General features: G+C 72.5%; 73 protein-coding genes, 1 pseudogene and 1 riboswitch (1 of these 75 only partly in view). Of the genes and pseudogenes, 54 read left to right on the top strand and 20 right to left on the bottom strand.

Going from position 1 to position 89650, the window contains the following annotated elements:
- The 15 genes and pseudogenes from ACZ37P_RS11155 to ACZ37P_RS11225 form a co-directional block, all read left to right on the top strand.
- Positions 1-1009, top strand: the 3' portion of a protein-coding gene (locus tag ACZ37P_RS11155) for an ABC transporter substrate-binding protein (RefSeq protein WP_467346125.1). It extends 296 nt beyond the left edge of the window; only the last 1009 of its 1305 coding nucleotides appear in the window; the start codon falls outside the window, past its left edge; the stop codon is at positions 1007-1009.
- Between the two features lie 377 nt (positions 1010-1386).
- A complete protein-coding gene (locus ACZ37P_RS11160) occupies positions 1387-2388 on the top strand; it encodes a carbohydrate ABC transporter permease (RefSeq protein WP_391045789.1) in 1002 nt (333 codons plus the stop codon).
- Positions 2385-3257, top strand: a complete 873-nt coding sequence (locus tag ACZ37P_RS11165) for a carbohydrate ABC transporter permease (protein WP_467346127.1) — start codon at positions 2385-2387, stop codon at positions 3255-3257. Before ACZ37P_RS11160 ends, ACZ37P_RS11165 begins: the two co-directional genes overlap by 4 nt.
- Positions 3258-3259: 2 nt before the next feature.
- Positions 3260-5941, top strand: coding sequence for a glycoside hydrolase family 3 C-terminal domain-containing protein (locus tag ACZ37P_RS11170; RefSeq protein ID WP_467346129.1), 2682 nt, complete (start codon positions 3260-3262; stop codon positions 5939-5941).
- 201 nt (positions 5942-6142) lie between these two features.
- Positions 6143-7423 carry an alpha-L-fucosidase gene (locus ACZ37P_RS11175; RefSeq protein WP_467346131.1) on the top strand — a complete coding sequence of 427 codons (1281 nt, stop codon included), beginning with the start codon at positions 6143-6145 and terminating at the stop codon, positions 7421-7423.
- Positions 7424-7602: 179 nt separating this feature from the next.
- Entirely contained in the window at positions 7603-8784 is a 1182-nt protein-coding gene (locus ACZ37P_RS11180; protein ID WP_391045781.1) for an ROK family transcriptional regulator, read from the top strand.
- 541 nt (positions 8785-9325) lie between these two features.
- Positions 9326-10762 carry an aldehyde dehydrogenase family protein gene (locus ACZ37P_RS11185; protein WP_467346133.1) on the top strand — a complete coding sequence of 479 codons (1437 nt, stop codon included), beginning with the start codon at positions 9326-9328 and terminating at the stop codon, positions 10760-10762.
- 17 nt (positions 10763-10779) lie between these two features.
- A complete protein-coding gene (locus ACZ37P_RS11190; RefSeq protein WP_355346802.1) occupies positions 10780-12087 on the top strand; it encodes an ABC transporter substrate-binding protein in 1308 nt (435 codons plus the stop codon).
- On the top strand, positions 12087-12983 hold the full coding sequence (locus tag ACZ37P_RS11195) for a carbohydrate ABC transporter permease (protein ID WP_355346799.1): 897 nt from the start codon (positions 12087-12089) through the stop codon (positions 12981-12983). Before ACZ37P_RS11190 ends, ACZ37P_RS11195 begins: the two co-directional genes overlap by 1 nt.
- Complete coding sequence (locus ACZ37P_RS11200; RefSeq protein WP_467346136.1) at positions 12980-13885, top strand: carbohydrate ABC transporter permease; 906 nt, start codon at positions 12980-12982, stop codon at positions 13883-13885. The genes ACZ37P_RS11195 and ACZ37P_RS11200 overlap by 4 nt, the downstream gene beginning before the upstream one ends.
- Before the next feature lie 189 nt (positions 13886-14074).
- Entirely contained in the window at positions 14075-15283 is a 1209-nt protein-coding gene (locus ACZ37P_RS11205; RefSeq protein WP_355346796.1) for a glycoside hydrolase family 6 protein, read from the top strand.
- Positions 15284-15781: 498 nt separating this feature from the next.
- A pseudogene (locus tag ACZ37P_RS11210) lies at positions 15782-16384 on the top strand (RNA polymerase sigma factor); the annotation flags it as partial.
- A 265-nt stretch (positions 16385-16649) separates the two neighbouring features.
- Entirely contained in the window at positions 16650-17657 is a 1008-nt protein-coding gene (locus ACZ37P_RS11215) for a hypothetical protein (RefSeq protein WP_467346138.1), read from the top strand.
- Positions 17658-17726: 69 nt separating this feature from the next.
- Positions 17727-18233, top strand: coding sequence for a hypothetical protein (locus ACZ37P_RS11220; protein ID WP_355346790.1), 507 nt, complete (start codon positions 17727-17729; stop codon positions 18231-18233).
- Complete coding sequence (locus tag ACZ37P_RS11225; RefSeq protein ID WP_467346140.1) at positions 18230-19300, top strand: carbohydrate kinase family protein; 1071 nt, start codon at positions 18230-18232, stop codon at positions 19298-19300. The genes ACZ37P_RS11220 and ACZ37P_RS11225 overlap by 4 nt, the downstream gene beginning before the upstream one ends.
- Positions 19301-19325: 25 nt before the next feature.
- Here the strand turns inward: ACZ37P_RS11225 and ACZ37P_RS11230 are convergent, their stop codons facing one another.
- From ACZ37P_RS11230 to ACZ37P_RS11250, 5 genes are all read right to left on the bottom strand, one after another.
- Positions 19326-20135: a DUF6227 family protein gene (locus tag ACZ37P_RS11230; RefSeq protein ID WP_355346784.1), complete on the bottom strand. Its 810-nt coding sequence runs from the start codon at positions 20133-20135 to the stop codon at positions 19326-19328.
- A gap of 135 nt (positions 20136-20270) precedes the next feature.
- The gene (locus tag ACZ37P_RS11235) at positions 20271-20981 is read right to left on the bottom strand and encodes a ThuA domain-containing protein (RefSeq protein WP_401308264.1); all 711 of its coding nucleotides are present in this window, start codon (positions 20979-20981) and stop codon (positions 20271-20273) included.
- Between the two features lie 37 nt (positions 20982-21018).
- Positions 21019-21225 (bottom strand): hypothetical protein, encoded by a 207-nt coding sequence (locus ACZ37P_RS11240; protein ID WP_401308261.1) that lies wholly within the window; start codon positions 21223-21225, stop codon positions 21019-21021.
- The gene (locus ACZ37P_RS11245) at positions 21218-22363 is read right to left on the bottom strand and encodes an AraC family transcriptional regulator ligand-binding domain-containing protein (protein WP_467346142.1); all 1146 of its coding nucleotides are present in this window, start codon (positions 22361-22363) and stop codon (positions 21218-21220) included. Before ACZ37P_RS11245 ends, ACZ37P_RS11240 begins: the two co-directional genes overlap by 8 nt.
- A gap of 359 nt (positions 22364-22722) precedes the next feature.
- Positions 22723-23358, bottom strand: a complete 636-nt coding sequence (locus ACZ37P_RS11250; protein WP_467346143.1) for a TetR family transcriptional regulator — start codon at positions 23356-23358, stop codon at positions 22723-22725.
- Positions 23359-23472: 114 nt separating this feature from the next.
- Here ACZ37P_RS11250 and ACZ37P_RS11255 point away from each other — a divergent pair, with 114 nt between their 5' ends.
- Both ACZ37P_RS11255 and ACZ37P_RS11260 read left to right on the top strand, forming a co-directional pair.
- Complete coding sequence (locus ACZ37P_RS11255) at positions 23473-23625, top strand: hypothetical protein (RefSeq protein WP_355346770.1); 153 nt, start codon at positions 23473-23475, stop codon at positions 23623-23625.
- Between the two features lie 161 nt (positions 23626-23786).
- Positions 23787-24002: a DUF4190 domain-containing protein gene (locus ACZ37P_RS11260; RefSeq protein WP_467346218.1), complete on the top strand. Its 216-nt coding sequence runs from the start codon at positions 23787-23789 to the stop codon at positions 24000-24002.
- Positions 24003-24118: 116 nt separating this feature from the next.
- Here ACZ37P_RS11260 and ACZ37P_RS11265 read toward each other — a convergent pair whose 3' ends face one another.
- Positions 24119-25588, bottom strand: coding sequence for a glycine hydroxymethyltransferase (locus ACZ37P_RS11265; protein ID WP_467346145.1), 1470 nt, complete (start codon positions 25586-25588; stop codon positions 24119-24121).
- Positions 25589-25608: 20 nt separating this feature from the next.
- A riboswitch (ZMP/ZTP riboswitch) is annotated at positions 25609-25703 on the bottom strand.
- A gap of 184 nt (positions 25704-25887) precedes the next feature.
- On the opposite strand from ACZ37P_RS11265, the gene ACZ37P_RS11270 reads away from it, so the two are divergent.
- From ACZ37P_RS11270 to ACZ37P_RS11330, 13 genes are all read left to right on the top strand, one after another.
- Entirely contained in the window at positions 25888-26877 is a 990-nt protein-coding gene (locus tag ACZ37P_RS11270; RefSeq protein WP_467346147.1) for an enoyl-CoA hydratase/isomerase family protein, read from the top strand.
- A 117-nt stretch (positions 26878-26994) separates the two neighbouring features.
- Positions 26995-27735 carry a class I SAM-dependent methyltransferase gene (locus ACZ37P_RS11275; RefSeq protein WP_391045759.1) on the top strand — a complete coding sequence of 247 codons (741 nt, stop codon included), beginning with the start codon at positions 26995-26997 and terminating at the stop codon, positions 27733-27735.
- 333 nt (positions 27736-28068) lie between these two features.
- Positions 28069-29085, top strand: coding sequence for a LacI family DNA-binding transcriptional regulator (locus tag ACZ37P_RS11280; protein WP_355346758.1), 1017 nt, complete (start codon positions 28069-28071; stop codon positions 29083-29085).
- A gap of 383 nt (positions 29086-29468) precedes the next feature.
- Positions 29469-31376, top strand: a complete 1908-nt coding sequence (locus ACZ37P_RS11285) for a ricin-type beta-trefoil lectin domain protein (protein WP_467346149.1) — start codon at positions 29469-29471, stop codon at positions 31374-31376.
- A 125-nt stretch (positions 31377-31501) separates the two neighbouring features.
- Positions 31502-34807, top strand: coding sequence for an SNF2-related protein (locus ACZ37P_RS11290; RefSeq protein ID WP_467346151.1), 3306 nt, complete (start codon positions 31502-31504; stop codon positions 34805-34807).
- 97 nt (positions 34808-34904) lie between these two features.
- Positions 34905-35594 (top strand): SWIM zinc finger family protein, encoded by a 690-nt coding sequence (locus ACZ37P_RS11295; protein WP_467346153.1) that lies wholly within the window; start codon positions 34905-34907, stop codon positions 35592-35594.
- 467 nt (positions 35595-36061) lie between these two features.
- A complete protein-coding gene (locus ACZ37P_RS11300) occupies positions 36062-37039 on the top strand; it encodes a lysylphosphatidylglycerol synthase domain-containing protein (RefSeq protein ID WP_401308238.1) in 978 nt (325 codons plus the stop codon).
- Positions 37040-37202: 163 nt separating this feature from the next.
- Positions 37203-38486 carry an RICIN domain-containing protein gene (locus ACZ37P_RS11305; protein ID WP_355346746.1) on the top strand — a complete coding sequence of 428 codons (1284 nt, stop codon included), beginning with the start codon at positions 37203-37205 and terminating at the stop codon, positions 38484-38486.
- A gap of 17 nt (positions 38487-38503) precedes the next feature.
- Positions 38504-39892 carry a ricin-type beta-trefoil lectin domain protein gene (locus tag ACZ37P_RS11310; protein ID WP_355346743.1) on the top strand — a complete coding sequence of 463 codons (1389 nt, stop codon included), beginning with the start codon at positions 38504-38506 and terminating at the stop codon, positions 39890-39892.
- A 233-nt stretch (positions 39893-40125) separates the two neighbouring features.
- Positions 40126-40830, top strand: a complete 705-nt coding sequence (locus ACZ37P_RS11315; RefSeq protein ID WP_467346219.1) for a response regulator transcription factor — start codon at positions 40126-40128, stop codon at positions 40828-40830.
- Positions 40827-42338, top strand: a complete 1512-nt coding sequence (locus ACZ37P_RS11320; protein ID WP_467346155.1) for a sensor histidine kinase — start codon at positions 40827-40829, stop codon at positions 42336-42338. Before ACZ37P_RS11315 ends, ACZ37P_RS11320 begins: the two co-directional genes overlap by 4 nt.
- A 127-nt stretch (positions 42339-42465) precedes the next feature.
- A complete protein-coding gene (locus ACZ37P_RS11325; RefSeq protein ID WP_467346157.1) occupies positions 42466-42966 on the top strand; it encodes a hypothetical protein in 501 nt (166 codons plus the stop codon).
- Positions 42963-43244, top strand: coding sequence for a hypothetical protein (locus tag ACZ37P_RS11330; RefSeq protein ID WP_467346159.1), 282 nt, complete (start codon positions 42963-42965; stop codon positions 43242-43244). The genes ACZ37P_RS11325 and ACZ37P_RS11330 overlap by 4 nt, the downstream gene beginning before the upstream one ends.
- 13 nt (positions 43245-43257) lie before the next feature.
- Here ACZ37P_RS11330 and ACZ37P_RS11335 read toward each other — a convergent pair whose 3' ends face one another.
- The gene (locus tag ACZ37P_RS11335; RefSeq protein ID WP_467346161.1) at positions 43258-44955 is read right to left on the bottom strand and encodes a bifunctional 3'-5' exonuclease/DNA polymerase; all 1698 of its coding nucleotides are present in this window, start codon (positions 44953-44955) and stop codon (positions 43258-43260) included.
- A 206-nt stretch (positions 44956-45161) separates the two neighbouring features.
- Positions 45162-45530 carry a thioredoxin gene (gene trxA / locus ACZ37P_RS11340; RefSeq protein WP_355346728.1) on the bottom strand — a complete coding sequence of 123 codons (369 nt, stop codon included), beginning with the start codon at positions 45528-45530 and terminating at the stop codon, positions 45162-45164.
- Between the two features lie 137 nt (positions 45531-45667).
- Here trxA and ACZ37P_RS11345 point away from each other — a divergent pair, with 137 nt between their 5' ends.
- Positions 45668-45895: a hypothetical protein gene (locus ACZ37P_RS11345; protein WP_355346725.1), complete on the top strand. Its 228-nt coding sequence runs from the start codon at positions 45668-45670 to the stop codon at positions 45893-45895.
- A 117-nt stretch (positions 45896-46012) separates the two neighbouring features.
- On the opposite strand, the gene ACZ37P_RS11350 is transcribed toward ACZ37P_RS11345, so the two are convergent.
- On the bottom strand, positions 46013-47296 hold the full coding sequence (locus ACZ37P_RS11350; RefSeq protein WP_467346164.1) for a citrate/2-methylcitrate synthase: 1284 nt from the start codon (positions 47294-47296) through the stop codon (positions 46013-46015).
- Between the two features lie 106 nt (positions 47297-47402).
- On the opposite strand from ACZ37P_RS11350, the gene ACZ37P_RS11355 reads away from it, so the two are divergent.
- The 5 genes from ACZ37P_RS11355 to ACZ37P_RS11375 all read left to right on the top strand — a co-directional run bounded on the left by ACZ37P_RS11355 (position 47403) and on the right by ACZ37P_RS11375 (position 51805).
- Positions 47403-48563, top strand: a complete 1161-nt coding sequence (locus ACZ37P_RS11355) for a citrate synthase/methylcitrate synthase (protein ID WP_391045736.1) — start codon at positions 47403-47405, stop codon at positions 48561-48563.
- Positions 48564-48768: 205 nt separating this feature from the next.
- A complete protein-coding gene (locus ACZ37P_RS11360) occupies positions 48769-49722 on the top strand; it encodes a quinone oxidoreductase family protein (RefSeq protein ID WP_391045734.1) in 954 nt (317 codons plus the stop codon).
- 106 nt (positions 49723-49828) lie between these two features.
- On the top strand, positions 49829-50737 hold the full coding sequence (gene htpX / locus ACZ37P_RS11365; protein WP_355346713.1) for a zinc metalloprotease HtpX: 909 nt from the start codon (positions 49829-49831) through the stop codon (positions 50735-50737).
- Positions 50737-51288 (top strand): PspA-associated protein PspAB, encoded by a 552-nt coding sequence (gene pspAB, locus ACZ37P_RS11370; protein WP_467346166.1) that lies wholly within the window; start codon positions 50737-50739, stop codon positions 51286-51288. The genes htpX and pspAB overlap by 1 nt, the downstream gene beginning before the upstream one ends.
- A 76-nt stretch (positions 51289-51364) precedes the next feature.
- Positions 51365-51805 carry a nitroreductase family deazaflavin-dependent oxidoreductase gene (locus ACZ37P_RS11375; protein WP_355346707.1) on the top strand — a complete coding sequence of 147 codons (441 nt, stop codon included), beginning with the start codon at positions 51365-51367 and terminating at the stop codon, positions 51803-51805.
- An 86-nt stretch (positions 51806-51891) separates the two neighbouring features.
- Here ACZ37P_RS11375 and ACZ37P_RS11380 read toward each other — a convergent pair whose 3' ends face one another.
- From ACZ37P_RS11380 to ACZ37P_RS11390, 3 genes are all read right to left on the bottom strand, one after another.
- On the bottom strand, positions 51892-53343 hold the full coding sequence (locus ACZ37P_RS11380; RefSeq protein ID WP_355346704.1) for an MFS transporter: 1452 nt from the start codon (positions 53341-53343) through the stop codon (positions 51892-51894).
- A gap of 130 nt (positions 53344-53473) precedes the next feature.
- Positions 53474-53839: a nuclear transport factor 2 family protein gene (locus tag ACZ37P_RS11385; protein WP_355346701.1), complete on the bottom strand. Its 366-nt coding sequence runs from the start codon at positions 53837-53839 to the stop codon at positions 53474-53476.
- Positions 53840-54180: 341 nt separating this feature from the next.
- Positions 54181-55752: a hypothetical protein gene (locus ACZ37P_RS11390; protein ID WP_366823783.1), complete on the bottom strand. Its 1572-nt coding sequence runs from the start codon at positions 55750-55752 to the stop codon at positions 54181-54183.
- 250 nt (positions 55753-56002) lie between these two features.
- Here ACZ37P_RS11390 and ACZ37P_RS11395 point away from each other — a divergent pair, with 250 nt between their 5' ends.
- The 6 genes from ACZ37P_RS11395 (at position 56003) to ACZ37P_RS11420 (ending at position 65491) form a co-directional block, all read left to right on the top strand.
- Positions 56003-56959 (top strand): hypothetical protein, encoded by a 957-nt coding sequence (locus ACZ37P_RS11395; protein WP_355346695.1) that lies wholly within the window; start codon positions 56003-56005, stop codon positions 56957-56959.
- A 117-nt stretch (positions 56960-57076) separates the two neighbouring features.
- The gene (locus ACZ37P_RS11400) at positions 57077-58615 is read left to right on the top strand and encodes an APC family permease (RefSeq protein ID WP_355346692.1); all 1539 of its coding nucleotides are present in this window, start codon (positions 57077-57079) and stop codon (positions 58613-58615) included.
- Between the two features lie 130 nt (positions 58616-58745).
- Positions 58746-60686, top strand: coding sequence for a primary-amine oxidase (locus tag ACZ37P_RS11405; protein ID WP_467346169.1), 1941 nt, complete (start codon positions 58746-58748; stop codon positions 60684-60686).
- A 147-nt stretch (positions 60687-60833) separates the two neighbouring features.
- Complete coding sequence (locus ACZ37P_RS11410; protein WP_401718629.1) at positions 60834-61976, top strand: CaiB/BaiF CoA transferase family protein; 1143 nt, start codon at positions 60834-60836, stop codon at positions 61974-61976.
- 75 nt (positions 61977-62051) lie between these two features.
- Positions 62052-63266 (top strand): acetyl-CoA C-acetyltransferase, encoded by a 1215-nt coding sequence (locus tag ACZ37P_RS11415; protein ID WP_467346172.1) that lies wholly within the window; start codon positions 62052-62054, stop codon positions 63264-63266.
- A gap of 50 nt (positions 63267-63316) precedes the next feature.
- Positions 63317-65491 (top strand): 3-hydroxyacyl-CoA dehydrogenase NAD-binding domain-containing protein, encoded by a 2175-nt coding sequence (locus ACZ37P_RS11420; RefSeq protein WP_467346173.1) that lies wholly within the window; start codon positions 63317-63319, stop codon positions 65489-65491.
- An 18-nt stretch (positions 65492-65509) separates the two neighbouring features.
- On the opposite strand, the gene ACZ37P_RS11425 is transcribed toward ACZ37P_RS11420, so the two are convergent.
- Positions 65510-66241, bottom strand: a complete 732-nt coding sequence (locus tag ACZ37P_RS11425; protein ID WP_401308191.1) for a MerR family transcriptional regulator — start codon at positions 66239-66241, stop codon at positions 65510-65512.
- Positions 66242-66337: 96 nt separating this feature from the next.
- On the opposite strand from ACZ37P_RS11425, the gene ACZ37P_RS11430 reads away from it, so the two are divergent.
- The gene (locus ACZ37P_RS11430; protein ID WP_467346175.1) at positions 66338-67819 is read left to right on the top strand and encodes a M1 family metallopeptidase; all 1482 of its coding nucleotides are present in this window, start codon (positions 66338-66340) and stop codon (positions 67817-67819) included.
- A 40-nt stretch (positions 67820-67859) separates the two neighbouring features.
- Positions 67860-68339 (top strand): macro domain-containing protein, encoded by a 480-nt coding sequence (locus ACZ37P_RS11435; RefSeq protein ID WP_391045717.1) that lies wholly within the window; start codon positions 67860-67862, stop codon positions 68337-68339.
- Positions 68340-68377: 38 nt separating this feature from the next.
- Here ACZ37P_RS11435 and ACZ37P_RS11440 read toward each other — a convergent pair whose 3' ends face one another.
- Positions 68378-69532, bottom strand: a complete 1155-nt coding sequence (locus tag ACZ37P_RS11440; RefSeq protein ID WP_467346177.1) for a fatty acid desaturase family protein — start codon at positions 69530-69532, stop codon at positions 68378-68380.
- A gap of 183 nt (positions 69533-69715) precedes the next feature.
- On the opposite strand from ACZ37P_RS11440, the gene ACZ37P_RS11445 reads away from it, so the two are divergent.
- From ACZ37P_RS11445 to ACZ37P_RS11465, 5 genes are all read left to right on the top strand, one after another.
- Positions 69716-70237, top strand: coding sequence for a GNAT family N-acetyltransferase (locus tag ACZ37P_RS11445; protein WP_355346665.1), 522 nt, complete (start codon positions 69716-69718; stop codon positions 70235-70237).
- A gap of 164 nt (positions 70238-70401) precedes the next feature.
- Positions 70402-72837 (top strand): Tex family protein, encoded by a 2436-nt coding sequence (locus tag ACZ37P_RS11450; protein WP_467346220.1) that lies wholly within the window; start codon positions 70402-70404, stop codon positions 72835-72837.
- A gap of 126 nt (positions 72838-72963) precedes the next feature.
- A complete protein-coding gene (locus ACZ37P_RS11455; protein ID WP_467346178.1) occupies positions 72964-74946 on the top strand; it encodes a Xaa-Pro dipeptidyl-peptidase in 1983 nt (660 codons plus the stop codon).
- A gap of 150 nt (positions 74947-75096) precedes the next feature.
- On the top strand, positions 75097-75279 hold the full coding sequence (locus ACZ37P_RS11460) for a hypothetical protein (RefSeq protein WP_188284361.1): 183 nt from the start codon (positions 75097-75099) through the stop codon (positions 75277-75279).
- A gap of 104 nt (positions 75280-75383) precedes the next feature.
- A complete protein-coding gene (locus ACZ37P_RS11465) occupies positions 75384-75941 on the top strand; it encodes an NADAR family protein (protein WP_355346657.1) in 558 nt (185 codons plus the stop codon).
- A gap of 52 nt (positions 75942-75993) precedes the next feature.
- Here the strand turns inward: ACZ37P_RS11465 and ACZ37P_RS11470 are convergent, their stop codons facing one another.
- A complete protein-coding gene (locus ACZ37P_RS11470; protein WP_467346221.1) occupies positions 75994-78984 on the bottom strand; it encodes a carbohydrate binding domain-containing protein in 2991 nt (996 codons plus the stop codon).
- Positions 78985-79343: 359 nt separating this feature from the next.
- Between ACZ37P_RS11470 and ACZ37P_RS11475 the strand changes: the two genes are divergently transcribed.
- On the top strand, positions 79344-80723 hold the full coding sequence (locus ACZ37P_RS11475; RefSeq protein WP_467346179.1) for an FAD-dependent oxidoreductase: 1380 nt from the start codon (positions 79344-79346) through the stop codon (positions 80721-80723).
- 141 nt (positions 80724-80864) lie between these two features.
- Here the strand turns inward: ACZ37P_RS11475 and ACZ37P_RS11480 are convergent, their stop codons facing one another.
- The 3 genes from ACZ37P_RS11480 to ACZ37P_RS11490 form a co-directional block, all read right to left on the bottom strand.
- Positions 80865-81764: a hypothetical protein gene (locus tag ACZ37P_RS11480; RefSeq protein ID WP_391163244.1), complete on the bottom strand. Its 900-nt coding sequence runs from the start codon at positions 81762-81764 to the stop codon at positions 80865-80867.
- Positions 81765-81946: 182 nt separating this feature from the next.
- Positions 81947-82114, bottom strand: a complete 168-nt coding sequence (locus ACZ37P_RS11485) for a hypothetical protein (protein WP_467346181.1) — start codon at positions 82112-82114, stop codon at positions 81947-81949.
- Positions 82115-82339: 225 nt separating this feature from the next.
- Entirely contained in the window at positions 82340-82948 is a 609-nt protein-coding gene (locus ACZ37P_RS11490) for a class I SAM-dependent methyltransferase (protein ID WP_467346183.1), read from the bottom strand.
- A 13-nt stretch (positions 82949-82961) separates the two neighbouring features.
- On the opposite strand from ACZ37P_RS11490, the gene ACZ37P_RS11495 reads away from it, so the two are divergent.
- The 3 genes from ACZ37P_RS11495 (at position 82962) to ACZ37P_RS11505 (ending at position 85323) form a co-directional block, all read left to right on the top strand.
- Positions 82962-83297: a YnfA family protein gene (locus ACZ37P_RS11495; protein ID WP_355346642.1), complete on the top strand. Its 336-nt coding sequence runs from the start codon at positions 82962-82964 to the stop codon at positions 83295-83297.
- A 117-nt stretch (positions 83298-83414) separates the two neighbouring features.
- On the top strand, positions 83415-83819 hold the full coding sequence (locus ACZ37P_RS11500; protein WP_188284368.1) for a roadblock/LC7 domain-containing protein: 405 nt from the start codon (positions 83415-83417) through the stop codon (positions 83817-83819).
- Positions 83820-83922: 103 nt separating this feature from the next.
- On the top strand, positions 83923-85323 hold the full coding sequence (locus ACZ37P_RS11505) for a DUF6397 family protein (protein ID WP_467346186.1): 1401 nt from the start codon (positions 83923-83925) through the stop codon (positions 85321-85323).
- Here the strand turns inward: ACZ37P_RS11505 and ACZ37P_RS11510 are convergent.
- Both ACZ37P_RS11510 and ACZ37P_RS11515 read right to left on the bottom strand, forming a co-directional pair.
- Positions 85210-86076 (bottom strand): acyl-CoA thioesterase, encoded by an 867-nt coding sequence (locus tag ACZ37P_RS11510; RefSeq protein ID WP_467346187.1) that lies wholly within the window; start codon positions 86074-86076, stop codon positions 85210-85212. The genes ACZ37P_RS11505 and ACZ37P_RS11510 overlap by 114 nt on opposite strands.
- Before the next feature lie 25 nt (positions 86077-86101).
- Entirely contained in the window at positions 86102-88615 is a 2514-nt protein-coding gene (locus ACZ37P_RS11515) for a DEAD/DEAH box helicase (protein WP_391045692.1), read from the bottom strand.
- A gap of 133 nt (positions 88616-88748) precedes the next feature.
- Here ACZ37P_RS11515 and ACZ37P_RS11520 point away from each other — a divergent pair, with 133 nt between their 5' ends.
- The gene (locus ACZ37P_RS11520) at positions 88749-89543 is read left to right on the top strand and encodes a metal-dependent hydrolase (RefSeq protein ID WP_355346630.1); all 795 of its coding nucleotides are present in this window, start codon (positions 88749-88751) and stop codon (positions 89541-89543) included.
- Positions 89544-89650: the final 107 nt, after the last annotated feature.

Here is an 89650-nt window from a genome sequence, read left to right on the forward strand (position 1 = left end):
CGACATCGAGGCGATCGAGATCGGCCAGGTCGCGGGCTTCCAGTCCGAGGCGAGCAAATTCGTCAACTTCCTGGACGAGGGCGTCGACAAGAACCAGTGGGTGCCGTCCAAGACCGCCCCCGCCTCCAGCCGGGACGGCTCCTCGCTCTTCGGCCTCGGCACCGACATGGGCGGCATGGCGCTCTGCTACCGCGCCGACCTCTTCCAGAAGGCCGGGCTGCCCACCGACCGGCAGGCCGTCTCCTCGCTGGTGTCGAGCTGGGACTCCTACTTCTCCACCGGCAAGCAGTTCCTCGCCAAGAGCCCGGACAAGAAGGTCAAGTGGTTCGACGCGGGCAGCAATGTCTTCTCCGCGATGACCGCCCAAGCGCCGCAGGCGTTCTACGACGCGGACGGCAAGGTCGTCGCCGCGTCCAACCCGGCGGTCAAGCAGGCGTTCGACACGGTCGCGGGCGCCATCAATGACGGTGAGTCGGCCGGTATCGCCGCCTTCACCCCCGCCTGGGACACCGGCTTCCGCAAGAGCCAGTTCGCCACCGTGACCTGCCCGGCCTGGATGAGCTACGAGTTCAAGGCCAACCCGCCCGCCGACGGCGGCAAGTGGGACATCGCCACCATCCCCGGCGGCGGCGGCAACTGGGGCGGCTCCTATCTGACGGTGCCCAAGCAGGGCAAGCACACCAAGGCCGCCGTCGAGCTGGCCAAGTGGCTCACCGCGCCCACCCAGGAAGCCTGGCTCTTCAAGAACAAGGGCTTCTTCCCCTCCGACCAGGCACTGTGGACCTCGCCCGACATCGCGAACCTCACCGACCCGATGTTCAACGGCGCGCCCACCGGCAAGATCTTCTCCGACTCCGCGAAGAACCTGAAGCCGCAGCCGCTCGGCCCGCACGGCGCCGACATCGGCAACATCTACGGCAACGCCCTGGTCTCGGTCGAACAGGGCAAGGCGAGCGTGGACAAGGCGTGGAGCAACGCCAACGCCGAGATCAAGAACATCGGCGAGTAGTGCCCGGCCGGCGGGCACGGGTGCCGGGCGCCGCTCGCGCCGCCCATGACCCGCCGGTCCCGGCACCACCCTTCCGGCGTCCCGGAGCCGGGCCCCGAGCCCGGACTCCCGGACCGAAGTGGCCGCCGGATCGCGGCGGGCGGCCACCGGATCCCGCCGTCCGCGCGGGCCGCTGTCCCGAGCGGGCCGCGCGGACGGTGGGGCACGACGGGAGCCGGCCCCGAACGTGAGGTCCTCAGATCCTCCGGTTCCCTGACCGCCCCGAGGTTCCCGTTCCGGGCCGCTCGCGCCACTCGACGGGCCGGCGGGGGTTGCGCACCCTTCCCACTCCCCGCCCACCGCGTACCCCCCGCCGGCCACCAACCAGGAGCAGATGCATGGCCGTCTCGACCGGCACCCCGCCCGCCGCCTCGCAGGACAATCCCTCGCCCGGAAAGGCGGCGCCCGACTTCGCCCCCGCCAAGGGGGCCCGCTGGCACCGGGCCGAGCGGCGCCTGTCGCCGTACTTCTACATCTCGCCGTTCTTCCTCGTCTTCGGCGTCTTCGGCCTGTTCCCCCTGCTCTACACGGCGTATGTGTCGCTCACCGCCTGGCGGGCCGACACCGACGGCAGCAGGCACACCTTCGTCGGCCTCGACAACTACCGCACCCTGCTGCACGACCAGTTCTTCTGGAACGCGCTGCGCAACACCCTCGGCATCGGCGTGCTCTCCACCGTCCCGCAACTGCTGCTCGCGCTGGGCCTGGCCCACCTGCTCAACTACCGCCTGCGGGGCCGCACTTTCATCCGGATGGGCGTGCTGCTGCCCAACGTCACCTCGGTCGCGGCCGTCACGATCATCTTCGTCCAGCTCTTCGGCCGCGACTTCGGCCTGGTCAACTGGTTCCTCGGCCTCTTCGGCGTCCCGCACACCGACTGGCAGGCGGGCACCTGGTCCTCCTGGATCGGCATCTCCACCATCGTCACCTGGCGCTGGACCGGCTACAACGCGCTGATCTACCTCGCCGCGATGCAGGCCGTCCCCTTCGAGCTGTACGAGGCCGCCGCGATCGACGGGGCCAGCCGGTGGCGGCAGTTCAGGTCCATCACCATCCCGGTGCTGCGCCCCACCATCTTGTTCACCGTCATCACCTCGACCATCGGCGCGCTCCAGATGTTCGGCGAGCCACTGCTGTTCAGCGCCAGCCAGACCCCGATGGCGGGCGGCTCGCAGCACCAGTTCCAGACGATGGCGCTGTACTCGTACGACCAGTTCTGGGGGAAGTTCAAATACGGCTACGGCGCCGCGATCTCCTGGGCGATGTTCCTGGTCATCGTCGTGATCGTCGCCGTCAACTTCCTTCTGGCCCGCCGCATGAAGGGAGTCGAGGCCGCATGACCACCCTGCCGCTCACCAAGCGCCCCCGCCGCCGATCCGGCCGGGACCGTCAGCTCTCGGCCGGCAAGGGCGTCTACGTCGCGCTCGCCGTCGTCGTCGGACTCTCGGTCTTCCCGCTGTACTGGACGCTGGTCGCCGCCTCGCGGGACAACGCCGCGCTCAGCCAGGTGCCGTCCGCGCTGCTGCCCGGCAGCCACCTCCTGTCCAACCTGCGCCGGGCGTTCGACCAGGCCGACATGCAACTGGCCCTGGTCAACTCGCTGATCGTGGCCGGCACGGTCACCGTCTCGGTGGTGCTGACCTCCACGCTCGCCGGATTCGCCTTCGCCAAGCTGCGGTTCCCCGGCCGGAGTCCGCTGCTGGGCTCCGTGGTGGCGACGATGATGGTCCCCACCCAGCTCGGCATCATCCCGCTCTACATCATGATGGCGAACTGGCTGCACTGGGCGAACCACCTCCAGGCGCTCATCGTGCCCGCCGCCGCCAACGCCTTCGGCGTGTTCTTCATGCGGCAGTACCTGGTCACGGCCATCCCCGACGAACTGCTCGACGCGGGCCGGATGGACGGCTGCACGACCCGGGGCCTGTACTGGCACATCGCACTGCCCGCCGCCCGCCCGGCGATGGCGGTGCTCGGCATGCTCACCTTCATGGCCAGTTGGAACGACTTCTACTGGCCCAAGGTGGTCATGACCCAGCAGAACCCCACGGTGCAGCTCTCGCTGTCCGAACTGGCCAGCGGCTACATCCAGGACTACTCCCTGGTGCTCACCGGGGCGCTCGTCTCCAGCCTGCCGATCATCGCGGTCTTCCTGCTGATGGGCCGTCAAATCCTGGACGGCATCATGCAGGGGGCCATGAAGGGATGACCATGATCACTCCCGAGTCCGAGTCCCTGCCCCTTCCCGGGCCCGCGACGCTGTCCGATCCCGCGTCGGGGAACGGGTCGGGGCCCGCGCCGGGGTCCGCGTCGGAGGCGGAACCCGCCCCGTCCGACGCGGAGTTGGACGCGCTCGTCGCCAAGCTCGACCTCCCCGCCAAGGTCCGGCTGCTCTCCGGCGCCAGTTCCTTCAGGACGCAGGGCGAACCGGCCGTCGGCCTGCGGGAGATGGGCGTGTCCGACGGGCCCGCGGGCGTACGCGGCGAGCGCTGGGACGAACGCGACACCGCGCTCGTCCTGCCGTCGCCGACCGCGCTCGCGGCGAGCTGGGACGAGGAACTCGTCGCCGAACTGGGCGGTCTGCTCGCCGCGGAGGCCCGCCGCAAGCAGATCGACATCATGCTCGCCCCCACCCTCAACCTGCACAGGACCCCGGCGGCCGGACGGCACTTCGAGTGCTACTCCGAGGACCCGCTGCTCACCGGACGCACGGCCGCCGCGTACATCCGCGGCGTCCAGGCCGGCGGCGTCGCGGCCACCGCCAAGCACTACGTGGCCAACGACTCGGAGACCGAACGCCTGACGCTGGACGCCCGCGTCGACGAACGCACCCTGCGCGAGGTGTACATGGCGCCCTTCGAGGCCGCGGTGCGCGCGGGCGTGTGGGTGGTGATGTCCGCGTACAACGCGGTCAACGGCGTCACCATGTCCGAGAGCCCGCTGCTGGCCGAACCGCTCAAGGGCACCTGGGGCTTCGACGGGGTCGTGGTCTCCGACTGGGGCGCGGTCCGGTCCACCGAGGAGTCGGCGCTCGCCCCGCAGGACCTCGCGATGCCGGGGCCGCACCCGCTGTGGGGCGAGCCGCTGGTGGCGGCGGTCCGCGAGGGCCGGGTGCCCGAGACGGTGATCGACGACAAGGTCCGCCGATTCCTGCGGCTCGCCGCACGGGTCGGTGCGCTGGAGGGCTTCCAGGGGACCTTGTCACCCCTGGAAGCCCACGGCGAAACACGAGCGACCCCCACGGCACCGACCGCCGCGCCGGTCGTGTCCGACGACGCCCGCGCCCTGCTGCGCCGCGCGGTCGCCGCCGCGAGCGTCCTGCTGCGCAACGAGGGCGGGCTGCTGCCGCTCGACCCGGCCCCCCGACGAAGGAGCGGCCAGGACGGTCCGGACGGCGGGCCGCCGCGGATCGCCGTACTCGGCCCGAACGCCGCCGCCGCGCGCGTCCAGGGCGGCGGCAGCGCGGGCGTCTTCCCGATCGAGGTCGTCTCGCCGCTCGACGGCATCAGGGACGCGGTCGGCGACGGCGCCGAGGTCGTGCACGCCGAGGGCGTCGTCCTCACCACCCGCCCGACCCCGCTGCACAGCGGCAACTCCCGCGACCCGCGCAGCGGCGCACCCGGCGTCCTGGTCCGCTACCTCGCCGCCGACGGCGCCGAGATCCACGCCGAGCACCGGCTCAGCGGCCGGATCCTGGAGTCGGGCGACGCGCCGGAACTCGCCGCCACCGCGGCGGCCGTCGAGGTCAGCGCCCTGGTCACACCGGATGTCACGGGGGAGTGGCGGTTCGCCGTCGTCGGCCTCGGCGCGGTCACACTGCGGGCGGACGGCGAGACGCTGATCGACACCTATGTGCGGCCCGAATCGCGGGACCCCACATATGTCCATGTCACACCGTCCTTCCGGGTGGCGTCCCGGCAGGTGACGGCGGGCGGTGAACTGCTGCTGGTCGCCACCCGGCACTGGGAGGCGGACGACGGCTTCGCGGTCGCGCTGGCCGCCGACCCGCCGCGCCGCGACGAGGACGAGTCGATCGCCGAGGCCGTGGCGCTGGCCCGCGACGCGGACGTGGCCGTCGTGGTCGTCGGCACCACCGACGAGATCGAGAGCGAGGGCTTCGACCGTACGTCGCTCGCGCTCCCCGGCCGCCAGGACGAACTCGTCGCCGCGGTCGCCGCCGCCAACCCCCGTACCGTGGTGATCGTCAACTCCGGCGGACCGGTCGAACTGCCCTGGCGGGAGAGCGTCCCCGCGGTGCTGCTGAGCTGGTTCCCCGGCCAGGAGGCCGGACACGGCCTGGCCGACGTACTGTTCGGCCACGCCGAGCCCGGCGGGCGGCTGCCCACCACCTGGGCCGGACTCGCCGAGGGCGCGCCCCTGCCGTCCACCACTCCCGCAGACGGTGTGCTGCCGTACGAGGAAGGGCCGTATATCGGCCATCGTGCGTGGCGCAGGGCGGGCGCGGAACCCGCGTACTGGTTCGGTCACGGGCTCGGCTACACCACCTGGGACTACCGGCTGCTCGACGTGCCCGAGGCGGTGGACGAGACCTCGGGCCACGGCGAAGCCGCAGGTGAGGACGGGGAACGGGACATCGTGGTACGGGTCGCGCTGCGCAACACCGGGGCGCGTGCCGGCCGCGAGGTCGTCCAGGTCTACCTCGGTACCGGGCCCGACGGCGACTATGACAACGGTGGACCGCGACTGGCCGGATTTACCGCGGTCCGGGCCGAGCCCGGTGAGGATGTCGTGGCGGAAGTTCACGTGGCAGCAAGGTCGTTCCAGCGGTGGTCACCCGCGGAAGGACGCTGGCGGAGCCGCCCGGCCCCGTACACGCTGTACGCCGGGCCCACGGCCGCCCGGCTGCCGCTCTCCGCGCCACTGGCGTTCTGAGAGAACGCACCGAGACCGGGGCGCCCCCCTCACCTGACAGTCGGGGGCGTCCCCCGGGCACACTCCGGCCCGGTCCTGATCCGGTGGAGCCTGGGGGTTCCTGAGGGATCCTGAGGGGGATTGATTGCCCGGACCGGCGAACCGTAAGGTCAACGCGTCCCGGCAACACATCCGATGTATCGTCTCGCGAGGACGCGCCCCATGCCCATGCAGCCCTGGTTCGCCGACGCCAAGCTCGGCATCTTCATCCACTACGGGATCTACGCCGTCGACGGCGTCCCCGAGTCGTGGTCCTTCTACACCGGGCAGGTCACCCGGGAGCGGTACATGAAACAGCTCGCGGGGTTCACCGCCGCCGCGTACGAACCGGACGACTGGGCGCGGCTGTTCGCCCGCGCCGGCGCCCGCTACGCCGTGCTGACGGCCCGTCACCACGACGGCGTGGCCCTGTGGGACACCGCCCGCGAGGACGGCCTGTCCGTCACCCGCGACACCCCCGCGGGCCGCGACCTGCTCGGCGGCTACGCCGACGCGCTGCGCGCCGAAGGGCTCAAGGTCGGCTTCTACTACTCCCACTCCGACTGGTCGCACCCCGACTACCCGTCCGTACGGCACCCCGACCCCGACCCGGTCCAGGCCGCCGTCAACGACAACCCGCTCAGCGCCCCCGCACCGGGCGCGGAGGACCCCGCCGCCTGGCGGCGCTACCTCGGCTACCGCGACGCCCAGGTCGTGGAACTGGCCGAGCGGTACCGCCCCGACCTGCTGTGGTTCGACGGCGAGTGGGAGCGCGCCGAGGAGCAGTGGGGCATCGACACGCTGGCCGACGCCGTCCTCGCGGTCAACCCCGAGACGGTCTTCAACGCCCGGATGTTCAGCCGCGGCGACTACGCGACCCCCGAGCAGGGCGTCCCGCTCCAGGCCCCCGACGGCCCCTGGGAGCTGTGCCTGACCGTCAACGACTCCTGGGGCTACCAGGGCCACGACGACCACCAGAAGTCGGTCGGCCAGCTCGTGCGCTACTTCACCGAGACGATCGGCGCGGGCGGCAATCTGCTGCTGGACGTCGGCCCGCGCGAGGACGGCACGATCACCGCGGAGCAGGCGGCCCGCCTCGAAGGGCTCGGCGACTGGATCGCCCGGCACTCCGCCGCCGTCTACGGCACCGTCGCCGGACTCCCGGCCGGCCACCACTACGGTCCGAGCACCCTCTCCGCCGACCGCCGCACCCTCTACCTGACCTGCTTCGACGCCCCGCGTGAGACGGTCTCACTGCGCGGCCTGCGCAACGCCGTACGCCGCGTGACCGTGGTGGGCACCGGTGCCGAACTCGGCCACGAGGTCACCGGCGGCCTGCACGACGTACCGGGAGTGCTGTGGATCGACGCGCCCTCGGCGGGCGACGTGGACGAGCACGCCACCGTGCTGGCCGTGGAACTGGACGGCGAACTCGACCTCTACCAGGGGACGGGACGGGTGTGAGGAGTGGTCCAAGGACGGTCGCGGGTCGGTGGGAAGGGGTGAGTTAACCCGTAAGCATCCGATGTCTTGGTTCCTGGGGAGTGCTCCCCAAAGCGGAGAGTGGGTGATCTGGCACTATGTGCCCTGTACTGCGCTCTCCCGGGGGTGCCGTGTCCGACCGACATCGTGGAGGGAGCCCGGTGACGCGCGACGTGGGCCGGACGACGAGGGACCTGCGTCGGCACAACCGCACATCGGTGCTGACCCGGCTCTATCTGCACGGCCCCGCCAGCCGCTACGACCTGATGCGCGCCACCGGGCTCAGCTCCGCCACCGTCAGCAACGTCGTCACCGACCTGGTCGCGGACGGCCTCGTCGCCGAGGCGGGACTGCTCGACTCCGACGGCGGCCGTCCCCGCACGCTCCTCGAAGTGCGGCCCGGATACGGGCAGGTGGCCGGGGTCGACATCGGCGAGACCCACGTCCAGGTCGGGCTCTTCGACTGGACGCTCGACACCCTCGCCACCGCCACCTACCCGATGGACACCGGACGGCCCGACCCCGCGGTGCTGGCCGGGCTCGTGACGGCGGGCATCGAGGAAGTCACCGCCAAGGCGGGCGTCGACACCGGCACCCTGCTCGGCGTGGGCGTCGGCGTGCCCGGCGCCGTCCTGCCCGACGGCTCGGTCCACGCGCCGACCCTCGGCTGGTCGGACGTCCCCTTCGACGCGCTGCTCAGGCCGCACATCGCCGCGCCCCTGCACCTCGACAACTGCGCCCGCACGCTCGGCCAGGCCGAGATGTGGCGCGGCGCGGGCCGGGGCGCCGAACGCGCCATCGTCGCGCTGCTCGCGGTCGGCGTCGGCGCCGCCGTCGCCACCGGCTCGCCCGGCGGCGTCACCAGCACCACCAGCGAGTGGGGCCACACCGTCGTCGAGGCGGGCGGCGCCGCGTGCCGCTGCGGCTCCCACGGCTGCCTCGAGGCGTACGTCGGCGCCGACGCCATCCTCGGCCACTACGGGCGCATCCCCGGCGCCCCCGAACTCCCCGGCGTCGGCACCGAGGCGCGCGTCGCCGCGCTGGTCGCCGCCGCCTCCCGGCCGGGCCCGGCCGCCGACACGGTCCGCTGGACCGCGGAGTACCTGGGCATCGGCATCGCCAACCTGATCAATCTGCTCAGCCCCGACCGCGTCATCCTCTCCGGCTGGGTCAGCGGCGCCATGGGCCCGACGATGCTCCCCGCCGTACGCGACGCGATGCGCCGCCACACGCTCGACTACCTGGCGGCGGGCACGGCGGTGGAACTGGGCCGCCTGGGCCCGGAGGCGGTGGCGCTGGGCGCGGCGACGCTGCCGGTGCACGGGGTGTTGACGGGGGGGTAGGGGGCGGTTCGCGTCTGGTCGGTGGTGCGGGGGCGCGGCGGCGGGGAGCGGTCTTGGGTGAGCTCAGCGTGGCGGTGAACCGTGGGTGGGAGCCGTCTTGCGTTGGCGCACCGTCCTTCCCCTTTTTTGCCGCCCTCTCGCCTCCGGCGGCTTAGATCCGGTGTCGACGGTCGATCGTGCTCGCTCCCTCGTTCCTCGGTCGCTGTGCGCGTTCTCCCTTTCGACACCGGCGCCGCCTTTGGCTCGCTGGCTACCGGCGAACCCCACCGCGCAGCGGTGCCGCAGGGGCGCAGCCCCTCACGCAAACGCACCCCACCGGCGAACCCCGGCGCGCAGCGGTGCCGTAAGGGCGCAGCCCCTCGTGCAGGGGCACCCGTGCGGCGAACCGCGGGGCGGGGCGGTGGGCTGGTGGGGAATCGGCTGGGGGATGTGGGGCCCGGGAAAAAGTTGTGTGCGACGGATTGACCGGTGATCGGTCGCTACTTAGTTTAAGTCCAAGAAAAAGGCGGCTCATTTCGTTATCCCCTTCCTTGGAGAACGTATGCCCTCGCATCCCGGAGACGGTCGGCTGTACATCGACGGCGAGTTCGTGGCGGCGGCGTCGCGGAGGAGCGGGGTGGTGGAGGAGAAGGCGACGGGGCGGGAGATCGGGCGGTACGCGCTGGGGGCGGCGGAGGACGTGGACCGGGCGGTGGCGGCGGCGCGGGCGGCGCAGCCGGGGTGGGCGGGGCTGGCGGCGCCGGAACGGGGCCGGTATGTGCGGGAGTTGGGGCGGTATCTGGAGGACCGGTTCGGGGAGCTGGTCGAGCAGAGCATGCGGGAGACGGGCGGGGTGAGGGCGAAGGCCGAGGACGAGGTGGGGACGAGCGTGCGGCAGCTCGCCTTGTCGGCGGTGCAGGTGAGCGAGAACGCGGGGGAGATCCTGCCGCCCTACAAGGCGGGGAAGCTGTCGCTGTCGCGGGTGGTGCCGCTCGGGGTGCTGGGGCTGATCACGCCGTGGAACTACCCGATGAATCTGGCGATGCGGGCGGTGGCGCCGGGGTTGGCGTTCGGGAACACGGTGGTGCTGAAACCGGCGGAGCTGACGCCGGTGATCGGGGGGCAGGTGCTGGCGGAGGCGGCCGAGCATGTGGGGCTGCCGCGCGGGGTGTTGAACGTGGTGACGGGGGAGGGCCCGGAGGCCGGGTGGGCGTTGGCGCGGCATCAGGGGGTGGACATGCTGGACTTCACCGGGTCGCGGGAGGTGGGGCTGGCGATCAGCCGGGCGGCGGCGGGGGAGTTGCGGGACATCCGGCTGGAGTTGGGCGGCAGCAACGCGTTCGTGGTGCTGGACGACGCGGATGTGGAACTGGCCGCGGACTGCGCGATGGTGGCGTCGCTGGAGTTCCAGGGGCAGACGTGCATCAGCGCCAGTCGGCACATCGTGCAGCGGGCCGTCGCGGACGCGTATGTGGAGGCCGTGGTGCGGCGGGCGGCGGCGCTGAAGGTGGGGGACCCGTTCGACGCGGGGAACGCGTTGGGACCGCTGATCAGCCGGGCGCAGCTCGACCGGCTGCACCGCACGATCGTGGAGCCGTCGCTGGCGATGGGCGCGCGGCTGGTGACCGGCGGCACGTACGAGGGGCTGTTCTACCGGCCGACGGTGCTGACCGGGGTGACGCCGCGGATGCCCGCGTTCCGGGAGGAGGTCTTCGGGCCGGTGATCCCGGTGACGGTGGTCGACACCGAGGAGGAGGCCGTGGCGCTGACCAACGGCCTTCCCATGCTGATGAATTCGGTCTTCACGCGGGATCTGATCCGCGGTCTGTCCGTCGCGGAGCGGCTCGCGGCGGGCGAGGTGCACGTCAACGACGCGCACGCCAGGCACGGCGCGGAGAACCAGATGCCCGGCTTCACGCGGCGGCAGTGGATCGGCCTCCAGCGCACGCCGTTGAACCTTCCCGACTGGGCCACCGCGCCCGCCACTGACGAGAGCTGAGGAACCACCCCATGGGCGTGACACGGACAAGAGCCGCCGTTGTGCTGGTGGCGGCAGGGCTGCTGGTGACGACGGCTGCCTGTGGCGGCGGATCGGACAAGAAGTCCGGCCAGGAGCCGAGCGGGAAGGGCAAGGTCGAACTGTCCTTCTGGGACTGGGACCCGAACATGGACAAGGTCGTCGCCAAGTGGAACACGGCGCACCCCGAGATCCACGTGAAGCTCTCCAACCCGGCGGGCGGTGACCAGTTGGTCGCCAAGATGATCACCGCGCACGAGGCGAAGAACGGTCCGGACATCGCCAAGGTCGAGTACCAGTCGTTGCCCGCGCTGGTCTCCAAGGGCGTCGTGCGGGACATCACCGAGTACACCAAGGACACCGTCGGGAAATTCGACCAACCGACCCTGAAGAGCACGGTGTTCGAGGGCAAGGTGTACGGCGTCCCGCAGGACGTCGCCCCGCTGATGCTCTTCTACCGCGCCGACCTGTTCACGAAGTACGGCCTGGCCGTACCGACGACGTGGGACGCGTACGCGGCGGCGGCCAGGACGCTGCGGGCCAAGGCGCCCAAGGCGTATCTGACCAACTTCGACGCGGCGGACCCCGGTTGGTTCACCGGCCTCGCGCAGCAGGCGGGCGCCGACTGGTGGACCACCAGCGGAACCACCTGGAAGGTCGACATCGCGGGCGCGCCCACGGTGAAGGTCGCGGACTACTGGCAGGGCCTGGTCGACGACGGCGTGATCGCCAAGAATCCGTCGTTCAGCCCGCAGTGGAACAAGCAGATGAACGACGGGACGCTGCTCACCTGGATCTCCGGCGCCTGGGCGCCCGCGCAGATCGGCGGCATCGCGCCCGCCACCAAGGGCAAGTGGGCGGTCGCGCCGCTGCCCGCGTGGACGGCCGGAGACCCCGCCACCGGCATCTGGGGCGGCTCCGCCACCACCGTCACCAGCGACTCCCGGCACCCGGCCGAGGCCGCCGCGTTCGCGTCCTGGCTGAACACCGACGACGCGGCGGTCACCGAGCAGGTCAAGCAGATCAACGTCTATCCCGCCGCCACCGCGGGCCGCTCGCTGCCCGTGCTCCAGGCCGCGCCCGCGTTCTTCCCGAACCAGCCGGACTTCTACGCGCAGGTCAAGAAGGTCGCGCCGGCCGCGCGCAGCTTCCCGATGTGGGGACCCGACGTCACCGTGACCTTCACCGGCTACACCGACAACTTCAGCAAGGCGCTCCAGGGCGGCGGTTCGTTCAAGGGCGCGCTCGACGCCATGCAGAGCGCCACCGTCGCGGACATGAAGAAGCTCGGATTCACGGTCGGCTGATGGAGCGTCAGACGACCACCGCGCGCAGGACCGGCCGGTTCCCGTATCTGCTGGTCCTGCCCGCCGTCCTGCTCTTCGCCGCCTTCGTCGTGGCCCCCGGGGTCTACGCGCTGCTGCTCAGCTTCCAGCGCCGCAAGGTCAACGGCGGGCTGCTCGGCGGCGGCACCCACACCGTATGGGCGGGTCTGGCCAACTACCGTGACGTGCTGGGGGATTCCGACCTCTGGTCGGGTGTCACGCGGATGCTGGCGCTCGGCGCGATCACCGTGCCGGGGACGGTGTTCCTCGCGCTGCTGTTCGCGGTGCTGCTCGACATGGAACGCACCCGGCTCAAGCGGATCACCCGGCTGACGATCTTCCTGCCGTACGCGGTCCCCGGCGTGATCGCCTCGCTGATGTGGGGCTTCCTCTACCTGCCCGCCACCAGCCCGATCGGCGGCGACCACGTCGACTTCTTCGGGCGGACCGCGGTCTTCTTCTCGGTCGCCAACGTGGCGGTGTGGGGCGCGGTCGGCTTCAACATGATCGTGATCTACACGGCGCTGCGCGCGCTGCCCGCCGAACTCCACGAGTCGGCGCGGCTGGACGGCGCGACCGAGTGGCAGATCGTGCTGCGGATCAAGGTGCCGCTGGTCATGCCCGCGGTGGTGATGTGCTGCCTGTTCACGGTGCTCGCCGCGCTCCAGGTCTTCAACGAGCCCAACACCCTCAAGCCGCTGTCCAACGCCGTCTCCTCCACCTGGGTGCCGCTGATGAAGATCTACGACGACGCCTTCGGCAACTCCGACATCCACGCGGCGGCGGCCACCTCCGTCGTCCTGACCGTCGCCGCGCTCGCCGTCTCCTTCGTGACCGCGCGCGTCATCCAGTCCCGGGTCCAGCGGGAGGCCAAGTGACCACCGTGACCACCGCGCCCGCGGGCGCCCCGCCGTGCGAGAGCCAGGAGCGCGGCACCCCGGCCCCCCGCCCCCGCATCGCGTTCCTCCCCACCGCCGCGCTCGTCCTCGGCGCGCTCTACTGCGTCGTGCCCACGCTCTGGATCCTGATCGCGGCCACCAAATCCCGCACCAAACTCTTCTCCACCGCCACCTACGTCCCCTCGCCCGACCTCGGACTGCTGCGCAACATCAGAGACTTGACGGACTATCAGCACGGCATCTTCTGGCGCTGGATGCTCAACAGCTTCTTCTACGCGGCGGTCGGCGGCCTGCTCGCCTCCTTCGTCTCCGCCGCCACCGGATACGCGCTGGCCAAATACGCCTTCCGCGGCCGTACCGCGCTGTTCAACACGATCCTCGCCGGAGTTCTGCTGCCGCAGATCCTGCTCGCTGTGCCGCAGTATCTGCTGCTGTCCAAGGCCGGCATGACGGACAGTCTGATCGGCGTGCTGCTGCCGCAGTTGTTCAACCCGTACGGCATCTACCTGTGCCGGATCTACGCCGCCGCCGCGGTGCCCGACTCGCTGCTGGAGGCCGGGCGGATCGACGGCGCGGGCGAGGCCCGGCTGTTCTTCTCCGTGGGGCTGCGGCTGATGGGCCCCGGCCTGGTCACGGTGTTCCTGCTCCAGTTCATCGCGATCTGGAACAACTTCCTGCTGCCGTACGTGATGCTCACCAGCGACGACAAATTCCCGCTCACCGTGGGTCTGTACAGCCTGCTGCGGCACGGCGCCGACGAGGCGTCGCTGTACTCGCTGGTGGTGACCGGCACGCTGCTGTCGGTCGTTCCCGTGATCGCGCTCTTCCTGTCGCTCCAGCGGTTCTGGCGAATCGATCTGGTGACGGGGGCGCTCAAGTAGGGTTCCTGGCTCGCGCCTGTGCCGGGTCCCCGCTCCTGTGCGGGCTTCATTTCTTGAAGCCCGCACAGGGGATTGACGGCGCCGCGCTATGAGGAGTTAATTCCCCTAGCCGTTCATGGGAGCGCTCCCACTCAGCGTCGCCCGGACAGCGCCCGCACTCCGTCCCGCCGTACCGAGGAGTCCACCCGCATGCCCGCACGCGTCCGCGCACGTACCGCCCGTACGCTCGTCACCGCCGCCACGGCCACCGCCGCGCTGGCCGCCGTCGCCGTCGCCCCGGCGCACGCGACGACCGGTCACGGCACGAACCCCGCCCCGCGCCCGCCCGCCGCGCTCTACACCCCGCCCGCCAACGCGGACGGGAACCGGCAGATCCTGGACCTGCTGCGGCACGGGCAATTCCGGGACGCGGCAGGGGTGTTGGCGATGACCCTGACCCCGCAGGCCGTCTGGTACGGCGACGGGACACCCGCCCAGGTGGAGAGCTCGGTCCACAAGACCGTCACCGACGCCGCCCGCCGCCACGCGCTGCCGGTGCTCGCGCTCTACAACATCCCCGGCCGCGACTGCGCCCAGTACTCGGCGGGCGGCGCCGCCAACACCGCCGAGTACGAGGCGTGGATCGACGCCGTCAAACGCGGCATCGGGGCGCAGCCCGCCACGGTGATCCTCGAACCCGACTCGCTGGCGCTGCTCCCGTCCGACTGCGGCGCCGACGACGCGCAGGGCACCCTTACGGCCGCGCGCTACGACGAAATCCACTACGCCGTCGAGGCGTTGGAGCCGCAGGCGGGCACCAAGGTCTACCTGGACGCGGGCCACAGCGGCTGGCACAACGTCAACGACATCGTCCCCCGGCTGGTGGAGGCGGGCGTCGGCGACGCCACCGGCTTCTACCTGAACATCTCCAACTACCGCTCGGACAGCGAACTCGCCTGGTACGGCAAGCTCATCTCGTCCTGCCTCGCCTACGCGGCGGGCGGCGGCGACACCGCCGCCTGCCCCAACCAGTACTGGCCGGTCAACGACGCGCAGACCTGGCTGACCGCGAACGTGCACACCGCGCCGTCCGCCATGAAGCACTTCGTCACCGACACCAGCCGCAACGGCCAGGGCCCCTGGACCCCGCCGTCCGGCGTCTACACCGACGCGCAGGACTGGTGCAATCCCCCCGGCCGCGGCCTCGGGGCCAGGCCGACCCTGAACACCGGCGACCCGCTGGCCGACGCGAAGCTCTGGGTGAAGATTCCGGGCGAGTCCGACGGCCAGTGCACCCGCGGCACCGCGGGCCCGAACGACCCGGAACGCGGCTACGCGGACCCGGCGGCGGGCGCGTGGTTCACCCAGCAGGCGCTGGAACTGGTCCGCCGGGCCAACCCGCCGCTGCTGCCGCACTGATGCCGCCGGCCGCCTTCCCCGCCACCGCGCTCTCCCCGCTCGCGGCAGGGCGGGGAAGGCGGCCGTGCGCTTTCCCGTCCCCGTCCGTCCGACCGCCGCCCACCCGCGCCCACCCGAGCCCGCGCACCGCCGCCGCCCGCTCCCGTGGACCGGAAGGCGACCGTCCGCCGGTCGTGGCGTATGGGGCGCGAGTGACGCTTTCGCCGCTGTGGGCGCTGTGGGGAGTAGAGCCACGCACCGCCCACCGGGAGCGGTCGGCTCGCTGAGCGGAGGCGGTATGCACGGTCCGGCGCGCACACAGTACGGTCCGCCTCCCGGCCGCGCCCGCCGGTTCGCGGGTCCCACGGGCGCGGGCCCGGTACGCCCGCACCCGGAACGACGCACCGCCGAGCCGTCCCGCGCCGGACGGGGTCCGCGGTGACACCTGCCGGGGCCGCGACGCTGTACGAGACGGGACGGCAACCCCGGGGGTCCGGCCGCTCCGGGGGCATGGGCACGATGCGCGGTGCCGCGACGTACGAAGAGGACGCGGTGGTCAGGGCCGGTACGCGACGGCGCGCGGGGACGGACGGCGGGGAACTCGGCCGCGCGGTGACCCGCGCGAGAGCCGGGGACGAGGCCGCGTTCACCGTCGTCTACCGCGAGGTGCAGCCGATGCTGCTCGGCTACCTGCGCGGCCTGGTCGGCGACGACGCCGACGACATCGCCTCCGACACGTGGCACGACATCGTCCGCGACCTGCACGCCTTCCGCGGTGACGGCGCCGCCTTCCGCGGCTGGGCGGCCACCATCGCCAGGCACCGCGCCCTCGACCACGTACGCCGGCTCAAGTCCCGCCCCCGCACCACCGTCCTCGACCCCGCCGCGGCCGAACCGGTCCCGGTGCCCGACTCCGCGGGCACCGCCCTCGACAATCTGTCCACCGCCCGCGCGCTCGCCCTGATCGCCGCGCTCCCGCGCGACCAGGCCGAGGCCGTCCTGCTCCGCGTCGTGATCGGCCTGAGCGCACCCGCGGCGGCCGACGTCCTCGGCAAACGCCCCGGCGCCGTACGCACCGCCGCCTACCGCGGCCTGCGCCGCCTCGCCCAACAGCTGGGCGCCGGAGCCCGCGAGCCGCGCGGCCGCGCGGTGGCGCCCGCGGAATCCGGCGGGGAGGTCGGCACTACGGACGCGGACGTCACGGACCCGGCCGGTACGGGCGCCGGAGGTAAGGACATCGCGCGTGGTGAAACCGCGCGCACGGACATCGCGTGTACGGACTCGGGCGGGCCGGCGGTCGTCGGACGCCGACGGGTCGCGGGCGCGGACGGGCCGGGGCGCGGCGGCGCCGACGAGGTGGTGGGTGACGATGCCGGGGAGGCGTGAGATGGACGACGGACGTGACGTGGGCACCTGGCCGGACCCGGTGACCGCCGAACGGCTGCTGAGCGTCGTCACCAAGGGCGAGTGCCCCGCCGAACCCGGCACCCTCCACGAGGTCGCCGACGCCCGGTTCTTCACACTGCTGCGGCTGCTGACGGCCGCGTCCGGGGACACCGAGGTCGACCCCGAGCGCGAACAGGCCGCGCTGGCCGCCTTCCGGGCCGCGCGCCGTACCGGCGGCGCCGACGAGGGACGGCGGCTGGTGGTGTCGGGGCGGTCCGCGAAGGCGCTGGCCGGGGGACTGGTCGCGGTCTTCGCGGTGAGCGGGGTCGCCGTGGCCGCCGGGACCGGCGTGCTGCCCGGACCCTTCCGCGGCGGCGCCTTCCACGCGGGTCCCCTCGCCGCCGGTGGCGCCGGCGGGACCGCCGACGGACCTGGGGCGGCCGTACCGCGCACGACCCCCCCGCCCGCGCCCGGCACCGACGCGCCCCGCGGCGCCTCGCCGTCCCCCACCGGGGACGACGGGGGACACCGGCACGGCGACCCGCGTGCCCCGCACCACCCCGGCCCGTACAAGCCGTCGGACCGGAACCACCAGGCCGTGCTCAAGGCGCTGTGCCGCGGCTATACGCAGGCCACCCGGCACGGCGGGCACGCCGATCCGTGGCTGGTCGCCCGGCTCCAGGGGGAGGCGGGCCGCAAGGAGCGGATCGCCGACTACTGCCGCCGGGTGCTCGCGCACGGGCAGTCCGCCCCGGCCGCCACGACCGACCCCGTCGACACCGACGGCTACACCTGGCCCACCGGGGGCGCGCCGACCGGGCCGGGCACGTCCGCGCCGCCGTCGCCGGGCGCCACGGCCCCCGGCCAGGACTCCGGCTCGGGCGCGGGGTCGAATTCCGGCTCGGAGCAGGGCTCCGGCGCGGGGTCGAATTCCGGCTCGGACGACTCCTCCGGGCAGGGAAAGAGTGACGAGAACGCGACACACGACCACGGGACGACCGTGAGGTGACCTCCGGAGCGACGATCCGGCACAGTGGACGCCATGCTTACCGGGGTTCCCTCGCCGCACGATCCTCACGTGCGTCACATGCGCCAGATGTTCCTCGCGGTCGTCACCGGAAGCTTCATCTTCCTCATCCCCTGGATCGGCTACCTGCTGGCGAGCCTCCCGAGCCACCGGGTGGTCAGCCAGTGGCGCTTCGCGTGGGTCGGCTTCGACTGCGCGCTGATCCTCGCGATCGGCGTCACCGCGCTGTGCGCCTGGCGGCGGCTCCAGATCTTCATCCCGTGGGCGATCGTCACCGGCACCCTGCTGATCTGCGACGCCTGGTTCGACGTCGTCCTCGACTGGAACAGCGACGACAGGGTCGGCTCGCTGCTCACCGCCGGCCTCGCCGAACTGCCCATGGCCGCGTTGCTGTTGTACGTCGCCCGGAAGATGATCAGACTGACGATCATCATCGCCTGGCAGCGGGCGGGCCGCACCGACCCGGTGCCGCCGCTGTCCCGGCTTTCGCTGCTGATACTGACCGCGCACCAGGACCACGCCGCGCGCCGCGGTGACCACGAGGGAGACCGCCGATGACCACCGCACCGCGGGGCCGCGACGCGACGGACGCCGAGGTACGGGGCGCGGACGCGCCCGGTTTCGAAAGCGCCGGTTTCGAAAGCCCAGGTTCCGAAAGCGCCGGTTCTGCGAGCCCCGGTTCCGCGAGCCCCGACTACGACGTCCTCGTGGTCGGCGGCACCGGCGTGGACACCATCGTGCGGGTCGACGACTTCGCCATCCCCGACAGCGACTCGGTCGGCGTCCCGCCGATCCGCGACTATGTCGCGCACACCGGCAACGGCGTCGCCCTCGGCTTCCACGCGCTCGGCCTGACCACCAAATTCATCGACTTCCTCGGCGACGACGCGCAGGGCCGGATGATCCTGGAGCGGTACGCGTCCGCCGGGCTCGACTTCAGCCATCTGCCCGCGCCCGCGGGCACCCCGCGCAGCGTCAACCTGGTCGACCGCGAAGGGCGGCGCTTCTCCTTCTACGACGGCCGCCACCCGGACGGCCTGCGGCTGCCGAGCGCCTTCTACCTGCCCCACCTGGCCCGCGCCCGCCATGTGCACATCTCCCGATCGCCCCTGGCCCAGGACGTGTTCGCCGACGCCGCCCGGCTGGGCCGCACCGTCTCCACCGACCTGCACGCCTGGGACGGCGAGGACGCCTCCGCCCACCCGTGGGCGTACGGCGCGGATCTCGTCTTCCTCAGCGCCGCCTCGGTGGGCGACGGGATCGGCGCGGTGATGCTGCGGATCGTCGAGCGGGGCAGGGCCTCGCTGGTCGTCGCCACCGACGGCGCCGCGGGCTGCCACGTCCTGGCCCGCGGCGACGACCGGCCGCGGCACTTCCCCGCCGTCACCCCCGAACGCCCGGTCGTGGACAGCAACGGAGCCGGTGACGCCTTCCTCACCGCCTTCCTGCACGCCCGGTTCGCCGGGCGCGACCTGGCGGAGTGCGTGCTCGCCGGTTCCGTCTCCGGCGCCTACGCCTGCGGGAGCCACGGCGCCCACGAGGAGATCATCGGCGCCGCCGACCTCGCCGCGGCCGTCGCCCGCGCGCGTGCCGCGGCCAACGGCGCGGTGGGGGCCGCCCTTTAGCCCGTGCCCGTGCGGATCGACATCCTCAGGCCGCCTCGATCCGCCGTACCGCCGTGTCCAGGGCCGCGTCCTGCGACGCGTAGACCTCGCACACCGGGTCGCCGCTCGGTGTGCGGGTGTGGTCGATCTCCCACAGGCTCACCTCGGTGCCGTCCAGCAGCAGGAACGCGTGCTCGTACAGCGACCACGACACATGGCGGCCCCGGATCAGGGCGCTGCGGCGGGTGACGATGCTGATGTCGTGCGCGATCGCGGCGCGCAGCCTGCCGCGGACGTCCTGGCCGGGCGCGTTGGCGTTGGTCGCGCGGCGCAGCAGCCGCCAGGCGTGCTCGGCGGAGTCGCCCTCGGTGTACGCGCGACGGAAGGCGTCGGGGGTGTCGGCGAGCAGCCCGGTCGCGGTCGCGGGCAACGTGTCCTCGTACGGCGACGCGGGCGCGTCGGGGGCGAGGTCGCGCGGTCCCGGGGAGCCGCCGAAGACCGCGTCGACCTCCCACTCGGCGAGCGTCAGGTCCTCGCGTTCGGTGAAGACGGCGCGGTGCACGGCGCCGTCGTCCGGCCCCGCGTTGTGTTCGAGCTCCCACACCACGCGGACGGCGCCGTCCGGCAGCAGGAAGCTGTGCCGGAAGGTGCGCCGGTTCAGCTTGCGCGGCGGGCCCTTGGTGTGACGGCACGACTGGAGGCCGCAGTAGTGCATCAGCGCGGTGCGCACCTCCGCGGCCAGGACGGGTTCCACCCGTTCCCCGTTCTCCGCACGGCGGAGTAACTGGTCGAACTGCTCCGCCGGCCGGCCGCCCGACCGTACGGGCTCCGTTCCGTTCTTAGGCTCTGCGTCCATCCGGCCCTCCCGGCTCCGCCTCGCCAACCCCGCGGCGACTCAGGGTAGTAGCGCGGTAGCCGATTGCGCCCGCGAACGCGCAGATTTGCGGCGCATGGTTGGCCCCCGCGCGCCCTCCGGCTGCGTGATCCGCCGTCAGTTCCCGTCGGCGGACGGGCCTTTCGCGGCGCACCACAGGAGCGCGCCGCGCAGGTGGGCGCGGAAGTCCGGGTCGGCGTAGGCCGTCGCGTCGTGGCCCAGCGCCGTGTAGAACGACCGGCCCGCACCCAGGCGACGGCACCACACCAGCGGATGGTCTGCGCCCATCGTGCCGCCGGTGTAGCCCCGCTCGTCCACCGAGGCCAGCACACGTACGCCCGCGTCCGCGCCGGTGGCCCGGCCGGCATCGCGGGGACCGGCGCGGAAGTTGTACCACTCGTCGGTCCACGTCCAGCGCTCCGGCAGGTGCGCGGTCGCCGGGTGCGTACGGTCCTCGACGGTCACCTCGGCCCGCTGGATCTCCGGGTGCCCGTCGAAGCGGGCGCCGACCAGCTCTTCGTAGTACGGCCAGTGCTCCTCCGCGCAGGCGGCGGCGTGGACGCCGAGGAAACCGCCGCCGTCCGTGACGTAGGCCCGCAGGTGACGACGGGTCAGGTCGTCGAGGACGTCACCGGTGGGGGAGAGGAAGACGACGGCCGCGCAGCCGTCGAGCACGGCTGCCCCCAACTCCGCGCTGTCCTCGGTGTGGTGGACGCGCAGTCCGTGGTCCGCCGCGATCTCGGTGAGGGCGGCGGCCCCGGCCGGTATGGAGTCGTGCCGGTACCCGGCGGTGGCGCTGAAGACGAGGACGCGGTCGGGTCCGGGCATGCGGGCGGCTCTCTGCGGGCTGGGGCGGGCTGCGGGGTCAGTCGGAGGGGGAGTCGTGGTCGGTGCGGTCGGGGTGCTCGCGGGCCTGGCCCGGCCCGACGCCGTCACCCGTCGGGAACGGCGTACCGCAGCGGGCGCAGGCGCTGGCCGTCATGTCCTCGCGGAAGGCGCCGCATTCGTCGCAGACGCGGTTCAGCCAGCAGACGGGGTCGCCGCCCTCGGTGTGCTCACCGGACTCACGCACGTCGTCCCCACTCCCTGTCGCGTTCCGTTTCCCTGTCCTGGCCCACCCGTTCCGCCTGTTCCGCCCGATCCGTATGCTGCCCGGTCTCGCGCTCGCGCGCGTCCCAGCGGTTCATCGCGCGGCGCAGCGACCGGGATTCGGCGAAGCCGAGGCGGGCCGCGCGCTGGGCGGAGCCGCCGCCCGCGTGCCGGGGATCGGCGGACCGTTCCCGGCGTACGGCGTCGAGTTCGGCGCGCCAGGTGGTGCCCGACTCGCCGAGACGGCGCTGGAGGGTGCGCGGGCTGACCGCGAGCCGCCGCGCCGCTTCGGCCAACGAGGGCCGTCCGTCGGGCAGTTGGGTGATGATCGCCTCACGCAGACCGGGCACGGCGACGCCCTCGGTGTCCGCCCGGGGAACCCGTACAGTCCGCGCGGTACGCATCATGATCGCGGCGAGCGCCGGGTCCGCGGTGACCAACGGGCGTTCCAGATCGGCGCGGTGCAGCGTGATCGCGTCCGCCTCGGCGTCGAAGTCCACCGGCGCGTCGCCGAACGCCTCCCCGTAGCCGCCGTGTCCGCGTGGCCGCCGGTGGGTGAAGGAGACCCGCAGCGGGGTGAGGGCCGTCCCGGTGGCGTGGCGCAGTTGCGAGGTGACCACCGACAGGGCGAACTCCGCGACGACGCCCCGCAGTTCGTCGTCACCGCGCCGCACCGCGTACTCCACGCTCACCTCGTCGCCCGACTCCGTGCTGGTCAGCACCGAATTGCTGCTCACCAGATGGATGTACGAGGCGGCTCTGGCCAGGCCCTGGCCGACGGTGGGTGCGGTGCTCAACAGGTAGTCGAAGAGGTCGAGCAGTCCCGGCCGGTAGCCCGCGGCGGCCAGCAGCCCGGCGTCCGGCCGCTCCGTGCGGGCCAGCACCGCGCCCCAGAGGCGGTAGGTGTTCGCGGACGGCGTCCGCGCGGTCTCCGGCCCGTGCAGGACGTTCGGCAGTCCCGCCGCCCGTACGAGCTGCCGCGCCTGCGCGAGGCTCGGGGTGGCCGCAGTGGCGATGAAGCGCGGCACGACGACGCACTCCGTCAGCCGGTCGGGCTCCGTCAGCCGGTCGGGGGCGGCGGGCCCTGCCGGGCCGACGGACGGTGTCGCGGTGGGGGGCATGACCGGCTCCTCGGGCAGTCGGCTCGTCGGGTCGGGTCGGGTCGGGTCGGTCGGGTCGGGAGGTGTGCGTGGTGCGTGGTGCGTGGTGCGTGGCGCATGGTTCATGCGAAGGGGTTCCGGCAGCTTACGCGGCATGTGGCGCGTTGGGTCCGGTGCGTGGCGCGTTATGCCCTCCCTTGGCACCTCCTGTCCGGGACATGATCGGGGGCACCGGTGCCCCTGGGCATCGTGGGTGTCCCGTGTCGGGGGAGGCGCGGGGGACAACGGGGGACGGCCGGTGCGGATGGGTCTCCATTCGCACCGGCGGCACCCCTTTCCGTGGCCCGGACCGGCTCGTCCCGCGCTCCCGGACCGGCTCGTTACGCCTCCGGGTCGAGCCAGTGGGCGCGGCCGATGCTGATGACGCGCATGCGCATCCGGGCGGCGTGGATGATGCGGTCGCGCGCCGCCGGGTCGTCCGCGGGGGCCTCCAGGAAGGCCGCGGCCGTCATCACCATGTGGTCGACGTACAACTCGGCGAGTACGCGGAGGTCGTCGGCCGGCCAGCCCGCGGAGACGGGCTGCGCGGCGAGTCCCGCGGCCACCTCGTCGGCGAAACCGTTCAGCTCCGCGGCGATGGCCTCGCGGACCCGCGTCACGCCGCCGTGCCGCTCGCGGGCGATGAAGCGGACATGCGCGCGGTGCTCAGCCACGTACGCCGCGGTGAGCGCCACCGTCCGGTCGATGAGTTCCGCGGAATCGGCGCCCTCGGCCAGCACCGCCCGGATCACGGTGTGCAGGCTGCCCAGCGACTCGGCGACCAGGGCGACGCCGAGGTCGGCCATGTCGGGGAAGTGCCGGTAGAAGGCGGCGGGGGAGACGCCGATCTCCCGGGTCAGCTCGCGCAGGCCCAGGCTGCTGAGGTTCTGGTGCTCCAGCAGCCGCAGGCCCGCGTCCAGCAGCGACTGCCGGGTCTGCTGCTTCTGTGCCTGGCGGACCCCCGGAGTGTGACTCATGTCATTCAGTAAACAACCGTTCTCCGACTTTGGCCAGCGCGGCCCGGCGCTACACTGATGAAGTCAGTGAACAAGTGTTATCTGAAACGTCAACTCCCCGGAGGTGGAGCAGACATGAGCCTCGTCGTCCTCCTGCTCGGCATGGGCGTCCTGATGGGCGCCGCCGCCCACACCACGCTGCCGGTCTTCCTCGTCGCCGCGGGCGCCATCGCCGTCTGGCTGTTCGGCTTCGCGGTCCGCGAGGGCATCGCCCGGCACCGCGGCTGAACCCACGCCGACGCGCACCCCGCACTCCGCGTGCGGCACGGGCCCCTACCGGCCCGACACCCCGGCCCACCACGACAGTTCCCGGAAGGAACACCGTGAACACCGCAGCCCACCCGGTCGCGACCGGCACACCGGCCGCGAACACCCGTGACGCCGACGGCATGGCCGTCGCGTCCTTCCTGCTCGGCCTCCCCGGCCTGCTCGTCCTCAACCTCGTGCTCGGCCCGGTCGCCATCGTGCTGGCCCTGGTCGCGATCAGCCGCGGCACCCAGCGCCGCGGGCGCGCGCTGCTCGGCTTCGCCCTCGGCGTCGCCGACCTGCTGGTCGTCCTGGCGCTGACGATCGCCCACCACGGCGTGATCTGGCAGCTCAGCTAGGGACTGTCGATCCGTCGATCCGGCGAACCGCCGAACAGAGCGGGCCCTCCCGCAAGGGAAGGGCCCGCTCGGCGTTCGGGGGAGTCCGGTCCAAGACCCGGTTCGGGTCGCGGGCGCTAGCTCAGGTCGATGCCCGGGTAGAGGGGGAAGCCCGCGAGCAGGTCGGTGGCGCGCTTGGCGACCTGCTCCGCCACCGCCGCGTCCAGCACGTGCTTCGCCTTCGACAGGCCGCCGCTCTTCGCGGGCGCGGCCGTCGTACCGGACAGCACCGTGTCGATCAGGCCCGCGATCTCGTCCATCTCGACCGCGCCGAGCCCGCGCGTGGTGAGCGCCGGGGTGCCGATCCGGATGCCGGAGGTGTACCAGGCGCCGTTCGGGTCCTGCGGCACCGAATTGCGGTTGGTGACGATGCCCGCGTCCAGCAGCGCGGCCTCGGCCTGGCGGCCGGTCAGCCCGTAGCCGGAGACGTCGATCAGCACGAGGTGGTTGTCGGTGCCGCCCGTCACCAGCTTCGCGCCGCGGGTCAGCAGCCCCTCGGCGAGGGAGCGCGCGTTGTCGACGACGGCCTGCGCGTAGTCGGCGAACTCCGGCCGCGCCGCCTCCGCGAGCGCCACGGCCTTCGCCGCCATGACGTGCGGCAGCGGGCCGCCCAGCACCATCGGGCAGCCGCGGTCGACGTGCTCGGCCAGCGAGTCGTCGCACAGCACCATGCCGCCGCGCGGGCCGCGCAGCGACTTGTGCGTGGTCGTTGTGACGATGTTCGCGTGCGGCACCGGGTCGAAGTCGCCGGTCAGCACCTTGCCCGCGACCAGACCGGCGAAGTGCGCCATGTCCACCATGAGCGTCGCGCCGACCTCGTCCGCGATCTCCCGCATGAGACGGAAGTTCACCAGCCGGGGGTACGCCGAGTAGCCCGCCACGATGATCATCGGACGGAATTCGCGGGCGGTGGCCCGTACCGCGTCGTAGTCCAGCAGACCGGTCGCCGGGTCGGTGCCGTAACTGCGCTGGTCGAACATCTTGCCCGAGATGTTCGGGCGGAAGCCGTGGGTCAGGTGGCCGCCCGCGTCCAGGGACATGCCGAGCATCCGCTGGTTGCCGAATTCGCGGCGCAGTTCCGCCCAGTCCCCCTCCGACAGGTCGTTGACCTGCCTGACGCCCGCCTTGGCCAGCGCCGGGCTCTCGACCCGCTGCGACAGCACCGCCCAGAAGGCCACCAGATTCGCGTCGATGCCCGAGTGCGGCTGTACGTAGGCGTGGTCGGCGCCGAACACGGTCCGCGCGTGCTCGGCGGCCAGCGACTCGACGGTGTCCACATTGCGGCAGCCCGCGTAGAAGCGGCGGCCGACGGTCCCCTCGGCGTACTTGTCGCTGAACCAGTTGCCCATCGCCAGCAGCACGGCGGGCGACGCGTAGTTCTCGCTGGCGATCAGCTTCAGCATCTCGCGCTGGTCCGTCAGCTCGTTCGCGATGGCGTCCGCGACGCGCGGTTCGACCCCGCGGATCACGTCCAGCGCGCTGCGGAAGGCGGTTGAAGCGGTTGAGGCGGTCGAGGCGGTGCTGGCAGACGGCTCGGAAGCGGCCATGGGAGTCCTCCTGATCGGAACGGGACGGCCCAGGCGCACGGCACTTCATCGCTTCCAGCGCGGGCCGCTTCCCGATGGTTGAACCCATCCCAGCGCGCCAGTCACGGCCCGTCGCCGAGCGTACCAAGTCCCTCGGGGGCGCGTACCGCGCGTCGGCCTGGTGAGACGGTTCCGCACACCCCTGCCCGCCCGCGTGCCCGCCCACCGGCGCCGGGGCCGCTCGCGCGGGGCGTCGAGAGGCGTCTGTTTGGATGGGGGCGAGGCTCCGGTGGCGGGGTCCGGAAGCCGTGGGGAGCAGCATGGATGCCGTCGGATCGCCCGTGAGGACCCGTGTGAGCGAAGGGGGCACGGGGGTGATCGAGCTGGACCGTCCGGGGGCGCTGAACGCGCTGGACCTGACGATGGTCCGGCTGATGACGCAGGCGTTGGAGGGGTGGCGCGACGACGCGGCCGTACGGTCGGTCGTGGTGCGCAGCACGTCGCCCAAGGCGTTCTGCTCGGGCGGTGACATCAGGGCCGTACGGGCGGCGGCGCTCGCCGGGGACGAGACGGCGGTGAAGACGTACTTCACGGCCGAGTACGGGCTCAACGCGATGATCGCGCGGTACCCGAAGCCGTACACGGCGCTGATCGACGGTTACGCGATGGGCGGCGGCCTCGGCATCTCGGTGCACGGGTCGGCGCGGGTCGTGACCGAGCGGGCGGCGCTCGCTATGCCGGAGACGGGGATCGGCTTCTTCCCCGACATCGGCGCCAGCTACTTCCTGCCCCGGCTGCCGGGCGCGGTCGGCTGGTATCTCGGGCTGACCGGAGTGCGCGTGTCGGGCGCGGCGGCCGTGGCGTGCGGTCTCGCCACGCATTACGTGCCCGCCGCCGAACTGCCCGCGCTGGAGGCGGCGCTGACCGGCGACGACGGCACGGACCCGGCAGGGGCGCCGTTGGCGCGGTACGTCGGCGCGCCGCCGTCGGAGCTGACGGACCACCTCGCCGCGATCGAACGCTGCTTCGCGGCCCCCGACCTCGGCGAGGTGTGGGCGCGGCTGGTGGCGGAGGACGAGGACCGCGCGTGGGCGGACGACACGCTGGAGGCGCTGCGCCGCGCGTCGCCCGCGAGCCTGGCGATCACCTTCGACCTGCTGGCGCGCGGCGCCCGCGCGGAGCTTGAGGAGTGCCTGGCGGACGAGCTGGCATGGGCGTGCGCGACGGCGTTCACCCCCGACTTCGCGGAGGGCGTGCGCGCGGCGCTGGTCGACAAGGACCGCAAGCCGACCTGGTCAGCGACCCTGTAGCTCATTATGTGAGATGCGGGTGTCATGATGTGGACGACGGGCGTAGCGTGACCGCTGAACTCGCCGTGCCGCGGCGGGAGCTGACGGCCCGAGGGCCGGGGAACGGAGTGCCGCGCCATGCCGAGGGAATGGGACGCCAAGACGTACGACTCGCTGCCCCTGCCGCACCTCGGCTGGGGACGGCGCACGCTCGGGCGGCTGCCGCTGGCCGGTGACGAGCGGGTGCTCGACGCGGGCTGCGGCACCGGCCGCGACACGGCGGGCCTGCTCGACCTCCTGCCGCGCGGCCGGGTGGTGGCCGTGGACGGCTCCGTCCGCATGCTGGAACAGCTCCGCGAACGCCTCGCCGGACGGCTGGACCGCGTCGAGGTCGTCCACGCCGACCTGACGCGACCGCTGCCGTTCGACGGCGAGGTGGACGCCGTCTTCAGCGTCGCCGCCTTCCACTGGATCGCCGACCACGCGGCGCTCTTCACCTCGCTCGCCGGACGGCTGCGCCCCGGCGGCCGACTGGTCAGCGAATGCGGCGGCAGGGGCAACATCGCGGCCGTCAACGCGGCCGTGGCCGACGTCCTGGGCGGCGCGCCCGACGTCTGGGACTTCGCCGGGGTCGAGGACACCCGGCGGCAGCTCGCCGACGCCGGGTTCACCGGCATCGAGGTCGGCCTCCGGCCGGACCCGGCCCGCTTCGAACCCGGCGACCAACTGGAGTCCTACCTCGCCACCGTCGTCCTCGGCGCCCACCTCGACGGCATGGCCGACGACGACCGTGAGCCCTTCGTCAAGGCCGTCGCCGCCCGGCTCGCCGAACCGGTCGTGGACTACGTACGCCTGGAGATCGCGGCGACACGGGCGTGAGGGGCGGGGCCCGGCCGGGAGGGGCCGCACACGGGCCCTGTACGCCTGTTCCGCGCGTGTCTCCCGGCGGCCCCCCTGCCCCGGAGCCGGCGCCCCGCCACAGCCGGGCGGTACGGGACGCGGTCCGGTCGGGGGGGCCGTGACGGGGCCGGAGCGGCACTCGCGCGCAGGGCGCTCGAAGCCGCTGAACCGGTTGAGCGGAGAAGCGTCATGGGGCACCATGGGAGTCCGTCACACAGGGTGCGGCGACGTTTCAGCGTTGTTAAGGTGTGTGCCGATCGCATCCGAGTACGGCCCGCGCGGGCCCTGGCACCTAGAGGCCGAGTGAGCCCTGTGAAGCGTCCCACCATCGCCGACATCGCCGACGCCGCGGGCGTGTCCAAGGGCGCGGTCTCGTACGCGCTGAACGGCAAGGCTGGGGTGTCGGCGCAGACCAGGGCCCGGATTCTGGAGATCGCCGCGCGGATGGGCTGGCATCCGAGCAGCGCCGCCCGCGCGCTGTCCAACAGCCGCAGCGGCGCGATCGGACTCGTCGTGGACCGGCCCGCGTGGGTGCTGGGCATCGAGCCGTTCTTCATGCAGCTCATCTCCGGCGTCGAGGCCGGTCTCGCCGCCACCGGCACGGCGCTGCTGCTCCAGGTCACCGAGGACGCGGACGCCGAGGAGGCCGCGTACCGCCGCTGGTGGGGGGAGCGGCGGGTGGACGGCGTGCTCCTGGTCGACCTGCGCGACGACGACCACCGGCTCGGCCTGCTCAGGGAGTTGGAGCTGCCGGGCGTGGTGGTCGGCCACGCGGCGGGCGTCCCCGGCGTCCCGTCGGTGTGGCTCAACGACGCGGAGGCCGTACGGGAGACGCTGGCGTATCTGGCCGCGATGGGGCACCGGAGGATCGCCCGCGTCGCGGGGCCCGCGCATTTCGTGCACACCCGCGAGCGCGGCGAGGCGTTCGACGCGGCGGCGGCCGAACTGGGCCTGACCGGCGTGAGCTGTGTGTACACCGACTACTCCGGCGAGGACGGCGCCCGCGCCACCCGCCGCCTGCTGTCCGGCGCCGATCGGCCGACCGCGATCGTGTACGACAACGACGTGATGGCGGTCGCCGCGCTGAGCGTGACGCAGGAGATGGGCATCCCGGTCCCGGCCGAACTGTCCCTGGTGGCCTGGGACGACAGCGAGCTGTGCCGTCTGGTGCACCCGGCGCTCACCGCCGTCAGCCGGCGCGTGCCCGCGTACGGCGAGCGGGCCGCCGCCGCGCTGCTCGCGCTGGTCGACGGCCAGGAAGTGGCCGACATCCTGCTGGAGGCGCCGGTCCTGGTGCCGCGCGGAAGCACGGCGCCCGCTCGGCGCTGAGCCCGCCCGCTGGGCGCCGAGGCCGCTCGCTGAGGCGGCCCGCTGAGGTTGAGCCCGCTCCCTGGGGCCGCCCGCTGAGGCTGAGCCCGCCGGGGGAAAGAGGTGCGTCCCCGGAGCCCGCTCCCGCGCGCCGCCGCGCTTCCTCCCGCGGTCTGGACCAATGCCGCAGGTCACACCGGCCGCCCGCACGCAATCACCGCTGTTTCATTCCGTTACAGCGATTCAGCCCATGTTCAATCCCTTGACGCCTATAGGGTGCGCGAGTTAAATCACGTCGCGATATAAGCCGTGAAACAAGTGATGAAACAAGTGGGCGCCCCACGACTGCCCATTTCGTCATGTCAGGGCCATGCCATCTCAGCCGTAGAAAGGCAACCGGACCCATGAGCGCAGCAACCCGCCCCCACGCGGGCAGACGCCGCTTGCGGCGCACACTCGTCGGGATGCTCGCCGCCGCCGCGGCGGCCGTCACCCCCATGCTGGCCGTTCCGGCCACCGCGCACGCCGCGGGCGAGAGCGTGCAGGTCTATCTGACCACCACCTCCGACTCCGGCGGACGCAACGTCGTCAAGGGCCTCGAACAGCAGACGCCGCTCACCTTCGCGACCGGCACCGGCGGCTCGGGACAGAACGTCACCGTCGACGAGAAGACCACCTACCAGCAGTTCAGCGGCGGCGGCGCCTCGTTCACCGACACCGCGGCCTGGCTGATGAACTCCAGCGGCGCGCTGTCCGCCTCGACCCGCAACACCGTGATGCAGAAGCTGTTCGACCCGGTCAACGGGATCGGCCTCGGCTTCCTGCGCAATCCGATGGGCGCCTCCGACCTGGCCCGCGGCAACTACACGTACGACGACATGCCCGCAGGGCAGACCGACCCGACGCTCGCGCACTTCAGCATCGCCCACGACCTGGCCGACGTCGTGCCGCTCACCAAGCAGGCGCGTCAGCTCAACCCCAACGTCAAGGTGATGGGCACCCCCTGGACCCCGCCGCCGTGGATGAAGGACAACGGCGCTTACAGCCAGGGCTGGTTGCAGTCGCAGTACTACGCCGCGTACGCGCAGTACTTCGTCAAGTACCTCCAGGCGTACCAGGCGCAGGGTGTGCCGATCGACTACGTCACCGTGCAGAACGAGCCCACCTGTTGCGGCGGTTACCCGTCGGCGCAGTGGAACGGCGCGGGGCTGGCGTACTTCACCAAGACCAATCTGCTGCCCGCGCTGCACGCGGCCGGACTGTCCACCAAGGTCCTCGCGCTGGACTGGAACTGGGACACGTACGACAGCTACGCCGCCCCCACCGTCACCGACGCGGCCATCCGCAACGACCCCAACTTCGGCGGTCTGGCCTGGCACGGATACGGCGGTGACGTCAGCGAGCAGACCACCGTCCACAACCAGTACCCGAATCTGCCCGCCTTCGACACCGAGCACTCCGGTGGCACCTGGATCGCCAACCAGCAGAAGGAGGACATGCACAATCTGATCGACTACACCCGCAACTGGGGCCAGAGCTGGGTCAAATGGAGCCTGGCGGTCGACCAGAACATGGGTCCGCACAACGGCGGCTGCGGCACCTGCACCGGCCTGATCACCGTGCACAACGGCGACAGCCGCAGCGGGCAGGTCGACTACACGATCGAGTACTACACGATGGGCCACCTCACGAAATTCGTGAAGCCCGGCGCGTACCGGATCGCCTCCACCGCCAACACCAGCGTGCCGAACGTCGCCTGGCGCAACCCCGACGGGTCCAAGGCGCTCATCGCCTACAACGACACGTCGTCCGCGCAGACGATCCGGGCCAATTGGGGCAACGAGAACTTCTCCTACTCGCTGCCCGCCGGCGCCTCGGCCACCTTCACCTGGAACGGCACCCAGGGCACGGGCAACGGCGGCACCGGCCACACCGGCGCGATCACCGGCTATGGCGGCAAGTGCGCCGACGCCGCCAACGCCAGCAGCGCCAACGGCACCGCCGTGCAGCTCTACGACTGCAACGGCACCACCGCCCAGCAGTGGACCGCCTCCGGCACCACCTTCCAGGTGCTCGGCAAGTGCCTCGACCTGGCCAGCGGCGGCACCGCCAACGGCACCCAGGCGCAGCTCTACGACTGCAACGGCACCACCGCCCAGCAGTGGACGCACGGCGCCAACAACACCCTGGTCAATCCGCAGTCGGGCAGATGCCTCGACGCCACGGGACCCAGCTCGGCCAACGGCACTCGGCTCCAGATCTGGGACTGCACCGGGGCCGCCAACCAGCAGTGGACCACGCCCGCCGCGTGACCCCTGCCACCACGGGCGGCCCCGGTGGCGCCCCGGTGATGTCCTGACCTCGACGTAGGCTGTCGGCAGCCACCATTCCCGCTGATCAACCGCCGATCAGCCGTCGCCGACGGAAGGCAGCCGCCGTGTTCGCTCTGCACGCCCAGTGGCGAGCGGACCGGCGGCTCGCCTTGTGGACGGAACACACACCGCCGCGTCCGGCGGGCGGCACGAGCCCGCCCGCCGCCGGTGACGCACGGGCGGCGGAGCCTGCCGCTGGGACGGCGACGGGCCGGGACGCGGACGGGGAGACTCCGGCGGGCGCGCCCGCCACGCACCCCTTCGCCGTGCCCGCCGCCGAGGTCGTACGGCTGCTCTCGACGGGCGGCCCAGGACTGGGCTGGCTCGCGGGCCGCGCCGCGCGCGGGACCGCGGGCCTCGTGCTGCCCACTGCCGCCGGGCGGCCCCGGCCGTCGCCCGAACTGCGGACCCCGGCCGCTCCCGGCGACGGTCGCGGCGCGCTCGCGCCCTGGACCGTACCGGCCGTCCTGTTCACCCCCGGCCAGGCCGCCCAGCTCCTCGGCGAGCTGTCGCACGCCGACCTGGCCGAGCTGCCCTACGGCGCCTCCGTGCGGTGGCTGGTCGCCGCCCACGACCTGGCGTGGCGGCTGGTCGGCCGGGGGAGGCTGCTGCCCGAACTCGTCCGCGAGGACGGCGTCCCGCACGCCCGGTGGCGCCCGGCGCCCGACGCCGCGGGCCACCAGGAGCTGGCCCGGCTGACCGCGGCCGTCCCGCCGACGCTGACCCTGGGCGCGGCGGACGGCGTACGGTCGGCGGCCGGGCTCGTCACGGACGTCATGGCCGTCCTGGTGGACAGCGAGGCGCGGGCGGCGCTGGAGGACGCGGGGCCGCTGGTGAAGGGCGGGAAGGCGGCCGGAGCGGCCGAGGCGTGGGCGGCGGCGCTCGGCGCGGCGGACGGCCGGATGCGCGCGGCCGACCCGGTCGAGACGGCCCGGCTGGGGGAGCGGCTGTCAGCCTGGCACGCGTCGGCCGCCGCGGACGACCAGCCGCTGCGGCTCTGCTTCCGGCTGACGGAACCGCGCGGCGGCGACCTCGGCGCGGGCCCGGGCGACGGGGCGGAGGACGACGGCTGGAGCCTCGACTTCCTCGTCCAGGCCGTCGACGAGCCGTCGCTCACCGTCGAGACCGCCGAGGTGTGGACGCGCGGCCCCGCGCAGGCCGCGCTGACGCGGTACGCCGACGACCCGCCGCAAACGGTGCTCGCCGCGCTGACCCGCGCCGCCCGCACGTATCAGGCGCTGCGCACCGCGCTGGCCGGTGAGCGCCCCTCCGGGCTGCGGCTCGACCGGGCCGGGGCGCTGGAATTTCTGCGGGAGGCGGCCCCGGCGCTGACGGAGGCGGGCTTCGGGGTGCTGGTCCCGTCGTGGTGGCAGCGCAAGCCCGCGCTGGGCATGGCGCTGACCGTACGGGAGGCGCAGCCCGGCACCGTCGAGACGTCGAGCATCGCCGACCGGGACGCGATCGTGGCCTTCCGCTGGCGGGTGGCCCTCGGCGACCAGGCGCTGACCGACAAGGAACTCACCGCGCTCGCCGCCGCCCGGCAGCCGCTGGTACGCCTGCGCGGCCAGTGGACCGAGGTCGACCCGGAGCGGATCGCCGCCGTGCTGGCCTTCCTGGAACGCGCGGGCAGCGGCACCATGACCACGGGACAGGCCCTGCGGATCGCCCTCGACCCGACGGCGGCCGAGGCGGGGCTGCCCGTCACCGTGGTCACCGCCGACGACCCCGCGGACCGGCTCAGCGGCCTCGGCGCACTGCTGCGCGGCAGCGCGGAGCACCGCCCGGAACCGGTCGCCGTACCCGCCGACTTCACCGCGACCCTGCGTCCGTACCAGCAACGCGGCCTGGACTGGCTCGCGTTCCTGTCCCGGCTCGGCCTCGGCGCCGTGCTCGCCGACGACATGGGCCTGGGCAAGACCGCCCAGACCCTCGCGCTGCTCGCCGTGGAACGCGAGCGGGACGGCGAGCGGGAGGGTGACCGGGACCGCGAGCGGGAGGGTGACCGGAACCGCGACCGGGACGGCGACCCGGACCGGCGCGACCCGGACTGGCGCGACCAGGGCGCGTACGGCCCGACGCTCGTCGTCTGCCCGATGTCGCTGGTCGGCAACTGGCGGCGCGAGACCGCCGCCTTCGCACCCGAGCTGCGGGTGTACGTGCACCACGGCGCGGGGCGGCTGAGCGGTACGGAACTGGCCGCGGCGGTAAGAGGCGCCGACCTGGTGATCACCACTTACGGGCTGGTGCAGCGCGACCACGAGGCGCTGGCCGCCGTCACCTGGCGGCGGCTGGTCGTGGACGAGGCGCAGAGCGTCAAGAACAGCGCCACGCACCAGTACCGGGCGCTGCGCGCCCTGCCCGCCCGGCACCGGATCGCCCTCACCGGCACCCCCGTCGAGAACCGCCTCGCCGAACTGCACGCGCTGCTCGACCTGGTGAACCCCGGCCTGTTCGGCACGGCGGGCGCCTTCAAGGAGCGGTACGCGATCCCCGTCGAGCGCGACGGCGACGCGGCCGTGGCGGCCGAACTGCGCCGCCGCACCGGGCCGTTCGTGCTGCGGCGGCTCAAGTCCGATCCGGCCATCGCCCGCGAACTGCCCGCGAAGCAGCACATCAAGGTGGTGTGCAATCTGACCGCGGAGCAGGCCGCGCTCTACCGCGCGGTCGTCGCCGACATGCTCGCGCGCATGGACGAGACCCGCGGACTGCGCCGCCGCGCCCACGTACTGGCCGCCCTCGGCAAGCTGAAGCAGGTCTGCAACCACCCCGCCCACTTCCTCGGCGACGGCTCGTCTCTGGACGGCCGTTCCGGCAAACTCGCCCGTCTGGAGGAAACGTTGGAGACCGCGCTCGCCGCGGGCGACAAGACGCTGTGCTTCACCCAATACGCGGCCTTCGGCGCCCTGTTGCGCCCGCACCTGGCCAGGCGGCTCGGCACCGAGGTGCTGTTCCTGCACGGCGGCAACCCGGCGCGGGCCCGCGAGGACATGGTGGCCCGCTTCCAGGAGACGGACGGCCCCGCCGTCTTCCTGCTCTCCCTCAAGGCGGGCGGCACCGGCCTCAACCTCACCGCGGCCAGCCAGGTCGTGCACATCGACCGCTGGTGGAATCCGGCCGTCGAGGACCAGGCCACCGACCGCGCCTTCCGGATCGGCCAGCCCCGCGACGTCCAGGTGCGCACCTTCGTCTGCGCGGGCACCGTCGAGGAGCGCGTCGACGCGATGATCGAGGCCAAGCGCACCCTCGCGGACGCCGCCGTCGGCGCCGTCGGCGCGGGCGACACCGCGGCAGCGAACTGGCTCGCGGAGCTGACCACGGCCGAACTGCGCGACGCCCTGCGGCTGTCGGAGGAGGAGGCGGTGAGCGAGTGACGCGCCTCTCCGGTCGGTGCGGGTGCGGCGTCCCGGCGGACGCCGTGGGCCCCGGTGGGGGTACGGGCGCGGCGGGGACCGTCGCGGGGGTGAGTAGATGACCGGGGCCGGAAGCGGCGGCCGTACGTGGGCCGCACGGCTGGACGCCCGGCTCGCGGGGCTCGGGTACGCGCGCGGCCCGGCGTCGGGGCGCGTCACCGGACTCGCGGTGGAGCCGGGGCTGGTCACCGCCCGGGTACGGGACGGCGCGCCGACGCCGTGGACGGTGCGGATCGAACTGCCGGTGCTGACCGACGCCGAGTGGCGACGGGCCGAGCGGGCCCTCGTCGCCGACTCCGACGCGCGTGAGCAACTCCTGGACGGCGAGCTGCCGCCGGACGCCGACGCCCTCTTCGCCAGGGCCGGGCTGCCGCTGCTCCCGGCCGGGGACGGCGAGCCGGTCCTGGAATGCGACTGCCCGGACTGGGCGCTGCCCTGCGCCCACCTCACCGCCGTACTCGCCGCGCTCGGCGCCGCCTTCGACGACGAACCGTTCCTGCTCACCACCTGGCGCGGCCGGGACCGCCGCGCCGTCCTGGACGCCGTACGCAACGGCCCCCCGCCCGTACCCCTGGACGACGGCCCGGCCCCGGACGACGGCTTCTGGGACTGCGGCGACCTCCCCGACCGCCGCGCCGCCGCCCCGGCACCGGCCGTCGCCGAACTGGGCCGTCCCGCGGTCAGCGTCCGCGGCCGGACCCTCACCGACACCCTCGCGCCCGCCTACGAGGCGTTCCTGACCTGGTGACCGCGCCCCTGTGGGCGCTTCGGTGGGCGGTCCGACCCGACCGGCTGAGCGCGCGCCCCGGCGACCGTTCCGACGACCGCCGCGGCGCCATGGCGGGGACCCGCCGGTGACCTCGGCTTCCGCGCCGTCCGCCGCGCCCATGCGCGGCACTCTCCGGAGCTAATCCCGCGGCGGTGGAGAGTCACCCGACCGGGGACATGGCGACAGTCACGGTCTGCGCGCCGTTCACCGTACGCGGGCAGACTCCAGGCGTGGCCGGACCCCCAAGGCAGCCGGGAAAAGGGGCCCTTGACGGACCCTCGCCGTCGCGGCGCACGGGTCCGACGATTGACCCGGGTGGCCCTGTGCCGGTACGACGCCGCCCCGGAAGGCACCTAGTCTGGACAAACCGTCCCACTTCCCGCACTGCTACGCGCACCGTCCCCCGGCGGCCCCGGCCGTCGTACCGCATGCGACGAGGAGTCACCGTGTCCATCGCCCGTGACGAGGGTGCGCTCTGGCAGCGCAATTCGGTGCGGTCCGCCGCCATGCTGCTGCCGGTGGCCGCGGTCGCGGCGCTCGCCGTCAGCAAGTGGCCGATGATCGGCGACAGCGCCGGGCGGCTGGGCCAGGCGGACGCCGAGTGGATGGCCGTCGCGGTCTTCGCCGCGTGCATGACGTGGGTCTGCTCGGCCGTCGCCCAGCAGGGCGCGGTCGTCATGTCGCTGCCGCCCGGCCGGCTGCTGGCCGCGCAGTTCGCGGCCTCGGCGGCCAATCACGTCCTGCCCGCGGGCGTCGGCGGCAACGCCGTCAATCTGCGCTTCCTGGTGCGGCACGGCATGACGCCGACACGGTCGCTCGCGGCGCTCGCTGTCCGCGCCTCGGCCGCCGCCATCGGCCGGGTGACGCTGCTGCTCGTCCTGCTCGCGCTCTTCCCCGACGCTCTGCAAGTGCACCGGCTGGCCCCCGACGGATTCGTGCTGCCCGCCGACCCCATGGTGATCGGCGCGGTCGCGCTGGTGCTGGTCGTGCTGGCGTTCGTGGCCTCGCGGTACGCGGGCCGCGCGCGCGACCGGGCCCGCTGCTTCCTGGCGTCGGTGGCCGACGACGTACGGACCCTGCACCGCGACCGGGCGCGCGTGGCGTGCCTGTGGGGCGGCTCGCTGGCCTTCCCCGCCATGCACGCGTCGGTGGTCGTCGCCGTGGTCAAGGCGGTCCACGCTCCGGTGCCGGTCAGCGGCATCCTGGTGGCGTACTTCTTCGCGAGCACCGCGGCGGGCTGGCTGCCGACCCCGGCGGGGCTCGGCTCGCTGGACGCGGCGCTCGCCCTCGCGCTGGTCACGGCCGGGGCCTCCGCCGTCGCCGCGACCTCCGCCGTGCTCGGCTATCGCCTGGTCACCACCTGGCTGCCGCTCATCCCCGGCGTCGTCGTGCTCGCCGTGCTCGTCAAGCGCCGCGAACTTTAAGGTACGTACCTTTGCCGGAAGCCTTGACTCCCCTCAGTCCCGCCATTTAAATCACGTCCTGAACTAAGACGTAAGGGAAGTCTCCCAGGGTGCCCCGCACCTCACTGTCTGTCAGGAGCATGCCCAAAACCGTTTTCTGACGACCCGACCGAGGAGTCCGGCAATGTCGGCATCACCCCCCACCCGACGCATACGCCCCCTCGCGCTGCTGGCCGCCGCAGGACTGCTGCTGTGCGGCTGGCTGCAACAGACCGCGTCCCCGCAAGCCACCGCGAGCAGGCTCGACACCGCCTCGGTGGCGGCCACCGCCACCTTCACCGACGACTTCAACGGCCCCGCGGGAAGCGCGGTCGACAGCTCCAAGTGGGGCTACGAGACCGGTGACAACGTCAACAACCACGAGCGCCAGTACTACACCAGCGGTACCCACAACGCGGCGCTCGACGGCCAGGGCAACCTCGTCATCACCGCCCGCAAGGAGAATCCGGCCAACTACCAGTGCTGGTACGGGTCCTGCCAGTACACCTCCGCGCGGCTGTCCACCCCGCAGAAGTTCACCCAGACGTACGGCCACTTCGAGACCCGGATGAAGCTGCCGCGCGGCCAGGGCATGTGGCCCGCCTTCTGGATGCTCGGCAACGACATCGGCTCGGTCGGCTGGCCCAACAGCGGCGAGATCGACATCATGGAGAACGTCGGGTTCGAGCCCGGCAGCGTGCACGGCACCATCCACGGCCCCGGCTACTCCGGTTCGGCCGGCATCGGCGCCGGATACACCCTCCCCGGCGGACAGAGCTTCTCCGACGCCTTCCACACCTTCGCCATCGACTGGGCGCCGAACTCCATCAAGTGGTCCGTGGACGGCAACGTCTACCAGACCCGTACGTCCGCCGACCTCGGCGGCAACCGCTGGGTGTTCGACCACCCCTTCTACCTGCTGCTCAACCTCGCGGTCGGCGGCTACTGGCCGGGCGACCCCAACTCCAGCACCACTTTCCCGCAGCAGCTCGTCGTGGACTACGTGCACGTCACCACCAGCGACAGCTCGGGACCGGGCACCGGCACGGGACACGCCATCACCGGCCTCGGCGGCAAGTGCGTCGACGTGGCCTCGGGCAGCAGCGCCAACGGCGCCGCCGTGCAGCTCTACGACTGCAACGGCTCGGCCGCGCAGTCCTGGACGGTCGGCTCCGACGGCACCATCCGCGCCCTCGGCAAGTGCATGGACATCACCGCGGCCGGGACCGCCAACGGCACACCGATCCAGCTCTACGACTGCAACGGCACCAACGCGCAGAAGTGGACCGTGAGCGCCGCCCACGACATCGTCAACCCGGCCTCCAACAGATGCCTGGACGCCTCCGGCAACAGCTCCGCCAACGGCACCCGGCTCCAGATCTGGGACTGCGCGGGCACCGCCAACCAGAAGTGGACCGTGACCGGCTGATGAGAGGGATCCGGCAGATGCGAAAGACCACCACACTCCTGGCCACCGCCGCGCTCGCCGCGGGAGCCCTGACCGCCCTCGGGATCAGCCAGGCGTCCGGCGCCGACGCCACCGGCGCCGTCACCGGCTACGGCGGCAAGTGCGTCGACGTGGCCTCGGGCAGCAACGCCAACGGCGCCGCCGTGCAGCTCTACGACTGCAACGGCAGCGCCGCCCAGGCGTGGACCGTCTCCTCCGACGGCACCCTGCGCGCCCTCGGCAAGTGCATGGACGTGACCGCCGCGGGCACCGCCAACGGCACCCAGATCCAGCTCTACGACTGCAACGGCACCAACGCGCAGAAGTGGACGTCGAGCAACGGCACGCTGGTCAACGCCGGTTCAGGCCGCTGTCTGGACGCGACGGGCCCCAGCTCTGCCAACGGCACCCGGCTCCAGATCTGGGACTGCGCGGGCTCCGCCAACCAGAAGTGGACGCTGCCCACCGGCGGCGGCACCCCGCCGACCACCCCGCCGCCGTCCGGCGGCACCGGCGTCCAGGCCGTCGCGCCGTACCTCTACAACGGCTGGGGCAACCCGCCGGACCCGACGACGATCATGAACGCGACCGGCGTCAAGTGGTTCACGCTCGCCTTCGTGCTCAGCAACGGCACCTGCAACCCGCAGTGGGACGGCGGCCGGGCGTTGACCGGCGGCGTCGACCAGAACACCATCAACAAGATCAGGGCGGCGGGCGGCGACGTCGTCCCGTCCTTCGGCGGCTACAGCGGCAACAAGCTGGAAGAGTCCTGCACCAGCGCGAGTGCGCTCGCGGGCGCCTACCAGAAGGTCATCAACGCCTACGGCCTCAAGGCCATCGACATCGACATCGAGGCCAGCGCCTACAGCAACGGCACCGTCCAGCAGCGCACGGTCGACGCGCTCAAGACCATCAAGGCCAACAATCCCGGCATCGTCGAGTACGTCACCATCGGCACCGGGCAGAGCGGCCCCGACACCGGCCTGATCAACAAGGCCGCCGCCTCCGGGCTGACCGTCGACAGTTGGACGATCATGCCGTTCGACTTCGGCGGCGCGGGCCAGAACATGGGCAACCTCACGACGAAGGCCACCGACGGCCTGAAGAACGCTCTCAAGAACGCGTACGGCTACACCGACGACCAGGCGTACCGGCACAGCGGCATCTCGTCGATGAACGGCATCACCGACAACAGCGAGACCGTCACCGTCGCCGACTTCCGCACGATCCTCGCCTACGCCCAGCAGCATCACCTGGCCCGGCTGACCTTCTGGTCCGCCAACCGGGACCGGCCCTGCCCCGGCGGCTACCCGAACGACGACACCTGCTCCGGCGTCTCCCAGCAGGCGTGGGACTTCACCCGCACCTTCGCGCAGTACGGCGGGTGACACCGCCCGAGTGACCCGGGTGGCACCCCCGCCGCGACGGCGGGGGCGCCACCCCCGATGGCTCTCCGCTCCCCGGCCGTGTAGGCATGGTTCCCGCGATGCACCATGCGACGGCCGGGGAGCGGAGGCATGTTCCGATGACAGATCCGATGCCGCACACGGACGGCCCGGAGGCGGGCGGCGGCCCCGGTTCCGAGCCCGACCCCGGTTCAGGGCCCGGTCCCGGCCGCGTCATGGTCGTGGACGACGACGCGGCGATCCGCCGCTCACTCGGCCGCGCCCTGCGGCTGCGCGGCTTCGCCGTCACCGAGGCCGACGGCGGCGCCGCCGCGCTGGACCTGCTGAGCCGTACCCCGCCCGACATCCTCGTCCTGGACATATCGATGCCCGACGTGGACGGCATCGAGGTGTGCCGGACCCTGCGGGCCGGCGGCGACGACCTGCCGGTGCTGGTGCTCTCCGCGCTCGACGAGGTCGCCGACCGGGTCGCGGGACTCCAGGCGGGCGCCGACGACTACCTCGTCAAACCCTTCGCACTCGAAGAACTCGTCCTGCGGCTGCACGCCCTGCTGCGCCGCCGGCCGCCGCGCCCCGACGGCCAGGTCCGCGCCTGCGGCCTCGTCCTCGACCCGGCCGCCCGCACCGCCGCCCGCGAGGGCCGGGCGCTGGAGCTGACCCGCAGGGAGTTCGAACTCCTGGAGTTCCTCGCCCGCAACGCCGGTCTCGTGCTCACCCGCGACCAACTCCTCGACCGGGTCTGGGGATACGACTTCGAGGTCCGCACCGACGCCGTCGACACCTTCGTCAGCTATCTGCGCAAGAAGCTGGAGGCGGGCGGCAGGCCCCGCATCCTGCACACCGTGCGGGGCGTGGGATTCGTCCTGCGGGCCGACGGACGCGAACAGGGGCGAGCCGGGGTACGGGACGGCGTGTCGTGAGGCTGTCCACCCGGATCGCGCTGGCGATCACCGTCCTCGTACCGCTGCTCGTCCTCGCCTCCGGCTGGATCATGGTCCGGCTGGTCGGCCACGACGTCCACGCGCAGGCCGACGCGCACCTGCGGGACCGGGCCGCCGCCGTCCGCACCGACGCCCGCAATCTGCTGCGGGCCATGGCGAACGACCGGTCGGCCGAGGTCGAACAGGCCCGTCAGCGCAAGCTGTTCGCCGCCGCGCTCGACGTCGGCATCCGCGTGACCGGCACCGAGGGCACCGTCACCGAAGGCCCGCAGCCCGCCGACGGCCGGCCGCTGCCCGCCGCGGCGAACGCCGTACGGCCCGTCACCTTCCGTGCGGACGGCAGCAGTTGGCGGGTGCTCGCCGTACCGCTGTCCGCCGTGCGACCCGCCGCGACCGGCACCCTGTGGCTGTTTTCGCCGGACACCGCGGGCCAGGAGCAGATCAGCCGGGTGCGCCGCAGGATCGTCACCGTCGCGCTGCTCACCGCGCCGGTCGCGGGCGCCGCCGCCTGGCTCGCCGTCACCCGCGCGGCGCTCCCGCTGCGGCGGCTCCAGCGCCGCGCCGGGGGCATCGACCCGCGCACCAGCGCCGCCCGCCTCGACCACACGCCGACTCGCGTCACCGAGGTCGACGAACTCGCCCGCGCGCTCCAGACCGTCCTCGCGCGCTACGACGAACAGGCCGCCCGTACGGCCGAGGCGCTGGCCACCGCGCGTTCCTTCTCCGCCGCCGCCTCCCACGAACTGCGCAACCCCCTGATGAGCATGCGCATCAACCTCGACGTCCTGGACGGCCGCCCCGAGCCCGATCCCGCGGAACGCGCCGAGATCATCGCCGACCTGTGCGGCGAACACACCAGGCTGCTCGGCCTGTTGGTGATGCTGCGCGCCCTCGCCCAGGGCGACCTGGTCGAGGCCGACGCCTTCGTGCCGGTCGACCTCGCCGACGTGCTGGACGCCGCCGTGGCCGACCTGCGGCGCGAACGCCCCGACGTACGCGTGGAGTTGACCGCGCGGCCGGGCCTGCGCGTGTACGGCTGGCCGCAGGGGCTGCGCTCGGCGGTCGACAATCTTCTGGTCAACGCGGCGGTGCACGGCGCGAGTCGGGACGGGGACGGGCACGGGCCCGGCGGCGGTACGGGGAGCGGAGGCGGGGCGCTGATCGAGGTGACGCTCGCACCGGGGGCCGACCCGGCGGGCCCCTCTGTCGTACTGACCGTGGACGACCACGGGCCCGGAGTGCCGCCCGCCGCCCGGCGGGAGATCTTCCAGCGCTTCCGCCGCCGCCCCGACAGCCCTGGCTCCGGGCTCGGCCTCGCCCTGGTCGGGCAGCAGATCGCCCTGCACGGCGGGCGGATCACCGTCGGCGACCGGCCGGGCGGTCCCGGCGCGCGCTTCACCGTGGTGCTGCCGCTCGGCACGTCGGAGCGCCCGCTGCCCGGCGGCCGGGACTGGCTGGCGGGCGCGTCGACGGGGGAGCGGCCGTAGGTCTAGTCGCGGTCCGGCCGGTCGTCGCGGGCCTGTCGCGCGGTCACAAGGTTTCCACAAAGACGGTTCCTAACCTCCGGCTCTGACGGGCACCGCGACCGGTGCCGAAACCTTCAGGGAGGAACCCATGCGCCCCACTCGCACCGCCGTGGCGACAGTCGCCGCGCTCGCCGCCCTGCTCGCCGCGGCCGGCACCGCCGTCGCGGACGCCACGAGCCCGTCGGCCGCACCGTCTGCCGACCCGTCCTCGGCACCCGCGGCCGACCCGTCCGCCGCACCGTCGACGGACCCGTCCGCCGGGTCCAGGACACCGAAGGTCCACAAGGCCCCGACCGGGGACGGCGCCCGCGCCCTGTGCAAGCGGGTGCCGAAGATCGACGCCCGTATCGACCGCGCGCTCGCCCGGCTCAACGGCCCGGCCACGGAACGCGGTTCCGTCGCCCGGCTCCAGAAGCGGGTCGACAACGCGAACACGGCCGGTGACACGGCGGTGGCCACGTATCTCAAGGACAAACTGACCTTCCGCAAGTCGCTGGTGCCGACCCTCAACCGGCGCAGCACGGACCTGGACGCCGTCCGCACCTGGTGCGGGACACAGGACTTCACGGCGAAGGGCGGCACGAAGTGAGCGGCGCCGCTTCGCGAAAGGGCGGCCGTACGCGGACCGGTGCCGTGCTGGCCGCCTGCGCGATCGCCGGGGCACTGGTGACCGGCTGCGGACACTCCGGCCGTACGTCCGCACCGGCGTCGTCGGCGGACACCTCGGCCGCCGTGTCGGCGGGCGCATCCGCGGGCAGCGACTCCTCCGCGCCCTCGGACTCCGAACTCGCCCGTATGCGCAAGCTGGTGGACGACGCGGATTCCGCCGCCGCGACGGCGGAATCCGACGTGGCGGGCGACAAGTGACCCTGCCGCCGGGCTACTTGGCGTCCGCGTAGCACGCCACCGCGTGCGTCTCCAGCGGGAACGGCACCGGGGCGGAGCCGAAGACCAGGCGGCGGGCCTCGTCACCGGCCGCCGTCACCGCCGCCTCGACGGCGGGCGCGAGCTCGGTCGGGGCGTGCACGATCACCTCGTCGTGCTGGAAGAAGACCAGTTGGGGCTCGGGCCCGATCGCGGTCAGCCGGCGGCGCAGCGAGGCCAGCATGGCCAAGGCCCAGTCGGAGGCGCTGGCCTGGATGAGGAAATTGCGCGTGAAGCGGCCCCAGGACCGGGCCGCGCGGCGGTCGGGGGACGCGCCGTCGCCGGGGTCGGCGCTCTCGTCGAGGAACCGGTCGGCGGACGGCGCGGGCGACGTACGGCCCAGCCGCGACCGTACGATCCCGCCCGCCTCGCCCGTCCTGGCCGCGGCCTCCACCAGGGCGAGGGCGGCGGGGAAGCGACGGCGCATCACCGCGAGAAGCTGGCCCGCCTCGCCGCTGGTCTGCCCGTACATCGCGGCGAGCAGCGCGATCTTGGCGCGCGGCCGGTCGCCGCCGAAGGCGTTCCGCGCCAGCGCCGCGTACAGATCGCCCTCCGCGGCAGCCGCCGCGAGCCCGGCGTCACCGGACATCGCGGCCAGCACCCGCGGCTCCAGCTGCCCGGCGTCGGCGACCACCAGTCGGTGCCCGGGGTCGGCGACGACCGCGGAGCGCAGCAGCCGCGGGATCTGAAGGGCGCCGCCGCCACGCGTCGCCCACCGGCCCGACACCACGCCGCCCACCACGTATTCGGCGCGGAAGCGGCCGTCGCGCACCCAGCTCTCGCGCCAGGCCCAGCCGTGCGCGGCGTGGATCCGGGACAGTTCCTTGTAGCGCAGCAGCAGCCCGGCCGCCGGATGCCCGACCTCGCGCAGTTCGTGCGAGCGGGTCGACGTCAGATGCACGCCGACGCGGGCGAAGGCGGGCAGCATCTGGGCGGGGGAGTCGGGGTTGACCGGACGTCCGAGCGCGTCCTGGATACGGGCGGCCAACTCGCCCAGCAGCGCGGGCCGTGCGCCACCCGCGGGGCGCGGGCCGAGCAGCCCGGTCAGCAGCTCGTCGTGCACCTCGGCGCTCCACGGCAGCCCGTCCCGGCCCATCTCGACCGCGGCGAGCGCGCCCGCGGACTCCGCCGCGCACAGCAGCCGGATCCGGTCGGGGTGCTCGCTCGCGGCGATCCGCCGCTGCTGCGCCGCGTGCACCTCGACCAGTGCGGCCAACGGGTCGAGATCCCGCGGGAGATGACGCCGGTCGGCGGCGAACAGCACCGGCTGGTCGTCCGCGCCGGGCTCCGGGGCGTCCTCGGGCTCGGGCAGCCCGTGCAGCCGCGCCCACGCCGCCCCCAGCGACCGGGGCCTGCGGTGCCTGCCCTCCTGCCCGAGCAGCAGCGACTCGACGAGCTTCACGTCATGGCAGCGCGCGGTGCGCACCGACCCCCGGTCGAGCAGCCACGGATACACCTCGTCGGTCGCCGCCCAGACCCAGCGCGGCGCCTGCTCGGCCTCCCGCCGCGCGACCTCAGCGTCCAGGTCCCGTACGACATCGACCTCCCCGACCGCCGTCCCGTCCTCCCCGAGCGCGCACAGCCGCCCGCCCGACCCCACCGGGTCGGGCACGGCGGCGATCCGCGCGACGGCGGCGATGGCTGTACCCACCATCGGAGCCTAGACGCGACCACTGACAATGCCCTGGAGGGCGGGCCCGCGGACGGTGTCGCGCACGGGCCCGGCCGCATTACCCCGGCGGGCCGACGACACGGCGGCGCAAAGGCCGCGCTCCGGCCCGGCGGCGAATCCTTCTCGCCGCGGGCCGGGGGCGCGGCCCCGGATGTCCCTCGCTGTCGCGTCGGTGGCGGGCGGGCCCGTCAGGAGCTCTGCTGGGCCTCCTCGACCGACTTGCGCACCTCGTCCATGTCGAGGGCGCGGGCCTGCGCGATGACGTCCTCCAGGGCGGGCTCGGGCAGCGCTCCCGGCTGCGCGAAGACCGCGACCTTGTCACGGACGATCATCAGGGTCGGGATCGACTGGATCTGGAAGGCCGCGGCCAGCTCGGGCTGCGCCTCCGTGTCGACCTTCGCGAAGACCAGGTCCTGGTGCTTCTCGGACGACTTGTCGTAGACCGGTGCGAACATCCGGCACGGCCCGCACCAGGCGGCCCAGAAGTCGATGAGGACGAAATCGTGCGACGACACGACCTCGTCGAAATTCTCCTTGGTCAGCTCCACAGTGCTCATGCCCCCACAACGGGCGGCGCCCGCCGGAAATTCCTGCCGTCGCCGCGGGTGCCACGGACCCCGGAGAGTTCACTCATACGAGTGGTGCGGACGGGGTGTGCAGTGGCGTCCGACCCGTCGGAGTCGTTGGTCGGGCTATGGCAGCAACGCAGTGGATTCCGCAGGACGACGGCGCCGACGGCGCGGGCGACGGTCACCAGCCATGGCGCTATTCCCGTGCCGGAACGGTTCTGCAGAGCACGGAGGCACCGGTCTTCGCGGAACTCGCCGACCAGTGGCGGTCCGCGGGCCGCATGGTGCCGGGCCAGAAGGACACGGAGTGGGCCGAACTGGTCGGCCGCATCCCCCGTCTGACCGGCGTCTGACGACGGGTCCCGGTCCCGGCCCGGACTCCGGCCCCGGCCCAGGCTCCGGCCGAGGCCCGGGTCTCCGCTGAGGGCGGCGTCGGCGGTCATCCGCCCGTGAGAGGCGACCGCGCGCCGTCACGGCAGCGGCTGGGGCGGCGGCGGTCCCTGGTAGGTGCCGCTGGGGCGCATCCGCAGCGGGCGCTCCTGGTACTCCTCCAGGGCGTGCGCGATCCAGCCCGCCGTGCGCGCCACGGAGAAGACCGTCTCGCCCGCCTCCGCGGGCATCGCGGCGGAGACCGAGAGCACCGCGAGGGCCAGGTCGACGTTGGGGTGCAGCGGGGTGTGGCGGGCGGCCGTCGCCGCCAGGTCGCGGGCCGCGGCCAGGGCGTCGGAGGCGGCGGGCACCTGCCCGAGCAGGTGGAAGAGCAGCCGGGCGCGCGGGTCCTCGCCCTGGTAGAGGCGGTGCCCGAGGCCGGGGATCCGCTGACCGGCGCGCAGTTGCTCGGCGACGACGGGACCCGCGCCGCCGCGCTCCAGCACCTCGGCGAGCGTCCGGTGGGCCAGGGCGCTGGCCTGTCCGTGCAGCGGCCCGTCCAGCGCGCCGAGTCCGGCGGACACCACCGCGTAGGGGTGCGCGCGGGCCGAGGCGGCGACCCGCGCGGCCAGCGTCGAGGCGGCCAGGTCGTGGTCGACGAGCAGCGCGAGCGCCGCGTCCAGCACCCGCAGCGCCGCCTCGTCGGCGGGCCGCTCGGTCAGCCGCGACCACAGCCGCCAGGCCAGCCCGCCCTCTCCCGAATGCGGCCGGCCGAGCGGCGGCAGCGCGCCGACCAGGGTCGGGATCAGGCTGCGCGCCGTGCCCAGCACGGCCTCCTCCGACAGGTCGAAGCGCAGCGGATCCGCGGTGGCCGCCGCGATGACCGCGACCCGCAGCCGGTCCATCGGCCCGCAGCCCGCGGGCAGCGCGTCGCCCGCGCTGCGGGCCGCCTTCAGCAGCGGCTCGGGCGCGGTGAAGCGGACCCCGCGCCGCAGCACCCCGGTCCACAGCCACTCGGCGACCTCCTCGAAGCCGTACGCCGTGGCCAGCCCGGTCGCGTCGACCCCGCGGAAGTAGAGGCCGTCGTCCTCGATCAAAGTGACGCCGGTACGGATACGGACCCAGGCGCCGTTTCCGCCCCCGCCGCCCCCGCCGCCCCCGCCGCCCCCGCTGTCCGAGGGCCCGTCGGCACCGGCCGCCGCGGGCCGTGCGCGCCGGGCCAGGGCCTCGACCTCGTCCGGGTCGAAGGTGCTGCCCCTGCCGCCCTCGGCCCGTCGGCTGGCGAGCAGGCCGCGGCTGACATACGCGTACAGCGTCTCCGGCTTCACGCCGAGCCGCCGGGCGGCCTCCCGGGTGCTGATCCGGTCCGCCGGTTGATCCGTCATGGCCTCACCGTATCCATAGTGCTCAGCTCATTCACATTGATTGAATCAACATTGACAGAGTTTAAATCAATCATGGAGAGTCGAGTCAATACCCAAGGAGGACACGATGCCGACCACCGAGCAGAACGCCCCGATCGACGTACCCCGCGGTCTCAAGGGCGTGATCGTCACCGACACATCCATCGGCGACGTCCGCGGGCTCGAAGGCTTCTACCACTACCGCGAGTACTCCGCCGTGGAGCTGGCCGAGAGCCGCGGCTTCGAGGACGTCTGGCACCTGATGTTCCACGGCGCGCTGCCCGACGCGGCCGAGCGCGCCGCGTTCACCGCGCGGACCGCCGCCCTGCGGCACCTGCCCGCCGACGTGGCGGACGCGCTCCCGGCCATCGCCCGCGCCAGCGCGCTGTCGGGACCGCTCGCGGGGCTGCGCACCGCGCTGTCGCTGACCGGTGCCTCGGCCGGATTCCGCCCGCTGTACGACCTCACGCCCGACCGCCGCCGCGCCGACGCGCTGGCCGCCTGCGCGGTGGTGCCCACGCTGCTCACCGCGCTGCACCGGCTCGCCCAGGGCCTGGAGCCGGTCGAGCCGCGCGACGACCTGCCGTACGCGGCGAATTACCTCTACATGCTGACCGGCGAGGAGCCGGAGCCCGTACGCGCCCGAGCCGTCGAGCGCTATCTGATCTCGACCGTCGACCACGGCTTCAACGCCTCGACGTTCACCGCCCGCGTGATCGCCTCGACGGGGGCGGACCTGGCCGCGTGTCTGGTGGGCGCGATCGGCGCGCTGTCCGGGCCGCTGCACGGCGGCGCGCCCAGCCGCGCGCTCGACACGCTCGACGCGATCGGCACGCCCGACCGGATCGACGGCTGGCTGCGGGAGCACATCGGGGCGGGCGAGCGGATCATGGGCTTCGGCCACCCCGTGTACCGCACCGAGGACCCGCGCTCGCGGATGCTCAAGGGCATCGCGCAGAGCTTCGGCGGCGACCTGGTGGACTTCGCGGTGCAGGTGGAGGCCCGCGCGGAGGCGCTGCTCGCCGAGCTGAAGCCCGGCCGCGAGCTGCACATCAACGTCGAGTTCTTCGCGGGCGTCGTGATGGAGCTCTGCGGGCTGCCGCGCGAGATGTTCACGCCCACCTTCGCCGCCGCCCGCGTCGTCGGCTGGAGCGCCAACATCCTGGAGCAGGCCGAGGACAGCAAGATCATCCGGCCGTCCGCGCGGTACGTCGGCCCGCCGCCGCCCGTGCCGGTGCCCGCCGCCTAAGCGGACCGGCGGGGATGGCGGTGCCGTGGTGGAGCGCGCGACGGAACGCGTTGCGGCGTGCCCAAGCAGTATGCCCAAGCGGTGTGCCCAAGCGGTGTGCGACATACCAACCAGTCGGTAATATCGGCGGAGCGGACACCGGGACACACCGGCGGACGCCAGGAAAGCACCCGCAGGGTGCGCCCCACCACGCTGAGGAGCCGACGTGCGCGCGATCCAGATCACCGAATTCGGCGGTCCCGAGGTGCTGCGGGAGACCGAGCTGCCCGACCCCGTGGCAGGCCCGGGCCAGCTCCTCGTGGACGTCGACTCCGCCGGGATCAACTACGCCGACACGCACACCGTCGAGGACTCCTACCTCTCGCGCTCCACGCTCCCGATGGTCCCCGGCGCCGAGGTGGTCGGCCGCACCGCGGAGGGCCGCCGGGTCGTCGCCCTCACCGACAACGGCGGCTACGCCCAGAAGGCCGTCGTCCAGGAGTACCTGGCCCACGACGTGCCCGACGAGGTCACCGACGGGCAGGCGCTCGCCCTGGTCGTCCAGGGCCTCACCGCCTGGCACCTGCTGCGCACCTCCGGACGCCTGGCCGAGGGCGAGAGCGTCGTGGTGCACGCGGCGGCCGGCGGTACGGGCTCGCTCGCCGTCCAGCTCGCAAAGACCTTCGGCGCGGGCCGGGTGATCGCCACCGCCTCGTCCGAGGACAAGCGGGACCTCGCGCTTGAACTCGGCGCCGACGTCGCCGTCGACTCCGGCCCCGAGAACCTGAAGGACCGTCTCGTCGAGGCGAACGGCGGCAAGAAGGTCGACATCGTGCTGGAGATGACCGGCGGCCCGGTCTTCGACGCCTCCCTCGCCGCGCTCGCGCCGTTCGGCCGCCTCGTCACGTACGGTCTGGCCTCCAGGACGCCCCCGACACCGGTCCAGGCCGCACAGCTCATGGCCCGCTCCCGCGCGGTCGTCGGCTTCTGGCTGACGCACTGCCTCGGCCGTCCGGGGATGTACCGCGAGCCGATGGCCGAGTTGCTGGAGATGACCGCGGCGGGCCGCCTCGTGCCCCGGCTCGGCGGGGTCTATCCGCTGTCCGAGGCGGTCAGGGCCCATGAGGAGCTGCGGGCCCGGCAAACCTTCGGCAAATTGGTGCTCGATGTGAGGGCCTGAGCGGAACCGACGGGCTCGTCGTAGTCGTTGAACAGGTGCACACTCGACAACGAGGTACGACGGACCGCCGCCAGTGGTCCGCGCCCCGCATGTCTCGGGAGGGGCCATGGACCGCAACCGCTTCGCGCCCGACCGGGGGCTGACCACGCGCATGGTGGTCACGATGTTCCTGATCGGTCTGCTCTATGTCGTCTTCGTCGGCGCGCTGCTGGCGCTGCTGCGCGGATCCTGGCCGCTGATCCTCGTGATCGCCGGAGTTCTCTTCATCGCGCAGTTCTGGTTCAGCGACCGCATCGCCGCCTTCAGCATGGGCGCCAAGGAGGTCACGCCCGAACAGGCGCCGGAGCTGCACGGCGTCGTGGACCGCATCTGCGCGCTCGCCGACATGCCCAAGCCCAAGGTCGCCATCGCCGATTCCGACGTGCCGAACGCGTTCGCCACCGGTCGCAACAAGAAGAACACCACGGTGTGCGCCACGACCGGGCTGCTGCGCCGTCTGGAGCCGGACGAGCTGGAGGGCGTCATCGCCCACGAGTTGTCCCACGTCGCCCACAAGGACGTCGCGGTCATGACGATCGCCTCCTTCCTCGGCATCCTCGCCGGTGTCATCACCCGGATCGGCCTCTACGGCGGCTTTCGCCGGGCGCGCGACCCCGGCACCGCCGTGCTCGCCGTGGCGATCCCGCTGGTCAGCGCCGTCGTCTACGCCATCAGCTTCCTGCTCACCCGGATGCTGTCGCGCTACCGCGAGCTGTCCGCCGACCGCAGCGCCGCGCTGCTCACCGGCCGCCCCTCCTCGCTGGCCTCCGCGCTCACCAAGGTCACCGGGCAGATCGGCGCGATCCCCACCAAGGACCTCCGCAAGGCGGAGCCCTTCAACGCCTTCTACTTCGCCCCCGCGCTGAGCGCGAAGGGCGGAGGCTCCGCCTTCTCGAAGCTGCTGTCCACCCACCCCTCCCTTGAGCAGCGGCTGGAGCAGCTCAGCCGCATCACTCTCGAACTGGACCGCCACTGATGGGTCTGCTGGACGTCATCCTCGGCCGCAGCAAGCCGGTCAAGCCCGACCTCGATCAGCTCTTCGGCCTCACCTCGGCCGCCATCACCCTCGAAGCGGCGAGCGAGCTGCGGCCCACCGGCCTCGGCTCGGTCTGCTTCGCGGCCGTCGAGGGCGGCGCCTTCGCCGAGATCCAGCAGGACCTGCGGGCCCTGGTCGGCGCGGAGGCCAGCCAGGACTCATACGGCTACACCTGGCTGCTGGCCCGCAAGGACCCCGCCGAGATGACCGACCTCGTCACCGATCTGCACGCGATCAACTCCGCCCTGGAAGAACGCGGCTTCGGCCCGCAACTGCTCTGCTCGCTGCTCGGTTTCAAGGACCCCGCGGGCCGCTCGGTGGCGCTGGTCTACCTCTACAAGCGCGGCTCCTTCTACCCCTTCGCCCCGCTGCCCGGCGACAAGCGGGACAACGCGCTGGAACTCCAGGTCAGAGCCCTGGTCACCAATGACCTCCGGCTGGAGGACGACCTGTCGCGCTGGTTCCCCGTCTGGGGCGCGCCGGGCCTGTGACCGCTCCGTACGCCCTGTTTGCGGCGCGCCCGCCCTACGCTGGGTGCTACTCGAACCCTCTGGAAGGCACACACGCATGACGTCTTACGACCCCGCCGCGGTGAAGGTCAGCCCCGAGAAGTGGGTGGCCGACCAGGCCCGCCGCTACGAGGAGTCCAACGGCACCGAGGGCACCGACCTCAACGGCTCGCCCTGCCTGCTCCTCGACTACCAGGGCCGTCGCAGCGGCGCGTGGCTGCGTACCGTACTGATCTACGGCCGGGACGGCGACGACTACCTGATCGTCGCCTCCAAGGGCGGCGCCCCCGAGCACCCCCTGTGGTACCTGAGCGTCCGCGACAACCCCGAGGTCCACCTGCGGGTGCTCGGCGAGCGCTTCGCCGCCCGCGCCGAGACGCTGTCGCCGCAGGACAAGGCCCGGGTGTGGCCGCACCTGCTCGATGTGTACGCGCCGTACGCCGACTACCAGGAGAAGACCGACCGGGACATTCCCGTGGTGCGGCTCCGCCGGATCTGACGACATGTCGATCTGACGATCTGACGACGGGTAAGGGGCGACCACCCAGGTGGTCGCCCCTTACCCGTGCCGCCCGAGGGCTCGGCTCACCGAGCCGCCTCGCGCCGCCGGACGGCGAAGCTCAGGACCGCCAGCGCCAGTTCGAGGCCGAGCAGGAACACCAGCCCCATCCGGAAGGCGTGCGGGTAACCGCCGGGCGCGCCGTCGCCGACCGCGCCGTAGAAGATGATGCCGATCAGGGCGATGCCGAGCGCGCCGCCGATCTGCTGCGTGGTGGCCACCACGCCGGAGGCCGAGCCGACGAGCCGGGGCGGGACGGTGGCCAGCGCGTCGTGGGTGAGCGGGGCGATCACCATGCCCATCCCGACGCCGTCCATGACGAGCCCCGGCACCAGCTCCCACAGGCTGCCGGTGGTCCCGGAGCGGTGCGCCGCCTCCCACAGCAGACCGAGCCCCGCGGCCATCGCCAGCGCTCCGGCCGGGACCGTACGGCCGCCGAGCCTGGCCGCGATGCGGTGCGCGTTCGTCGAGGTCAGCAGGTAGCCGCCGCCGATCGCCAGGAAGACCGTGCCCGAGTGCAGGGCGTTCAGGCCGCGGCCCGCCTGGAGGTACAGGGCGAGGATCAGGAAGAACGAGCCCTGCCCGCTCCAGAAGACGAACTGCGCGAGGGAGCCGGGACCGAAACCGCGCTGCCGGAACAGGTCCGTGTTCAGCACCGGGTCGCCGCCTCGGCGGCCGAGCCGGTCCTGGTGGCGGACGAAGACGGTGACGAGCACGGCGGACGCGGCCAGGCACAGCCAGGTCCACAGCGGCCAGCCCGCCGCACGCCCCTGGATCAGCGGCAGCACGAGCGCGACGACAGCGGCGGTGGACAGCGCCACGCCGGTGAGGTCCAGCCGGGGCCGTTGCGGCGCCCTCGACTCGGCCAGGGCGCGCGGCACCAGCGCCAGGGCGAGCAGCCCGACCGGGAGGTTGATCAGGAAGCAGGCCCGCCAGCCGAGGCCGAGCACGTCGGCCTTGATCAGCAGACCGCCGATGAGCTGCCCGAAGACCGCGCCGACGCCCATCGTCAGCCCGTACATGCTGAAGGCGCGGGCCTGCGCCTTGCCGGTGTAGGCGGTCTGGAGAATCGACAGCACCTGCGGGCTCATCAGCGCGGCCGACAGGCCCTGGAGGACCCGCGCCGCCACCAGCGTCCCTGCGGTGGGGGCGAATCCGCACGCCGCCGAGGTGGCGGTGAACAGCGCGAGCCCGACGGTGAACATCCGTCTGCGGCCGAAGACGTCGCCGAGCCGGCCCGCCGTGATCAGCCCGGTGGCCACGGCCAGGCCGAAGCCCGCCACCACCCACTGGATCGACGCGGTGCCCGCGTGCAGGTCGTTCTGGACGGAGGGGATCGCCACATTCACGATGAAGATGTCGAGCGCGATCATGAAGGTCGCGGCCAGCAGGAGCAGCAGGCCGAGGTCTGGCCGCTTGCTGACCGGCGAGCCGTCGCGGCTCGCGGGCGGGGACGCGGCGGTGGTGGCCGAGGCCATGACGGAACTCCTGTCGCAGGGGGACGGATGTCCGGGGCGATGACGGGGTACGGGTGCGGCTCAGTGGTGACGGGGTACGGGGTACGGGCGGGGCCCTGCGCGGGCCGCACCCGTACCCGTGGAGCGGTGCTCAGGCGCCGGCCGGGACCTTGTCGAGGAAGCCCTGGACGCTGTGCACCAGGCCGTCCTCGCCGATCGCGGCCACGTCGAAGCCGACCACCAGCGACTCGCCGCCCGCCGGGCCCAGCTCCCACGTGAAGCGGGCGATGTGGTGGTGCGCGTCGACCGGGCCCAGGGTGAACACGAAGCCGGGGAACTGCGCCTGCACGGCGCCGACCACCGCGTCGAAGGCGTCCCGCCCGGTGACGTCGGCCAGCGGGTCGGTGTAGCGGCCGTCGGCGGCGAATACCTCGTCGATCAGGCGGCGCCGGGCGGCCGGGTCGGTCTCGTTCCAGGCGGCGATGTAGCGCTGGACCAGGTACAGGGTGTCGCTCATGGCTGGTGTCTCCCTACGTTGTCCGGCGCCGAGTGGCGCCGTGTTCTCGCAGGTCAAGACGGTACGGACGGGACCGCGTCCGCGAATCAGTCATCGTTGGGTACTTGTGCGGCCGGTTGTACGTCACGACCGGTCGCCATGACGTACACGCCCCGCGGGCCGGGGTCCGAACCGGCGTCTCGCACCGCCTCCCGTAGGCGTCTCGGCCAATCCGTGGTGACGTTGCGCACCGGCCGTGAGTGCCGGGAGCACCGGCCCGCGGCACCGTCCCCCGGAGCAGCCCGCACGTTCGGCCCCGGTGCGCGGTCCGCGAAGGCGGGACCGCGCACCGGGGGAAGAGGTCACCTCGTGGCGTCGAGCCGGACCTTCAGCGCGTCCAGCGTGTCCGCGATGCGCGGGGAGCCGCAGTGCCGGGACAGCCGGGCCGCCTCGCGGCCCAGCGTGCGCGCGCCCTCCAGGTCGCCGGTCAGGGCGCGGGCGGTGGCGGCGCGCGCCGAGTACAGGCAGCGGTCGCGTACGTACGAGGCGTCCTGCATCGCCAGCGCCTGCTCCAACAGGGGCCTGGCCTCGTGCGCGTGGCCCAGGTCGAGCAGCGACTGACCGGTCTGCGCGGCCAGTTCGGCCGCGTCGAACCAGTAGAGCCATGACGGACCCGACTCCCGCTCCGCCAGGTCCAGTTGGCGCTCCGCCTCGGAGACCGCGCGCCGTGAGGCGCCGTCGGCGCCGACCGCGGCGTGCGCCCGGCTCAGCCTGCTGGCGGCCAGCGCCCGGACGGCCGGGGGAGTGCCGCCCGCCGCCCGTACCCCCGCCTCCGCCGCGGCCACCGCGTCCCGCGGCTGACCCGCGATCACCGCGTGCAGCGCGAGGCCGCCCCACAGCGCGACGGCCAGCGGGCGGTCACCCGCGCTGTGGGCGAGCCGCAGACCGGTCAGATAGTGCCGCTGCGCCGCCCCGAGCCGGCCGGTGTCGGTGGCCGCCCAGCCGCCGAGCTGCGCCAGGTCGGCGGCGACCCGCAACAGCCTTGCCCCGTGGGCCCGTTCGTGCTGCCCCCGGTGCAACAGGCCGCGCACCATGCGCAGATCGGCCTCGACCCGGTGCCGTACGGCCGCGCCGCCGAGCCGGTCGTCGAGCTTGCGCAGCCCCAGCACCCCGGCTTCGAGCCAGTCGATCACCGGACCGTCCACGACGGCCGCGGCCACCGCTTTGTCGACGGCGTCGTCGCGGAACGCGGCCGCGGCGTTCGCCTGTCGCGGCACGCGTCCCGAGCGGGTGCCGGGCACCGGTTCGTCCCACCGCTCGGCCATGGCGGCCGACGCCGACCCGCGTCCCGCCGCGGGCGAGGGCGACCCGCGTCCCGCCGCGGCCGAGGGCGAACCCGCCTTCTTGTCCACGGCACGTGAACCCATGGAACCCATCGCGCCCGCCGCGCCGCCCGAGCCCGCGGAACCGGTGGCGCCCGTCGTGCCCTCCGCGCCCGCCGCGTCCCAGTCCGCGATGGCGTCGAGCAGCGCCTGCTCGTCCGCGATGGGGAAGCCGCGCGGGTCGCTCGCGCCGTTGTCGAGCAGCGCGGTGAGCGCGGTGAAACTGCCCTCGACCGTCCACGGCAGCCCGTCCGGCATGCCGCCGTGCGCCGGGAGCCAGCGCGGCCAGGGCCTCAACTCCAGTTCCCTGGAGGGGATTCCGAGCGCGCGGGCCAGCGCGCGCTGGCTGTCGGCCTCCGGCACGACCCCCCAGTGCTCCCAGCGCCAGACCTTCTCGCGGCGGGCCGCCATCGGCACCCCGAGGATCCGCGCGTTGTCGGCTATGACCCGTGCCAGGTCCTGGTAGCTCCACCCGTGTCTTCGCCGTACATAGGCGAGCGGGTGGGTGGAGGCTGCCGCACTCTGTCGTTCCCCCGCGTCCGCACCGCTCACGCTCCCGCCGTCCATGTCACCTGGTCCCCACCGCGCGATGCCGACACACCTTGATCGGCCTCTCGAATATCAGGTGTCCGGCCGATCGCGCAGCCGAACCAGCGCATCCATCCCGATCCGTGTCCCAAACCCCCGTCACCATACGGGACTACAGCGAGACAACAGGTCCGGGCTTGATGCCACCCCGTGCCGACCGGTTGGCTGTGCGTGATCACATGACGTTACGCACGCCGTGGAGGGCTGCCCGCGGATGACCCCACCGCCGCCACCCTTCCGCTTCTCGCGTGGCAAGGACGACGTGGCTTTCGACCCGGCTCTCGGTGACGAGGAGCTGGTCGCGGCTCGTGCTGCCCTGGCCCACGGCCGCTGGGCGGAGACCCGTGACCTGCTGAGCCGTACCGGGGACAACTGGGACCGCCGAGGACATCGGCTGGTCGTCCTCGGCGAGGGCAAGAGCGCCGCCGCCTGGGCGGGCGAGTGGCAACTCGCCGAGCCCGAGAGCACGGACGCCGCCGCGCTGGCCGCGTTCGCGGCCGTCTTCCGCGCGGTCGCGGGCAAGCAGAGCGCCGAGTCGGCGCGCGAACTCTGCCTGCGCGCGGCCCGGATGACCCCGCGCGACCCGTCGCCGTGGCTCGCCCTGCTGGTGCTCGCGCGCCGCACCGGCACCGACGACGAGCAGGTGCGCGCCTTCGACCAGGCGCGCGGCCGGCACCGCGGCCACCACCACGCCCACCACCTGATGACGCAGTGCCTGGCGGAGCGTCAGAAGACCGACGGCGAGGACCCGTTCCACGAGGTGTACGAATTCGCCGAGTGGGCCGCTGACGAGGCGGGACGCGGATCGCCGCTGGCCGTACTGCCGTTGGTCGCGCTGGTGGAGCGCTACCGGGTGCTCGCGTCGGCCGACGTGCTGCCCGACGTCCCCAACGGCCTCCCGTACTGGGTCAGTCCGCGCGCCCGGCAGAGCGTGCGCATGGCCTTCGACTGGTGGCTCGAATGGCAGGGCTACGACCACTCGCGGTTGCTGCTCGACCTGAACTACCTTGCGTACGGCAAATTCCACGCGGGCGACACGGTGGAAGCCGCCGCCCTGTTCAACCGGATCGGGTCGGAGGCGACACGCACCCCGTGGTCGTATCCCGACCGCGACCCGAAGAAGGCGTTCCGCGCGGCGCGCAACTACGCGCTCGGCTTCGGTTCCGCCTAGGCCCCCACGGTCGTACTCACCCAGCAGGACACGCAGTTGGAACCACGCACGAAGAACCACGCTCGAAGACCGATCCAGTAAGACCCGAACCACGGACCACCGGAAGGACACCGCAGCATGCTGACGGGCAGTACAAGCGAGATCAGCACGTTCAAGGGCGAGCAACGCGCACTGCGCGCGGACCGGATCGGCGCACCGGCCCTCCTGCTCTCGGTCCTCGCCGCGACCGCGCCCCTGATGGTGGTGGCCGGTGTGGTGCCGACCACCTTCGCCACCATGGGTGTCGTCGGGGTGCCGCTGCTGTTCGTCATCGTCGGCCTCGTGCTGATCCTCTTCAGCTTCGGCTACGCCGAGATGAGCCGCCATGTGCACAACGCGGGCGCGCTGTACGCGTACATATCCAGGGGCCTGGGCGGCACCATGGGCGCCTGCGCCTCGTACGTCGCCCTGTTCGCGTACAGCATCATGCAGGTCGGTCTCTACGGGATCTTCGGCTACGAGATCTCCAGCCAGATCGCCCAGCACTGGAACCACAACGTGGCCTGGTGGATCCCGGCGCTCGGCGGAGTCGCGATCACCGCGATCTTCGGCGCGCTGAAGATCGACCTGAACGCGAAGACGCTCGGTGTGCTGCTGCTGGTCGAGACGCTGCTGACCGTCGTCTTCGACATCAGCTTCCTGTCCGACCCCGGCCCGCAGGGCGTCTCGGTGCACGCCTTCGACCCCAGCACGCTCAGCGGCGCGGGTCTGGGCACCGCCCTGTGCTTCACCATCGCCGGCTTCGTCGGCTTCGAACAGGCCCCGGTCTACGCCGAGGAGACCAGCGACGCCCAACGCGTCGTGTCCAAGGTGATGTTCACCGCGATCGGCTTCGCCACTCTCTTCTTCGCCTTCAGCGCCTGGGCGATCACCGTCGGCACCGGCCCCGACCACGTCGTGGGCGCCGCACAGGAGCAGGGTCCGAACCTGATCTTCTCGCTGAACCAGGCCCGCCTGGGCACCGCGTTCACCGACACCCTGAACATCTTCTTCATCACCGGCATCTTCGCCTCGATGCTGAGCTTCCACAACGTCGTCGCCCGCTACGCGTTCGCGATGGGCCGCGACGGTCTGCTGCCCTCGGCGGTCGGCCGTACCTCGAAGTCCAGCGGCGCCCCCGCCGTCGGCTCCTTCCTCCAGTCGATCGTCGCGCTGGCCGTCGTCGTGGCCTTCGCCGCCACCGACAACGGGAAGTTCGACCCGAAGTTCGGCCCGGACCCGACGGCCCCCGTGCTGCGCATGTTCACCTGGGCGGGCAACGTCGGCGCGCTCGGCATCGTGCTGCTGATGGCCACCGCGGCCATCGCCGTCATCGCCTTCTTCGTCAAGCGCGGCGCCGCCGGTGTGCAGGCATGGCGGCTGGTCACCTCGGCCGTCGCCGCTCTCGGGCTGCTGACCATCGCCGTCTACTCGGTGAAGGACTTCTCGGTGCTGCTGGGCGCCAACCCCGGCCACGGGCTGCGCTGGCTGCTGCCCGGCATCATCGCTCTGGCCGCCGCCATCGGACTGGTCTACGGTCTGATACTGCGCGCCAAGCGGCCCGAGGTGCACGCCAGGATCGGCCAGGGCAACGAGGCGTTCCAACTGGAGAAAGCCGCCGCGCAAGCGTCCTCCTGACCATCTCGCCAGGTCTCACCGCGACGGCCCGCCACACCCCACAGGGTGCGGCGGGCCGCCCGTTTTTTCCGGACCCATGTCCCGAACTCCCCGTCCCCGCAGCGTTCTTGTTCCGCCGTCAGGAGGCCCCATGACCGCGTCGGCCGCCACCACCACTCCGCATCCGCTCGACCCGCTGACCGCCGACGAGATCGACACGGCCCGCGCCGTACTGGAGGCGGAGGGCCTGGTGTCCGACGCCACCCGCTTCCCGCTCGTCCTGCCCGACGAGCCCGACCGGCACGCCGCGCTCGCCCACCGCGACGGCGACGCCTTCACCCGCCGGGTGCGTGTCACGCTGCTCGACTCCGCCACCGGCCGCGCCGCCGAGGCCCTGGTCGATGTCACCTCGCGCCTGCTGCTCGCCCACCGCGACCTGGACCCGGCCGCCGACGGCCAACCGCCGCTGCTGTTCGAGGAGTACGAGACCTGCGACGAGATCGTCAAGGCCGACCCCGCCTGGCGCGCGGCGATGGCCGAGCGCGGCGTCACCGACACCTCGCTGGTGATCGCGGCGCCGCTGGCCGCGGGCAACTTCGGCATCGCCTCCGAGACCGGCCGCCGCATGCTGCGCTCGCTGACCTTCCTGCGCTGCGACGAGAGCGACAACCCGTTCGCCCACCCGGTCGGCGGCCTGGTCGCGGAGGTCGACCTGATCGAGCGGCGCGTCGTACGCCTCATCGACACCGGCGCCGTCCCCACGCCCACCCAATGCGGGCGCTACGAGGCCGAGTTCAACGGACCGGCCCGCACCGACCTGCGCCCGCTGGAGATCGGCCAGCCGGAGGGGCCGTCCTTCACGCTCGAAGGCCCGGTGCTGAGCTGGCAGAACTGGCGGCTGCGGCTGGACTTCAACGCCCGCGAGGGCCTGGTGCTGCACCGGATCACGCACCGCGACGGCGACCGCGACCGGCTCGTCCTGCACCGCGCCTCGATCGCTGAGATGGCCGTGCCGTACGCGGAGCCCGACGCGGCCCGCAACTGGGTCTGCTACCTGGACGCGGGCGAGTACCTGCTCGGCCGCAACGCCAACGCGCTGCGCCTGGGCTGCGACTGCCTCGGCGAGATCGCGTACGTGGACGCCGTGCTGGCCGACGACCTCGGCCGCCCGGAGACGTTGAGCAACGCGATCTGCGTCCACGAGGAGGACGCGGGGCTGCTGTGGAAGCACACCAACATCTTCGACAACTTCGCGGTGGACAGCCGCCGTTCGCGCCGCCTGGTGATCTCGTACATCGCCACCCTCGGCAACTACGACTACGGCTTCTACTGGTATCTCCACCAGGACGGCACGATCGCCTTCGAGGCCAAGGCCACCGGGCTCGTGCAGACGTCGGCCGCCGTGCCGGGGGAGGGCTCGCCGCACGCCACCGAGATCGCGCCGGGGCTGCTCGCGCCGTACCACCAGCATCTGTTCTGCGCCCGGCTCGACGTGGCGGTGGACGGGCCGGCCAACACGGTCGAGGAAGTGGACGTCGTACGGCTGCCGATGGGCCCGGACAATCCGAACGGCAACGCCTTCACCACGCGCGCCACCGTGGTGGCCGACAGCGGTGACGCGGGCCGGGTCGCCGACCCGGCGGCCGGGCGGCGCTGGCGGATCAGCAACCCCGGCTCGCTCAACCGGATGGGCCGCCCGGTCGCGTACACCCTGCTGCCCGACGCGGGACCGACGCTGCTCGCGCAGCCCGGCTCACCGGTCGCGGAGCGCGTCACGTACGCCACCAAGCACCTGTGGGTGACCCGCTACCGCCCCGAGCGGCACTATCCGGACGGCGACTACCCCAACCAGCACCGGGGCGGGGCCGGTGTCGGTCAGTGGTCGCGGCCGGGCGAGGCGCTGGAGGACACCGACCTCACGCTGTGGCACTCCTTCGGGCCGACGCATCTGCCGCGCCTGGAGGACTGGCCGGTGATGCCGGTGGACACCTGCGGTTTCACGCTGAGACCGACCGGCTTCTTCGACCGCAACCCCACGCTCGACCTGCCCCGGGAGAGCGGACGCGGCTCCGGCGGCCACTGCCACCTGTGACGCCGCACGCGACGGCGACCGCCGACGGCGGGACCAGCGGCGGGACCAGCGGCGGGACCGGAGACGGAACCGAAGGCGAGTGAACCGGCTGAGCGAGCGCTCAGTCAGCTCTTGCCAAGACTGGAACACGTTCCTAGCATCATTGATGTGACATCAGAATTGTCAAACCGGGGCGCGGCGCCCGACGGCCCGCTGGCGGGCGTGCGTGTCGTCGAACTGGCCGGGATCGGTCCGGGACCGTTCGCCGCGATGCTCCTCGCCGACCTCGGCGCCGATGTCGTACGGGTGGACCGGCCGGGCGGCGCGGGCCTCGGCGTCGCGCCCGAGCACGACCTCACCAACCGCAACAAGCGCTCGGTGCTGGTCGACCTCAAGGCGGACCGGGGACCCGCGACCGTGCTCGACCTGGCCGCGCGCGCCGACATCCTCATCGAGGGCTACCGGCCGGGCGTCGCCGAGCGGCTGGGCGTCGGCCCCGACGCGTGCCTGGCCCGCAATCCGCGGCTCGTCTACGGCCGGATGACCGGCTGGGGCCAGAGCGGCCCGCTCGCCGACACCGCGGGCCACGACATCGCCTACCTCGCCGTGACCGGCGCGCTCGGCATGACGGGACCGGCCGACGGACCGCCGGTCGCGCCCGCCAACCTCCTCGGCGACTACGCGGGCGGCTCCCTCTACCTGGTCACCGGCGTCCTCGCCGCCCTCCACCACGCCCGCGCGCACGGCGAGGGACAGGTCGTGGACGCCGCGATCGTCGACGGCGTCGCGCACCTCACCACGATGATCCACGCCATCCTCGCCACCGGCCGCTGGCAGGACAGGCGCGGCGCCAACCTCCTGGACGGCGGCACCCCCTTCTACGGCGTCTACGAGACCTCCGACGGCCGGTACATGGCGGTCGGCGCCCTGGAACAGCGCTTCTACGACGAATTCGTCCGGCTGCTGGAACTGGCGCCGCGAGACGCGGCCCTGCGCACGGAACCCGGCCGCTGGCACGACCTGCGCGCCGCCCTCGCGGCCCGCTTCCGCACCCGCACCCGCGACGAGTGGACACGCGTCTTCGACGGGACGGACGCGTGCGTGGCGCCCGTACTCTCGTTGGGTGAGGCCCCGCACCACCCGCACCTGGCCGCCCGCGGCACCTTCACCGAGGCGGCCGGGACCGTGCAGCCCGCGCCCGCGCCGCGGCTGTCCGCGACACCGGGCACCCTGCGCCGGCCGCCCGCGCCGCCCGGCGCGCACACCGCGGAGGTCGCCCGCGACTGGGACGCCCCCGCACTGCTGGACTGAGACCCGTACGGCAGCACCTCCCGGACACCGCGCCGGACCAGGACACCCCGCCCCACCCTCCAGAAAGGCACGACGTTGAGCACCGAGGCCTACGTCTACGACGCCGTACGCACCCCGCGCGGGCGCGGAAAGGCGAACGGATCCCTGCACGGCACCAAGCCGATCGACCTCGTCGTCGGCCTCATCCACGAACTGCGGCGCCGCTTCCCGACCCTGGACCCGGCCGCCGTCGACGACATCGTGCTCGGCGTCGTCAGCCCGATCGGTGACCAGGGCTCGGACATCGCGCGGATCGCGGCCATCGCCGCGGGCCTGCCCGACACCGTCGCGGGCGTCCAGGAGAACCGCTTCTGCGCCTCCGGGCTCGAAGCGGTCAACCTGGCGGCGGCCAAGGTGCGTTCCGGCTGGGAGGACCTGATCCTCGCGGGCGGCGTCGAGTCCATGTCGCGCGTCGCGATGGGCTCGGACGGCGGCGCCTGGGCCATGGACCCCATGACCTCGTACGAGACCGGCTTCGTGCCGCAGGGCGTCGGCGCCGACCTGATCGCCACCCTCGGCGGCTGGACCAGGCACGACGTGGACTCCTTCGCCGCGCTCTCCCAGGAACGCGCCGCGGAGGCGTGGAAGCAGGGCTACTTCGCCCGCTCCGTCGTGCCCGTGCTCGACTGCAACGGCCTCACCGTCCTGGACCACGACGAGTTCATCCGCCCCGGCACCACCCCCGAGACCCTCGCCAAGCTCAAGCCGTCCTTCGCCGACATCGGCGACCTGGGCGGCTTCGACGCCGTCGCGCTCCAGAAGTACCACTGGGTCGAGGCCATCGACCACGTCCACCACGCGGGCAACTCCTCCGGCATCGTGGACGGCGCCGCGCTCGTCGCCATCGGCAACCGCGAGATCGGCGAGCGCTACGGCCTCACCCCCCGCGCCCGGATCGTCTCGGCCGCCGTCTCCGGCTCCGAGCCGACCATCATGCTGACCGGCCCCGCCCCCGCCTCCCGCAAGGCCCTCGCCAAGGCCGGGCTGACCATCGACGACATCGACCTGATCGAGATGAACGAGGCGTTCGCCGCCGTCGTGCTGCGCTTCGCCTCCGACATGGGCGTCAGCATCGACAAGGTCAACGTCAACGGCGGCGCCATCGCGCTCGGCCACCCGCTCGGCGCGACCGGCGCGATGATCCTCGGCACCCTCATCGACGAACTGGAGCGCCGCGACCAGCGGTACGGGCTCGCCACCCTCTGCGTCGGCGGCGGCATGGGCGTCGCCACCGTCGTCGAACGTCTCTGACCCCTGCCCCCTCACGTGCCCCCTCACGGATCCAACGGAGCCCGAAGACCATGAGCGAGTCCACCACCATCCGCTGGGAGCAGGACACCGACGGCATCGTCACCCTGGTCCTGGACGACCCCGCGCAGTCCGCGAACACCATGAACGCGGCCTTCGCCGATTCCCTCGACGCCACCCTCGACCGCCTCGAAGCCGAACTCGACGGCGTGCGCGGCATCATCGTCACCTCCGCGAAGAAGACCTTCTTCGCGGGCGGCGACCTGCGCGACCTGATCCGCGCCACCCCGGAGAACGCGGCCGACGTCCTCGCCGGATCGCTGCGCATCAAGCGCCGCCTGCGCCGCCTGGAAACCCTCGGCAAGCCGGTCGTCGCGGCCATCAACGGAGCGGCGCTCGGCGGCGGTTACGAGATCGCGCTGGCCTGCCACCACCGCATCGCGCTCGACACGCCCGGCACCAAGATCGGCCTGCCCGAGGTGACGCTCGGCCTGCTGCCCGGCGGCGGCGGAGTCGTCCGCACCGTCCGGCTGCTCGGCATCGCCGACGCGCTGCTGAAGGTCCTGCTCCAGGGCCGGCAGTACGCGCCGCAGCGCGCTCTGGAGGCCGGTCTCATCCACGAGGTCGCCACCGACCGGGACGCCATGCTGGCGAGCGCGCGGGCGTACGTCCTGGCCCACCCCGACGCCCGGCAGCCCTGGGACACCCCCGGCTACAAGATCCCCGGCGGCACCCCGAAGAGTCCCGCCTTCGCGGCGAATCTGCCGGCCTTCCCCGCCAATCTGCGCAAGCAGCTCGCGGGCGCGCCCTACCCGGCGCCGCTGGCGATCCTGTCCGCCGCCGTCGAGGGCTCGCAGGTCGACATCGACACCGCCACCCTCATCGAGGCCCGCTACTTCACCGAGCTGGCTTGCGGCCGGACCTCGAAGAACATGATCCAGGCGTTCTTCTTCGACATGCAGGCCGTCAACTCCGGCGCCAGCCGCCCCGAGGGCTTCCCGGCCCGGCCGGTCACCAAGGTCGCGGTCCTCGGCGCGGGCATGATGGGCGCGGGCATCGCGTACTCCTGCGCGCGCGCCGGAATCGACGTCGTCCTCAAGGACGTCACCGCGGAGGCCGCCGAGCGCGGCAAGGCGTACTCCGTGACGCTGCTCGACAAGGCGCTGGCCAAGGGCCGCACCACCCCGCACAAGCGGGACGCGCTGCTCGCCCGGATCACCCCGACCGCCGACCCGGCGGACCTGGCGGGCTGTGACGCCGTCATCGAGGCGGTCTTCGAGGACGCCACGCTCAAGCACAAGGTCTTCCAGGAGATCGAGCACATCGTGGCGCCCGACGCGCTGCTCTGCTCCAACACCTCCACGCTGCCCATCTCGGCGCTCGCCGAAGGCGTGCGGCGGCAGGACGACTTCATCGGCCTGCACTTCTTCTCGCCGGTCGACAAGATGCCGCTGGTGGAGATCATCAAGGGCGAGCGGACCGGTGACGAGGCGCTGGCCCGCGCCTTCGACCTGGTGCGGCAGATCCGCAAGACGCCGATCGTCGTCAACGACTCGCGCGGCTTCTTCACCTCCCGCGTCATCGGCCACTTCATCAACGAGGGCGTCGCCATGGTCGGCGAGGGCGTCGCGGCGGCCTCCGTCGAACAGGCCGCGGCCCAGGCGGGTTACCCCGCCAAGGTGCTGTCGCTCCTCGACGAGCTGACGCCCACCCTGCCGCGCAAGATCCGCCGCGAGACGCGTACCGCGATCGAGGCGGAGGGCGGCCAGTGGCAGGAGCACCCGGCCGAGCGGGTCATCGACCGCATGGTGGACGAGTTCGAGCGGACCGGGCGCAGCGGCGGCGCGGGCTTCTACGACTACGCGGACGGCCGCCGTACCCGGCTGTGGCCCGGTCTTGCGGAGCATTTCGGTAAACCCGGCATCGAGATCCCGATGCGGGACATGCAGGAGCGGATGCTCTTCGCGGAGTCGCTGGACACGGTCCGGCTGCTCGAAGAAGGCGTCCTCACCTCGGTCGCCGACGCCAACATCGGCTCCATCCTCGGCATCGGCTTCCCCGCCTGGACCGGCGGCGTCCTTCAGTACATCAACGGCTACGAGGGCGGCGTCGCGGGCTTCACCGCCCGCGCCCGCGAACTGGCCGACACCTATGGCGAGCGTTTCGCACCGCCCGCGCTGCTGGTGGCGAAGGCCGAGAGCGGGGAGACGTTCACGGACGGGCGCTGAGGTGTAGGCGCTCAGGCGCTACGGGGAACGCTGCGGGTTCTGCTCGGGGTCCGGCTTCGGCGAGGGCACCGGCCAGGCCCGCAGCTCCTCCTTCAGCGACCGCTGAAAGGCGGTGACCAGCGCCTGTACGACCAGCGGCTGCATCTGGGCCGACAGCGACCGCATCCGCTCCGGGCGGTCCGGCTCCCCCACCTCGTCCAGGAAGATCCGGCCCAGCTCGTGGGCGGCGGCCCGCGCGTGCTCCAGCATCACCTCGCGCGCGGCCAGGACCGTCTCCACGGGAAAGGGCACGTCCAGCAGCCGCACCCCCAGGTGCAGGATGCCCGGATCCACCCGGAAGGCGTCGGGGTCGTCGGTGCGCTCCAGCACGTTCATGGCCGCGAGCCGGTCCAGGTCCGCGTCGTCCAGCGGGCGCCCCGCGCGGCGTTCGAGCCGCTCCCGGTCGATCTCCTGGCTGCCCTCCGGCAGCCAGGACGCCACCAGGGCGCGGTGGATCGCCAGGTCGTGGGCGCTGATGTCGGCGGGGAGCTGCTGGAGATAGCGCTCGATCGCCGCCAGGGTGAGGCCCTGGTGCCGCAACTCCTCGATCAGCGCCAGCCGGGACAGGTGCGCGGCGCCGTATCGGCCCACCCGGCGCGGACCGATGTCGGGCGGCGGGAGCAGGCCGCGGGCGCTGTAGAAGCGGACGGTGCGCACCGTCACCCCGGCGCGGGCGGCCAGCTCGTCGATGGTGAGAGCGGTCTGGGGCACCTGGACAGTATCGCTGTCGCACCAGCGCTGTGAAAGTCCCCGCACGCCGTACGGCGGACGCCTCCGCCCGGCCCCGAGCCTCGTACGCTGGCCCGCGTGCGCCTGTTCCCGCCGCCGCGCGCGGCCCTGCCGATCCTGCTCGCGTGCTCCTTGGCGTGCTGCCTGTCGTGCTCCGGCGGCGGCACGGCGGCCCCCGACCGCACGGCCGCCGACCGCACGGCCCCCGACCGTACGGGCCACGCCTCGGGCTCCGCCGACGTCGGGGCGCCCGGCGTCGGCGACCGGCTCTTCCCGCGGGCGGGCAACGGCGGATACGACGTCACGCACTACGGCCTCGACCTCGCGTACGACCCCGGCTCAGGAAAGCTGCGCGGCACGGCGGTCGTCACCGCCACCGCCACCCAGCCGCTCGCGCGCTTCGACCTCGACCTGTCGGGGCTCACCGTCACCCGCGTGACCGTCGACGGGCGGAGCGCCGCCGTGGACCGCGCGGACAGCGAGCTGAGGGTCACGCCCGCGACGCCGCTGCGCGACGGCGCGCGCTTCGAGACGACCGTGACGTACGAAGGCGTCCCGCCGACCCTCACCGACCCGGACGGCTCGCACGAGGGCTGGTTCCGTACCGACGACGGCGCGCTCGCCCTGGGCGAACCGGTCGGTGCCATGGCCTGGTTCCCTTCGAACAACCACCCCTCGGACAAGGCCGCCTACGACATCACCGTCACCGTCCCCCACGGTCTCACCGCCGTGTCCAACGGCGAATTGGTCGACAGCGCCGACCACGGCGGCGAGACCGCGTTCCACTGGCGCGCCAAGGAGCCGATGGCGACGTATCTGGCCACCGTCGCCATCGGGCACTTCGACATCACGCGGTCCCGTACCGGTGGCGGGGTGCCGGTCTACGTGGCGGTCGACCCGCGCTCCGACGACCCGACGACGGCGGCGGCGCTGCGCCGTATCCCGGAGATCGTGGACTGGGAGAGCGGGCTGTTCGGGCCCTATCCCTTCTCGTCCGTCGGCGCGATCGTCGACCACCTGCCGAGCGGGCGGGTCGGGTACGCGCTGGAGGCCCAGACGAAGCCGGTCTTCCCCGGCGACGGCGAGCCGGGCGACCCCGCCGTGCCGCTGGACACCCTCGTCCACGAACTGTCCCACCAATGGTTCGGCGACTCCGTCACGCCCGCCGCCTGGCAGGACATGTGGCTCAACGAGGGCTTCGCGACCTACGCCGAGTGGCTGTGGCAGGAGCACGAGGGCGGGCGCACCGTCGAGCGGAGCGCCGCAGCGGCCCTGGCCGACCCCGCCAACAGCGCCTTCCCGCCCGCCGCGCCGCCCGGCCCCGACCGCATCTCCGACGCCCCCGTGTACGGCGGCGGCGCCCTCGTCCTCTACCAACTCCGCGAAGCCCTCGGCCCGACCGCCTTCGCCACCCTCCTCCGCACCTGGCCCGCCGCCCGCCGCCACGGCAACGCCACCACCGCCGACTTCACCGCCTTCTGCCAACGCCTCACCCCCCACGACCTCACCCCGCTGTTCACCGCCTGGCTCCACACCACCCACCACCCGTCGTCGCTTTAAGCGCGGGCGCGTTGTCAGTGGTCGCGCTTACCGTGGCGGCATGGGGGAGATCACGTATGTGCGGGGAGACGCCACCGCACCACAGGGCAAGGGCGTCAAAGTCATCGCGCATGTCTGCAACGACCTGGGCGGCTGGGGCAAGGGCTTCGTCGTCGCCGTGTCGCGCCGCTGGCCGGAGCCCGAGGCCGCCTACCGGCGCTGGCACCGCGAGCGGGCGCGCAACGACTTCGGCCTCGGCGCACTCCAGTTGGTGCGGGTCGGCAGCTATGTGTGGGTGGCCAACCTGATCGGCCAGCGCGGCATGCGCACCGGCAGCAAGGGTGTGCCGGTGCGGTACGAGGCGATCGACGCCGCCCTCGCGGCGCTCGGCGACCGGGCGTTGGAGCTGGGCGCCTCCGTGCACATGCCGAGGATCGGCTGCGGTCTGGCAGGCGGGCGGTGGGCGCGGGTCGAGCCGCTGGTGACCGCGCGGCTCGTGGAACGCGGGGTGGCCGTCACGGTCTACGACCGTGACGGCTGAGCCGCCGGGGGTGCGGAAGGGGGGCGGCGGTGGGGAGTTCAGACGGCGGGGGAGCGCAGGGGGGCGCCCACGGAGTGCATGTGGGACAGGGCCTGGACGTAGGAGTCGATCAGGCCGGTCTCGGTGTAGGGGATGGACAGACGGCGGCAGTGGGCGCGCACCAGCGGCTGGGCGAGGCGCAGGTGCGGGCGGGGGAGGCTGGGGAAGAGGTGGTGTTCGACCTGGTAGTTGAGCCCGCCGAGGAACCAGTCGGTGACCGGATTGCCGCGCACATTGCGGGAGGTGAGCACCTGACGGCGCAGATGACCCCAGCGCGAGCCCTCCTCGGGCATCTCCATGCCCTTGTGGTTGGGCGCGAAGGCACAGCCCAGGTGCAGCCCGAACAGCGCGTGGTGCACGAGGGCGAACACGACCGCCTGCCACACCGGCATCGCGAACAGCAGCAGCGCCGCGTAACCCGCCAGGTGGGCCACCAGCAGCGAGCCCTCGACCAGCCGTTGCCGCGGCTCCTGCCGCTTCAGCTCCTGGAGACTCGCCACCTTCAGGGCCAGCCCCTCCAGCAGCAGCATCGGGAAGAACAGCCGCGCCTGATGACGGGTCAGGAAGCGCGCGAAACCCTCCCGCTCGACCGCCTGCGCCTGCGTCCACACCAGCGCGCCGACCTCGACGTCCGGATCCTTGCCCACGTGGTTCGGATTGGCGTGGTGCCGATTGTGCTTGTCGGTCCACCAGCCCGCGCCCATGCCCAGCAGCAGGTTGCCGTGGACGAGCCCGATCAGCCGGTTCGTACGACGGCTCTCGGCGATCTGGTGGTGCCCGGCGTCGTGCCCGATGAACGCGGTACGCGCCCCCAGCACCGCCGCGGGCAGAGCGAGCGCCACCACCCACCACGAACCCGTCCCGCCGACCAGCACCACCGCCGACCACACCGCGGCGACGGCCACGAGATTCAGCGCGATCGACTTCGCGTAGTGGTCCACGCGCCGCCGCAGCAGCCCGGCCGCCTTGACCTCGCGCAGCAGCGGCGCGAAATCACTGCCCGATCCCGATCCCGATCCTGGTCCCGCCCCCGTACCGGCGTCCGCCCCCGTACCGGCGTCCGCCCCCGTACCGGCGGAGTCCGCGTCCGGGCCCGCCGTCCCGTCGGACCGCCGTCCCGGCGCGTCGATGATCGTGCTGGTCGCTGTAGCCATGGGCGCTCCTCGGGGTCCGGCGATGGCCGGTTCGACGTCCGGTGTCTGGCCTGACCGGCCACACCTCGACGCTATGGACTGCCACTGATCCCCGACCATGGCGCCATCACCCGGTTCCCCGGGGTGGCAGACCCCGGAAAAACCTGGGGATAACCCCACCTACGCGCTGCCAGGATGTCCGGCGTGACGACGAACAACACGCACGCGACCGACTGGGCGGTCGCGCCTGTACCCATCACCGGCCCCGAGGCGGCGACGCTGTTGCGCCGCTACTACACCGAGCTGGTCAGCCGCTTTTACGGCCGTCCGACGGACGACGCCGAGGTCTCCGCCGTGCTCGCGGAGGAGCCCAGCGACGATCTCGTGCCACCCACCGGAGAATTCCTCGCCGTCCGGCTCGCCGGCGCTCCTGCCCGCGGCGTACCGGTCGGCTGTGTGGGCCTGCGCGTCCTCGACGCGCACACCATGGAGCTGACCCGGATGTATGTCGGCCCCGAAGCCCGCGGCCAGGGCGTCGCGGGCCTGCTCATCGGCGCCGCGGAAACCCTCGCCCGCGGCACCTTCCACGCGGACACGATCCGCCTGGACACGCGCAAGGACCTGGTGGAGGCCCGTGCGCTGTACGCCAAGCACGGCTACAGGGAGATCGCCCGCTACAACACGAGCCCATACGCGGACCACTGGTTCGAAAAGCGGCTGCGGTGAGCTGATTCGGCGGGGACAGGGCCTGGTGCGGGGGCCACTGTCAACAGCCTCACCGCACCCGCACAACGAGCCGGAACCGCGCATCGTTCCCGCCGCCCGCGGCCGGTCGCGGGCGGGTGACGTCTAACATGCAGTGAACAGCCGAGCACACGAGGAGCGAGATCATCAGCGGTAACGGATCGGTCGAGCGCAGGATCGCCGAGGAACTGGGCGTACGCGAAGGGCAGGTGCGCTCCGCCGTCGAACTGCTCGACGGCGGAGCGACCGTGCCGTTCATCGCGCGGTACCGCAAGGAAGCCACCGGCACCCTGGACGACGCGCAACTGCGCGCTCTCGAGGAGCGGTTGCGCTACCTGCGCGAGCTGGACGAACGGCGCGCGGCCGTCCTGGAGTCCATCGAGTCCCAGGGCAAGCTGGACGACGCGCTGAAGGCGCAGATCATGGCCGCCGACTCCAAGGCGCGCCTGGAGGACATCTACCTGCCCTTCAAGCCCAAGCGCCGCACCAAGGCCCAGATCGCCCGTGAGGCGGGTCTGGAACCGCTGGCCGACCTGCTGCTGGCCGATCCGGAGACCGACCCGCAGGCCGAGGCCGCGAAGTACGTCTCCTCCGACAAGGGCGTGGAGGACCCGGCGGCGGCGCTCGAGGGCGCGCGCTCCATCCTCACCGAGCGCTTCTCCGAGGACGCCGACCTGGTCGGCGAGCTGCGCACCCGGATGTGGACGCGCGGCAGGCTCGTCGCGAAGGTGCGCGAGGGCAAGGAGGAGCCGGGCGCCAAATTCTCCGACTACTTCGACTTCGCCGAGCCCTTCACCAAGCTCCCCTCGCACCGCGTGCTGGCCATGCTCCGCGGCGAGAAGGAGGAGATCCTCGACCTCACCCTGGAGCCGGAGGAGCCCACCGAGGGACCGTCCAGCTTCGAGCGGCGGATCGCGCAGAACTTCGACATCGCCGACCGCGGACGCCCCGCCGACAAATGGCTCGGCGACACCGTGCGCTGGGCCTGGCGCACCCGCTTCCTGGTCCGCCTCGGGATCGACCTGCGCGTCCAGCTCCGCCAGGAGGCCGAGGACGAGGCGGTACGGGTCTTCGCCGCGAATCTCCGCGACCTGCTGCTCGCCGCGCCCGCGGGCACCCGCGCCACCATGGGCCTGGACCCCGGCCTGCGCACGGGCGTCAAGGTCGCCGTGGTCGACGACACCGGCAAGGTGGTCGCCACCGACACGATCTACCCGCACGTGCCGCGCAACAAGTGGGACGAGTCGCTGGCCACCCTCGCCCGGCTCGCGAAGGCCCACCGCGTCGACCTGATCGCCATCGGCAACGGCACGGCCTCCCGCGAAACCGACAAGCTCGCCGCCGACCTGATCAAGCTGCACCCCGATCTGAAGCTCACCAAGGCCGTCGTCTCCGAGGCGGGCGCCTCGGTCTACTCCGCCTCGGCCTACGCCTCCGCCGAACTCCCCGAGCTCGACGTGTCCCTGCGCGGCGCCGTCTCCATCGCCCGCCGCCTCCAGGACCCGCTCGCCGAACTGGTGAAGATCGACCCGCGCTCGATCGGCGTCGGCCAGTACCAGCACGACCTGTCGGAGCTGAAGCTCTCCCGCTCCCTGGACGCGGTCGTCGAGGACTGCGTCAACGGCGTCGGCGTGGACGTCAACACCGCGTCCGTACCGCTGCTGCGCCGCGTCTCGGGCATCACCGAGGGCCTGGCGGGCAACATCGTCGCCCACCGCGACGCCAACGGACCCTTCCGTACCCGCAAGGACCTCAAGGAGGTCGCGCGGCTCGGCCCTAAGGCGTACGAGCAGTGCGCGGGCTTCCTGCGGATCGTGGACGGCGACGACCCGCTGGACGCCTCCAGCGTGCACCCCGAGTCGTATCCGGTGGTGCGGCGGATCAGCGGCACCGCGAAGACCGACATCAAGTCGCTGATCGGCAACGGCCCGGTGCTGCGGACGCTGCGCCCGCAGTACTTCGTGGACGACTCCTTCGGTCTGCCGACCGTCACCGACATCCTCGCCGAGCTGGAGAAGCCGGGCCGCGACCCGCGTCCGGCCTTCAAGACCGCCACCTTCAAGGACGGCGTCGAGGAGATGAAGGACCTCAGGCCGGGGATGATCCTCGAAGGCGTCGTCACCAATGTCGCCGCCTTCGGCGCCTTCGTGGACGTCGGCGTCCACCAGGACGGCCTGGTCCATGTCTCCGCGCTCTCCGACACCTTCGTGTCCGACCCGCGCGAGGTCGTCAAGCCCGGTGACATCGTCCGCGTGAAGGTGCTGGACGTCGACCTGCCGCGCAAGCGGATCTCGCTGACGCTGCGCCTGGACGACGAGCCGGGCGCCGGGCGCCAACAGCGCGGCGGCGGGGCCGGTGGCGGCGGCGAGCGCCGCAGCGGACCGCCCCGGCAGGGCGGCGGCCAGGGCCAGAACCGACAGGGCGGCCAGGGTCAGAACCGGCAAGGCGGCGGCCAGGGCAGGCAGGGCCAGGGCGGCGGCCAGGGCCAGGGCGGCGCACGCCGCGGCGGCGGTCAACAGCCCGCGCCCGGCGGCGCGATGGCCGACGCCCTGCGCAGGGCGGGCCTGACCGGCAACAAGTAGCCGACGACGTACGACCGTTGAGGCGGCGGGGCCAGCACCTCCGCACACCCCCCTGCCGCCTCAGCCGTCCCAGGACCTTGCGTACGCCCCCTGTTGACGTGGCCTGGTCAGGCGCTAGCCTCTGGCGTGCTCTCCCTCACGCGGGCTGCCCGCTTCCAGTGGATATCCGTGGTGGTGGCGGTACTCGCCGCCCTGGCCGCCGTACTCACCGCTCCGTCCTCCGCGTACGCCGGTACCCCCGGCGGCGCAGGAGGCGGAACCGTACGGCACGGTCTCAGCCAACCCGACTACTCCTACGCCAACGCGATCCGCGAGGCCGTCTGGGTGGACACCGGTCTCGACGGTGACGGCGACGGCCGCACCGACCGGGTCGCGGTGGACATCGTCCGCCCCTCGGAGCCCGCCGCCGCCGGGCGCAAGGTCCCCGTGATCATGGATGCGAGCCCGTACTACTCCTGCTGCGGACGCGGCAACGAGAGCCAGCTCAAGACCTATGACGCCAACGGGAACATCGTCCAGGCGCCGCTGTTCTACGACAACTACTTCGTGCCCCGCGGCTACGCGACCGTCCTGGTCGACCTCGCGGGCACCGACCGCTCCGACGGCTGCGTGGACGTCGGCGGCCCCTCCGACGTGCGGTCCGCGAAGGCCGTCGTCGACTGGCTCAACGGCCGCGCCCGCGGCTACAGCGCCCGCTCCGGCGGCCACGCGGTCTCGGCGGGCTGGACCAACGGCAACGTCGGCATGATCGGCAAGAGCTGGGACGGCACCATCGCCAACGGCGTCGCCGCCACCGGGGTGCGCGGCCTGAAGACCATCGTGCCGATCAGCTCCATCTCCTCCTGGTACGACTACTACTTCCACCAGGGCGCGGCGCTCCAGGACGGCCCCGAGTGGCTGTCGGACTACGTCGAGAGCGACAGCGCGCACGCCAACTGCGCCGCCGCCCAGCAGAAGATCATCGACGGCTCGCCGCGCAGCGGGGACTGGACGCCGTTCTGGACCGCGCGGGACTACGTGAAGGACGCGGGCAAGGTACGGGCCAGCGTCTTCGCCGTGCAGGGCATGCAGGACCTCAACGTCCGCACCAAGCACTTCGGCCAGTGGTGGCAGGCGCTCGCCGCGCACGGCGTCGAGCGCAAGGTGTGGCTGTCGCAGACCGGCCACGTCGACCCCTTCGACTACCGGCGCACCGACTGGGTCCCCACCCTCCAGCGCTGGTTCGACCACTATCTGCTGGGCGTCGACAACGGCATCCAGCGGCAGCCGATGGCCGACATCGAGCGCACCGTCGACCACTGGACCACCGACCGCGTGTGGCCGCCCGCCACGACCCGCACCACCTCGCTCAGCCTGAGCCCGACGGCCACCGACGGCCTGGGCACGCTCGGCACCCGGCACGCCGGGCCCGGCAGCACCGAGTCGTTCACCGACGACCCGAACCTGTGGGAGGAGGACTGGGCGGCGGCGGCCGACACCGCGACCGCGGCCAAGACCGTCTTCACCACCGGGACGCTCGCCAAGGACCTGCGGCTGTCCGGCGGCGGCACCTTCACCGTGACCGCCACCTCGTCCACCACCAGCGCGCACCTGTCGGCGGTCCTGGTCGACCTCGGGCCGGCCACCATCCGTGACTTCCTCGGCAACGGCGAGGGCATCACCACCCTGGCCACCCGCTCCTGCTACGGGGAGAGCACCGCGGGCGACAGCGCCTGCTACCTCGACACCGCCGCCGACACCACGACCGTCGACCACACGGTCTTCAGCCGCGGCTGGGCCGACCTCGGGCACTACGCGTCGCTCTCCCACGGCGTGCCGCTCACCCCGGGCAAGCCGTACACCATGACCGTCCAGCTCGCGGCCACCGACCACGTCGTACCGGCGGGGCACCGGCTCGCGCTGATCGTCGCGGGCACCGACGGCGGCCTCATCCTGCCGCCCGACACGACCCCCAAGGTCACCGTCGACCTGTCGCACTCCGTGCTGAGGCTGCCGCTGGTCGGCGGTTCCGGCGCGCTGTCGACCCGTGCGGGCGCGGCGCCCCGCGGCAAGGCCGCGCTGACCGCCGCTCCGGCGCCCTCCGTGGCCCCGGCCGCCCGGCTGGGCTGACGCCCGGCCTGGTTCCCCCCGCGTCCCGGCGTTACGGTTACAGGGATACGGCCCTCGGGACGCGGGGGGAACCACGGTTGTCCGCGGCGCGTTCTCCTGGGTAGAAGCGGTGAGGGCGCGGCGCTTGCCGCCGTGAACGGAGGCGGGGAAATGTCGAATCGCGCGAAGATCGTCATCGGTGGCGTGGCGTTGGGTCTGTTCCTGTGGATCTGGATCCCCTTCTGGGCTGTCGTCCTGGTCATCGTGGGCGTGCCCGCGATCGCCTACTTCTCCCTCGACTCCTCGCAGCGGCGTCGGCTGCGGCGCGTGAGCCGTCGGCAAATAGGTCGCTGACCTGGTACGACCCCCGATAGTGTGCCGCTGCGACCAGGGCACCGAAGCCGGGCGAACACGTCCCGTTCCCGTGTCGCCGCGGCACGAGAGGGCCTGATCAGACGATGGCGACGGACATCCGGTCCACCCAGGACCTGCTCGACCACACCGGGGACCGGCTGAAGTATCTGTACTTCTGGGGCCACCGCCCGCAGCGCGACGGAAGCGTCGGTGCCGGCTGCCTCAGCCAGTGGTGGCCCGCGCCCTTCACCGTCGACGGCGTCACCTACGCGACCGCCGAGCACTGGATGATGGCGGGCAAGGCCCGGCTCTTCGACGACCCCGACGCCGAGCGGCGGGCTGTCGCGGCGGGCCACCCGAAGACCGCCAAGAGCGTCGGCCGCACCGTCCGCGGCTTCGACCAGGCCGTGTGGGAAGCGGAGCGCTTCGGCCTGGTCATCGAAGGCAATGTTCACAAATTCCGGCAGCACCCCGACCTGCTGGCCTACCTGCTCGGCACCGGGGGCCGCGTCCTGGTCGAGGCCAGCCCGATGGACCGGGTCTGGGGCATCGGACTGGCCGCCGACGACGAGCGCGCCGCGGACCCGGCCACCTGGCGCGGGCTGAATCTGCTGGGCTTCGCCTTGATGGAGGCGAGGGCCCGGCTGGCGGCGGAGGGCTAGTCCCGTGAGCCCGGCCGGGGGGCCGGGGGCTGATCCCGTGAACCCGGCCGGGCTACTTCAGGTACGGGCCGTCCGTACCGATCTTGCCGGGCGCCGCGTTCTTGCCGCCCAGGTCGAGCACGTACACCCGCATGTCGCCCTTGCCGGGCGCCGCGACGGCCAGCGTCCCGTCCGTCACGGTCCGCACGTCACCCGAGACGGCGTCCACGTAACGGCCGTTGGGGACGCCGCTGAAGGACGCCGCGTCCGTCACCGTCACCAGCGCGAAGCTGTCGACGCCCGACGCGGTGTCGGTGTAACGGCGCTTGAACGACATGCCGCCGCCGTTCACCCCCTCGGTGCTGTACTGGCCCATCTGCAACGCCGGAATGGCGCGCCGGATCAGATTCAGCCGTTGGAGGTGTTTGACCAGAGGCTGCGCCAAAGTGGTGGCCACCGCCCCCGAGGCACTGTCGACCTTCCCGAACTCCGAGGCCGTCACCGTGCCCGCCACATGGTCGCCGTAGTACGCGCGCCCCGTCGTCGCCAGCGGGCAGCTCGGCCCGCAGTCGATCGTCTTCCCGGCCTGGAACTGGATCTCCGACCCGTAGTAGAGCGTCGGAATGCCGCGGAAGGTCCACATCAGCGCCATGTTCTCGGCCCACGCGTCCTGTCCGCCGGTGTAACGCACCGACGACTTGTTGGGACCGTAGTCGTGGCTGTCGACATAGACGACGTTGTACGTGGCGTCGTTCGTCGAGTCGTCCGAGTCCTTGCCGTTGTTGAAGGCGTTGTGCGCGTCACCGAAATTCATGTGCATGCGCATGTCGATGATGTTCATCCCGGAGAATTTGCTGTGGTCCGGGGTGTGATACGCGTTCCCTTCCAGGAAGGCGTTCGCGGACGTCGGCTGGTTTCCGGTGCCGAGCTGCTCCTCGTAGTTGTACTGCTCGATCGACGCGGTGGCGTCGTCCGCGCTGTACTCCTTGCGCTCCTTCCAGGTGTAGAACTGCGCCGAGTGGTTGACCGATCCGCGGTTCCACTTGTCGTTGACGAAAGCGCCGACCTCACCGAAGACGAAGAAGTTCCGCGCCTTGTCGGGACCCCAGTCCTGGACTTCGCGCTGCTGGATCGCGGGCAGGAAACGCCGGTTCCAGGTGACGCGCGGAATGTGCACGGCGGTGTCCACGCGGAAGCCGTCCACCCCCATGTCGATGTACTTGTTGTACGCGCCGATCAGATAGTTCTGCACCTGCGCGTTCTCGGTGTTGAAGTCCGCGAGGTCGTCGGCGAGCCAGCAGGAACGCGAGTCCTCGCCCTCCCAGTTGCCGATCCAGCACTGGTGGTAGAGCGACGCGGGGAACATCTTCGACGTGGGGTTCGGCCACTGGCAGTTGTAGATCGTGTAGCCCTCGGGGCTCTTCTGCCCCGTTGGCTTGCCCCAGTTCAGGCACGTATTGCCGGACGGCTCGGCCGTGGACCACAGATCGCCGTTGTAGTACGACTTGCCGGTCTTGGGATCGATCGTCAGACCGTCGTACTCGAAGCCCTGCTCCTTCTCGTCGTAGTACCACGACCACTGCGAGTCCCTGACGCCGTAGACCGTCGGCACGAACAGCCCCTTGGCGCCCCACCGGGAACTGTGGTTGTAGACCACGTCCTGGTAGATCTTGATCCCCTTGGCGTGAGCCGCGTTGATCAGATCCTGATACGACGCCCCGGCCGATTCCAGGCGCGGGTCGACCCGGTAGAAGTCCCAGCCGTGGTAACCGTGGTAGTCGTAGTCGCTGCGGTTGAGCACCACGGGCGTGATCCAGATCGCCGAGAAACCGAGCGCCTTGATGTAGTCGAGCTTCTGCACCAGGCCCTTGAAGTCACCCCGGAACATCGGGTCGTTGTTGGCCGCGTTCCCCGACGCCACGTGCTGGTTGCCGCCGCGGTCGTTGCTCGTGTCGCCGTCGTAGAAGCGCGCGGTGAGCACGAAGTAGATCGGGTCCTTGCGCGGGTCCGTGCCGATCGGTGTGCCCGGAGTCGCGGGCGGCGGCGCGTGGCCGGTGGTCGCCCGAGCCGGAGCGGAGGCGGCGGAGATGTTGCCCGCCGCGTCCAGCGCCTGGACGGTGTACGTGTAGGCGGTGTCCGCCTCCAGGCCGGACTCGGAGAAGACCGTCGAGCCGACACTGGTGACGATCGTGCCCTTGGTGCCGCCGGTCCTGGTGACCCGGTAGCCCGTGACCCCGGTGTCGTCGGTCGACGGATTCCAGGTCACCACGATCGAGGTGTCGGTCGCGGACGCCTTCACCGTGCCGGGGACGGTCGGCGGCGTCGTGTCGGGGACGACGGCCGCGCAGGGATCGGCCGCGTTGGCCGTGACCTTGGTGTCCTTGACGGTGCTGACGCCCTTGGACAGCGCGTAGTTGGCGCCGTTGTTGTTGTCCCAGGTGCCGTTGCCGTTGTTGAAGGTGGCGGCGAGCCCCGCGGCCGTGCCGAGGTCGACGGTCTTCTTCACCCAGCCGGTGCAGGCCGCCTCCATGCCGATGCCCGGCACGGTCGTCCACGCGCCGCCGGTCGGCGCGTAGTGCAGATTGACGGTGGTCCAGCCGACGGTCGCGGTGGAGTAGAAGACGGTGGCCGAGGTGCCGGACGGGCTGCCCGTCTCGCCGCCGCCCGGGTCCCCGCCGCTCGCGCACGGGTCGCTGTGGGCGATGGCGCCGTTGTTGACGGTGATGGTGCCGGTGCCCAGGGCGTAGTTCTTGCCGCCGTTGTTGTCCCAGGTGCCCTGGCCGTTGTTGAAGGCCGCCTGCCAGCCGGTGGCCGCGCCGAGGTCGACGGTCTTCTTCACCCAGCCGGTGCAGGCGCTCTGCATGGCGACGCCGGGCACAGTCGTCCAGGTCCCGCCGTCGGGCGCCCAGTGCAGGTTGTACGACGACCAGTTGGTCGTCGCGGTGGAGTAGTAGACGGTTGCGGTGTTCGAGCCCGCCGCCGAGGCGGCGTGCGCGGAACCGGTGGACAGGGAGGGGAGCAGGGTCGCCAGGAGTCCCAAGACGACAGCCACCACGGCTGTCAGCGGACCTGGTCGATATCTGTGGCGCGAAGCGACGGTCACGTCGTGCTCCTCGGACGGGGCCGCGAGGGCGGCCGGTGGAGGAAGCCGTACGTCCGCGCGCCACGGAACAAACGGCCGGATAAATTGCGCAAGTTGCTGCAACAAGTTGCTGCGAGAACGGTCGTGAGATTACTGGGACATGTCATGGACGTAAAGAGGTCTGACGGGGTTGCGTTCCCGGGTCCCGCCGCGCCGCCGCGTAGGGTTCCCGAGACGGGCGGGTGACGTACCCGGCCGACCGGTCGTAGAACCGTACGGATCGGACCCGGACCCCGGCCTCGGACTCCGGCGGACCGTAAGCGGAAGGGGACCCACGGAAGATGACGGAGCGTCTGGTGGTCATCGGCGGTGACGCCGCCGGGATGTCGGCCGCGTCCCAGGCCCGCCGCCGCAGAGCGGCGGACGACCTGGAGATCGTCGCGTTCGAACGCGGACGGCACACGTCGTACTCCGCCTGCGGCATCCCCTACTGGATCGGCGGCGACACCGCCGGCCCCGACGCGCTGGTCGCGCGTACTGCCGAGGAGCACCGCGAGCGCGACATCGACCTGCGGATGGGCACCGAGGTGGTCGACATCGACCTCGCCGCCGGCCGGGTGCGGGCGCGCGACGCCGACGGCCGCGAGGAGTGGACCGGCTACGACCACCTCGTCGTCGCCACCGGCGCGGAACCCGTACGGCCGTCCGTCCCCGGCATCGACGCGCCCGGCGTGCACGGCGTGCAGACCTTGGACGACGGCGAGCGCGTCCTGGCCACCCTCGACGGGGTCGGCGTACGCCGCGCCGTGGTGGTCGGCGGCGGCTACATCGGCGTCGAGATGGCCGAGGCCCTGCTGAAGCACGGCCTCGACGTGACCCTCGTCGACCGCGCCGAGCAGCCGATGAGCACCCTCGACCCCGACATGGGACGCCTGGTGCGCGACGCGATGGAGGGACTCGGCGTCCGTGTCGTCTCCGGCGCCGCCGTCCGCGCGGTGCTCACCGGCGCCGACGGCCGGGCCCGCGCGGTCGCCACCGACGACGCTGAATACCCCGCCGACATCGTGATCCTGGGCATCGGCGTACGCCCCGGCACCGCGCTCGCCCGCGACGCGGGACTGCCGCTGGGCGCGCACGGCGGCCTGCTGACCGACCTGGCCATGCGGGTACGCGGCCAGGAGCGGGTCTGGGCGGGCGGCGACTGCGTGGAAGTCCTCAACCTCGTCTCCGGTGACCTCCAGCACATCGCCCTCGGCACCCACGCCAACAAGCACGGCCGCATCATCGGCACCAACATCGGCGGCGGCTACGCCACCTTCCCCGGGGTCGTCGGCACCGCCGTCAGCAAGGTCTGCGACGTCGAGATCGCCCGCACCGGCCTCAAGGAGTCCCAGGCGCGCCGCGCCGGACTCCGCTACGTGACCGCCGTCATCGAGTCCACCAGCAGGGCCGGCTACTACCCGGACGCCGACCCGATGACCGTCAAGATGCTCGCGGAACGCGGCACAGGGCGGCTGCTCGGCCTCCAGATCGTCGGCCGCGATGGCGCCGCCAAGCGGGTCGACGTCGGGGCCGTCGCGCTCACCGCGCGGATGACGGTCGAGGACATGGTCGCGCTGGACCTCGGCTACGCGCCGCCGTTCTCACCCGTGTGGGACCCGGTGCTGGTCGCCGCGCGCAAGGCGGCGGACGCGGTGGTGGCGGACGTCAGAGCGGGCTGACGGCGGTTTTCGGCAGCAATATGCGGCGGTTTGCGCTTCCGGGCCCCTGGGGTGCCTTGCGGGGCTTTGCAGAGCTTGCGCGTCCTTGCGGGTTCCCGCGTGTCCTGATGGGTGTTCGCGGCTCTTCGTGCGGCTTCGCGGTCAGGACGGGGCCGCAGCCAGCTTGCTGAGAGCTTCCAGCAACGGCGGCAGGGCGGCGCCGCGGCCGACCGGCAGCACCTCGCCGGGCGCGTCGTCCAACAGCACGAAGGCGATGTCGTCGGTCCTGCCCACCAGACTCCAGCCGGGTCCGTCCGCCCGCACCGCACCATATGCGGCCCGTACGCGGCCGGGCGGCGGCGGATTGCGTACGTACTCCTCCGCGCTTTCGAGGACGCGGCGGATGCCGGTGTGCGAGATGGCCGGCGGGGCGGCCGGGTTGTGGGGTTCGGCTTCCGTCCCGGTGCCGACGGCTGTTCCGGCGTCGGTGACCGTGCCTGCGTCCGTACCCGTATCCGCATCCCTGCTCGCGTCCGCCGCCGCGTCCTCGGCCGCCTCCTGAGCCGCTTCCGCCGGTACGTCGAGTTGGTCGCGCCACTCGAACCAGCGGACCGCGATCTCGTCGGCCCCGAGGCGCCGTTGCGGCGGACCCCAGACGGAGGTGTCGGGCGGGGAGAGCGGAGTACGGCCGCCCTCCTCGTCCGGCGGGTCGTGCGGGGCGGGGATGCCGGGTACGGCGACGGCGACCGGCAGCGGCCAGCCCGGCAGCGAGGCGGCCAGGCTGTTCTCGTCGGGCGCCAGGTCGTACTCGAGTCCGCAGTCCCAGGCCGCCAGCGCGCACGCCACCGTGGCGGTGTCCGTCGTCGCCACGGTCCAGCGCGCCCCGCCGCCGTCCTGCCCGAAGACCAGGCCGTAGCCGTCGGCCAGCGGTTCGAGCCCCAACTCGGCGCAAGCGGCCGGATAGTCGTCCCCCAGGACGCCCGGGAACTGCCCCGGCGTCAGCATCGCGGCCGTCAGCACGAACAGCGCGTCGTCGTCCTCCGGGTTCTCGGCCGCGGTCATCCGTCGTTCCCTCTCGCCTCGCCCGCCGTCTCTCGTCCGCGCACCTTAACCAGCGAGTAACCTCCGCGTCGAGAGGTCGTGATGGCCGGAAATCCGCTCGGGCGGTACGGCGCCGGACGGCCGGTTTCCCGACGGTCCGCACCTGGTGATCGCCCGGAGTCGGCCCGTTCCCGGCCGCGCCGTCAGCTCTTCGCGTCGTGCGCGGTCAACGTCGTTCGCAGCCAGGCCAGTTCGGTGCGGCTGGTGGCACGGGCGATGGTGAGCCAGCGGTGCGACAGACGGAATGCGGACCAGAGGGTGCGTACGTGCGGTGGACGAAGGCGGCGGGCGACGGACCGGTCCGCGTCCACGTGCCCAGGCTGGGAGCGGCGTCGGGCGCGTACACCGCGCACATATCCGCGCATCCCGCGCTCATGAACCGCCGTACGCTCGTCGTCGACCTGCCCGGCTTCGGCGTCAGCGACCGCCCCGCGGACTTCGGCTACTCGCTGGCGGAGCACGCCGACGCGCTGGCACGGTCCTGGACGCCGCCGATGTGCGTGGCGCCGATGTGCGCGGTGCCGCCCCGAGCACCGTCAGGCGTGTCGGACGGCCACCGCCAGATACCGCTCCGCGGCGTCGTCCAGCGATGCCAGCTCCCAGCCGGTCGCGGCCAGCAGAGGACGCAGTTGCGGCTCGGCTCGTACGTCGTCGGCGCGCAGTTCGTGCCCGCGGCGGGCGGCGAGGGCGGCGCGGCCGATCGGATGGAAGAGCGCCAACCGGCCGCCGGACCTGGTCACCCGGGCCAATTCCCGCAGTCCGGCCGCCGGGTCCGGCAGATGGTGCACGAGTCCGGCGGCGAAGACGGCGTCGAAAGCCGCGTCCCGCAACGGAAGCTCCTCGCCGGCCGCCTCGATCAGCGCTCCGTCCCGGTCCCGGCCGAGGGCGACGGCTTCCCGCAGCATCTCCGGGGTCAGATCGACACCGACCACCGTGCCCGCCGCACCGACGACGGTCCGCAGCAGCGGCAGCGCCCGCGCCGTACCGCAGCCCGCGTCCAGTGCCCGGCCGCCCGGCCGCAGCCCCAACTCGCCGACCGCCGCCGCGTAGACGGGAGTGTCGTCGGGGAACCGCTTCTCCCACCCCACGGCCTTCGCGGCGAAGAACTCCCTGACCTGGCGGCGCCCGCTCTCGAAACTGGCCATGCATCATGGTCGCATGATCACGTTCCGCTCCATCGGGCTCTTCTTGCTCGCCGCCGTCCTGGAGATCGGCGGTGCCTGGTTGATCTGGCAGGCGGTGCGCGAACACCGCGGCGTCGGCTGGGCGGGGGCCGGAATCGTCGCGCTCGGCCTCTACGGCTTCGTCGCCACACTCCAGCCCAACGCCGACTTCGGCCGGATCCTGGCGGCCTACGGCGGGGTCTTCGTGGCCGGATCTCTCCTGTGGGCGATGGCTCTCGACGGCTACCGTCCCGACCGATTCGACATCGTCGGAGCGGTCATCTGCCTGGTCGGAGTGGGTGTCATCATGTACGCGCCACGCGGCGGCTGATTTCCGCCGGTCGCCTCCTTTCACGGCTCCGGTCGGGCGCCGTCCGTCCCGAGAGGGGGTTGCCGAAGCGGGCCCGGCAGGACAGGCTCGTACCGCAGCGGAGACGGGAGGTAGGCAATGACGGTGGGCAAACCGCTCGCATGGCTGCTCGACGACCTGACGAAGCGGGTGCCGCACGTGAAGCACGCGCTCGTGCTCTCCAACGACGGGTTGGTCACGGGCGCCAGCGGCGATCTCGACCGGCCGACCGCGGAACACCTGGCCGCCGTGTCCTCGGGCTTCCACAGCCTGGCCAAGGGCGCGGGGCGGCAGTTCGCCGTCGGCGGCGTGCGTCAGACGATGGTCGAATTCGACGACGGCTTCCTCTTCGTCACCGCGGCGGGCGACGGCAGTTGCCTGTCCGTGCTCAGTGGCATGGAGGCCGATGTCGGCCAGGTCGCCTACGAGATGACGCTGCTCGTCCACCGCGTCGGCGAACACCTCGGCGTGGCTCCCCGGCAACCGGGCGCGGCACCTTCCTGAGCCGGGGCGTCCCGAAGTTATCCACAGGCTTCGAACGGGCTGTCGTCCGTACGCGATAGATTCGTCACTGTCAGTGATTGAAGTTCGCGGGGGAGTGACGACAGTGAAGACGACGAAGACGGCCAAGACAACGACGACAGCGACGACAACGCCGAAGAAGAACGCGAAGGCGACGACGGGGACGGTGCCCGCCTCGATGCCGGGGACGGGTGCCGCGGCGGCTTCCGGGACGAGAGCAGGAGCGGCCGGGACAAGGGCCGGAGCGAGGGCCGGGACGACGGCGGCGACGAGCGCGGGTACGGCGACCGTCGAGACGCGGCAGGTGGCGTGGACGCCCGGCGGCGGGGCGGGACAAGGGCCGGGAGGCGGGCGGGCGGCGCCGGAGACGCTGACGCTGAACCGGGCGCGGGAGGAGCTGGGCCTGGACTTCACGCTCTTCGAGCTGGCGCTCCAACTCGGCGAGATCCGCACGGTCTCGCGCGGCAGCGGCCAGTGGCGGGTGCCCGTGGACGAGGTGACCCGGCTGCGGGACGCGGAAGGCCATCCACAAGCGCTGCTCGACCGGCTCCGACTGGTGACCAGCACCGAGGGCGCGGCGATGATCGGGATCAGCCGGGACCGCCTCGTACGGCTGGCGAGGCTCGGGCTGATCCGCCCGGTGCGCTGGTACGTCAACCGGTACCGGGCGCTGGTGTGGGTGTATCTCGGCCATGAGCTGAGGGAGTTCGCCGCCGCGAGCCCCGCGATGCTGAAGGGGCGGCTGCCCGCGGGACTGCGTGACGCGCTGGACGCCGGGCAGGATCAGCGGGCCCTCGGCTGGCGGTCCCGCCGGGTCGCCCAGCTCGTACGGGACTGCCATGACGCCTGGGACGAGGCCGCCGTCTGGGCCGCGCTGCTCGGTCCCGAGGTGACCGACGACGCCGTGTCCGACCCCTTCGACCGGGCCCGGCTGCGCGGAATCCGTGCGGCGCTGCCGCCGGGCCGCCCGGGACCGCTCGCCTCACCCGAGCTGACGAGAAGCCTCACGACCGCCGACCATCCGGACGAGATCGCGCTGGCCCTGGTCGCCCTCGCGGACGCGCTGGGCCGCGCCCGGACCGAACAGCCCGCACCGCACGCGGCGTTCGCCCCAGCCGACCGTTCGCCGCTCGCGCTCCCGCCTGTGGAGCGGGTGCCGCGGCAGCCGGAACGACTTCAGGAGCCGGAGCCGGAGCTGGAGTCGGAGCGGAGTGAGCCAGGCGGGCCGCACACGGGAGGGAGGCTCGAGCCCGAGCGGGCCCGGCACGCGGCGCCGCACCGGAAGCGGGGCGCCGCCCGGCCGCCGGGCAGGCCGGCGGGGGAGGGCAGGCGCCCGCGACGCGGGCTGCTGGGACTGCTGCGCGGACGCGGGTCAGCCGCCGATCTTGCGGAACAGCCCTTCCTGCATCACCGAGACCAGCAGACGTCCCCGCCGGTCGAAGATCTGCCCCCGCGCCAGACCGCGGGCACCCGTCGCGACAGGTGACTCCTGCTGGTACAGGAACCACTCGTCGGCGCGGAACGGCCGGTGGAACCACATGGCGTGGTCGAGGGACGCCATGTCGAACCCCCGCGGTCCCCACAGCGGTTCGATCGGCACACGTACGGCGTCCAGCAGCATCATGTCGCTGGCGTAGGTGAGAGCGCAGGTGTGCACGAGCGGGTCGTCGCCGAGCTGCCCGACCGCGCGCATCCACACCGCGCTGCGCGGCTCGGCGCCCTCGATCTCCCCGGGCGTCCAGCGCAGCCGCTCCACATAGCGGATCTCGAAGGGCTGGCGGCGGGTCATCCGCTCCAGCGCTTCGGGCAGCACGTCCAGATGCGCACGCAGCTCTTCGCCGAGTCCCGGCAGGTCGTCGGGCTCGGGCACCTCGGGCATCGGCAGTTGGTGCTCGAATCCCGGTTCCGGCTGATGGAAGGAGGCGGTCAGGTTGAAGATCGTCCGGCCCTGTTGGATCGCCACCACCCGCCGGGTGGTGAAGGAACGGCCGTCACGGACCCGTTCGACCTGGTACACGATGGGCACGCCGGGCCGACCCGGCCGCAGGAAGTACGCGTGCAACGAGTGCACCGGCCGCCCGCCGTCGGTGGTGCGGCCCGCGGCGACCAGCGCCTGCCCGGCGACCTGGCCGCCGAAAACCCGCTGCAACCGCTCCTGCGGACTCTGCCCGCGGAAGATGTCCTGCTCGATCCGCTCCAGGTCGAGCAGATCCACCAGCCTCTCGGCCGGGTTCGTCATCGCGTCCCCTTCGTCGTGCACCGGATCACAGCTCGCCGACGTCGGTCAGCCGGATCACCGCGCGGCCCTCTTCGTCGGAGGCCGCGAGGTCGACCTCGGCGGAGATCCCCCAGCCGTGGTCACCGTTGGGGTCGGCGAAGGTCTGCCGGACCCGCCACAAGCCGTGCTCCGGCTGCTCCTCGATCTGCAACAGCTTCGGGCCGCGCGCGTCGGGACCGGTGCCGAGGTCGTCGTACTCGTCCCAGTACGCGTCCATCGCCTCCGCCCAGGTGTCGGCGTCCCACCCGGCCTCGGCGTCCAACTCGCCGAGCTGGTGGTACTTCTCCAGCGCCGCCAGCTCGACCCGGCGGAACATCGCGTTGCGCACCAGCACCCGGAAGGCGCGGGAGTTGGCGGTGACCGGCTTGACCTGGTCGGCCCGCTCCGCCGCCTGCTCGGCCGTCTCCACCTCCGGATTGGCGAGCTGCTCCCACTCGTCCAGCAGGCTGGAGTCGACCTGGCGCACCAACTCGCCCAGCCACGCCGTCAGATCCTGGAAGTCCTCCGACTTCAGGTCGTCGGGCACCGTGTGCTCCAGCGCCTTGTACGCGCCGGCCAGGTAGCGCAGCACGATGCCCTCGGTGCGGGCCAGCTCGTAGTAGGAGGTGAACTCGCCGAAGGTCATGGCGCGTTCGTACATGTCACGGACGATGGACTTGGGCGACAGCGGGTGGTCGCCGACCCACGGGTGGCTCTGGCGGTAGATGCCGTAGGCGTGCGACAGCAGCTCTTCGAGGGGCTTGGGATAGGAGACGTCCTGAAGACGCTCCATCCGCTCCTCGTACTCGACACCGTCCATCTTCATCTCGGCGACGGCCTCGCCACGGGCCTTGTTCTGCTGGGCCGCCAGGATCTGCCGCGGGTCGTCGAGGGTGGACTCCACCACCGAGACCATGTCCAGGGCGTAGGAGGGGGAGTCCTTGTCGAGCAGTTCGAAGGAGGCCAGGGCGAAGGTGGACAGCGGCTGGTTGAGGGCGAAGTCCTGCTGGAGTTCGACGGTCAGCCGGATGATGCGGCCCTCGGCGTCCGGCTCGGGGAGGCGTTCGACCACACCGCCGTCGACCAGCGAGCGGTAGATGGCGATGGCCCGGCGGATGTGCCGCAACTGGTGGCGCCGGTCCTCGTGGTTGTCCTCCAGCAGGTGCCGCATCGCGTCGAAGGCGTTGCCCGGCCGGGCGATCACCGACAGCAGCATGGTGTGGGTGACGCGGAAGCGGGAGGTCAGCGGCTCCGGCTCGGCGGCGATCAGCTTCTCGAAGGTGAGATCCGACCAGTTGACGAAGCCCTCGGGCGGCTTCTTGCGGACCACCTTGCGGATCTTCTTCGGGTCGTCCCCGGCCTTGGCGAGCGCCTTCTTGTTCTCGATGACGTGCTCGGGAGCCTGCGCCACCACGAACCCGGCGGTGTCGAAACCGGCCCGCCCGGCGCGCCCCGCGATCTGGTGGAACTCCCGCGCCCGCAGCGTCCGCACCCGCGTGCCGTCGTACTTGGTGAGCGCGGTGAACAGCACGGTGCGAATCGGCACGTTGACGCCGACCCCGAGGGTGTCGGTGCCGCAGATGACCTTCAGCAGACCCGCCTGGGCGAGCTTCTCCACCAGCCGCCGGTACTTGGGCAGCATCCCCGCGTGGTGGACGCCGATGCCGTGCTTGGCGAAGCGCGCGAGGTTGCGGCCGAAGGTGGTGGTGAAGCGGAAGTGCCCGATCAGATCGGAGATGGCGTCCTTCTCGGCCTTGGTGCACATGTTGATGCTCATCAGCGCCTGGGCCCGCTCGACGGCCGCCGCCTGCGTGAAGTGCACGATGTAGACCGGGGACTGCCGGGTCTCCAGCAGTTCGGTCAGCGTCTCCGTCAAAGGCGTCGTCACATACTCGTACGACAGCGGCACCGGCCGGGTCGCCGAGCGCACGACCGCCGTGGGGCGGCCGGTCCGGCGGGTCAGATCCTCCTCGAAGCGGGAGACGTCCCCCAGCGTCGCCGACATGAGCAGGAACTGCGCCTGGGGCAGTTCGAGGATCGGGATCTGCCAGGCCCAGCCCCGGTCCGGCTCCGCGTAGAAGTGGAACTCGTCCATCACGACCTGGCCGACATCGGCGCTCTTGCCGTCGCGCAGCGCGATGGAGGCGAGGACCTCGGCGGTACAGCAGATCACCGGCGCGTCCGGGTTGACCGAGGCGTCACCGGTCAGCATCCCGACGTTCTCGGTGCCGAACAGCTTGCACAGGTCGAAGAACTTCTCCGACACCAGCGCCTTGATCGGCGCGGTGTAGAAGGTGACCTCGTCCCGGGCCAGCGCGGCGAAGTGCGCACCGGCCGCGACCAGGCTCTTTCCCGATCCGGTGGGGGTGGAAAGGATCACGTTCGCACCAGAGACCACCTCGATGAGCGCCTCCTCCTGCGCCGGATAGAGAGTGATCCCCTGACCCTCGGCCCACGTCGAAAACGCTTCGAAGAGGGCATCGGGGTCCGGGGCGGGAGGCATCTGATCGATAAGGGTCACCCCACCATCTTGCCTGTACCGGCGGCGCGCGGCGGAACCGGAGCGGGCCGCGGTGATCATCAACGATATGGTGTGCCGTCAACGATGCGTCAACTCCGCCTGCGGGCGGCCTTGTAGGGGGCTGAGCACCACCATGATGGGACCTGCGCACTCACTCTCGGGAGCGGCGGCCTGGCTGGCCGTCGGAGCGGTCGCGGCGGGTGTGGATCATGCCATGCCCTGGCCGACGCTCGTCGTCGGTGCGCTGATCTGTGCTGGTGCCGCGCTCGCCCCCGACCTGGACCATCAGGCGGCGACGATCTCGCGCGCGTTCGGCCCGATCTCCCGCGTGCTGTGCAAGATCATCGAGCACCTGGCGCACGCCGTCTACAAGGCGACCCGGATGCAGGGCGACCCGCGACGGGCGGGCGGCCACCGCACCCTCACCCATACCTGGCTCTGGGCGGTCCTGGTCGGCGGCGGCTTCTCGGCCGGCGCGGTCTACGGCGGGCGCTGGGTGGTGCTGGTCATCTTGTTCATACACATGGTGCTCGCCGTCGAGGGACTGCTGTGGCGGCAGGCCCGGATGTCCAGTGATGTGCTGGTGTGGCTGCTCGGCGCCACCAGCGCCTGGGTGCTCGCCGACGTGCTCGACAATCCGGGCAACGGCAAGGACTGGCTGTTCACCGATCCCGGCCAGCACTACCTGTGGATCGGGCTGCCCATCGTGCTCGGCTCGCTCGTGCACTGCGTCGGTGACGCGCTGACCGTCTCCGGCTGCCCGATCCTGTGGCCGATCCCGATCGGCCGCCGCCGCTGGTACCCGATGGGACCGCCGAAGTTCATGCGCTTCCGGGCCGGGAGCTGGGTGGAGCTGAAGGTGCTCACCCCGGTCTTCTTCCTGGCGGGCGGCGGCTGCGCGCTCGGCGCGCTGGGCGTCTTCGGCTGACGCGGGACCCCTCGCACGCGAGCGGGGGGGGGGGGGGAGGTGTCCCGGGGACCCGACCCCCCCCCCACGGTCGGCTCTTCAAAGACACCCACACACCCCACTGGCAC

This window comes from Streptomyces sp. NPDC024632, assembly GCF_055559175.1.

Bases quoted from the DNA above. Each gene is read 5' to 3' on its own strand.
- ACZ37P_RS11160 (WP_391045789.1), top strand. From the start codon at position 1,387: ATGGCCGTCTCGACCGGCACCCCGCCCGCCGCCTCGCAGGACAATCCC.
- ACZ37P_RS11165 (WP_467346127.1), top strand. From the start codon at position 2,385: ATGACCACCCTGCCGCTCACCAAGCGCCCCCGCCGCCGATCCGGCCGG.
- ACZ37P_RS11170 (WP_467346129.1), top strand. From the start codon at position 3,260: ATGATCACTCCCGAGTCCGAGTCCCTGCCCCTTCCCGGGCCCGCGACG.
- ACZ37P_RS11175 (WP_467346131.1), top strand. From the start codon at position 6,143: ATGCCCATGCAGCCCTGGTTCGCCGACGCCAAGCTCGGCATCTTCATC.
- ACZ37P_RS11185 (WP_467346133.1), top strand. From the start codon at position 9,326: ATGCCCTCGCATCCCGGAGACGGTCGGCTGTACATCGACGGCGAGTTC.
- ACZ37P_RS11195 (WP_355346799.1), top strand. From the start codon at position 12,087: ATGGAGCGTCAGACGACCACCGCGCGCAGGACCGGCCGGTTCCCGTAT.
- ACZ37P_RS11205 (WP_355346796.1), top strand. From the start codon at position 14,075: ATGCCCGCACGCGTCCGCGCACGTACCGCCCGTACGCTCGTCACCGCC.
- ACZ37P_RS11215 (WP_467346138.1), top strand. From the start codon at position 16,650: ATGGACGACGGACGTGACGTGGGCACCTGGCCGGACCCGGTGACCGCC.
- ACZ37P_RS11225 (WP_467346140.1), top strand. From the start codon at position 18,230: ATGACCACCGCACCGCGGGGCCGCGACGCGACGGACGCCGAGGTACGG.
- ACZ37P_RS11230 (WP_355346784.1), bottom strand. From the start codon at position 20,135: ATGGACGCAGAGCCTAAGAACGGAACGGAGCCCGTACGGTCGGGCGGC.
- ACZ37P_RS11235 (WP_401308264.1), bottom strand. From the start codon at position 20,981: ATGCCCGGACCCGACCGCGTCCTCGTCTTCAGCGCCACCGCCGGGTAC.
- ACZ37P_RS11245 (WP_467346142.1), bottom strand. From the start codon at position 22,363: ATGCCCCCCACCGCGACACCGTCCGTCGGCCCGGCAGGGCCCGCCGCC.
- ACZ37P_RS11250 (WP_467346143.1), bottom strand. From the start codon at position 23,358: ATGAGTCACACTCCGGGGGTCCGCCAGGCACAGAAGCAGCAGACCCGG.
- ACZ37P_RS11255 (WP_355346770.1), top strand. From the start codon at position 23,473: ATGAGCCTCGTCGTCCTCCTGCTCGGCATGGGCGTCCTGATGGGCGCC.
- ACZ37P_RS11260 (WP_467346218.1), top strand. From the start codon at position 23,787: ATGGCCGTCGCGTCCTTCCTGCTCGGCCTCCCCGGCCTGCTCGTCCTC.
- ACZ37P_RS11265 (WP_467346145.1), bottom strand. From the start codon at position 25,588: ATGGCCGCTTCCGAGCCGTCTGCCAGCACCGCCTCGACCGCCTCAACC.
- ACZ37P_RS11270 (WP_467346147.1), top strand. From the start codon at position 25,888: ATGGATGCCGTCGGATCGCCCGTGAGGACCCGTGTGAGCGAAGGGGGC.
- ACZ37P_RS11275 (WP_391045759.1), top strand. From the start codon at position 26,995: ATGCCGAGGGAATGGGACGCCAAGACGTACGACTCGCTGCCCCTGCCG.
- ACZ37P_RS11285 (WP_467346149.1), top strand. From the start codon at position 29,469: ATGAGCGCAGCAACCCGCCCCCACGCGGGCAGACGCCGCTTGCGGCGC.
- ACZ37P_RS11295 (WP_467346153.1), top strand. From the start codon at position 34,905: ATGACCGGGGCCGGAAGCGGCGGCCGTACGTGGGCCGCACGGCTGGAC.
- ACZ37P_RS11305 (WP_355346746.1), top strand. From the start codon at position 37,203: ATGTCGGCATCACCCCCCACCCGACGCATACGCCCCCTCGCGCTGCTG.
- ACZ37P_RS11310 (WP_355346743.1), top strand. From the start codon at position 38,504: ATGCGAAAGACCACCACACTCCTGGCCACCGCCGCGCTCGCCGCGGGA.
- ACZ37P_RS11315 (WP_467346219.1), top strand. From the start codon at position 40,126: ATGGTCGTGGACGACGACGCGGCGATCCGCCGCTCACTCGGCCGCGCC.
- ACZ37P_RS11325 (WP_467346157.1), top strand. From the start codon at position 42,466: ATGCGCCCCACTCGCACCGCCGTGGCGACAGTCGCCGCGCTCGCCGCC.
- ACZ37P_RS11335 (WP_467346161.1), bottom strand. From the start codon at position 44,955: ATGGTGGGTACAGCCATCGCCGCCGTCGCGCGGATCGCCGCCGTGCCC.
- trxA (WP_355346728.1), bottom strand. From the start codon at position 45,530: ATGAGCACTGTGGAGCTGACCAAGGAGAATTTCGACGAGGTCGTGTCG.
- ACZ37P_RS11345 (WP_355346725.1), top strand. From the start codon at position 45,668: ATGGCAGCAACGCAGTGGATTCCGCAGGACGACGGCGCCGACGGCGCG.
- ACZ37P_RS11350 (WP_467346164.1), bottom strand. From the start codon at position 47,296: ATGACGGATCAACCGGCGGACCGGATCAGCACCCGGGAGGCCGCCCGG.
- ACZ37P_RS11355 (WP_391045736.1), top strand. From the start codon at position 47,403: ATGCCGACCACCGAGCAGAACGCCCCGATCGACGTACCCCGCGGTCTC.
- htpX (WP_355346713.1), top strand. From the start codon at position 49,829: ATGGACCGCAACCGCTTCGCGCCCGACCGGGGGCTGACCACGCGCATG.
- pspAB (WP_467346166.1), top strand. From the start codon at position 50,737: ATGGGTCTGCTGGACGTCATCCTCGGCCGCAGCAAGCCGGTCAAGCCC.
- ACZ37P_RS11375 (WP_355346707.1), top strand. From the start codon at position 51,365: ATGACGTCTTACGACCCCGCCGCGGTGAAGGTCAGCCCCGAGAAGTGG.
- ACZ37P_RS11380 (WP_355346704.1), bottom strand. From the start codon at position 53,343: ATGGCCTCGGCCACCACCGCCGCGTCCCCGCCCGCGAGCCGCGACGGC.
- ACZ37P_RS11385 (WP_355346701.1), bottom strand. From the start codon at position 53,839: ATGAGCGACACCCTGTACCTGGTCCAGCGCTACATCGCCGCCTGGAAC.
- ACZ37P_RS11395 (WP_355346695.1), top strand. From the start codon at position 56,003: ATGACCCCACCGCCGCCACCCTTCCGCTTCTCGCGTGGCAAGGACGAC.
- ACZ37P_RS11400 (WP_355346692.1), top strand. From the start codon at position 57,077: ATGCTGACGGGCAGTACAAGCGAGATCAGCACGTTCAAGGGCGAGCAA.
- ACZ37P_RS11405 (WP_467346169.1), top strand. From the start codon at position 58,746: ATGACCGCGTCGGCCGCCACCACCACTCCGCATCCGCTCGACCCGCTG.
- ACZ37P_RS11420 (WP_467346173.1), top strand. From the start codon at position 63,317: ATGAGCGAGTCCACCACCATCCGCTGGGAGCAGGACACCGACGGCATC.
- ACZ37P_RS11435 (WP_391045717.1), top strand. From the start codon at position 67,860: ATGGGGGAGATCACGTATGTGCGGGGAGACGCCACCGCACCACAGGGC.
- ACZ37P_RS11440 (WP_467346177.1), bottom strand. From the start codon at position 69,532: ATGGCTACAGCGACCAGCACGATCATCGACGCGCCGGGACGGCGGTCC.
- ACZ37P_RS11460 (WP_188284361.1), top strand. From the start codon at position 75,097: ATGTCGAATCGCGCGAAGATCGTCATCGGTGGCGTGGCGTTGGGTCTG.
- ACZ37P_RS11465 (WP_355346657.1), top strand. From the start codon at position 75,384: ATGGCGACGGACATCCGGTCCACCCAGGACCTGCTCGACCACACCGGG.
- ACZ37P_RS11475 (WP_467346179.1), top strand. From the start codon at position 79,344: ATGACGGAGCGTCTGGTGGTCATCGGCGGTGACGCCGCCGGGATGTCG.
- ACZ37P_RS11480 (WP_391163244.1), bottom strand. From the start codon at position 81,764: ATGACCGCGGCCGAGAACCCGGAGGACGACGACGCGCTGTTCGTGCTG.
- ACZ37P_RS11490 (WP_467346183.1), bottom strand. From the start codon at position 82,948: ATGGCCAGTTTCGAGAGCGGGCGCCGCCAGGTCAGGGAGTTCTTCGCC.
- ACZ37P_RS11495 (WP_355346642.1), top strand. From the start codon at position 82,962: ATGATCACGTTCCGCTCCATCGGGCTCTTCTTGCTCGCCGCCGTCCTG.
- ACZ37P_RS11500 (WP_188284368.1), top strand. From the start codon at position 83,415: ATGACGGTGGGCAAACCGCTCGCATGGCTGCTCGACGACCTGACGAAG.
- ACZ37P_RS11510 (WP_467346187.1), bottom strand. From the start codon at position 86,076: ATGACGAACCCGGCCGAGAGGCTGGTGGATCTGCTCGACCTGGAGCGG.
- ACZ37P_RS11520 (WP_355346630.1), top strand. From the start codon at position 88,749: ATGATGGGACCTGCGCACTCACTCTCGGGAGCGGCGGCCTGGCTGGCC.